This window comes from Pseudomonas jilinensis, assembly GCF_003586265.1.
Lineage (GTDB): Bacteria > Pseudomonadota > Gammaproteobacteria > Pseudomonadales > Pseudomonadaceae > Halopseudomonas > Halopseudomonas phragmitis.
The window spans coordinates 57672-173014 of sequence record NZ_QJSA01000001.1 but is presented as its reverse complement, the minus strand read 5'-3'; the positions used below and the strand labels follow the sequence as shown (position 1 = coordinate 173014).

General features: G+C 59.9%; 99 protein-coding genes, 1 other RNA gene and 1 riboswitch (2 of these 101 cut by a window edge). Of the genes, 43 read left to right on the top strand and 57 right to left on the bottom strand.

Annotated features, from left to right (window positions below; translation table 11 throughout):
- The 3 genes from waaF to glnE form a co-directional block, all read right to left on the bottom strand.
- Positions 1-439 carry the 5' portion of a lipopolysaccharide heptosyltransferase II gene (waaF, locus tag C2846_RS00760; RefSeq protein ID WP_119700463.1) on the bottom strand. The gene continues 608 nt to the left of window position 1, outside the view, so only the first 439 of its 1047 coding nucleotides appear in the window; its start codon is at positions 437-439; its stop codon lies off the left edge, out of view.
- 76 nt (positions 440-515) lie between these two features.
- Positions 516-1439 (bottom strand): branched-chain amino acid transaminase, encoded by a 924-nt coding sequence (locus C2846_RS00755; protein WP_080051676.1) that lies wholly within the window; start codon positions 1437-1439, stop codon positions 516-518.
- A 68-nt stretch (positions 1440-1507) separates the two neighbouring features.
- Positions 1508-4462 carry a bifunctional [glutamate--ammonia ligase]-adenylyl-L-tyrosine phosphorylase/[glutamate--ammonia-ligase] adenylyltransferase gene (gene glnE, locus C2846_RS00750; protein WP_119700462.1) on the bottom strand — a complete coding sequence of 985 codons (2955 nt, stop codon included), beginning with the start codon at positions 4460-4462 and terminating at the stop codon, positions 1508-1510.
- 231 nt (positions 4463-4693) lie between these two features.
- Between glnE and aceE the strand changes: the two genes are divergently transcribed.
- Both aceE and aceF read left to right on the top strand, forming a co-directional pair.
- A complete protein-coding gene (gene aceE / locus C2846_RS00745; RefSeq protein ID WP_119700461.1) occupies positions 4694-7351 on the top strand; it encodes a pyruvate dehydrogenase (acetyl-transferring), homodimeric type in 2658 nt (885 codons plus the stop codon).
- A gap of 11 nt (positions 7352-7362) precedes the next feature.
- Positions 7363-8991, top strand: coding sequence for a dihydrolipoyllysine-residue acetyltransferase (aceF, locus tag C2846_RS00740; protein ID WP_119700460.1), 1629 nt, complete (start codon positions 7363-7365; stop codon positions 8989-8991).
- Between the two features lie 137 nt (positions 8992-9128).
- Here aceF and C2846_RS00735 read toward each other — a convergent pair whose 3' ends face one another.
- The 8 genes from C2846_RS00735 to C2846_RS00700 all read right to left on the bottom strand — a co-directional run bounded on the left by C2846_RS00735 (position 9129) and on the right by C2846_RS00700 (position 18902).
- Positions 9129-9725 carry an REP-associated tyrosine transposase gene (locus C2846_RS00735; RefSeq protein WP_080049658.1) on the bottom strand — a complete coding sequence of 199 codons (597 nt, stop codon included), beginning with the start codon at positions 9723-9725 and terminating at the stop codon, positions 9129-9131.
- A 262-nt stretch (positions 9726-9987) separates the two neighbouring features.
- A complete protein-coding gene (locus C2846_RS00730) occupies positions 9988-11193 on the bottom strand; it encodes a pyridoxal phosphate-dependent aminotransferase (RefSeq protein WP_080049657.1) in 1206 nt (401 codons plus the stop codon).
- A 13-nt stretch (positions 11194-11206) separates the two neighbouring features.
- Complete coding sequence (locus C2846_RS00725) at positions 11207-12616, bottom strand: amidase (RefSeq protein ID WP_080049656.1); 1410 nt, start codon at positions 12614-12616, stop codon at positions 11207-11209.
- Positions 12617-12766: 150 nt separating this feature from the next.
- A complete protein-coding gene (locus C2846_RS00720) occupies positions 12767-13711 on the bottom strand; it encodes a D-2-hydroxyacid dehydrogenase (protein ID WP_080049655.1) in 945 nt (314 codons plus the stop codon).
- A complete protein-coding gene (locus C2846_RS00715) occupies positions 13708-14961 on the bottom strand; it encodes an aspartate aminotransferase family protein (protein ID WP_080049654.1) in 1254 nt (417 codons plus the stop codon). Before C2846_RS00715 ends, C2846_RS00720 begins: the two co-directional genes overlap by 4 nt.
- Before the next feature lie 80 nt (positions 14962-15041).
- A complete protein-coding gene (locus tag C2846_RS00710; RefSeq protein WP_119700548.1) occupies positions 15042-16172 on the bottom strand; it encodes an isocitrate/isopropylmalate dehydrogenase family protein in 1131 nt (376 codons plus the stop codon).
- Positions 16172-17632: an NAD-dependent succinate-semialdehyde dehydrogenase gene (locus C2846_RS00705; protein WP_119700459.1), complete on the bottom strand. Its 1461-nt coding sequence runs from the start codon at positions 17630-17632 to the stop codon at positions 16172-16174. Before C2846_RS00705 ends, C2846_RS00710 begins: the two co-directional genes overlap by 1 nt.
- A 325-nt stretch (positions 17633-17957) precedes the next feature.
- Positions 17958-18902, bottom strand: coding sequence for a LysR family transcriptional regulator (locus C2846_RS00700; RefSeq protein ID WP_119700458.1), 945 nt, complete (start codon positions 18900-18902; stop codon positions 17958-17960).
- Between the two features lie 228 nt (positions 18903-19130).
- Between C2846_RS00700 and C2846_RS00695 the strand changes: the two genes are divergently transcribed.
- Positions 19131-20033: a DMT family transporter gene (locus C2846_RS00695; protein WP_119700457.1), complete on the top strand. Its 903-nt coding sequence runs from the start codon at positions 19131-19133 to the stop codon at positions 20031-20033.
- On the opposite strand, the gene C2846_RS00690 is transcribed toward C2846_RS00695, so the two are convergent.
- From C2846_RS00690 to C2846_RS00680, 3 genes are all read right to left on the bottom strand, one after another.
- Positions 20012-23002, bottom strand: coding sequence for a transglycosylase domain-containing protein (locus C2846_RS00690; RefSeq protein WP_080049650.1), 2991 nt, complete (start codon positions 23000-23002; stop codon positions 20012-20014). The genes C2846_RS00695 and C2846_RS00690 overlap by 22 nt on opposite strands.
- Positions 23003-23059: 57 nt before the next feature.
- Positions 23060-23698 carry a PIN domain-containing protein gene (locus C2846_RS00685; protein ID WP_205890060.1) on the bottom strand — a complete coding sequence of 213 codons (639 nt, stop codon included), beginning with the start codon at positions 23696-23698 and terminating at the stop codon, positions 23060-23062.
- A gap of 136 nt (positions 23699-23834) precedes the next feature.
- Complete coding sequence (locus C2846_RS00680) at positions 23835-24509, bottom strand: hypothetical protein (RefSeq protein WP_095625075.1); 675 nt, start codon at positions 24507-24509, stop codon at positions 23835-23837.
- 574 nt (positions 24510-25083) lie between these two features.
- On the opposite strand from C2846_RS00680, the gene C2846_RS00675 reads away from it, so the two are divergent.
- Genes C2846_RS00675 through C2846_RS00650 form a run of 6 tightly spaced genes read left to right on the top strand, consistent with a single transcriptional unit; the run spans position 25084 to position 31301 of the window.
- A complete protein-coding gene (locus C2846_RS00675; protein ID WP_119700456.1) occupies positions 25084-25470 on the top strand; it encodes a type IV pilin protein in 387 nt (128 codons plus the stop codon).
- Positions 25471-25475: 5 nt separating this feature from the next.
- Positions 25476-26030, top strand: coding sequence for a type IV pilus modification PilV family protein (locus C2846_RS00670; protein ID WP_240638123.1), 555 nt, complete (start codon positions 25476-25478; stop codon positions 26028-26030).
- On the top strand, positions 26027-27160 hold the full coding sequence (locus C2846_RS00665) for a PilW family protein (RefSeq protein ID WP_119700454.1): 1134 nt from the start codon (positions 26027-26029) through the stop codon (positions 27158-27160). The genes C2846_RS00670 and C2846_RS00665 overlap by 4 nt, the downstream gene beginning before the upstream one ends.
- A 15-nt stretch (positions 27161-27175) precedes the next feature.
- Entirely contained in the window at positions 27176-27661 is a 486-nt protein-coding gene (locus C2846_RS00660) for a PilX N-terminal domain-containing pilus assembly protein (RefSeq protein WP_205890058.1), read from the top strand.
- A gap of 23 nt (positions 27662-27684) precedes the next feature.
- Positions 27685-30777 carry a pilus assembly protein gene (locus C2846_RS00655; RefSeq protein ID WP_119700453.1) on the top strand — a complete coding sequence of 1031 codons (3093 nt, stop codon included), beginning with the start codon at positions 27685-27687 and terminating at the stop codon, positions 30775-30777.
- Positions 30774-31301, top strand: coding sequence for a GspH/FimT family pseudopilin (locus tag C2846_RS00650; RefSeq protein WP_119700452.1), 528 nt, complete (start codon positions 30774-30776; stop codon positions 31299-31301). The genes C2846_RS00655 and C2846_RS00650 overlap by 4 nt, the downstream gene beginning before the upstream one ends.
- A gap of 150 nt (positions 31302-31451) precedes the next feature.
- On the opposite strand, the gene C2846_RS18535 is transcribed toward C2846_RS00650, so the two are convergent.
- The 3 genes from C2846_RS18535 to C2846_RS00640 form a co-directional block, all read right to left on the bottom strand.
- Entirely contained in the window at positions 31452-31706 is a 255-nt protein-coding gene (locus C2846_RS18535; RefSeq protein ID WP_131038194.1) for a hypothetical protein, read from the bottom strand.
- Positions 31707-31873: 167 nt separating this feature from the next.
- Positions 31874-32389 carry a pilin gene (locus C2846_RS00645; RefSeq protein WP_119700451.1) on the bottom strand — a complete coding sequence of 172 codons (516 nt, stop codon included), beginning with the start codon at positions 32387-32389 and terminating at the stop codon, positions 31874-31876.
- Between the two features lie 366 nt (positions 32390-32755).
- On the bottom strand, positions 32756-33967 hold the full coding sequence (locus tag C2846_RS00640) for a Fic family protein (protein ID WP_119700450.1): 1212 nt from the start codon (positions 33965-33967) through the stop codon (positions 32756-32758).
- A gap of 505 nt (positions 33968-34472) precedes the next feature.
- Here C2846_RS00640 and C2846_RS00635 point away from each other — a divergent pair.
- The 8 genes from C2846_RS00635 (at position 34473) to C2846_RS00600 (ending at position 41098) form a co-directional block, all read left to right on the top strand.
- On the top strand, positions 34473-34754 hold the full coding sequence (locus C2846_RS00635; protein WP_119700449.1) for an antitoxin of toxin-antitoxin stability system: 282 nt from the start codon (positions 34473-34475) through the stop codon (positions 34752-34754).
- Positions 34751-35029, top strand: coding sequence for a type II toxin-antitoxin system RelE/ParE family toxin (locus C2846_RS00630; protein ID WP_119700448.1), 279 nt, complete (start codon positions 34751-34753; stop codon positions 35027-35029). The genes C2846_RS00635 and C2846_RS00630 overlap by 4 nt, the downstream gene beginning before the upstream one ends.
- A 365-nt stretch (positions 35030-35394) precedes the next feature.
- Positions 35395-37098, top strand: coding sequence for a type IV-A pilus assembly ATPase PilB (gene pilB / locus C2846_RS00625; protein WP_119700447.1), 1704 nt, complete (start codon positions 35395-35397; stop codon positions 37096-37098).
- Positions 37099-37101: 3 nt separating this feature from the next.
- Positions 37102-38358 (top strand): type II secretion system F family protein, encoded by a 1257-nt coding sequence (locus C2846_RS00620; RefSeq protein WP_119700446.1) that lies wholly within the window; start codon positions 37102-37104, stop codon positions 38356-38358.
- Position 38359: 1 nt separating this feature from the next.
- Complete coding sequence (locus C2846_RS00615) at positions 38360-39232, top strand: prepilin peptidase (RefSeq protein ID WP_119700445.1); 873 nt, start codon at positions 38360-38362, stop codon at positions 39230-39232.
- A 4-nt stretch (positions 39233-39236) separates the two neighbouring features.
- Positions 39237-39842: a dephospho-CoA kinase gene (gene coaE / locus C2846_RS00610; RefSeq protein WP_119700444.1), complete on the top strand. Its 606-nt coding sequence runs from the start codon at positions 39237-39239 to the stop codon at positions 39840-39842.
- Positions 39839-40030 (top strand): DNA gyrase inhibitor YacG, encoded by a 192-nt coding sequence (gene yacG, locus C2846_RS00605; protein ID WP_080049639.1) that lies wholly within the window; start codon positions 39839-39841, stop codon positions 40028-40030. The genes coaE and yacG overlap by 4 nt, the downstream gene beginning before the upstream one ends.
- Positions 40031-40165: 135 nt before the next feature.
- Positions 40166-41098 carry a Nudix family hydrolase gene (locus C2846_RS00600; protein ID WP_119700443.1) on the top strand — a complete coding sequence of 311 codons (933 nt, stop codon included), beginning with the start codon at positions 40166-40168 and terminating at the stop codon, positions 41096-41098.
- A 107-nt stretch (positions 41099-41205) separates the two neighbouring features.
- Here the strand turns inward: C2846_RS00600 and ispH are convergent, their stop codons facing one another.
- The 11 genes from ispH to rplU all read right to left on the bottom strand — a co-directional run bounded on the left by ispH (position 41206) and on the right by rplU (position 52395).
- Positions 41206-42153 (bottom strand): 4-hydroxy-3-methylbut-2-enyl diphosphate reductase, encoded by a 948-nt coding sequence (gene ispH / locus C2846_RS00595; protein ID WP_119700442.1) that lies wholly within the window; start codon positions 42151-42153, stop codon positions 41206-41208.
- 160 nt (positions 42154-42313) lie between these two features.
- The gene (fkpB, locus tag C2846_RS00590; protein WP_080049636.1) at positions 42314-42745 is read right to left on the bottom strand and encodes an FKBP-type peptidyl-prolyl cis-trans isomerase; all 432 of its coding nucleotides are present in this window, start codon (positions 42743-42745) and stop codon (positions 42314-42316) included.
- Between the two features lie 25 nt (positions 42746-42770).
- Positions 42771-43265, bottom strand: coding sequence for a signal peptidase II (gene lspA, locus C2846_RS00585; RefSeq protein ID WP_080049635.1), 495 nt, complete (start codon positions 43263-43265; stop codon positions 42771-42773).
- Positions 43258-46083, bottom strand: a complete 2826-nt coding sequence (gene ileS / locus C2846_RS00580; RefSeq protein ID WP_119700441.1) for an isoleucine--tRNA ligase — start codon at positions 46081-46083, stop codon at positions 43258-43260. Before ileS ends, lspA begins: the two co-directional genes overlap by 8 nt.
- A gap of 22 nt (positions 46084-46105) precedes the next feature.
- Positions 46106-47032, bottom strand: coding sequence for a bifunctional riboflavin kinase/FAD synthetase (gene ribF, locus C2846_RS00575; RefSeq protein WP_119700440.1), 927 nt, complete (start codon positions 47030-47032; stop codon positions 46106-46108).
- A 191-nt stretch (positions 47033-47223) separates the two neighbouring features.
- Positions 47224-48792: a murein biosynthesis integral membrane protein MurJ gene (murJ, locus tag C2846_RS00570; RefSeq protein WP_119700439.1), complete on the bottom strand. Its 1569-nt coding sequence runs from the start codon at positions 48790-48792 to the stop codon at positions 47224-47226.
- A 102-nt stretch (positions 48793-48894) separates the two neighbouring features.
- Entirely contained in the window at positions 48895-49167 is a 273-nt protein-coding gene (gene rpsT, locus C2846_RS00565) for a 30S ribosomal protein S20 (RefSeq protein WP_080049631.1), read from the bottom strand.
- 94 nt (positions 49168-49261) lie between these two features.
- A complete protein-coding gene (proB, locus tag C2846_RS00560; RefSeq protein ID WP_080049630.1) occupies positions 49262-50380 on the bottom strand; it encodes a glutamate 5-kinase in 1119 nt (372 codons plus the stop codon).
- Between the two features lie 84 nt (positions 50381-50464).
- On the bottom strand, positions 50465-51682 hold the full coding sequence (gene cgtA, locus C2846_RS00555) for an Obg family GTPase CgtA (RefSeq protein WP_119700438.1): 1218 nt from the start codon (positions 51680-51682) through the stop codon (positions 50465-50467).
- A 122-nt stretch (positions 51683-51804) separates the two neighbouring features.
- Positions 51805-52062: a 50S ribosomal protein L27 gene (gene rpmA / locus C2846_RS00550; RefSeq protein ID WP_080049628.1), complete on the bottom strand. Its 258-nt coding sequence runs from the start codon at positions 52060-52062 to the stop codon at positions 51805-51807.
- Positions 52063-52083: 21 nt separating this feature from the next.
- Complete coding sequence (rplU, locus tag C2846_RS00545) at positions 52084-52395, bottom strand: 50S ribosomal protein L21 (RefSeq protein ID WP_080049627.1); 312 nt, start codon at positions 52393-52395, stop codon at positions 52084-52086.
- 285 nt (positions 52396-52680) lie between these two features.
- Here rplU and C2846_RS00540 point away from each other — a divergent pair, with 285 nt between their 5' ends.
- Positions 52681-53649 carry a polyprenyl synthetase family protein gene (locus C2846_RS00540; RefSeq protein WP_080049626.1) on the top strand — a complete coding sequence of 323 codons (969 nt, stop codon included), beginning with the start codon at positions 52681-52683 and terminating at the stop codon, positions 53647-53649.
- Between the two features lie 166 nt (positions 53650-53815).
- Here C2846_RS00540 and C2846_RS00535 read toward each other — a convergent pair whose 3' ends face one another.
- A complete protein-coding gene (locus C2846_RS00535; protein WP_119700437.1) occupies positions 53816-54430 on the bottom strand; it encodes a BamJ family beta-barrel-assembly machinery protein in 615 nt (204 codons plus the stop codon).
- A 122-nt stretch (positions 54431-54552) separates the two neighbouring features.
- Here C2846_RS00535 and C2846_RS00530 point away from each other — a divergent pair, with 122 nt between their 5' ends.
- From C2846_RS00530 to C2846_RS00475, 12 genes are all read left to right on the top strand, one after another.
- Positions 54553-55845 carry an NCS2 family permease gene (locus C2846_RS00530; protein WP_080049624.1) on the top strand — a complete coding sequence of 431 codons (1293 nt, stop codon included), beginning with the start codon at positions 54553-54555 and terminating at the stop codon, positions 55843-55845.
- Positions 55845-56930 (top strand): tRNA (uridine(54)-C5)-methyltransferase TrmA, encoded by a 1086-nt coding sequence (trmA, locus tag C2846_RS00525; protein WP_119700436.1) that lies wholly within the window; start codon positions 55845-55847, stop codon positions 56928-56930. The genes C2846_RS00530 and trmA overlap by 1 nt, the downstream gene beginning before the upstream one ends.
- 227 nt (positions 56931-57157) lie before the next feature.
- Complete coding sequence (locus C2846_RS00520) at positions 57158-59527, top strand: DUF6351 family protein (RefSeq protein ID WP_119700435.1); 2370 nt, start codon at positions 57158-57160, stop codon at positions 59525-59527.
- A gap of 110 nt (positions 59528-59637) precedes the next feature.
- Positions 59638-61056, top strand: coding sequence for an aminotransferase-like domain-containing protein (locus C2846_RS00515; protein ID WP_080049621.1), 1419 nt, complete (start codon positions 59638-59640; stop codon positions 61054-61056).
- A gap of 116 nt (positions 61057-61172) precedes the next feature.
- Positions 61173-63560, top strand: a complete 2388-nt coding sequence (locus C2846_RS00510; RefSeq protein WP_119700434.1) for a DUF6351 family protein — start codon at positions 61173-61175, stop codon at positions 63558-63560.
- A 156-nt stretch (positions 63561-63716) separates the two neighbouring features.
- Positions 63717-64202 carry a GspH/FimT family pseudopilin gene (locus C2846_RS00505; protein ID WP_165443739.1) on the top strand — a complete coding sequence of 162 codons (486 nt, stop codon included), beginning with the start codon at positions 63717-63719 and terminating at the stop codon, positions 64200-64202.
- Positions 64199-64717: a type IV pilus modification protein PilV gene (gene pilV / locus C2846_RS00500; RefSeq protein ID WP_119700432.1), complete on the top strand. Its 519-nt coding sequence runs from the start codon at positions 64199-64201 to the stop codon at positions 64715-64717. Before C2846_RS00505 ends, pilV begins: the two co-directional genes overlap by 4 nt.
- Entirely contained in the window at positions 64714-65475 is a 762-nt protein-coding gene (locus C2846_RS00495; RefSeq protein WP_119700431.1) for a PilW family protein, read from the top strand. Before pilV ends, C2846_RS00495 begins: the two co-directional genes overlap by 4 nt.
- Positions 65472-66047 carry a pilus assembly PilX family protein gene (locus C2846_RS00490; RefSeq protein ID WP_080049616.1) on the top strand — a complete coding sequence of 192 codons (576 nt, stop codon included), beginning with the start codon at positions 65472-65474 and terminating at the stop codon, positions 66045-66047. The genes C2846_RS00495 and C2846_RS00490 overlap by 4 nt, the downstream gene beginning before the upstream one ends.
- 18 nt (positions 66048-66065) lie before the next feature.
- A complete protein-coding gene (locus C2846_RS00485; RefSeq protein WP_119700430.1) occupies positions 66066-69914 on the top strand; it encodes a pilus assembly protein in 3849 nt (1282 codons plus the stop codon).
- Entirely contained in the window at positions 69914-70336 is a 423-nt protein-coding gene (locus tag C2846_RS00480) for a type IV pilin protein (protein WP_080049615.1), read from the top strand. Before C2846_RS00485 ends, C2846_RS00480 begins: the two co-directional genes overlap by 1 nt.
- A gap of 86 nt (positions 70337-70422) precedes the next feature.
- Positions 70423-70938, top strand: coding sequence for a GspH/FimT family protein (locus C2846_RS00475; RefSeq protein ID WP_119700429.1), 516 nt, complete (start codon positions 70423-70425; stop codon positions 70936-70938).
- Between the two features lie 205 nt (positions 70939-71143).
- Here the strand turns inward: C2846_RS00475 and argJ are convergent, their stop codons facing one another.
- The 3 genes from argJ to C2846_RS00460 all read right to left on the bottom strand — a co-directional run bounded on the left by argJ (position 71144) and on the right by C2846_RS00460 (position 76346).
- Positions 71144-72361, bottom strand: a complete 1218-nt coding sequence (gene argJ / locus C2846_RS00470; RefSeq protein WP_119700428.1) for a bifunctional glutamate N-acetyltransferase/amino-acid acetyltransferase ArgJ — start codon at positions 72359-72361, stop codon at positions 71144-71146.
- A gap of 176 nt (positions 72362-72537) precedes the next feature.
- Positions 72538-75276, bottom strand: a complete 2739-nt coding sequence (gene secA / locus C2846_RS00465; protein ID WP_119700427.1) for a preprotein translocase subunit SecA — start codon at positions 75274-75276, stop codon at positions 72538-72540.
- A 149-nt stretch (positions 75277-75425) separates the two neighbouring features.
- Positions 75426-76346, bottom strand: coding sequence for a M23 family metallopeptidase (locus C2846_RS00460; RefSeq protein ID WP_080049611.1), 921 nt, complete (start codon positions 76344-76346; stop codon positions 75426-75428).
- Positions 76347-76419: 73 nt separating this feature from the next.
- Here C2846_RS00460 and C2846_RS00455 point away from each other — a divergent pair, with 73 nt between their 5' ends.
- Positions 76420-76872: a DUF721 domain-containing protein gene (locus tag C2846_RS00455; RefSeq protein ID WP_080049610.1), complete on the top strand. Its 453-nt coding sequence runs from the start codon at positions 76420-76422 to the stop codon at positions 76870-76872.
- Between the two features lie 94 nt (positions 76873-76966).
- On the opposite strand, the gene lpxC is transcribed toward C2846_RS00455, so the two are convergent.
- From lpxC to rnpB, 17 genes are all read right to left on the bottom strand, one after another.
- Positions 76967-77878, bottom strand: coding sequence for a UDP-3-O-acyl-N-acetylglucosamine deacetylase (lpxC, locus tag C2846_RS00450; RefSeq protein WP_080049609.1), 912 nt, complete (start codon positions 77876-77878; stop codon positions 76967-76969).
- Positions 77879-77989: 111 nt separating this feature from the next.
- A complete protein-coding gene (gene ftsZ, locus C2846_RS00445; protein WP_080049608.1) occupies positions 77990-79165 on the bottom strand; it encodes a cell division protein FtsZ in 1176 nt (391 codons plus the stop codon).
- Between the two features lie 74 nt (positions 79166-79239).
- Positions 79240-80469 carry a cell division protein FtsA gene (gene ftsA, locus C2846_RS00440; protein WP_080049607.1) on the bottom strand — a complete coding sequence of 410 codons (1230 nt, stop codon included), beginning with the start codon at positions 80467-80469 and terminating at the stop codon, positions 79240-79242.
- A gap of 20 nt (positions 80470-80489) precedes the next feature.
- Positions 80490-81344, bottom strand: coding sequence for a cell division protein FtsQ/DivIB (locus C2846_RS00435; protein ID WP_231705583.1), 855 nt, complete (start codon positions 81342-81344; stop codon positions 80490-80492).
- Positions 81345-81356: 12 nt separating this feature from the next.
- Positions 81357-82274: a D-alanine--D-alanine ligase gene (locus C2846_RS00430; protein ID WP_080049606.1), complete on the bottom strand. Its 918-nt coding sequence runs from the start codon at positions 82272-82274 to the stop codon at positions 81357-81359.
- The gene (gene murC, locus C2846_RS00425; RefSeq protein WP_240638125.1) at positions 82274-83689 is read right to left on the bottom strand and encodes a UDP-N-acetylmuramate--L-alanine ligase; all 1416 of its coding nucleotides are present in this window, start codon (positions 83687-83689) and stop codon (positions 82274-82276) included. Before murC ends, C2846_RS00430 begins: the two co-directional genes overlap by 1 nt.
- Positions 83690-83711: 22 nt before the next feature.
- The gene (gene murG / locus C2846_RS00420) at positions 83712-84785 is read right to left on the bottom strand and encodes an undecaprenyldiphospho-muramoylpentapeptide beta-N-acetylglucosaminyltransferase (RefSeq protein WP_095624992.1); all 1074 of its coding nucleotides are present in this window, start codon (positions 84783-84785) and stop codon (positions 83712-83714) included.
- Positions 84775-85962 carry a putative lipid II flippase FtsW gene (ftsW, locus tag C2846_RS00415; RefSeq protein ID WP_119700425.1) on the bottom strand — a complete coding sequence of 396 codons (1188 nt, stop codon included), beginning with the start codon at positions 85960-85962 and terminating at the stop codon, positions 84775-84777. Before ftsW ends, murG begins: the two co-directional genes overlap by 11 nt.
- Complete coding sequence (gene murD / locus C2846_RS00410) at positions 85959-87323, bottom strand: UDP-N-acetylmuramoyl-L-alanine--D-glutamate ligase (RefSeq protein WP_119700424.1); 1365 nt, start codon at positions 87321-87323, stop codon at positions 85959-85961. Before murD ends, ftsW begins: the two co-directional genes overlap by 4 nt.
- A 10-nt stretch (positions 87324-87333) precedes the next feature.
- Positions 87334-88416 carry a phospho-N-acetylmuramoyl-pentapeptide-transferase gene (gene mraY / locus C2846_RS00405; RefSeq protein ID WP_080049601.1) on the bottom strand — a complete coding sequence of 361 codons (1083 nt, stop codon included), beginning with the start codon at positions 88414-88416 and terminating at the stop codon, positions 87334-87336.
- A gap of 2 nt (positions 88417-88418) precedes the next feature.
- Positions 88419-89795 carry a UDP-N-acetylmuramoyl-tripeptide--D-alanyl-D-alanine ligase gene (locus tag C2846_RS00400; RefSeq protein ID WP_119700423.1) on the bottom strand — a complete coding sequence of 459 codons (1377 nt, stop codon included), beginning with the start codon at positions 89793-89795 and terminating at the stop codon, positions 88419-88421.
- On the bottom strand, positions 89788-91242 hold the full coding sequence (locus C2846_RS00395; RefSeq protein WP_119700422.1) for a UDP-N-acetylmuramoyl-L-alanyl-D-glutamate--2,6-diaminopimelate ligase: 1455 nt from the start codon (positions 91240-91242) through the stop codon (positions 89788-89790). Before C2846_RS00395 ends, C2846_RS00400 begins: the two co-directional genes overlap by 8 nt.
- Entirely contained in the window at positions 91239-92969 is a 1731-nt protein-coding gene (locus C2846_RS00390) for a peptidoglycan D,D-transpeptidase FtsI family protein (protein ID WP_420848993.1), read from the bottom strand. The genes C2846_RS00395 and C2846_RS00390 overlap by 4 nt, the downstream gene beginning before the upstream one ends.
- A complete protein-coding gene (ftsL, locus tag C2846_RS00385; RefSeq protein WP_080049598.1) occupies positions 92966-93259 on the bottom strand; it encodes a cell division protein FtsL in 294 nt (97 codons plus the stop codon). The genes C2846_RS00390 and ftsL overlap by 4 nt, the downstream gene beginning before the upstream one ends.
- A gap of 17 nt (positions 93260-93276) precedes the next feature.
- Positions 93277-94215, bottom strand: coding sequence for a 16S rRNA (cytosine(1402)-N(4))-methyltransferase RsmH (gene rsmH, locus C2846_RS00380; protein WP_119700421.1), 939 nt, complete (start codon positions 94213-94215; stop codon positions 93277-93279).
- The gene (gene mraZ / locus C2846_RS00375) at positions 94212-94667 is read right to left on the bottom strand and encodes a division/cell wall cluster transcriptional repressor MraZ (RefSeq protein ID WP_080049596.1); all 456 of its coding nucleotides are present in this window, start codon (positions 94665-94667) and stop codon (positions 94212-94214) included. The genes rsmH and mraZ overlap by 4 nt, the downstream gene beginning before the upstream one ends.
- Positions 94668-94967: 300 nt before the next feature.
- Positions 94968-95319: RNase P RNA component class A (rnpB, locus tag C2846_RS00370), an RNA gene on the bottom strand.
- Between the two features lie 288 nt (positions 95320-95607).
- Positions 95608-95707, top strand: a riboswitch (guanidine-I (ykkC/yxkD leader).
- A gap of 47 nt (positions 95708-95754) precedes the next feature.
- Here rnpB and C2846_RS00365 point away from each other — a divergent pair.
- The 6 genes from C2846_RS00365 (at position 95755) to atzF (ending at position 104328) form a co-directional block, all read left to right on the top strand.
- Complete coding sequence (locus tag C2846_RS00365) at positions 95755-96573, top strand: ABC transporter permease (RefSeq protein WP_119700420.1); 819 nt, start codon at positions 95755-95757, stop codon at positions 96571-96573.
- Between the two features lies 1 nt (position 96574).
- The gene (locus C2846_RS00360; RefSeq protein ID WP_119700419.1) at positions 96575-97378 is read left to right on the top strand and encodes an ABC transporter ATP-binding protein; all 804 of its coding nucleotides are present in this window, start codon (positions 96575-96577) and stop codon (positions 97376-97378) included.
- Positions 97379-97380: 2 nt separating this feature from the next.
- On the top strand, positions 97381-98109 hold the full coding sequence (locus C2846_RS00355) for an urea amidolyase associated protein UAAP1 (protein ID WP_119700418.1): 729 nt from the start codon (positions 97381-97383) through the stop codon (positions 98107-98109).
- A gap of 12 nt (positions 98110-98121) precedes the next feature.
- Positions 98122-98757 carry an urea amidolyase associated protein UAAP2 gene (locus tag C2846_RS00350; protein ID WP_080049592.1) on the top strand — a complete coding sequence of 212 codons (636 nt, stop codon included), beginning with the start codon at positions 98122-98124 and terminating at the stop codon, positions 98755-98757.
- A gap of 166 nt (positions 98758-98923) precedes the next feature.
- The gene (gene uca / locus C2846_RS00345; protein ID WP_119700417.1) at positions 98924-102529 is read left to right on the top strand and encodes an urea carboxylase; all 3606 of its coding nucleotides are present in this window, start codon (positions 98924-98926) and stop codon (positions 102527-102529) included.
- Entirely contained in the window at positions 102526-104328 is a 1803-nt protein-coding gene (atzF, locus tag C2846_RS00340; RefSeq protein WP_119700416.1) for an allophanate hydrolase, read from the top strand. Before uca ends, atzF begins: the two co-directional genes overlap by 4 nt.
- Before the next feature lie 39 nt (positions 104329-104367).
- On the opposite strand, the gene rsmI is transcribed toward atzF, so the two are convergent.
- Positions 104368-105219, bottom strand: coding sequence for a 16S rRNA (cytidine(1402)-2'-O)-methyltransferase (gene rsmI, locus C2846_RS00335; protein WP_119700415.1), 852 nt, complete (start codon positions 105217-105219; stop codon positions 104368-104370).
- 155 nt (positions 105220-105374) lie between these two features.
- On the opposite strand from rsmI, the gene C2846_RS00330 reads away from it, so the two are divergent.
- From C2846_RS00330 to C2846_RS00315, 4 genes are read left to right on the top strand one after another with little or no spacing between them, the layout of a single operon-like run.
- A complete protein-coding gene (locus C2846_RS00330; RefSeq protein WP_231705582.1) occupies positions 105375-107198 on the top strand; it encodes a penicillin-binding protein activator in 1824 nt (607 codons plus the stop codon).
- Positions 107195-107569: a YraN family protein gene (locus tag C2846_RS00325; RefSeq protein WP_080049588.1), complete on the top strand. Its 375-nt coding sequence runs from the start codon at positions 107195-107197 to the stop codon at positions 107567-107569. The genes C2846_RS00330 and C2846_RS00325 overlap by 4 nt, the downstream gene beginning before the upstream one ends.
- Positions 107570-107581: 12 nt before the next feature.
- Positions 107582-108175: a phosphoheptose isomerase gene (locus C2846_RS00320; RefSeq protein WP_080049587.1), complete on the top strand. Its 594-nt coding sequence runs from the start codon at positions 107582-107584 to the stop codon at positions 108173-108175.
- Positions 108172-108741, top strand: a complete 570-nt coding sequence (locus C2846_RS00315; RefSeq protein WP_080049586.1) for a BON domain-containing protein — start codon at positions 108172-108174, stop codon at positions 108739-108741. The genes C2846_RS00320 and C2846_RS00315 overlap by 4 nt, the downstream gene beginning before the upstream one ends.
- A 56-nt stretch (positions 108742-108797) precedes the next feature.
- Here the strand turns inward: C2846_RS00315 and C2846_RS00310 are convergent, their stop codons facing one another.
- From C2846_RS00310 to rplM, 7 genes are all read right to left on the bottom strand, one after another.
- Positions 108798-109190 carry a ClpXP protease specificity-enhancing factor gene (locus C2846_RS00310; RefSeq protein WP_080051668.1) on the bottom strand — a complete coding sequence of 131 codons (393 nt, stop codon included), beginning with the start codon at positions 109188-109190 and terminating at the stop codon, positions 108798-108800.
- 34 nt (positions 109191-109224) lie between these two features.
- Positions 109225-109857 carry a glutathione S-transferase N-terminal domain-containing protein gene (locus tag C2846_RS00305; protein WP_080049585.1) on the bottom strand — a complete coding sequence of 211 codons (633 nt, stop codon included), beginning with the start codon at positions 109855-109857 and terminating at the stop codon, positions 109225-109227.
- Positions 109858-110020: 163 nt separating this feature from the next.
- Entirely contained in the window at positions 110021-110803 is a 783-nt protein-coding gene (locus C2846_RS00300; protein ID WP_119700414.1) for a cytochrome c1, read from the bottom strand.
- Positions 110803-112026, bottom strand: coding sequence for a cytochrome b (locus C2846_RS00295; RefSeq protein WP_080049583.1), 1224 nt, complete (start codon positions 112024-112026; stop codon positions 110803-110805). The genes C2846_RS00300 and C2846_RS00295 overlap by 1 nt, the downstream gene beginning before the upstream one ends.
- Positions 112026-112619 (bottom strand): ubiquinol-cytochrome c reductase iron-sulfur subunit, encoded by a 594-nt coding sequence (gene petA / locus C2846_RS00290; protein ID WP_080049582.1) that lies wholly within the window; start codon positions 112617-112619, stop codon positions 112026-112028. Before petA ends, C2846_RS00295 begins: the two co-directional genes overlap by 1 nt.
- 261 nt (positions 112620-112880) lie before the next feature.
- A complete protein-coding gene (rpsI, locus tag C2846_RS00285) occupies positions 112881-113273 on the bottom strand; it encodes a 30S ribosomal protein S9 (RefSeq protein ID WP_080049581.1) in 393 nt (130 codons plus the stop codon).
- A gap of 12 nt (positions 113274-113285) precedes the next feature.
- Positions 113286-113714, bottom strand: coding sequence for a 50S ribosomal protein L13 (gene rplM, locus C2846_RS00280; protein ID WP_080049580.1), 429 nt, complete (start codon positions 113712-113714; stop codon positions 113286-113288).
- A 283-nt stretch (positions 113715-113997) separates the two neighbouring features.
- Between rplM and C2846_RS00275 the strand changes: the two genes are divergently transcribed.
- Positions 113998-115038: an NADP(H)-dependent aldo-keto reductase gene (locus tag C2846_RS00275; protein WP_119700413.1), complete on the top strand. Its 1041-nt coding sequence runs from the start codon at positions 113998-114000 to the stop codon at positions 115036-115038.
- A 135-nt stretch (positions 115039-115173) separates the two neighbouring features.
- On the top strand, positions 115174-115343 hold the 5' end (the start) of the coding sequence (locus C2846_RS00270; RefSeq protein WP_119700412.1) for a GlxA family transcriptional regulator. It continues 835 nt past the right edge of the window; only the first 170 of its 1005 coding nucleotides appear in the window; its start codon is at positions 115174-115176; its stop codon lies off the right edge, out of view.

Genomic DNA, 115343 nt, shown 5'->3' with positions numbered 1-115343 from the left:
GCAGAGCAGCGCCCGGCTCAAAGGCCAGCGCCATGAAGCGCTCGATCATCAGCGGATACTGCTGCTTGTCGAGCTTGCGGATATCGTTGAGCAACCGGTAACGCATCTCGCCGCGCCAGCCGGTACGCTTGGGAATGTTGGCAAAATACGGCACCAGGGCCGACTTCAGCGAGTTGGGTAGCAGAATTGCCTGATCATATTGACCAGCCAGGGACTTGCCGATCTTCTTGCGGGTCGCCAGCTCCAGTACCCCGTGGCCGAGCGGAAAGCTCAGCGCCTGGTTGACCTCGGGCATCCGCTCGAGAATCGGCCGGCTCCACTCGGGCGCCAGTACATCGATCAGGCACTGCTCGCCATGGCGCTGCTTGAGGCAGACAAACAGCGTCTGCGCCATCACCATGTCGCCTACCCAACTGGGACCAATAATCAGGATCTTCATATAAAGCCGCTTAGAGGCTGGAAGCTGAAGCTGGAAGCACAGCCCCCAGCGTTCAGCTTGTGACCTTCAGCTAGTTTCAGCCGACCAGTGTGCGCCACTCGGCGTGGGCTCCGCTCTTGCCGGTGACCAGATCGAAGTAGGCTTTCTGCAGTTTCTCGGTTACCGGGCCACGGCGGCCGGCACCAATCTGGCGGCCATCCAGCTCGCGAATCGGCGTGACTTCGGCAGCGGTGCCAGTGAAGAAGGCTTCATCAGCGATATACACTTCATCACGGGTGATACGCTTCTCGACGACCGGAATGCCGAACTCGTTGGCCAGGCTCAGTACGGTGCCACGAGTGATGCCATTCAGGCAGGCAGTCACTTCCGGGGTATAGATCACGCCACCTTTGACGATGAACACGTTCTCACCCGAGCCCTCGGCTACATAGCCTTCCGGATCCAGCAGCAGCGCTTCGTCGGCACCGGCGGAAACCGCTTCCTGCAACGCCAGCATCGAGTTCATGTAGGCACCGCTGGCCTTGGCCCGGGTCATGGTGATGTTGACGTGGTGGCGGGTGAAGGAACTGGTGCGGATCTTGATGCCGGTCTCCAGCGCTTCTTCGCCCATGTAGGCGCCCCAGTGCCAGGCTGCGATAGCCACGTGTACCTTGAGGTTGTCGGCGCGAATGCCCATGCCTTCCGATCCGTAGAATACCAGCGGGCGGATGTAGGCGGTTTCCAGCTTGTTCTCGCGCACCACGGCACGCTGGGCTTCGTTGAGCTGTTCCTTGGTGAACGGAATCTTCATGCCCATGATGTGGGCCGAGTCGAACAGCCGGTCAGTATGAGCCTGCAAGCGGAAGATCGCTGTGCCATCCGGAGTGCTGTAGGCGCGTACACCTTCAAACACGCCCATGCCGTAGTGCAGCGAGTGGGTCAGTACATGCACGTTGGCCTCGCGCCACGGCACCATTTCACCATCAAACCAGATAACACCATCACGATCGGCCATCGACATAGCAGCCAGCTCCATTCACTAATCTTTACGTGCGTTCAAATTTCAGTTGTCTGCCTGAGCGCGCCAGTTCAGGCAGAGTGGTTATCCGCCTGCTGGTCGGGCAGCAGTTGCTGCCAGAGCTTGATGACTCCATGCCGGAAATCATGAAACTGGTCGCCGCTGACTGTGCCTGGCTGGTTTTGCAAAGCCAGGCGATGGGCTGCCGCGCGGTAGGCCTTGTAAGCCTCCTGCAGTCGCTGAACGTCCTCACCGGGGATCAATCCGGCGTCACGCAACCCATCGAGAATCCTGATGTTATCGGTATAGCGCAGTAACTCGGGGTACCGGCACGACCAGGCTAGAACCGCATATTGCACCATAAATTCGATATCGACGATACCTCCGGCATCATGCTTGAGACTAAAGGTCGCATCCGCCGTGAACGCCGACACATCAAAGCCGCCCCGAGTAGCGGCGGTTGCCAGGTTATCCCGCATTTTCTGGCGCATCTGCCCGACTTCGGCCCGCAGGCCAGGTTCATCACGCTGGCGTCCCAGTACTTCGGCCCGCAACTCGTCAAACCGATGGCCCAGACGCTTGCAACCGGTCAGCACCCGGGCCCGGACCAGCGCCTGATGCTCCCAGGTCCAGGCCTCCTCGCGCTGGTAACGGGCAAAGGCCGCAAGCGAAGTCACCAGCAAACCGGAGTTGCCCGATGGGCGCAGGCGCATATCGACCTCATACAATGCTCCAGAAGTGGTTTGCGCGGTCAGGATATGAATGATGCGCTGGCCCAGCCGGGTGTAGAACTTGCTGCCATCGATTGGCCGCTCGCCATTGGTCTCCGACTGTGGATCACCGTCATGGATGAACACCAGATCCAGGTCGGAACCATGCCCCAGCTCGATCCCCCCAACCTTGCCATAGCCAACAATGATGAAATCCAGCTCGCACGGCGAGCCATCGGCGCGCCGCGGCACCCCATGGCGCAGACTCATTTCGCGCCAGGCCAGTTGCAGCACCTGCTGCAAAATCGCCTCGGCAATCCAGGTCAGGTAATCACTGACCTTCATCAGCGGCAGACTACCGGCGATTTCCGACGCCGCCACCCGCAACACATGGGCCCGTTTGAAATAGCGCAGGGTTTCCATCTGCTGTTCAAGGTCATCCTCGGGAATGCGCAGCAGTTGCTGGCGCAGCTCATCGACCAACTCATCCGGCTCTGGCGGCCGATACAGCCGCCCGGCATTGAGCAATTCATCGAGCACCACCGGATAGCGGGTAATCTGCTCAGCGACCCACGGACTGGCGCTGCACAGCACCAGCAACTCACGCAATGCTCCAGGGTTCTCGGTCAGCAGCAACAAATAGGCTGAGCGCCGGGCCACCGCCTCAACCAAGGGCAGCACCCGCTCCAGTGCCAGATCGGGATCATCCTGCTCACTGGCCATGGCCAGCAGCCGCGGCATGAATACATCCAGCCGGTCGCGCCCAAGCTTCTGCATAGCCCGCACCCGCCCCGACTGCAACAAGCCCTGCAACCGTTGCCAGGCTGATTCCGGCTGTTTAAAGCCTGCTCCCGCCAACAACTCATGAGCCTGCTCCGACTCCAGCAGTCCCTCCCAAAGCGGCGCCAGATTGTCACAGGACGGGCAGCTATCCTCTTCATCCTCATCCGGGTCGGCGATCACATTGGCAAAATGCCGGGCCACCCGCTCGCGCTGGCTTTCCAGGGCCTGGCGAAACTCGCCCCAGCCCTCATAGCCCATGGCCCAGGCCACCCGCTCCTGCCCTTGCGGATCGGTCGGCAGCATCTGGGTCTGACGATCATCTATAGCTTGCAGCACATGTTCGGTATCGCGCAGAAACAGATAGGCCCCCTTGAGCTCATCCACCGCGCTATCAGGTAGGTAGCTGTTGGTTGCCAGCATGTCCAGCACCGGCAGGATCGGCCGCTGCTGCAAGGCCCGATCGCGACCGCCATGGATCAACTGGAACGCCTGGCCGATGAACTCGATCTCGCGAATCCCCCCGCTGCCCAGCTTGACGTTGTCCTGCATGCCCTTGCGCTGCACTTCACGTTGAATCATCTGCTTGAGGCTGCGCAGCGCTTCGATTGCGGTGAAGTCCAGATAGCGGCGATAGACAAACGGCTTGAGCATGGCCAGGAGCTCCGCCCCGGCCACCTGATCACCGCCGACCACCCGCGCCTTGATCATCGCGTAGCGCTCCCAGTCACGCCCCTGGCTCTGGTAATACTGCTCCAGCGCATCGAAGCTGAATACCAGTGCACCACTGTCACCATAGGGGCGCAGACGCATGTCGACCCGGAACACGAAACCATCCACAGTCGGCGCATCCAGAGCCTTGATCAGCCGCTGCCCGACCCGGATGAAAAATTCCTGATTGGACAGGCTGCGACGCCCGCCCTGGGTTTCCCCGGCCTCGGGATAGGCAAAGATCAGGTCGATATCGGAAGACAGGTTGAGTTCCTGAGCGCCCAGCTTGCCCATGCCCAGAATCACCATATGCTGGGGCTCGCCACTGTACCCGAGCGGCGTCCCGAAACTGCTGCAAGCCTGTTGATAGCACCAACGGTAGGCCTGATCGATACAGGCATCGGCCATATCCGACAGATCGCGGCAAGTTTCCTGGGTACTGGCCTGACGGGTCAGGTCACGCCAGATGATTCGCACTTGCTGAGTCTGACGAAAGCGCCTCAAGGCTTTCAGCAGCTCCTCCTCAGACTCGACTCCGGCCAGCGCTACAGCCAACAGCTCGGCCATCTCACCTGAGCGCAGACTGCGCCACAACAGCCGCTCCTCTTGCAGCCGCCAGGCCATGGCGGGATCACGGCGCAATTGCTCGGCCACAAAGTCGCTCACGGCCAGCACCTGCACCAGCGTATTCATGAACTCATCATCCAGTTCCGGCAGGCTGGACTCCAGCTCGTTCAACTGCAGGGCGCTGCGCCACTGATCCAGATGATGTTCAGTCAACGCCTGCAATGTCGCAGGTACCGGCAGAGGAGAAGAAAACGCCATGGTCTATCCTTATTGTGCTCTTAACTCAGCTTGCCACGGGCACGGCGTTCGGAAAAGCCCGAAGACACAGAACTGATCGGTCACAATGTAGCTTTACTACAAAAACATTACCAATACACTGGAATGCGGCCCATTTTTGTAGTAAAACTACATTCACCGCATATACCCATGCCGACGGCCGCACGATCACGTAACGACCGCCGGTGAGGCCCACAAGGTCTGGAGAACACAATGAAGCACAACGATATCGATCCGCTCGAAACCCAGGAATGGCTCGATTCCCTGGAGTCGGTTCTCGCCAAAGAAGGCGAAGACCGCGCCCACTACCTGCTGACCCGCATGGGTGAACTGGCCAGCCGTAGCGGCACCCAGTTGCCCTACGCTATCACCACCCCGTACCGCAACACCATTCCGGTCACCCACGAGGCGCGCATGCCCGGCGACCTGTTCATGGAGCGGCGGATTCGCTCCATGGTGCGCTGGAATGCCCTGGCCATGGTGATGCGTACCAACCAGCAGGACCCCGACCTGGGCGGTCATATCTCCACCTTCGCCTCCAGCGCCACGCTGTACGACATCGGCTTCAACTACTTCTTCAAGGCCCCGACCGACGAACACGGTGGCGACCTGGTGTTCTTCCAGGGCCACGCATCGCCCGGCATCTATGCCCGCGCATTCCTCGAAGGCCGGATCACTGAAGATCAGCTCAACAACTTCCGCCAGGAGGTAGATGGCCAGGGCCTGTCGTCCTACCCACACCCCTGGCTGATGCCCGATTTCTGGCAATTCCCTACCGTGTCCATGGGCCTGGGTCCGATCCAGGCGATCTATCAGGCTCGGTTCATGAAATACCTCGAGCACCGTGGCTTCATCGAGCCGGGCAAGCAGAAGGTCTGGTGTTTCGTCGGCGACGGTGAAACCGACGAGCCGGAAACCCTCGGCGCCATCTCGCTGGCTGGCCGCGAGAAACTCGACAACCTGATCTTCGTCATCAACTGCAACCTGCAGCGCCTGGACGGCCCGGTGCGCGGCAACGGCAAGATCATCCAGGAACTCGAAGGCGTATTCCGCGGCGCTGACTGGAACGTGATCAAGGTCATCTGGGGACGCTTCTGGGACCCGCTGCTTGCCAAGGACCATGATGGTCTGCTGCAACAGCGTATGGAAGAAGCCGTGGACGGCGACTACCAGAACTACAAGGCCAAGGACGGAGCCTTCGTGCGCGAGCACTTCTTCGGCACCCGCCCCGAGCTGCAGGAGATGGTCAAAGACCTGTCCGACGAGGAAATCTGGAAGCTCAACCGCGGTGGCCATGACCCCTACAAGGTCTATGCCGCCTACCACAACGCAGTCAACCATGAAGGTCAGCCCAGTGTCATCCTGGCCAAAACCATCAAGGGGTACGGCACCGGCGCCGGCCAGGGCCAGAACACCGCGCACAACACCAAGAAAGTCGATATCGAGAGCCTGAAAAAATTCCGCGATCGCTTCGACATCCCGGTCAATGACGACCAACTGGAAAAACTGCCGTTCTACCGCCCGGAAGAAGGCAGCGCCGAATACAAGTACCTGCACGAACGCCGTCAGGCACTGGGTGGCTATATGCCGCAGCGCCGTGCGGAAAGCTTCAAGGTGCCGGTACCGCCGCTCGATACCCTCAAGAGCATTCTCGACGGCACCGGCGAACGGGAAATTTCCACCACTATGGCCTTCGTGCGGATTCTCTCGCAACTGGTCAAGGACAAGGAACTCGGCCCGCGCATCGTACCCATCGTCCCCGACGAAGCCCGCACCTTCGGTATGGAAGGCATGTTCCGTCAGCTCGGCATCTACTCCTCGGTCGGCCAGCTGTACGAACCGGTCGACAAGGACCAGGTGATGTTTTACCGCGAGGACAAGAAAGGCCAGATCCTCGAAGAAGGCATCAACGAAGCCGGCGCCATGTCCAGCTGGATCGCTGCCGGCACCGCCTACAGCACACACAACCAGCCGATGCTGCCGTTCTACATCTTCTATTCGATGTTCGGCTTCCAGCGCATAGGCGACTTGGCCTGGGCCGCCGGCGACAGCCGCGCCAAGGGCTTTTTGCTCGGCGGCACCGCCGGACGCACCACCCTCAACGGCGAAGGTTTGCAGCACGAGGACGGCCACAGCCACATCCTCGCCGCCACCATCCCCAACTGCCGCAGCTATGACCCGACCTACGCCTACGAACTGGCAGTGATCATTCGCGAAGGCGCACGGCGCATGATGGAAGAGCAGGAAAACGTCTTCTATTACCTGACCGTGATGAATGAGGCTTACCAGCAGCCGCCAATGCCGACCACCAAAGGCGTGGAAGACGGCATCATCCGCGGCATGTACCTGCTCGAAGAAGCCAGCAAGCCAGCCAAGCTGCACGTGCAATTGATGGGCAGCGGCACAATCCTGCGCGAAGTACGTGAAGCCGCCAAGATTCTGGCCGACGACTTTGGCGTAACCAGTGACATCTGGAGCGTCACCAGCTTCAACGAACTGCGTCGCGACGGCCTGGCGGTTGAGCGCCAAAACCGTCTGCACCCGGGCAAGAAAGCCCAGGCCAGTTACGTCGAGCAGAACCTGGCTGGGCGCAACGGCCCGGTAATCGCCGCCACCGACTACATGAAGCTGTACGCTGAACAGATTCGCCAATGGGTGCCGGGAACCTACAAGGTTCTGGGGACTGACGGCTTCGGCCGCAGCGACACCCGCCGCAAACTGCGTCACTTCTTCGAAGTGGACCGCTATTGGGTGGCCTATACCGCTCTCAGCGCCCTGACCGAGTCCGGTGCGATCAAACCCAAGGTACTGACCGATGCCCTCAAGGCCTTCGGTATCGACCCTGACAAGACCAACCCGCTGGATTGCTGAGGAGCGACATTATGAGTGAAGTAATCAAGTTGCCCGATATCGGCGGCGAAGGCGAAGTCATTGAAATTCTGGTCAAGGAAGGCGAGCGGGTTGAGGCGGAACAGTCTCTGCTGGTACTGGAGTCCGACAAGGCCAGCATGGAAGTCCCCAGTCCCAAGGCCGGAGTCATCAAGAGTCTCAAGTTCAAACTGGGCGACACCCTGAAGGAAGGTGACGCTCTGCTGGAGCTGGAAGTGGAAGGCGCTACCGACCAGGCAGCGGCACCCGCCAAGCAAGAGCAAAAACCAGCCGCCGAAGCGCCGAAAGCCCAACCTGCAGCCGAGCAGCCAAAGCAGGCACAACCTGCCGCCAGCAGCATCGAGGCAATCCGGATTCCGGATATCGGCAGCACCGAAGCCAAGATCATCGAGATTCTGGTCAGCAGCGGCGACAGCGTCGAAGTCGACCAGTCGCTGCTGGTACTGGAGTCAGACAAGGCCAGCATGGAGATCCCCTCGCCCGTGGCCGGGGTAATCGAATCAATCGAGGCAAAGCTCGAGCAGGACGTCAAAACCGGCGACCTGATCATGCATATCAAGACCGAAGGCGCGGCCGGCAGCCCGGCACCGGCTGCCGAGTCCGCCAGCCCCGCAGCCACGGTTGAAACTGAAGCTGCCGCACAGCCCAAGGCCAGCACACCCAGCGAGCCACAGAGCCCGCCACCGGTTGGCGGCCCCAGCCGCGACGGCCAGAAAGTCCATGCCGGCCCGGCAGTACGCAAGCTGGCCCGCGAACTCGGCGTTGAGCTGACTGAGGTCAAGCCCAGCGGCCCGCGCGAGCGCATCCTCAAGGAAGATGTCGACGCCTTCGTCAAACAGGTCATGCAACAGCGCAAAGCCGCACCGGCCGGTGCCGCTGGCGGCATGGGTATCCCGCCGGTACCGGAAGTCGATTTCAGCCGGTTTGGCGAGGTCGAGATCAAAGACATGACCCGTCTGCAACAAGTCGGCGCCATGAACTTGCACCGCAGTTGGCTCAACGTACCGCACGTGACCCAGTTCGATCAGGCCGACATCAGCGAACTGGAAGACTTCCGCAAGGCGCAAAAAACCGTCGCCGAGAAAGCCGGCGTCAAGCTCACGGTCCTGCCGTTCCTACTCAAGGCCTGTGCCCATCTGCTACGCGAACAGCCGAACTTCAACGTCTCGCTGGCCGGCAATGGCAAGCAACTGGTACACAAGCAGTACGTGCATATCGGCTTTGCCGTCGACACCCCGGATGGCCTGCTGGTGCCGGTGATTCGTGACGTCGACCAAAAGAGCCTGCTGCAACTGGCTGCCGAGGCAGCTGAACTGGCCGACAAGGCGCGCAACAAGAAGCTCGGTGCCGACGCCATGCAAGGCGCCTGCTTCACCATCTCCAGCCTGGGCCACATCGGCGGCACCTACTTCACGCCGATCGTCAACAGCCCGGAGGTGGCCATCCTTGGCGTATCCAAGGCCACCATGCAACCGGTCTGGGACGGCAAAGCCTTCCAGCCTCGGCTGATGCTGCCGCTGTCGCTGTCCTACGACCACCGGGCCATCAACGGCGCCGCCGCCGCCCAGTTCACCAAACGCCTCGGCGAACTGCTGGCGGATATCCGGTCGATGTTGTTGTAGTTGCACGCTTCCCGGGGTTCTCCTGGGAGCCTTGAGCATCTGCTCAAGGTAGGCGTTCCTGGGAGCCTCGAGCATCTGCTCGAGGTAAGCGTTGCACGGCAGCCCGCCGCGGGAGCAGATGCTCCCGCCTCCCGGGCTTACCTCCTACTGGCACTAGACCACGGCCAATGCTCAGGCGCTGCACATAACCCGGCTTTGGCCGGGTTGCTGTGAATGTAATCCACCACAGCAAGATGATGCCGCTCATCACGAATGAAACGATCCCAGTACCCGGGCATCCACAACCTGCCCAAGGGCAACCTCAACCCCAGCGTTTTGCTGTTCAACATGACCCAGCGACCGGTAAAGCCTTTCCAGCTCTGAACGATCCGCGACAGGGAGTAATGCGGCTCGATCAGCACATGAACGTGATTGGGCATGATGCACCAGGCTAGCAACCTGTAGCGGCTGTTCTGCCAACGCATCAACCCATCCGCCATAACCTGGGCCACCTGTGCGTGTTGCAGAGCACAACAGCCCAAGCCCTGATCCAGCCAGAACTCAATGCGCTGTCGGCGTTTCTGTTCCCGCGTATTTTCAGGCAAGAGCCTGAGTTCCTGCTCCAGACTGCGCTGTGTTTTGACAGGCAAAGCATCCGCCAGACGGAAGGTGATGAACTGGGCTACAGCGGGATTATCGCAATGGGGCAAGCGCCCAACGAGATACCAGCCCTTGTGATCCGGGGTAAGTACCATGACATACGTCCTTGTTATGTCGTTGAGCGCGAAATGTAGCAGGCTATCCGATGGAATGATGTGCGAAAACGCACAAAGCTACACTTGGATTCCTGGTAGGCGGGTGCACCTCGGACCGCCCGCGAACCACTCTGCGGCCCTTCCTGGGAGGCGGGAGCATCCGCTCCCGCAGCGGACTATCGTGCAATGCTTACCTTGAGCAGATGCTCAAGGCTCCCAGGAAAACCCAAAACCCCGGGGAAGCCCAGAGTTCCATCACCCCTCAACCAAAATCCTGCTTCTCCATCCACGGAATAATCCGCTCAAAGGCCTGTTCGATCTTGTCCAGCGAGGTCGAGTAGCTGAGACGCAGGGCGTTGCTGCAGTGATTGCCAAAGGTTTCGCCGGGGATGGTGCACACGCCAGTTTCCTTAAGCAGTCGCAGCGCCACGTTGGTGCCGTTGACTCCATCTGGCAACGAGGGGAACAGGTAAAAAGCACCTTCAGGCTTGTAGCCGGTCAGCCATGGCGTCTGCTCAACCAGCTCGACAATACGGTCACGCCGGCGGGTGTACTCGGCCAGCATGCCGTCGATAAACTCCCGACCGTGATGCAACGCCGCCACTCCGGCCCACTGGCACGGAGTATTGGCCACGGTAGTAGTGAACATATGGTAGCGCCGCAACTTCTTGATAGCCGCCTGGCTGGCGATCAGCCAGCCAATACGCAACCCAGCCATGCTGTAGGTCTTGGAAAAACTGCTGATGACCATGACGTTGTCCAGGTCGCTGCAACTGGCCAAGACCGAAGGATAGGTCTTGCCGTCGTAGATCAGGTGATCGTAAACCTCGTCGCTGATCACATGGATATCGCGGTAGGCCGCCTCCTGCAGGATCGCCTCCAGAGTTTCCTTCGGGTACAGGGTGCCGGTCGGGTTGCTTGGTGAGTTGAGCACGATCGCATAGGTGTTGGGCTGGATGGCATCGAGCACTTCCTGCGGATCGAGCTGGTGGTTGTGCTCGGCGCGGGTCGGGACTTCGGTCACCTCGCCACCGTTCATGCGGATCAACGGTGCATAGAGCATAAATGCCGGGTCCGGCACAATGAAGTGCCGCCCCGGCGCAGACACCGAAGTCAACGCCAGGTACACCGCTTCTGTGGCGCCGGTGGTGACCAGGATATTGTCCGCCGTCAGCGGCCGCTGGTAGCGCTCACCGTAGTACAGCGCCAGTGATTCGAGCAGCTCCGGCAGGCCGGCATCCATGGTATAGCCGGTCTGCCCGGCCTGGAACGCCTCGACGGCGGCATTAATCACCGTATCCGGCGCCGGCAAATCCGGCTGACCGATCGACAGGTGAATCACATCCGGCAGGCTGGCAGCCAGATTGACCATCTTGCGGATCCCGGGAATCGGCATAGTGCGCAGCGCCGGATTCCAGATCGGATCCTCGGATTCGTACATCTCGATATCCATGTTGCTCAGCGGCATGGGCACCTCCGGATCAGGAGTGAAATAGCGGCGGTCGTCGCGCGGTCAGCGGCGCGGCCTGCTGGTAGGCATGCCCGGCGCGCAGCACCAGGGCATCATTGAAGCGTGCGCCGACCAGTTGCAGGCCAATCGGCAAGCCCTGGTTGTCGAACCCGCAGGGCACCGACAGGCCCGGCTGGCCGGTCATGTTGAATGGGTAAGTAAACGGGGTCCAGGTCGGCCAGCGGGTGTGCGGCCAGTCCTCGGGTACTTCCCGCCCGGTCTTGAAGGCGGTGATCGGCAGCGTCGGTGTCAGCAGCAGATCGTACTTCTGATGGAAGTTGGCCATGCGTTCGCGCAGCGCCATCGACTCGTTCACCGCCCCCATGTAGTCAAGCATGCTGAGCTTGGCGGCGCGCTCGGCCACGCTGACCAACGCCGGGTCCATCAGCTCACGCTTCTTCGGCCCCAGATCACGCATGGCATTGGCCGCGCCGCCATAGAACAGATGCCCGAAAGCGGCCAACGGATCACTGAAACCGGGATCGACGCGCACCACCTCGGCACCCAGTTGCTCGAACACCTTAACCGCCTCAGCCACAGCAGCCTCCACCTCGGGATCGACATCGACATAACCAAGGTTCGGGCTGTAGGCAATTTTCAGCCCGCGCACCCCGCCCTTGAGTTCCGCCAGATAATCGATGCCACGCCGGGGAATGGCGTGGGTATCACGATGATCGGCCTCGGTCAGCACATTCATCATCAGCGCGCAGTCCTCGACCGTCCAGGTCATCGGCCCGGCATGCGCCAGCGTGCCAAAGGGGCTGGCCGGCCAGTGCGGCACTTCACCGAACGACGGCTTGAGCCCGACAATTCCGCAAAACGCAGCCGGAATGCGGATCGACCCACCGGCATCGGTACCCAGCGCCAGCGGCGCCATCCCCAGCGCCACCGCCACCGCACTGCCACCACTGGAACCACCAGCGGTGCGCTCCGGGTTCCAGGGGTTGTTGGTGACACCGTCGATGGGGTTGTCGGTTACCCCTTTCCAGCCCAGCTCCGGCGTGGTGGTCTTGCCGATCGGTACATAGCCATGGCGCGCCAGCGCGGCCGTGGTGGGTGCCGACTTGTTCAGCGTCGTGGCCGGATCAACCGTGCGCGAGCCTCGCAGCGTCGGCCACATGGGAGTGAGAAACACATCCTTTACCGCCACCGGCACGCCGTCGAGCAGCCCCTGTGCCTCACCGTGCAGGTAACGCTGCTCGGCCTCGCGCGCCAACCCAAGGCTGGTGTCACGATCGACCAGACAGAAGCCGTTGGTATGATCGTCCACTCGCTCGATCTGATCGAGCATGGCCGTCGCCACCTCAACCGGCGACAGGCGTTTGTCACGATAGTGCTGCAACAACTCGACGGCGGTCAGGGCGAGAATCTCGTGGGACATGGGCTTCTCCTGTGTTGGTTCAAGAGGTCATAACGACAAACAAACGCCAGGCAACGCTCCCGGGGGGCGGGAGCATCTGCTCCCGCAGCGAACCTCCGTGCACCACCTAGCTCGAGCAAATGCTCGAGGCACCCAGGAACACCCCAAGGTTTACCCCCGCTCCACCCGGTTATGCAGTGCCTCCCCGGCCTGCCAGCGCAGGAAGTTGGTAACGAACTGCTCGCCCAACGCCCGGCGCCAGCCGAGAAAGTCACCGGCCATATGGGCAGAGATCATCACGTTGGGTTGCTGCCACAGCGGGTGATCCTCGGGCAACGGTTCCTGCTCGAAGACATCCAGCGCGGCGCCGCTTAGCTGCCCCCGCTCCAGCGCACGCAACAGCGCGGCGGTATCGACAATCGACCCACGGCCAACATTGATCAGCCGCGCGCCGGGCTTCATCGCGGCAAACGCCTGGTCGTTGAACAGGCCGCGGGTGTCGTCGGTCAGCGGCGCGGTGATGACCACGAAATCGGCCAGCGCCAACTGCTCAGGCAACGCCGCACTGGCATGCACCGCATCAAAGCGCGCATCGGCGCGCGCCGTGCGCGCCAGGCCGACCACCTGCATGCCCACGGCGCGCAGCAGCGTGGCCACCTCACCACCAATCGAACCGGCGCCGACCACCAGCACCCGGCGCTGCTCGATCAATTCGGTATCGCGGTGTTGCCACTGACGATGCCGCTGCAACCGCAGATTGCCGAGAGTGTCCTTGGCGAACATCAGCACCGCGCCGAGTACATACTCGGCAATGCCCCGATCAAACAGCCCGCGCGCATTGGTGATGGTGACAGGACTATCCCAAAGCGCCGGGAACATCAGTGCATCGACCCCGGCACTGGTGGCATGCACCCAGCGCAGGCGATTTTGGGCTGGCCAGCAGCGCTCAAGCAGGCCAGAACGAAAGTCCGTCACTACCAGCACCTCCGCCTCGGGCAAGGCCTGGCGCAAGGCGTCCTCATCCTGCACGCAGCGCAGCCGCACGCTTGCCGGCAAACCATCCAGACCAGGCAACTCGGTGTCTTCAGGGGCCATTAACAGCAGTACATCGGTCATGCCGCGATCTCCTGCAAGGCGCGTTCAAAGCGCGCCACACCCTCATTGATGTCGGCCTCGCTGACCACCAGCGGCGGCAACCAGCGCACAATCTGGCCGTCGATGCCACAGCGCAGCAGCAACAGCCCCTGCTGCTCGCAGGCGGCGGTGAGCCGGGCGGCGATATCGGCACGCGGCTGGAGGCGGCTTTCAGCTATCTCCATCCCCAGCATCAGGCCCTTGCCACGGATGGTGGCGATCAGCGGATGCTGGCGCTGTAGCGCCTGCAATTGTTCCAGCAACTGCTGCCCGCGCTGAGCGGCGTTATCGACCAACTGCTCGTGTTCGATCACCTCCAGCGTTGCCAGGGCCGCCGCGCAGGCCACCGCATTAGCGCCGTAAGTGCCGCCCTGCGAGCCGGGTGCGCCACGGCGCATCAGCGCTTCGGACGCAGCGATGGCCGACAGCGGAAACCCGCTGGCCAGCCCCTTGGCGGTAATCACGATATCCGGCTGCACGGCGAAGTGCTGGTGGCTCCAGAATTTGCCGGTGCGCCCATAGCCAGCCTGAATTTCATCGCAGATCAGCAAGATGCCGTGCTGACGGCAGCGCTCAGCAAGCCCCTGCATGAAGGCCGTGTTGGCCGGGTAGTAGCCGTACTCGCCCTGTACCGGCTCGATCAGCATGGCCGCGGTGTCATCAGGCGCCGACTGGGTCTTGAAGATATGATCCAGCTCGCGCAGGCAGAACTCGGTGGCTTCCTGCTCGCTCCAGCCATAGCGCCAGGCATGCGGAAACGGCGCCACCACCACCCCAGCCATCATTGGGTGAAAGCCGCTGCGCACCTTGGTGCCCGAAGTGGTTAGCGAGGCAGCAGCCATGGTGCGACCATGAAAGCCGCCGTTGAAAACAATCACGTTGGCTCGGCCAGTGGCCTGACGCGCCAGACGCAGGGCCATTTCCACCGCCTCAGAGCCGGAATTGCTGAACGCCACCGCGTCAATCTCAGCGGGCATTTTCTCCACCAGGCGGTCGGTCAGCTCAAGCATCGGCGGGTGAGTTACCGTGGTGTACTGAGCATGAATGACCTTGCCGACCTGGGCGCGGGCGGCCTCAACCACGGTCGGATGACAATGGCCGGTCGAGGTCACACCAATGCCCGAGGTAAAATCCAGATAGGCCTTGCCGTTGACGTCATACAGCCAGCTCCCCTGACCGCGTTCGGCGCAGACCTGGGTGGCTTGTTTCAGCAGCGGCGACAGATGACTCATGACTGACTCCTGTTGCAGTGTGGCGGCCAGCGGCCGCGTATTCAATTTGCAGTACTGCTGTTCGCTCTCGCAGAGCGCTCCTAAAGTTGGGCGATCACCCCAGCGGTAACAGCTGCACAACTGCGTGACTGCCCTGACGCACTGAGCAGGTCACGCGCAACGGCCACGCGCAGGCGCTCGGCAGCGGCCACAAAACCCAACCACTCGAGCAGCATCGCCGTGGTCAACAGCATCGCCGCCGGATTGGCCAGCCCCTGACCAGCAATGTCCGGAGCGCTGCCGTGGGTCGGTTCAAACAAAGCCGGAGTATCGCGGCGGGTCGGATTGATATTGCACGAGGGCGCCAACCCCAGGCCGCCAGACAGCACCGCCGCCAGATCGGTGAGGATGTCGCCGTGCAGGTTGCTGGCGACCACCACATCAAACTGCCACGGGCATTGCACGAATTTCATACAGGCGGCATCGACCAGTTCGTGATGGATACCAATCTCGGGAAACTCCAACGCCACCTCGGCGAACACTTCGCTGTACAGCTCACCCCAGGCCGGCTGGGCATTACGCTTGGTAATCAGGCAAACCTGCGCGCTGGCCTCACCCTTGTCGGCACACTGGAAACGCCGGTTCTCCCCGCGCTGGGCCAGGCGCTGGCGGGCGCGTGTGAAGGCATGCCGGATCAGCCGTTCGGTCGCGGCGCGGGTAAAGACCTCAAGCTGCGTGGCCACCTCATGCGGCGTGCCCGGATGCAGTCTCCCACCCTGACCGACATACTCACCTTCGCTGTTTTCACGGATCACCAGCATATCGACTTCGGTCGCACGCGGATCGGCCAGGTAACGTGGCGCCCCGGGCAGCAGCCGGGCCGGGCGCTCGCAGGCCCACAGATCCAGGCCTTTGCGAAAACGCAGCAGCGGCTCCAGTGATACCCCGTCCGGCAGCCGGTAACGTCCTGCGTCACTGAGCGGACCGGGGTCACCCAGCGCGCCGAGCAGCAGCGCATCGAAGGCGCGCACCTGATCCAGCGCATCGTCCGGCATCATGCGCCCGTGCATTTGGTGCCAGGCGGTACTTGGCCAGTCCAGACGTTGCCACTCGAGCGCCAGCCCCTCACGTTCCTGCAGGACAGTGAGCACCTGCTCGGTGGCCTGCATGACCTCGACACCGATGCCATCCCCCGGCATCAGCGCAATACGCTTGCGCGGCAGCTCGGCCATCAGCCCGCCCCCATACACAGGTACTTGAGTTCGGTGTATTCCTCCAGCCCGTGACGCGAACCCTCACGCCCCAGGCCCGAAGCCTTGACGCCGCCAAAGGGCGCCGCCGGATTGGAGATCGCACCTTCATTGACACCAACAATGCCGGCCTCAAGCGCCTCGGCCACGCGCCAGCAGCGGTGAACGTCACGGCTATAGAAATAGGCCGCCAACCCATAGGGCGTGGCATTGGCCAGTTCAATGGCCTGCTGCTCGGTGTCGAACGGCATCACTGCCGCCAGCGGGCCAAAGGTTTCTTCGTGGCACAACTGCATGCCCGGGTTCACCTCGGTGATCAGCACCGGCTCGACGAAGTTGCCCTGCGCGCCATCCGGTACTGCACCACTGACGTGCCGTGCGCCCTTGTCCAGCGCATCACGGTAATGCTGCTGCACCTTGCGCACCGCCGCCTGGTTGATCAGCGGCGCCTGGGTTACACCCGGCTCAAAGCCGTTACCCAGCCGCAGCTTGGCCATGGCCGCCGCCAGCTTGTCGACAAACGCCTCGTGCACGCTGCGCTGCACCAAGAAACGGTTGGCGCAGACGCAGGTCTGGCCGGTATTGCGGAACTTGCTGGCCATGGCGCCTTCAACGGCACGGTCCAGGTCGGCATCTTCGAACACAATGAACGGCGCATTGCCACCCAGCTCCAGCGAGACCTTCTGGATATGCTCGGCACATTGCGCCATCAACTGCCGGCCAACCGCTGTCGAGCCAGTAAAACTGAGCTTGCGCACCACCGGACTGGCGGTCAGTACCTGGCCAATCAGTTTGGCCTCGCCAGTGATGACATTGAACACCCCAGGCGGCAACCCGGCCTCCTCGGCCAGTACAGCCAGCGCCAGCGCCGTATAGGGGGTAGCCTCGGCCGGCTTGACGATCATGCTGCAACCCGCCGCCAGGGCAGCGCCGGCCTTGCGGGTAATCATCGCAGCCGGGAAATTCCACGGCGTAATGGCCGATGTGACCCCGACCGGCTGGCGCAGCACAACGATCTGCTGGCCCGGCTTGGCGCCGGGAATGGTCTCGCCATAGACCCGCCGCGCTTCCTCGGCAAACCAGCGCAGGAAAGACGCGGCATAATCCACCTCGCCCTGCGCCTCGGCCAATGGCTTGCCCTGCTCCAGGGTCATCAGAATGGCGATGTCCTCACGGTTTGCCAGCACCAGATCGTGCCAGCGCAGCAACATATCGGCACGCTGCTGCGCGGTACGCGCACGCCAGTCGATGAAAGCGGATTGCGCGGTATCGATCGCGGCCTCGACCTGCGCCGCCGTGAGGGAAGGAATGCGACCGAACACCTCGCCGCTGGCGGGATTATCGACCTCGATGGTGCTGCCGTCTTCTGCGTCTACCCAAGTACCGCCGACATGGCACTGCTGGCGAAACAAACGTAGCGAACTCAACCGGGAGAGTGACATAAGCCTCCTCGTGTGTTTGCCCGTTGTCGATCAAGCCGACAGGGTCAGGGTAGGACCCAGGGGCGCGGTATGCAAACCGCGGTCGGCTTTCGTGGTACCGGCACAATAGTGCTGTGGCCCAGGGCCATGAGTGCTGAAAAAGGCAGAGCACGAGGGTTTGGGCGCAACGAGACGATGGACATATGGGGTAATAATTTGCTGCCCGAGAGTTTCCTGGGCTTTGGGTTTTCCCGGGAGCCTGGAGCATCTGCTCCAGGTAGGTGCTGCACGACAGTTCGCCGCGGGAGCGGATGCTCCCGCCTCCCGGGAATCACCCAACCCACCTCTACCGTCCCAACAATCCCGACTCAATGGCCTGCTCCACCAGCCAACCACGCAGCAGACGCAACCCCGGCTCATTGCGGCGGCTGGTTTTCCAGGCGAAATAAAACTGGTCGCCGGTAGTCAGGGCATGGCAGGGCAAACGCACAAAATCGGCCGAATCGGCCCGGTTGCTGAGCATGTAGTCATTGGTCAAGGCAATGCCCTGGTGAAAGCGCGCCGCCTCCAACGCCAGCAGCATATGACTGAAGTGCTGCAGCCTTGCGCCAGATGGCAAGCTCTGGCCGGCAACGGCGTACCAGTGGATCCAGTCACCACCGGCACGGTTGTAGATGCTGTGGGTCGACAACAGCGGATAGGCCGCCAGGCGCTGCGGCGCCAGCTCCGGCTGGTGCACACCCAGCGCCGGGTCCAGTCCCAGCTCGCGGCACAGCGTCTGCCAATATTGCTGGCTACAGACCGGGAACAGTTGTTCGGTGTAGATCAACTCGTAACTGTAGGCCGGCACATCGGTACGCACAGTGATGAAGCAGTCAGCTACCCGGTCAGACAGGCGAGGATGCCCGCCGCTCATGTCCAGCGCCAATTCCACTTGTGGCAACTCCCGGTGCAGAGCCGGCAAGCGTGGCACCAGCCAGCGCACGGCGAAGGAACTGAACACCGACAGCCGCAACGCCATGGTCTCCTGCCCCAGCAACTGTTCGCTGGCCTGCTCGATCTGCCGCAAGGCACCGCTGACCGCCTCATAGTACTGGCGCCCCTCCTCGGTCAGACTGAGGTAGCGCCCGGTGCGCAGAAACAACTGCTCGCCGAGGTAGTGCTCGAGCTGCTTGATCTGGTGGCTGACCGCACTCTGACTGACCGCCAGTTCCTCGGCAGCCTGGGAAAAACTGTTGAGCCGGGCAACAGCCTCGAAGACCGGCAGAGCTTTTAGGGGTGGAAGCTTCATTATCCAATTTTCTAATAGATGCGCAACAAAGATCATTTTATCGGATAAATGCGGATCGCTACACTGGCGGCGATAAATAGCTAGCCTGCGACCCCTGCCTGGGAGGCGGGAGCATCTCGGGCCGCGATCGGACTCCCGCAGCGAACTACCATGCAGCACCTACCTGGAGCAGATGCTCCAGGCTCCCAGGAAAACCCCAAACCCCAAACCCCAAACCCAGGAGCTCCCATGTCCGGCAAGACCGTCAACAGCGCCATCTTATTGCTGGTCATCGGCAATGCCCTGGCGTTGATTTCGGATGTATTCATCAAGCTGCTTGAAGGCGATTCGGCGGTGTTTCAGTACGCGTTTATGCGCTGCTTGATCACCCTGGCCCTGCTGCTGCCGTTCTGGCGCCAGATCGATACCAGGCACTTCTTCGAGGGCGGACTCCTGCACGCCATTCGCGGCCATGTCCATCTGGTCGGTATTGTTTGCATGGTAGTGGCGTTGGTCAGCCTGCCGCTGGCCACGGCCAACGCGGTGTTCTACGTCGCACCGATTCTGGTGATGATTCTCTCGGCGGTATTTTTTGGCGAGCGCCTGACCCGCTGGAGTCTGCTGGCGGTGTTCGGCGGGTTTGCCGGCATTCTGGTAATCCTGCGCCCGGTCGACATCAGTTGGGCGGCACTGGCGGCGCTTGGCTCAGCCGCCGCTCTGGCGATCAATGCAGTATTGGTACGCAAGCTGCCAGCCCGGCAGTCCACCGTACACAAGCTGTTTCTCAACTACCTGATGATCACCCCAGTGTGTCTGCTGCTGATGCTCTGGGAAGGCGCGCCCTGGAGCAACGCTGTGCTGCTCAGCGCAGTAGGCTCATCGGTGTTCATCCTCGGCTACAACGTCTGCGTACTGCTGGCCTATCGGCAGGTGGATGCCAACCAGATCACCAGCGCCGAATACACCGGACTGATCTGGGCGGTGCTGATCGGCTGGTGGTGGTTTGCCGAAGTGCCGGATCTGTGGTTCTTCACCGGCAGTCTGATGATCGTCGTGCCGCTGTTGCTGATCGGCTGGCAGCAACGCCGCCAGCCCAAAACCAGCAGTCACGAGGTTGCCGACACCTACTATCACGGCGCCAAGGCAGAGTAGTCCGCACGCGGCAGGCACTGCACCTCAGCGCCGGTAAGATACGGCATCAGAAACGGCGCCATGCCCCGCAATACCTGAACCGGCAAGGCCGAGGTAAAGCGAAAACCCTCGGCAGCCTGGCCCGGCACAAAGGCAGTCAGCGTGCCGAAATGCTCATCCCCCAGGAAAAACACAAAGGTGGCGGTGCGGTTCATTACCTGACTGCCGATTGAGCGACCATCAGCAGCCATGCTGTGAATCCGGTTGTCTCCGGTGCCGGTCTTGCCACCAGTCAGCACCACCTGCCCTTCCTGAACAAAAGCTCCTTGCAGGCGCCGCGCCGTACCACCCTCGACCACATCGGCCAGTACATTGCGCAATACCCTCGCCACTGTGCGAGGTATGACCTGCTGACCGGGCTCGACCACCCGTTCAAAACGGGTTTCATAGGGCGTGTCGCCAGCAAAGTGCAGGGTATTGATCCGCCAGGTCCGGTAGCGCAACCCTTCGTTATTGATGATCCCCATCAGCTCGGCCAGAGCTGCCGGGCGGTCACCGGCGCTGCCCAGCGCACTGCCCAGCGATGGCACCATGTGCTCGAACGGATAACCCAAACGCTGCCAGCGCCGATGAATATCCAGAAACGCCTCGACTTCAAGCATAGTTCTGATCCGCACATCCCGGGCGCCCCGGTGCCGGGTGCGAAACAGCCAGCCATACACCTCCTGGCGCTCGGCGCGGCTGGCCTCAACCGCATCAAGGAACTGGGCCTCAGGGTTCTCGCGCAAATACCCCAGCAGCCACAACTCCAGCGGGTGGACCCGGGCAATGTAGCCCTGATCCGGCAGGTTGTAGCGGCCTGGGCCGTAATCGCGGTGCAAGGTGTTGATCCGTGACTCGCTCAGTTGTTCGCCCGTACGCCGCGCCAGAAACTCCGCCAGTTCCTCTGGTGTGGACTCGGGATACAGGTAGCGGTACACCGCAGCCAGACGGGTGACGGTCGGGCGCAAGCCATCAAGGAAGGTTTCCATGCGCTCAGCCTCGTTTTTACCGCTGTACTTGCGCCAAAAACGTAACAGGAAAGTACGCCCCTCCCGGTCAGCAAACTGCTCCAGATACTGAGCCCGACGCGGGTCGCGATCATCACGCAACAACTGAATACTGCTACCCGGGGTCTGGTGAATGGTGTAACGCACAATATCGCGCAGCAAGCGAACAAACGGCAGGTTGATCGACTCGCGGATAGCCTCACGCACGGTCGGATTGCGGCCATTGTCTTCATTGCGGAAGTTGCTGAAACGCTGCACCCCGCCCCCGGTAAAGAACTGCTCATGCGGACTAGCCGAATAGCGCCGCTCCAGCGCGGCTTCGAGCATCTGTTCCAGGGTCGCCTCAGGGTTGGCCCGCAACCAGGTCGCAGCCCAGACACTGATACGGTCATCCGGCTCGGAGAGCGCTTCCTGAATAGCCTCGGTTGCCCCCTCGGACAACTGGTCGTACAGCTCGGCAATGATTTCCAGATAAGTGACCAGCACCCGCAGCTTGGCAGTAGACCCCAGCTCCAGCTTGCTGCCCTCGTTCAGATCAAAGGGCAGACCGGTATTGTCGGTCTGCACCCGGACCTGATTGCCTTCAGGCGTGCGCTGCATCAGGGTAAAGCTGTAACGCACCTCGCCAACCTTCTCTGGCGACAGCAGACGCTCACCAAACAAGCCGATGCGCCCGGCCACCTCGGGATCTGCCAGGCTTTCCAGATACTCGCTGGCAGCCCGTTGCAGCTCCAGATGCAGGCTGCTGTCGACCTGTAAATCCATACGATCGATGCCGTACAGAGTCTGGCCAAGCAACCCAGCGATTCGGCTGCGGGTCACGGTCACGGCCTTGTCGGCGGCAACCCGCGGACGTACCGGTTGCCGGCTCCAGTCACGAAAGCGCACATGCGTCTCCAGCGCCGCCTGACGCAACTGCGGATCTACAATCCCTTCCCGGGCGAGCAGGCGAATATGACTGTCTACCAGTTCATGCATATCTTCGCGGCCCTGCAACAGGTAGTAAGACGGTCGCCGCTGGGCTATCAACATGGACAGAGCCTGACGCAGGGCCAGCGCCTGGGCCTGCAAGCCATGATCACCGCGCAGGTTCTGGTTAAAACGATGAAAATCCTCGACATACCAGACCCACAGAGCATCTCCCAGACCAATCACCTCGCCATGCCCCGGCGCGGCTGCCAGCGGCACGGTATTGAGGTAATCCAGCACCAGGCGCTGACGCGCCGCCTCGGTATTAGGCCCATCCAGATAGGCCCGAAAACTGGCCGAACCCATTTGCAACAGCTTGTCCTTCGGACCATGAGTCCGCCCCTCAGGCGAGTGTCGGTACTTTTCAATTTGCGTTGCCAAGGTGCTGGCCCCAGGGGATGAACCACCGTTCTCATCCCAGCGGTTGCTGACCAGTGATAGTGATGCCTTTAGAAAGCGCGGCCAGTCCACCGCCGGGTTGGCCAACGGCGCGTCAGGGTTAAGCAAATGGCGGTTTTCGATAAACAGCAAACTGCTGACCAAAAGCGGCGGAATATGATCGAAGGAGGCATACTGGCGCAGCGGATAGCGGAACTGATAGATCGAGTCAGCCTTGCAGTCGCGCACTTGCAGGCCGGAACGGGTTTTCTCACGATAAGGGGGGTACAAACCCTTGTCAGCATACGCCAACAGCTCATCACTGAAGCGCACCTGATGGGTCACGGCAAAGCCCTGATCCTGCAACCGCCCGATAAAGTCCGGCAACAGGCTGTACCCCAGACGCTGATTGAACGGGCCAAACTCGGGGTAACGCAGGCGCTCGCTGACACCCTCTTCCAGGTTGTAGGTCAGGGTCGAAGCATGACGGCTAAACCACTGCGACTGATAAAAGGAACTGCGCATTTCATCCCTGATCAACCACCCCAATGCCAGCACTGCTACAGTCAAAAGAATCCACAGTCTCAGCCGCATATGTCCCCCTTAACCGCTACAGCCTCAGTGTAGACAAGGGTCCAGATAAAGGCCTGCTCAGGCCAGGGCCAGACGCCTGATCACGCCGTCGTTATAGTCCACCTTACCCTGATCGACACTGACCGCCCCCTCGCGCTGCAAGGCCTCATACACCCGCCCTACCAGCAAAGGGTCACTTTTGAACTTGTTGTGAATACTGTTGCGCAATGTGTCCTCACGCGCAGGACGATTCTTGCTGTAGGTCAGCAGGTGGTTGCAGTACAACTGAATGGCCTCGTCATCGTCACCGTTAAGGCCGTTCTCGATCTTCTGCGACCCCACTCGCTCGGCCGAACGGCCATGGCTACGCAGCAGACTGACCGTGTGATCCAGATCAGTATCATTGGAGACAATCACGAAGTGGGTATTGTCCGGCAACTCATGCAGCAAAAGCCCGGCGAAGAAGCAAATGCCGAAATCTGCAGCGTTCTTGCCTGTCTGCTCCATTTTGTGAATGGTCAGGCGTTCATGCTGGATCGCCTTGGCCAGCGGCATCAGCCAATCCAGCGGCACCTTGGGCCCGCGTTGGGCATAGCAAATGATCACCCGGTCAAACTGTTCCAGGTTTTGCGGCAAATGATTGAGGTGGTGCGGGCAGTTCTCCAGGTCCAGCAACAGCACACTGGGTACTGCCGGATTATCCGGCTCTTGCATCATGACAAGCCATCCCGATCCCGTTTCCTTGAGCATAGCTCAAGGGGGCTCGCGGTACGGCCAGACCAACCTCCACCACGGACAGAGTGTCGCTGGAGTGTCGTTCTATCCAGCGACACCATATTGACTTGCAATCTAACTACCGTTTCCCTGCATTACCACTTGCACAAACACCAAAGAAAACCTCGACATCCTGCTCAATCATATCCCCATCATATGGACCACCTTTCGGGCCGTAGCCTTCAAGGCTACCGGCCAGTTTCGCGTGTTTGTCCGCAACCATCGAAATCACGCAACCACGCTGCTTGCCGGGCAGACTTTTCAAATACTCATTGGCATTGATGTAAGCGTTGGCCTGCGCAGGCGGTGCAGGATATTCAACAGCCAAGGTTACGAACTCCACTGTCTCAACAGCTTCGCCCTCATCGTTACCATGTACCGCTGTGATCACCAGGCTATAACTACCTGGCTGCTGCACCTCCCATGAAAAGCTGTACGTGGCCGGGCACAGATTACCCAGACTTGGGTTACTCACCGAATGAATAACATTACTGGAACCACTCTCATGAGTAGCCTCTACCTCGATACTGTTAACTGCGTTGGTCATGCAGTTACCCAGTGGATTTCCCGTAGTCGGTTGCCCTCGTAGGGAAATCTCCATGACCACCTGCACATCTACCGGAAAGCCATCGACATACTGAGTGCCGCTGGGCTCAACGATCTCAATGGTCGGAGTAAAGGCCTGAGCAACTGAAACGGTCAATGCCGTGGCAAACAAGCAAGCAGGAATGGCATGGCGCATCAAAATATTCATAGGGACGTCTCCTGGTATGGCTCCATACGACCTAAACGAGCACACGCGCAACATCATCTCGCCATCAAATAATTGACCAATTCCTGGCATCGTCAACGCCGTCGGTCAGAAACGTCAAAAAACAAACAGGGCACACTCTAAAAATGGATCTATTTTGAGATTGACACTCACCGCTCAACCGCTTCAGCACCATGCTGACGGCAATTTCAAAGTAAAAAATCTGCAAGACGCAACAACACCGACACAAATGACGCATAAAACTCAAGGGACCTCCCAAAACGAGAAAATCCCGAAAAGAGACATTATCTATACTTGTACCAGTAATCAGCCCAAGCACGAGCACAACCCGGGTTTGTGACAAGAATCACACTTTGAGCCTCACAACCACAGCAGCGCTCAGCTAAGATTGCGCTTTGCCAGCAAACAAAAGGCAGCATAAACTCTGGGCCTTGGCCGCCATTTATCGGCCAAGTGCTACCACTCGCGAAATAACAGCAGAAAAAAATACCGGTTCGCACAGCAGCGTCTTGAGCTCTGCTTATACTGGGTACGGCATCCAAGGAGTATCCGCCCCATGCGTAGTACCAAGGGCTTCACCCTGATTGAAGTGTTGATCGTGGTGGTCATTGTTGCCATCCTGGCGACTATCGCCTATCCCAGCTATCAGCAATACGTCATCCGCTCCAACCGCGCTGCCGCCCAGGCGGTGATGATGGACCTGGCCAATCGTCAGCAGCAGTTCCTGATGGCCAATCGGGCCTATGCCAGCAAAACCCAATTGGAAAACAGCGGTTTCAGTCTGCCCAGCGAACTGACTGGCCGCTATACCTGGGATGTTACCGTCGGCACCGACGCCGTACCCAGCTTCACAGTCACCTTCAGCCCCACCGGCCCCCAGAGCAGCGACGTAACACTAAGCCTCAACCATCAGGGCGTCAAAACCCCTGCGGACAAATGGTGACGCCTATGCCCAGACGCGCATTACCTGGCAAGCAACGGGGCCTGACCATGATCGAACTGATGGTCACCGTAGTCATTCTACTGGTCGGCCTGATGGGTCTGGCGGGGCTGCAATCACGTCTGCAGCAATCTGAGATGGAGTCCTATCAACGCGCCCAGGCGCTGATCCTGCTCAATGACATGGCCAGCCGGATCACGGCCAACCGCCTCAATGCCGGTGACTACCCAACCACCAGCCCGCTGGGCAGCGGCGGCAATTGCCCAGCCGCCGGCAGCACGCGCCAGAGCGTCGACTACAACGAATGGTGTCTGGCACTGCAAGGTGCCGCAGAAGCCATCGGAGGCAGTTCGGTCGGCACCTTGATCGGCGGCCGCGGCTGCGTGGAAGATCTGGGCGCCAACACCTATATGGTCACTGTCGCCTGGCAGGGTCTGATCCCGCTTGAGCCACCGCCAGCCAGCGTGTCCTGCGGCATCAACGCCTTCAACGACGCCGGCTCCTGTGCCCAGGATCGTTGCCGACGCGCCGTCACCACCATCGTCCGGATCGCCGAACTATGAGCAGCCCAATCATGACGCCCGGCAACCGGCAACGGGGTTTCAGCCTGATCGAACTGATGGTCGCCATCACCATCAGTCTGCTGATTCTGGCCGCAGTACTACGCCTGTTTCTCGACATCAGCCGCACCAACGATGAACTGGCCAAAACCAATGCCCAGATCGAAAATGGCCGCTTTGCCATTCAACTGCTGCAACGCGACCTGATGCACGCCGGCTTCTGGGATGGCTATATCCATCCATTCGACGACCCGATCAGCGGCTCATCCGCACCACCGCCAGATACCGTCCCTGCCCCCTGCCAGGCCTTCAGCACCTGGGATCAGGCTTACCGCGACAGCCTGATCGGCATACCCGCCCAGGTTTATTCCGGGGTTCCAGCCGGTTGCGCCGGTGTGGTCACCAGCAAACGCGCCAATACCGATGTACTGGTTACCCGCCATGCCGAAACCTGCGTCGCCGGCACCCCTGGCTGCAGCGCCGACATCACCAACGCGCTGTATATGCAGGTTTCGCGCTGTACCGAGGATACAAGCCGCTACATACTCGGCCGAACCGGCACTGCCAGCTTCAACCTGCGCCAACGTGACTGCGCAGCCAACCCGATTGCCAACAAGCGCAAATTCATTTCGCATATCTACTACGTCCAGGATGGCGACATCCCCACTCTGGTCCGCTCCAGTCTTGATCTAAACAGCAGCACCGTACAGTTCAACGCCCCGCAAGCACTGATCGAAGGCGTGGAAGCTCTGCGTATCGAACTGGGTATCGACAACTTCAACGCCACCGAAGGCGCGGCGGTGGATTACACCGCTGGCATCCGCGGCGATGGCGCTCCTAATACCTACATCCATTGCGGTGCAGGCTGTTCAGCCGACGATCTGGTCAACGCCGTCAGCGCCCAGATCTACGTACTGGTGCGCAGTACCCGCCCCACCCCCGGCTATAGCGACGAAAAAACCTATCAGTTGGGTGGGCAGACGCTGGGCCCTTTCAACGACAACTTCAAGCGTCACGTTTTCAGCACCAACGTCCGCTTCAACAACGTATCGGGACGCCGTGAAGTACCCGCCGGCATGCCTCCCAGCTCACCACCCGATGACGACGGGGATGATGACGATGACACTCCTTAAAGAGGGAGCCGAGCAATGATCACAGGTTCCATGCCAGCCAAGCAGCGCGGCGCCACCCTAGTAGTCGGACTCATCATGTTGCTGTTGCTGACCCTGATGGTCGGCAGCGCCTTCACTCTGAGCACCACCAACCTCAAAGCGGTTGGCAATATGCAAGTACGCGAAGAAGCAATTGCCGCGGCCAACGCAGCGATTGAACTAGTAATCAGCAGTGCTTTTATAGATGCAACTAAAGACGAGTCTATTGAAATTGACATCAACAATAACGGTATCACCGACTATACCGTTAATGTCGCCAAACCTCAGTGTGTGGGATTTACTCTTGCCGCTTCGACCGCCGCCAGTAGCGTGACCCTCGGCACCATGTCAGACAGCACCTGGGACACACTCTGGGAAATAACAGCTACGGTCAATGACGTGAGCAGCGGAGCCAGCGCCACCGTTCGCCAGGGCATCCGTGTGCGCCTGGGTAACGCCCAGAAAACCAATCTCTGCTCCTAACCAAGGCGATTCAGGAGAACACCATGAACCTACGTACCTTCAAAGCCTTGATCGCCGCCACGCTCTTGAGTCTGACCTTGCCCATTCAGGCTGAGGACATTGACCTGTTCGTTGGCGTGCCGCCCAGCGATGACAATGACCTGCCAAACATTCTGTTCATAATTGATAACAGCGCAAACTGGAATCGCACACAAAGCAACGAAGAAATTTTCACCAGTCTGAAAGGTGCTCTGAGCTCTACATTCAATGGCCTGCAGGAAGATAGCGTCCGAGTAGGAGTCATGCTTTACAACGAGTCTGGAGACGGCTCTGGCGGTTATATCAGAGCCGCCATTCGTGCCATGACTGAAGATAATAAGGACTTGTATGCCGCATTAATCAACAGCATGCAACCTGGCGGTAGTGGTGATCAAGGAAACAATGCCAGACCCAGCCTCGCCATGGCAGAGGCCTGGTTCTATTACTCTGGAGGTACCCCCCAGACTGGCGGAAATATAAGCAAGGCCGACTTCACAGGAAACACTACAGGAAACCAGGCTAGCAAGAATGTATATGCGCTTGCTGGCAATGCCCTGAGCAGCCGCAATGCGACCACATACAACCAGCCACCAACCGTAGGTACCTGCTCAAGGAACTACATCATTTTTCTGAGCAATGGACCGGCAAATGAAAACACCAATTCCCTTACACAATCACGTAACCTGCTTCAACAGGTAGGGGGTAACGACGCCACAAGAACAATCCCACTGTCGCCAAGTGGTCAACAAGACAACCTTAGCGACGAATGGGCTCGTTTCATGAAGCAAAGCTCATACGACATTACCACCTACACTATCGAAGTTTGGCCAGAGGAAGGAAGAAATGGTCAAGGCGGGGGCCAAGGCCCAGCTTGGACTGCAGTGCTCCAAAGCATGGCCAACGTTAGCGGTGGCAGATATTTCCCCATTTACTCCAGTACCGGCGATGCAACCACTGCCTCACAAATTGCCGATGCCGTAAATACCATTCTGTCCGAAATCCAATCAGTCAACAGCGTCTACGCCTCGGTCAGTCTGCCAGTCAGCGTCAACACTCAAGGCACCTATCTGAACCAGGTTTTCATTGGCATGTTCCGCCCCTCGGAAGATGCCTCACCGCGCTGGCATGGCAACCTCAAGCAATACAAACTGGGCTATTACCCCGCTGGCAGCACCAACCTGCAAACACTCGACGCCACTAACCAACCAGCGATCAACAGCAGCACCGGCTTCATTACCGAGTGCTCAAGAAGTTTCTGGACGCCAGGCACACCAGACACCTACTGGGCCAACTATGGTGAAGACCGCCTCCACTGCCTGATCTCCGGCCTCTCCCCCAAATCCAACAGCCCTGACGGCAACCAGGTCGAGAAAGGCGGTCATGGTTACATGCTCCGCGCCAGCGCACCGGATACACGCAAGGTCTATGTTATATCTTCCAACACATCCGCCACTACCGAACTCAGCACCAGTTCAGTATCGCGTACCCAGCTAGGTATTCCTGATGCTACCGATGCTGAACACAGCGCCCTTATCAACTGGATACGCGGCACTAACAATGTAGCTAACGACAGCCTGGACGGCTTTAGAGCTCAAGGCCTGATGCGGCCCTCGGTACATGGCGATATCGTGCATTCGCGCCCCGTAGCAATCAACTTCGGCTCTGACTCAGACCCGGATGTCAGGGTTTATTACGGCGGTAATGACGGGCTGCTTCGCTCAATCGATGGCAACCCCAATGGCGGCAATGAAGTCTGGGCATTTCTGCCCCAAGAGTTTTACGGCAAGGCCAAAAGACTGCGCGACAACGCTCCGGCCATTTACTACCCTGGCCTGACTACCGACGGAGCAATACGCAAGGACTATGGCTTCGACGGCCCGGTAACCGCCTACCAGAACGGCAACCAGGCCTGGATTTTTGCCAGCATGCGGCGTGGTGGCCGCTCCATCTATGCCTTCGATGTATCAGAGAGGGATGACCAACCCAGCCTGAAATGGCATATTGGCTGCCCAGGCAACTCATGCGCCAGCTCAGACTATGAAGCCATTGGCCAAACCTGGGCATCACCCGCACTGGTGACCGCAGCCGGTTATACTACTGGCACTAATTACGACCCCATCCTGCTGGTCGGTGGCGGCTACGACCCTTGTGAAGACGCTCAGCCCAACACCTGCAACGCCGACAGCAAGGGCAATCGGCTCTATGTTATAGACGCTAGCACTGGCGGCCTGCTCAAAGAGTTCACCACCGGGCGCGGCGTTGTTGCTGATGTTACTCCGGTAAAAGACCAGAACGGCCGCCTGATGTATGGCTATACCGCCGACCTGGGCGGTAATGTCTACCGCCTGTCTGGCCCCAATGGCGCCCCCATCGCCAACTATGAACCGGACGACTGGGCTCTGACCCGCATTGCCTCGCTCGGCTGTGATACAACGGCTACTTGCAGCGAGAACCGCAAGTTCATGTACGCCCCGGACGTGGTTTTTGAGGGCAACACCTACTACCTGCTGCTCGGCTCCGGCGACCGTGAAAAGCCCATCGGTAACGCTGGCGGCACCCAGAACCACTTCTTCATGCTGATGGACCGCCCGGAAGACAGCACCTGGCTCAGTAGCGAAACAGGTAACTGCGACACCCAGAGCCTTTTGTGTCTGAATTCCTTGCTGCCCATTAATAGCGATGCCACCCCGAGCGATGCCGATCTCAATGGCAAAAAAGGCTGGCACCTGGTGATGAACCCCAAAGAGCAGGTGGTAACTTCCGCCATTACCGTCTTTGGCACCGTCACCTTCAGCACCCACGAGCCTACTCCTCCACAAGCCGGCCAGTGCAGCAACAACCTCGGCATCGCCAGGGTCTACAATATCAACTACCTTAATGCTGCCCCGGCCAACGGCACCAACCAGCGCAGCGAAATGATCCCCGGTGGCGGCCTGCCGCCCTCGCCGGTCGCCGGCATGGTCCGGCTCGATGACGACACCACCGTACCCTTCATCATCGGCTCCGACCCGTCCTCACCGCTGGCTGGCCGCCAACCGGAAGCTCCCGAACTGGCTGGCGCGCCCAAAGGCCGTGTTTACTGGAATCTGGAAGAATGAACAGTCAGCACCCGACAACCACTAGCAAACGCCTGAGCGCCAACAAGCGCTCAGGCTTCACCCTGATCGAGCTGATGATCACCATCGCCGTGGCGGCCATCCTGCTGACCATTGCCGTGCCCTCGTTTCTTGAAGCCACACTCAGCAGCAAACTACGCGCCACCGCCAACAATCTGGCTTCCAGCGCCTTCCTGGCCCGCTCCGAAGCGATCAAGCGCAACACTCCCGCCACGCTGTGCGCCTCAAGCAATGGCACCAGTTGCACCGGAAGCTGGGATCAGGGCTGGATCGTAACCCTGGCCGACGGCACCATCATTCACCAACAGGGTAAAGTGCCCAACGGCTTCAGAGTAATCGGCGCCGTCACCACCCTGAACTTTCAGCCCAGCGGCGTAGGCGCCACCACAGCAGACTTCACCGTCTGCCGGGAAAACCCCAGCGTTGGCAGCCAGGAACGGGCCGTGAATATCAGCGCAACCGGACGGCCGAGCGTAGAGAAAACGACTAACGGGGCCTGCGGCTAACCCCCCTGGGAGGCGGGAGAATCTCGGGCCGCGTTCGGACCGGGCCGCGGTCGGCTCCCGCGCCAACTAGCCTACAACGCCAACCCCGAGCAGATACGCAGAGCGCTTCGGCGGGGCGTTCCCACGCAGAGCGTGTGAACGATCTAAACCTTAAGAAGAAAAGTTACCGAATCCGGAAATACGCCCCAGGATCTTTTCGTACTTCTCAAATCGGGCATGCCCCAGCAGCATACTAGGCAAGAGCAGACCAGAGCCTAAACAAAAGCCAATCAGGGTGCCAGCTACTGAACCTATTAGCGCCATGCCAATACCAAAAACCAGGAAAATAGTGCCAGTTAACGCATATCCCTTACGCGAACGAGACTGATCCGGGTAGCGGTTAAATACATTAAGCGGTTTATTCATGGAGGACTGTCTTGTAGCTCTACAGTTATAAACTGCGACAAATAAGCAGCAGATAGAGACTTATAAACACCAAACCCCGGCGAACCGGAGTTTGGTGGATACTACGGAGAAAGAGAATCAGACAGGACAGTCAGTGCAGAGGCAAGATCTGACCTCACCCTCAAAGCTTAACGGCACTCAGATGGAGCATACTTAGCAGGCAACGTGCCCGCAGCAGCCGAAACAAGACCACGAGTAGCTGCGGTAGTAGCAGTGGTGGAAGCGCAAGCCCAGTCAACAGCACCTGTCACGCCGGCAGCCAACACAGCCCCTTGAACATTCGGAGTAAAGACCAGAGTCGTACCAGCGGCATCGGTCGGCAGACCAGCCTGAGCAGTACTAGCGGTAGTAACAGTGATTTCGCCGCCAGCACCAAGAACAATGTTAGCAACATACTTAGACTGCTTATCAGCCAAAGCACGAGCATTATATTCAGCAACAGCCGCAGTCACGCCAGCCATACCGTCACTTTGAAAAGCCTCGCTGACAAGACTCTTCGGAGAGCTAGCAGCAATGACCAACTCAGAAATTTTGGAACGCACAGTATAGTCCTGATAAGCCGGCAACGCGATAGCAGCCAAAATACCGATGATCGCAACAACGATCATCAGTTCGATCAAAGTAAAGCCTTTTTGAGCCTTCATATCATCAACTCCTTAATTATTTATTAGCCTGTTGGCTACACGAATAAAAAGCACAGTCCGTGCCAGGCGCATTATTCCACTCGCAACCTGCTGTTGTTAGCCGGTATTTTGTGACCCACATCAAGGTTCCAGGCTTTATCCCGCCTTATATATCGCACTGCCATCATCAAAAACCTGTCGTTCAACGCCAAAAAGTGACAAATTTTGTCAGCTAGTGACGTAACACTCATCCGGGAGGCGGGAGCATCCGCTCCCGCAGCAACCCCGCTGCATCCCCGACCTGGAGCAGATGCTCCAGGCTCCCAGGAAAGCGTTGACTGCTGATAATTCGGTGTGGATCGCTCCCACGCTTTATATGAGAACGGTCTAATTCAAACTTTCCCTAAATCGTCTGTGCAACTGCGGGAACAAGTGCTCTGCATACCAAAGTGGGACACCAGCATAAATGGTCCGAGATTTAGGCGTCGGCGCCTCCACTACACCGCAACTGATTAGTGCCGACAACTGCTGGGTAGCCAACCGGTCACCCATTCCAGTAAAGCGCTTGAAAACCGCCCTCTCCATTTCGCCCCGCTCAAAGAGCACCTGTAGAGGTTGCGCACATTCAGCCTTCACTCCGGCCTTGCGGAACTGATCAGCATAAGCAATGGCCCGTTCAATTGATTCCCCCAGGGTTTCCATGGCCAATGCCGATTCAACGTAACTCATCTGATCCAGGCTAACGTCAATCATGAACTCAATGAACTCGCACAGGGCAGACTCTGATAGTTGACCTCGACCATCAAGATCCCCCTTGCGCGGAGCATCCGCCGCCGCGAGCAGGCGCAGGTAATCGCTCTGACGTTTCGCCAGGCCACGGGAGAGAGACCAGAGTGGTGAGGCAAGATCCAGGTACTGCAAATGCAAGTGAGTACACAGGCGTGCCACCCGTCCATTGCCATCAGGGAATGGGTGAATAAACGCCAGCCGATGGTGGCAAGCCATCGCGGCTATCAGTCGGTGTGTGGTATCGGGATACCGTCCGTACGCCTCGACAAGACGCGCCAGCATTGATTCTATGGTATCGGATGCCGGTGCCCGGTGCCGACCAACTACAACCTCGCGACCACTTACGCTGCGCAAGTCACCCGGCACCATGACAAAACCGTCAGCAAGCGTCAGGTCATTATCAGCGGCTTGGGCAAACAGCTCTCTATGCAGGGCAACAATCAAAGGTTGCGAGAACATTTCGGCCCATACCGGCCTCTGCTCAGCCAAGCGCTGTTCAAACTCACCTTGAACAACCATGTGCTCAACCCCAAGCTCCCATAACCGCTCGTTGTTTCTGGCTGACCGGCGTTCGGCCAGGTCCGCAGGCTCTGTGTGCTGCCCCTCGATCAGGTTCGTGTAATAGCTGTTGGTGATTTGCAACAAGCGGCCAAGCTCAGCGCGGGTATGCGACCCTACCAGCACAGATAGGCGCTCAGACGCCCTGATCATGCGCTCCACGCCAAGCTTCATCGGTTCGGTCCAGCCCTCCTCTCTCGGCATGCAGGGCTCAATCCAGTGCTTTCCACGCATCAAACCGTCATCAGGCATAGCAACACACGCTCCAAGCGCTATATTTATGCGGATTTTTTTGCGGACATCCTGAAACCGCCAACAATTAAAATAGCCTTGATATATATAGTGTTTTATTAATAAAAAGCAAACGTCATACAATTAAAAGCTAATAATTATGCGGATTTTTTTGCGCATTCCAGCACCAGGCAGAACTGCGTGATTACTTAATAGCCGCAACCATTGGGTAGGAGCGGCCTGCGGCCGCGAAGGGGTGCCGGTGATTGCACAGCCCATTCGCGCTCGCAGAGCGCTCCTACCGGTGGTGTGCCGGTGAAGAGGTGTGCCGGTGGGCGAACTTGGGAGGCGGGAGAATCCAGGCGACGCTCCCCAGGCCAGGCACAAAACTCCGAGCAACTGGCTGAACCCGGAGCGCTTCGGCAGGTGTTCCCATGCTTTGTTTTGCATGACAACAATCTAATCAGGCGCACCAAGTACTAACCTGGTATATACTCAGTACATAACTGATATACGGAGACAGCGTATGAGCACAAAAGCCGTTTTCACGCTGAAGCTGGAACCCGAGCTGCGTGATGCCTTCATGGCCGCAACCATGGAGGAAGACCGGCCTGCATCTCAAGTCGTACGCGAGTTAATGCGCGAATACCTTGAACAGCGCCGCAAAACCCGAGAATACGACGAATACCTGCGCCAGAAGGTGGAGACTGCCCGCACCTCAATGCGAGCAGGACGGGGTCGATCAAATGATGAGGTTGAAGCCACCTTTGCAGCCAAACGTCGCCAGGCCATAGCGGAGCAGGCGTGAGAGTCATCTGGACTCCTGAAGCAGAACAGGATCGCGCCGACATCTGGGATTACATCGCCTCCGACAACCCTGTTGCCGCTGTTGGCATGGATGACTTATTCAGCGCTGCTGCAGCCCGCCTGGCCACAAGCCCAATGATAGGTAAAGCAGGCTTGATTCCAGGGACGCGCGAACTGATACCGCATGAAAGCTATAGATTAGTGTATGAGACTGACGACGATACGGTCTGGATACTCAGCTTGGTTAGCACCGCAAAACAATGGCCTCCGGTATAGAAAGCCGTCTTGCACAAAACTCCGGGCAGTTGGCTGAACCCGGTGTAATTCAGTTCAACGTCTGTCTGAAGGCGAACGGTAGTGACACTCATGGCTGTACCCTCAATTTGAATGACTACTTTGGGTAGGAGCGGCCTGCGGCCACGAAGGGTTGCCGGTGATTGCACAGCCCATTCGCGCTCGCAGAGCGCTCCTACCGGTGGTGTGCCGGTGGAAACGATCTAAAGCACCCGGCTCCCGCACGGACTAACGGGCTGGCAAGCCTACTGGTTCGCTTTTTTGGCCTATTGCTGTGTGCAGCGCTCTTGCGCTGTACTATAGTCCGCACATAACCCTACAAACTGTACCGAGACACGTCGTACCTTATGGAAACCCCTGTGCTCTCCGGGCTGGCCCGGCGTATTGTTCAAGTCGAGCTGCTTGACCCCCAGGTCGCCAGCAAAGCCAGTAAACAGGCCCACCAGGACAAGATCCCGCTGATCACCTATTTGGTGCAGAACAAGCTGGCCAACCCCCGTGACCTGGCTATGGTCTGCGCCGAGGAATTCGGCTACCCCTATTTCGACCTTGTCTCGCTAGACAAGGAAAGCCAGCCACCCCAGGATCTGGTCAGCGAAAAGCTGGTGCGCCAGCACAATGTACTGCCGCTGTTCAAACGCGGCTCAAGGCTTTACCTGGCGCTGAGCGACCCAACCAATCAGCAGGCGCTGAGCGACATCCAGTTTCATACCGGGCTGATGACCGATGCCGTCATTGTTGAAGACGACAAGCTGCATAGCGCCATCGACAAATATCTGGACAGCCCAACCGGTGGGCTCGGCGACATGTCCGATGCCGATCTGGATAACCTCGACGTACAGACCAGCAAAGATGAAGACAAGGGTGAAGCAACAGACGGTGCTGACGATGCGCCGATCGTACGCTTCGTCAACAAGATGCTGCTGGATGCCATTCGCATGGGCTCATCGGATTTGCACTTTGAGCCTTACGAAAAGCTCTACCGTGTGCGCTTTCGTACCGATGGCGTACTGCACGAGATGGCCAAGCCACCGGTACAACTGGGGGTGCGTATTGCCGCCCGCCTGAAGGTCATGTCAGCCATGGACATGGCCGAACGGCGCAAACCCCAGGATGGCCGGATCAAAATGAAGATTTCCAAGACCAAGGCCATCGATTTCCGGGTCAATACCCTGCCCACGCTGTGGGGCGAGAAGGTGGTGCTGCGTATTCTCGACTCGGACAGCGCCAAGATGGGTATCGACTCGCTGGGCTATGAGGAAGACCAGAAACAGATGTACCTGGACGCCCTGGCCAAACCACAGGGCATGATCCTGGTTACCGGCCCAACCGGCTCGGGCAAGACCGTCTCCCTTTATACCGGCCTGAATATTCTCAATACCATGGAGCGCAATATTTCCACTGCCGAAGATCCGGTGGAAATCAACCTTGAAGGTATCAACCAGGTCAACGTCAATCCCAAGCAGGGCCTGGACTTTGCCCAGGCCCTGCGCGCCTTTTTGCGTCAGGACCCGGATATCATCATGGTTGGTGAGATCCGCGACCTGGAAACGGCGGAAATCGCCATCAAGGCAGCCCAAACCGGGCACATGGTAATGTCTACCCTGCACACCAACAGCGCGGCAGAAACCCTGACCCGTTTGCGCAACATGGGTGTGCCCTCATTCAACATTGCTACCTCGGTCAACCTGATCATCGCCCAGCGTCTGGCGCGGCGGCTGTGCAAGAGTTGCAAGAAGCCGATGGAGGTGCCACGTGACACATTGCTGGCCGAAGGCTTTACTGAACAACAGATAGATGCCGGGTTGACCATTTATGGCCCGGTAGGTTGTGAAAATTGCAAGGATGGATACAAGGGCCGTGTCGGGATTTATGAAGTAGTTAAAATAACGCAGGCCATGCAACGTATTATCATGGAAGAAGGTAATTCCATTCAGATTTCGGATGTCGCCCAAAGCGAAGGCTTCCGCGACCTGCGCCAGTCAGCCCTGCTGAAAGTACAGCAGGGTGTGACCAGCCTGGCGGAAGTCAACCGAGTGACCAAGGACTAAGTCATGGCGCAACAAGCAGCAGTCAAAAAGCCTGTCACAGCCAAAAAGGCCAAAGAAGAAAAGGTCTACGCCTACAAGTGGGAGGGCAAGGACCGCAAGGGCACCAAGGTGACCGGCGAGATGCAGGGCGCCAACGCCGGGCTGATCAAGGCGCAACTGCGCAAGCAGGGCGTACTGGTCACCAAGGTGAACAAGAAATCGACCCTGTTCGGCAAACGCGCCAAGCCGATCAAGCCACTGGATATTGCCTTCTTTACCCGTCAGTTGGCCACCATGATGGAGGCCGGGGTGCCAATTATCCAGGCTTTCGAGATCATTGCCGAGGGCGCGGAAAACCCCAACCTGGCCAAGCTGGTCAACGATATCAAGACCGATGTAGCCGCCGGTAACACCCTGGCAGACTCTCTACGCAAATACCCTAAGTATTTCGACGACCTGTTCTGTAACCTGGTGCAGTCTGGTGAGCAGTCGGGCCGGCTGGAATCGCTGCTGGACCGCATCGCCACCTACAAGGAAAAGACCGAAGCGCTCAAGGCCAAGATCAAAAAGGCCATGACCTATCCGATTGCAGTTATCGTCGTGGCGGTTATCGTTACCGCGATTCTGTTGCTCAAGGTGGTGCCACAGTTCAAGGAGGTATTCTCCAACTTTGGCGCCGAGTTGCCAGCCTTTACCCTGTTTGTCATCGGACTATCGGAATGGCTGCAGTCCTGGTGGTTCATCCTGCTGGTTGGCTTTATCGCTATCGGTTTCGCCTATAAGCAGATCCACTTTCGCTCCAAGCCGTTCCGTGACGGCCAGGATCGGGCTCTGCTCAAAGCACCCATCGTTGGTGACATTATTTATCAGGCAGCTGTAGCACGCTATGCCCGTACCCTTTCGACCACCTTTGCCGCAGGTGTACCGCTGGTCGATGCGCTGGACTCAGTCGCCGGCGCCGCCGGCAACGTGGTGTTCTATAACGCAGTCATGAAGATCAAGGACGACGTATCCGCCGGTACTCAGCTCAACTTTGCCATGCGAACCACCAATGTATTCCCCTCATTGGCGGTACAGATGGCCGGCATTGGTGAAGAGTCCGGCTCGCTGGATGAAATGCTGGAAAAGGTCGCCGACTACTACGAGGCCGAGGTGGACAACAAGGTCGATAACCTCACCACTCTGCTCGAACCTCTGATCATGTCTGTTCTGGGTATTCTGGTGGGCGGTCTGATCATCGCCATGTACCTGCCGATCTTCCAGCTGGGCGCCGTCGTCTAATATGCCGCTTCTCGATTATCTGGCCAGCCATGTGCTGGCCTTTGTTTTGCTTTGCGGGCTGTTCGGGCTGATTGTTGGCAGCTTCCTCAATGTGGTGATTCATCGCCTGCCCATCATGCTTGAGCGCGATTGGCGCCGGCAGTGCCAGGAAATGCTCGAACCCGAGGTTGAACAGCCACCGCTGCCAACCTACAACCTGATTCTGCCGCATTCACACTGCCCGCACTGCCAGAGCGAAATCAAACCCTGGCAGAACCTGCCGGTAATCAGCTACCTGATTCTGCGCGGCCGCTGCGGCCACTGTAAGGAACGCATCAGCCCACGCTACCCGCTGGTGGAGCTGCTAACCGGCGGGTTATCGATGCTGGTAGCCTGGCAACTCGGCTTCGGCTGGGCTGCCGCCGCCATGCTGCTGCTGACCTGGGCACTGATCAGCCTCAGCCTTATCGACGCCGACACCCAGTTGCTGCCCGATGTAATAGTGCTGCCGATGCTGTGGCTGGGCCTGATCGTCAACAGCTTTGGCCTGTTCACCGATCTGGGCACTGCCCTGTGGGGTGCGGTACTTGGCTACCTGAGCCTGTGGTCGGTGTACTGGCTGTTCAAGCTGGTGACCGGCAAGGAAGGCATGGGTTATGGCGACTTCAAGCTGCTGGCCATGCTCGGCGCCTGGGGCGGCTGGCAAGTGCTGCCCCTGACCATTCTGCTGTCTTCACTGGTGGGCGCCATTCTCGGCATCATCATCCTCAAGACCCGCGGCCAATCCAACAGCACCCCCCTCCCCTTCGGCCCCTACCTGGCCATTGCCGGCTGGATTGCGTTGATCTGGGGTGACAGAATAACCAGTGGATATCTCAAGTTCGCTGGATTTTAATTGCATGATTATTGGCCTGACCGGCGGCATTGGCAGTGGCAAGAGTGCCGCCGCCGATCGCTTTGCCCAAGCTCATGGCATCCATGTGGTGGATGCCGATCTCAAATCCCGCGTAGTGGTCGAGCCCGGACGGCCGGCGCTGGGGCAGATTGTCGATCGCTTTGGCGACGCGATTCTGCTCGATAGCGGCGAACTGAACCGTGCGGCACTGCGGGAGAAGGTGTTTGCCGAACCGGCCGAACGGCGCTGGCTGGAGGCCTTGCTGCACCCGCTAATCCGCGAAGAGATCACCTCTGATCTTAGCCGGGCAGAATCACCCTACGCTCTACTGGTTTCCCCTTTGCTGGTGGAGTCTGGCCAGCACCAGATGACTCAGCGCATTCTGGTCGTCGATGTGCCGGAGGCTCTGCAAATCGCCCGGACTGCCCAGCGTGATCAGGTGCCTGAGACTCAGGTTCGCGCCATCATGCAGGCTCAGGCGCAGCGTGAGGAACGCCTGCGTCACGCCCACGATGTGATCAGCAACGACCGCGATCTGGCGGCGCTGCATGCTCAGGTCGATGCCCTGCACCAGCGCTATCTGGCACTGACCCAAGGAGCCCATGCATGACCCTGACCGTCGAGTGCCCAACCTGCAAGGCGCCCGTTGCCTGGGACGACAACTTCCCTGACCGGCCCTTCTGCTCTGCTCGCTGCCGCCTGATCGATCTCGGCGCCTGGGCAGCGGAGGAACATGTCATCCCCGGCAAGGACGACGATGAGCATGATGTGTTCTCCGAAGACTTGCCGGAGCGCTAGCGAGCTTCCTGGCAGTACATCATTATTCAACGTCATTGCGAGGCGCGAAGCACCGTGGCAATCCACCCCCCCTGGATTGCCACGGGCCTGCGGCCCTCGCAATGACAGTGTTGTTATTCTCCAGAGGCTCCCTCAGTGAAACGCATACATGTCATGGCTGCCGTAATCCGTAATGCGGCGGGGCAGATCCTTATCGCCAAACGCCCGGACGATGCTCATCAGGGTGGTTTATGGGAGTTTCCTGGCGGCAAGCTGGAGACCGACGAAGATCGCACTACCGGGTTGCGCCGGGAGCTGCTGGAAGAGCTTGGTATCAGCGTGACTCAGGCCCGCCCGCTGATCGATATTCGTCACGACTACCCTGACAAGTCGGTACGACTGGATGTGTGGCTGGTGACCGGGTTCAGCGGTGAAGCCCATGGCGCCGAGGGTCAGCCGGTGTGCTGGGTTGCGCCTTCAGAGCTGGGCAACTACAGCTTTCCAGCCGCCAATGCTCCTATCGTGCAAGCTGCCCAGTTGCCCGAACGTTACCTGATTACCCCTGACATGGCTGACGAAGGCGCGCTGTTCGCCGGGTTGGAGCAGGCTCTTGAAAACGGGATCAGGCTGGTGCAGCTGCGCCAGACCCAGCTTGCTGAGCGAGAGTATCGTGTCCTAACCGAGCGGGTGCTGGCCCGGTTTGGGGAGCGGTTCGACTGGCTGTTAAAGGGTAACGAGCCACCAGAGTATCCCGGCGTTGGCTGGCATCTGACCGCACGGCAGTTGCATGAGTTAGGTAGTCACGGGCTGCCGCCGCGCAGTAGCACAGGCTGGCTGGCGGCGTCCTGCCACAATGCCGAGGAACTAAGCCTGGCACAGCAGTTGGGCGTGGACTTTGTCACGCTGTCGCCGGTACTGCCAACGCCCAGCCATCCTGACGCTGCCGGACTGGGCTGGGAGGCTGCTCAGGCGCTGATTGGCAGTATCAACAAGCCCGTCTATCTGTTAGGCGGGATGAGCCCAGAGCGGCTATCGGAGGCCTTTGATGCCGGCGCACAGGGGATCGCTGGGATTCGGGGGTTGTTTTAACCCGGGAGGCGGGAGCATCCGCTCCCGCAGCGGACCACCATGCATCCCCGTCCTGGAGCAGATGCTCCAGGCTCCCAGGAAATCCCCCCAGGAAACCAGCATCCGCATCACCCCACCTGCACGACCCGCAATTCCTTGGGCATGCTGAATACGATATTTTCTTCCTGCCCGGCCAGTTCTTCGGCACCGCTGGCTCCCCATTCATGCAAACGGGCGATGACTTCACGCACCAGCACATCAGGCGCGGAAGCCCCGGCAGTGACACCAACGTTGTTGACGCCCTCAAGCCAGTCACGCTGGATTTCATCGGCGCCATCGATCAGATAGGCCGGCGTACCCATACGCTCGGACAGCTCGCGCAGGCGGTTGGAGTTGGAGCTGTTGGGGCTGCCGACCACCAGGACCAGTTCGCATTCAGCCGCCAGTTGCTTGACCGCATCCTGACGATTCTGGGTGGCATAGCAAATATCGTCCTTGCGCGGCCCATCAATGGCCGGGAAGCGCGCGCGCAGGGCATCGATCACCCGGGCGGTATCATCCATCGACAGGGTGGTCTGGGTCACAAAGGCCAAACGCTGCGGGTCACGCACCTGCAGATTGGCAACATCTTCTTCATCCTCGACCAGATAGATCGCGCCGCCGTTGCTGGCGTCGTACTGACCCATGGTGCCCTCGACTTCAGGGTGCCCGGCATGGCCGATGAGAATGCATTCACGGCCATCACGGCTGTAGCGGGCAACCTCCATATGCACCTTGGTCACCAGCGGGCAGGTGGCATCAAACACCTTGAGGCCGCGGTCAGCCGCCTGCTTGCGCACAGCCTGGGACACGCCGTGGGCGCTGAAGATGACAATCACATCATCCGGCACCTGATCGACTTCCTCGACGAACACCGCACCGCGGCTGCGCAGATCCTCGACCACGAACTTGTTGTGCACCACTTCATGGCGCACATAGATCGGTGGGCCGAAGACTTCCAGGGCGCGGTTGACGATCTCGATGGCGCGGTCGACACCGGCACAAAAACCACGGGGATTGGCCAGTTTGATCTGCATGGGGGCCTCAGGGCTGAAACGGAGAAAGGTCTGAGGATTATATCAGGGTTGGGGCGTGGGTTTTCTAGCGCCTGAAGGTGTTGCGTGCCGACGCGACACATAGCCATCCTGCCCCGCCGTGCTATCTGACAGTTTCAGCATCAGTCAGCAGCTTACGCCCTCAAGCGACGTCGAGAATCTCTACTTCGAAGGTCACTACCTTGCCGGCCAGCGGGTGATTGAAGTCGATTTCAACCACGGTGTCGCTGACGCTCTTGACCACTCCGGGCATTTCACCGCCGGCGGCGTCCTGGAAGATGATCATCAGGCCCGGCTCAGGCTCCATGTCCTTGAAACCATCCCGCGGCATGCTCTGCACATTCTGCGGGTTACCCTGACCAAAGCCGCGCTCGGGCTCGATCTCGAAGCTGCGCTGATCGCCGGCCTTGAGTCCGAACAGGCTCTGCTCGAAGCCTGGCAGCAGGCTGCCGTCACCGACCTTGAAGGTTGCGGGTTTCTTGCCAACGGTAGTGTCAACCACCTCTCCGCCGGGCAGTTTCAGGGTGAAATGCAGAGTAACCTGGCTGTCGTGAGTGATGCGGATGTCGGTCATGTACGAAGCTCAAAAATGTATGCGTTTAGGCGGTTTTCTTGCGTGGCCAGAACATGTCGGCGATCAACAGCACCGCGCCGACGGTAATCGCGCTGTCGGCAATGTTGAAGGCCGGGAAGAACCAGCTCTGCTGCCAGTGCACCAGGATAAAGTCCACCACATGCCCATGCACTACGCGGTCATACAGGTTGCCCAGTGCGCCGCCCAGGATCAACGCCAGCGCCATGGCCTCCAGCCATTTTTCCCGGGCCAGCCGGGCCAGCCAGATCACCAGCAGCACGCTGACCCCCACCGCCACGGCGATGAAGAACCAGCGCTGCCAACCGCCGGAGTCAGCCAGGAAGCTGAACGCGGCGCCCGGGTTGTAGGCCAGAGTAAAACTGAACAACCCCGGAATCACCGGTACCTGCTGGTACATCTGCAGCGTGCTGTCAGCCAGCCATTTGGTCGACAGGTCGAGGACGATCACCAGCGCCGACAACCACAACCACAGCAAGCTGCCACGCCGGGTATCAGGCATGCTGACGCACCTCGCCAGAGCCGTCGATATTCTCGACACAGCGGCCACAGATTTCCTCATGACCGGCATGCTGGCCGACATCCTCGCGGAAGTGCCAGCAGCGCACACACTTGCCGTGCCCGCTCTTGACCACCTTGAGCTTGAGCCCGGCCAGCTCGGTCTCTACCGCATCGCTACCGGCCTCGGCCAGATCAGCCACGCTGGCGTAGGAGGTGATCAGCACAAACCGCAGCTCATCGCCCAGCTTGGCCAGAGTCGCGGCCAGTGCGGGCTCGGCGTACAGCGTCACTTCGGCCTGCAGGTTACCGCCGATAACCTTGGCGTTGCGCTGATTTTCCAGCTCCTTGTTGACCGCCGCCTTGACTTCGATCACTTGGTCCCAAAACGTCCGACCCAGTTCGGCATCAGCCGGCAAGGCAGTCAGCCCTTGATACCAGGTGTTGAGCATCACTGACTCATTGCGCTCGCCCGGCAGGTATTGCCAGATTTCTTCGGCCGTGAACGCCAGAATCGGGGCAATCCAGCGCACCAGGGCTTCGGCGATGTGGTACATGGCGCTCTGGCAGGAGCGGCGCGCTACGCTGTCAGTCTGGGTGGTGTACTGACGATCCTTGATGATGTCTAGGTAGAAACCGCCCAGCTCCTGCACGCAGAAGTTGTGCACTTTCTGATAGACGTTCCAGAACTTGTAGCTGTCGTAGGCTTCAACGATCTCCTGCTGCAGGCGCAGGCTGTAATCGACTGCCCAGCGATCCAGATCGAGCATCTGCTCGGGAGCCAGCAGGTCGCGGGCCGGATCGAAGCCATTGAGGTTCGACAGCAGGAACCGCGCAGTATTGCGGATCCGCCGATAGGCGTCGGCGCTGCGCTGGAGGATCTGCTCGGACACCGCCATTTCAGCCGAATAGTCGGTGGATGAAACCCATAGCCGCAGAATATCGGCGCCCAGGGTATCGTTGACCTTCTGCGGGGCAATGGTGTTGCCCAGCGACTTGGACATCTTGCGGCCGTTTTCATCGACAGTGAAACCGTGGGTCAGCAGTCCGCGATAGGGTGCGTTGCCGTCAATCGCACAGCCGGTCAGCAAGGAGGAATGGAACCAGCCGCGGTGCTGGTCCGAGCCTTCCAGATACAGGTCAGCGCGCGGGCCCTGCTCATGCCCCATCGGGTGCGAGCAGCGCATCACGTGCCAGTGGGTGGTGCCGGAGTCGAACCAGACATCCAGGGTGTCGCTGATCTTGTCGTACTGGGCCGCTTCGTCACCCAGCAGCTCGGCTGCATCCAGGTTGAACCAGGCATCGATACCGCCCTGCTCGACCCGCTGCGCCACCTGCTCGATCAGCTCGACGGTGCGCGGGTGCAGCTCACCGGTTTCCTTATGCAGAAAGAACGGGATCGGTACGCCCCAGTTGCGCTGACGCGAGATACACCAGTCAGGGCGCCCGGCAATCATATTGTGCAGACGCTGCTTGCCCCATTCGGGCACGAACTTGGTTTGCTCAATGGCCTTGAGCGCGCGCTGGCGCAGGGTTTCACCATTGCCGACCTCGACATCCATGCCGACAAACCACTGGGCAGTGGCCCGGTAGATCAGCGGAGTTTTATGCCGCCAGCAGTGCATGTAGCTGTGGGTGATGGTCTCGTGCTTGAGCAACGCACCGAGTTCTTCCAGCTTGGCAACGATGCTGGGGTTGGCCTTCCAGATGAACTGGCCACCAAAGAACGGCAGGTCACTGGCGTAGACGCCGTTGCTCTGCACCGGCGTGAGAATGTCGTCATTGCTCATGCCGTGCTGCTTGCAGGTACGGAAGTCGTCTTCACCGTAGGCCGGGGCCGAGTGCACCACGCCAGTACCGGCGCCCAGTTCGACATAGTCGGCCAGATAGACCGGTGACAGACGTTCGTAGAGCGGGTGACGGAAGCGGATCAGGTCCAGCGCCGCACCGGCACAGGTGCCAAGCACCTGACCTTGCAGGCCGTAGCGTTCCAGACAGGCCTCGACCAGCTCCTCAGCCAGTACCAGCAAGCGCTCGCCGGTATCGACCAGCGCATAGTTGAATTCAGGATGCACGTTCAGCGCCTGGTTGGCCGGAATGGTCCAGGGTGTGGTGGTCCAGATCACGATCGCCGCTGGCTTGGGCAGGGCATCCAGACCAAAGGCCGCAGCCAGCTTGTCGGCATCTTCGATGGCGAAGGCCACGTCGATAGCGTCGGACTTTTTGTCCTGGTATTCGACCTCGGCCTCGGCCAGCGCCGAGCCACAATCAAAGCACCAGTTAACCGGCTTCAGCCCCTTGAACACAAAGCCCTGCTCAACCATCTTGCCCAGTGCGCGGATCTCGCCGGCTTCGTTGGCGTAATTCATGGTCAGATAGGGATCGTCCCAGTCGCCCAGCACACCCAGGCGAATGAAATCGGCTTTCTGACCCTCGACCTGCTCGGCGGCATAGGCGCGGCTCAGCTCACGGGTCTTGCCGGGCTCCAGATGTTTGCCATGCAGGGTTTCGATCTTGTGTTCGATCGGCAGACCGTGACAGTCCCAGCCTGGCACGTAGGGGGCATCAAACCCGGACAGGGTCTTGGAGCGGACAATCATGTCCTTGAGGATCTTGTTGACCGCATGACCGATATGAATACTGCCGTTGGCGTAGGGCGGGCCATCATGCAGGATGAACTGCGGGCGGCCCTGGCTAACCTCGCGAATGCGCTGGTACAGGCCATCGAGACGTTTGAGGGCTTCCGGCTCGCGGGTCGGCAGGCCGGCCTTCATCGGAAAATCCGTGGCGGGCAGATTCAGTGTCGCTTTGTAGTCGGTCATCTCGGTCCAGGCTCTTTATCGGTTACAAGCCCCATCGGGCCCTGGCTGCGGCAAAATCAGCCTTGATCGCCGCCTGCAATGCGTCCAACGAGTCAAACCGTTGTTCGTCGCGCAGTTTTTCATGAAACATCACGGTCAGGGTGCGACCGTACAGGTCGCCGGAGAAGTCGAACAGATGGACTTCCAGGTGCGGGCGGCCATCACCCTCGACCGTAGGGCGGGTGCCAATATTGGCCACCCCTTTGAACAACACCCCATCCAGCACGGTGCTGACCCGGTACACCCCGTTGAGAGGCGCACGCAGACGCTTGAGCTGAATGTTGGCGGTCGGCGCGCCAAGCTGGCGGCCAAGCTTTTGACCATGCAGAACACGGCCGGTAATGCTGAATGGACGACCCAGCAGACGCTCGGCCTGGGTAAAGTCGCCGCTGTCGAGCACTTCGCGGATACGGGTACTGCTGATCCGCTCGCCGCCCTCGATAATGGTATTGGCCGCTTCCACGCTAAAACCGTGGCGCTGGCCGCTTTGCTCCAGATAGGCGAAATCGCCGGTGCGATCACAGCCAAAACGGAAGTCGTCACCGACCTCCAGGTGCCGGACCCCAAGCCCGTCGACCAGCACCTGCTGAACGAACTGCTCGGCACTGAGCTCACGCAGCCGCCGGTTGAACGCCAGACACAAAACCCGATCAACACCCTGAGCTTCGAGCAGCTCCAGTTTGTCGCGCAGCCGGCTGATACGTGCCGGTGCCGCCTTGGGAGCAAAGAATTCGCGTGGTTGCGGTTCGAAGATCACTACACAGCCCGGCAGCCCCAGACGCTGGGAATGCGCGCGCAAGCGCTCGAGAATAGTCTGATGCCCGGCATGTACACCGTCGAAATTGCCGATGGTTGCCACACAGCCCCGATGCCGGGGCCGCAGGTTATGTAGGCCGCGGACCAGTTCCATAATACTCGTTGCGTGGAAGATGAATGAAACCCGGGAGTATACAGGTTTACGGGTTCCAACCGCTACCGACGCCGTAGGCACACCCGGGTCGCCACGAGCCTGTGGCCCTCGCGATGACGGGACGCAGAAATGCGGAGGGTATTAGGCTCTGCACGAAAAGTCGCCGAGCGCAGGCACTTTTCGTACAGAGCCTAGCGGCGAATATGCCGTAGCCGCAACCCAGCCGCCAACAGCGCGGCAATATAGACCCCGCCTCCGGCGCAAACCAGCACGCTCATGTGCCAGACTTTCTGCCGCCAGCCCCAGGCCAGCCATTGCTCGACCGCCGGAGTCAGCCACAACACTAGCGCCCCCATGGCGAAACAGGCCAACAACAGGCGCACAGCGAACATCGGCCAGCCCGGCTGAGCCTGGAATACACCAATCTTGCGTAGCCCCCACCACAACAAGCCAGCATTGAGCAGCGCCGACAACGAAGTGGCCAGCGCCAGACCGACGTGCTTGAGCGGCCAGATCAGAATCAGGTTCAGCACCATGTTGGCCACCATGCAGATGATCGCAATCTTGACCGGGGTCTTGGTGTCCTGGCGGGCAAAGTAGCCCGGCGCCAACACCTTGATCAGCATGAAGGTCATCACCCCCACCGCATAGGCGCGCAGCGCCGCCGCCGACTGCAACACATCACGCTCGGTCATGGCACCATAATGGAACAGGGTGGCAATCAACGGTTCAGCCAACAGCAGCAGCGCCAGTGCTGCCGGCACCCCGACCAGCAGCACCATGCGTACCGCCCAGTCCAGGGTTGCGGCAAAGGCCTTGGGGTCATCACCGGCATGCTGACGCGACAGCGCCGGCAGAATCACCGTGCCCACGGCAATGCCAAAGGCCCCCAGAGGCAGCTCAGACAGCCGGTCAGCGTAGTACAGCCAGGAAATGCTGCCGGTCTGCAGAAAGGACGCCAGCACGGTATCCAGCATCAGGTTGATCTGGCTGACCGAGACCCCGAACAGCGCCGGAATCATCAACGTCATGATCCGCTTGACGCCTTCATGCTTGCGGTCCGGGCGCGGTACCGGCAGCAGCCTGATCTGCGCCAGAAATGGCAACTGGAACAGCAACTGCAGCACCCCGGCGATGAACACACCCCAGGCCAACGCCATGATCGGCTGATCGAAGTACGGCGTCAGGCACAGCGTGGCGCCAATCATGCTGAGGTTCAGCAGCACCGGGGTGAATGCCGGCACCGCGAAACGGTTGTAGCTGTTGAGAATAGAGCCACACAGTGCGGTCAGCGAGATCAGCAGCAGATAGGGGAAGGTAATCCGCAGCATGTCGGTCGCCAGCCCGAGCTTTTCGGTATCACCATGAAACCCTGGAGCAAACAGAGTGATCAGCACTGGCGCCCCGGCCACCCCCAGCGCGGTAATCCCCACCAGCGTCAGCCCCAGAGTCCCGGCAACCTTATCAACCAGCAGTTTGACCTCAGCCAGGCTGCGCTTGGTGCGGTACTCCGACAGCACCGGCACAAACGCCTGGGCAAAAGCGCCCTCAGCGAACAGCCGCCGCAAGAAGTTGGGGATTTTGAAAGCAATAAAGAAGGCGTCGGCTTCGGACTTGGAGCCGAAATAGTTAGCCACCACCACATCACGGACCAGCCCCAGCACCCGCGACAACATGGTCATGAAGCTGACCACCAACCCTGAGCGCAGCAAGCCGGGAGCTTTGGCGTCGGGAGCGGGATTGGGTGTGGTATCGGTCATGGAAGACTCATCCGGCAAAACCGCGATGATAGCCTGTGTAGAGGGTAGTACGCACAAAAAAGCCGGCTCAAGGCCGGCTTTTTCTACAACAAGCGAACGCGATCAGGCGGCTTCAGCCATGGCCTTGATGTGAGCGTTCAGGCGGCTCTTGTGGCGAGCGGCCTTGTTCTTGTTGATGATGCCCTTATCAGCCATACGGTCGATGACCGGCACAGCAGCGGTGTAGGCTGCCTTGGCTTTGTCGAGATCTTTGGCGTCGATGGCCTTGACCACGTTCTTGATATAGGTGCGGACCATGGAGCGCAGGCTGGCATTGTGGCTGCGGCGCTTCTCGGCCTGCTTGGCGCGTTTCTTGGCTTGAGGTGAGTTGGCCACCGTCGTGCTCCTCAGAAAAACAGATGAATTAGGTACAAATAAGGTCGCGTACTATGCCGTCAGGGTTGGCTAATGTCAAGCCCGAAACACAGCCTTAAACCAACACCAGGTTATCCCGGTGCACCAATTCCGGCTCATCCAGATAACCCAGAATCCGGGAGATCGCCTCGGTCGGCTGGCCGATGATTCTGGCGGCATCCTGGGCACTGTAGTTGACCAGCCCGCGTGCCACCTCGCGCCCGTCCGGACCAACACAGACGACCATTTCGCCGCGGCGGAAATTACCCTCTACGGCCTTGACGCCAACCGGCAGCAAACTTCTACGCCCGGCAGTCAATGCCTTGACCGCACCTTCATCAATCAGCAACCGGCCACGGGTCTGCAGGTGCCCGGCCAGCCACTGCTTGCGCGCAGCCAGCATACCCTTCTCCGGCAGCAGCAGGGTGCCCAGCACCTCCCCGGCCTGCAGGCGCTCAATCACCCGCTCGATCCTGCCACCAACAATCACCGTGCCAGCCCCGGAACGTGCCGCCAGTCGCGCTGCACGCAGCTTGGTCAGCATGCCGCCACGCCCCAACGCCCCGGCACTGCCACCAGCCATGGCGTCAAGCTTGGAATCATCGGCCATGGCCTGGGTAACCAGTTCGGCATCCGGGTTATTGCGCGGGTCGGCAGTAAACAACCCGTCCCGGTCGGTCAGAATCACCAACAGATCACCTTCGACCAGATTGGTGACCAGCGCTCCCAGGGTATCGTTGTCACCGAAGCGGATTTCATCGGTCACCACGGTATCGTTCTCATTGATCACCGGGATAACCCCGAGATCCAGCAACGCCCGCAAGGTGCTGCGCGCATTCAGATAACGCTTGCGGTCCGACAAATCATCGTGGGTCAGCAATACCTGCGCGGTCGACAGACCGTGTGCCTGGAAGCTGGACTCCCAGGCCTGGACCAATCCCATCTGGCCAATCGCGGCGGCGGCCTGCATTTCATGAATGGTTTTGGGCCTTTCGCTCCAGCCCAGACGACTCATGCCTGCGGCCACGGCGCCCGATGACACCAGCACCAGTTCAGCACCCGCCTTGCGCAGTGCCACCAACTGCTCAACCCATACCGCCATGGCCGCACGATCCAGCCCACGACCATCACTGGTCAGCAAGGCACTACCGATCTTGACCACCCAACGCCGGGCGTTGGTTACCTTTTCACGCATGCTGATTCCATCAACCGAGGACAATGGGAAAACCGGCGCTCATTGTATTGCATGACGCAAGAGGGAGGCTATCGCCTCCCCCTCTCAACGCACGTAGATGATTTCCGGACCATCCTCGCCATCATCGTCATCATCGTCATCAAAGTCGTCGTCATCTTCATCCTTGAGCAACCCTTGCTTGCGCAGGGCACGACGATCATCCAGAGCCTGGATATGGGCACGCGCCTCATCTTCAATGGCCTGATCCATATCAGCCATGGCAGCAGCGTACTCCTCATCCTCGGCCATCAGACGCTCACGCTCTTCCAGCCAGTTCATCGCCGCCTGCGCCAACTCATCGGTACCCTGACGATCAGCCGCCGAGATCACGAACACCGGGCCTTCCCACTCCAGACGCTCAACCACATCATCGAGAATCGCCTGCTGCTCATCTTCCAGCAACTGGTCGCACTTGTTCAGTACCAGCCAGCGCTCACGCAACAGCAACGACGGACTGAACTTGCCCAACTCATGCACAATGGTCTCTACTGCCTCAACCGGGTCGCTTTGATCCAGGGGCGCCATATCGACCAGATGCAACAACAACCGGGTACGTGACAGATGCTTGAGGAACCGGGTTCCCAGCCCCGCACCCTCAGCCGCGCCCTCGATCACCCCGGGAATATCGGCAATCACAAAGCTGCGCAGCCGCCCAACATCTACTACACCCAGATTCGGCACCATAGTGGTGAACGGGTAGTCGGCGACTTTCGGCTTGGCGGCAGACACCGCCCGAATCAGCGTGCTCTTGCCCGCATTGGGCAACCCCAGCAGCCCAACATCAGCCAGCACTTTCAGCTCCAGCTTAAGGTCACGCAACTCCCCCAGACTACCCTGAGTAGTCTGACGCGGGGCACGGTTGACACTCGATTTGAAGCGGGTGTTGCCCAGCCCATGCCAGCCACCCTGAGCCACCAGCAGGCGCTGACCGGCTTCGGTCAGGTCACCAATGATCTCCTGGGTGCCCGCATCAATGACCGTAGTCCCAACCGGCACCGGCAGCTCCATATCTTCGCCCTTGGCGCCGGTGCAGTCCTTGCCGCGACCGTTCTCACCACGCTGCGCGTTGAAGCGGCGGGTATAACGGTAATCAACCAACGTGTTCAGATTGGGGTCGGCCACCAGGTAGATGGAGCCACCATCACCGCCATCACCCCCATCCGGACCACCCTTGGGAATGAATTTTTCGCGACGGAAGCTCATGCATCCGTTGCCGCCATCACCAGCCTTGACCGTGATGGATACCTCATCGACAAATTTCATCGCTCTCCCCTCCCGAGCGGGATGGGTTTATAAACACATGGAAAGAATAAGCCACAAACAACACGAACAAAACAAACAAAAAAGCCCCGTCTTACGACAGGGCTTTTTCAGTTCAGAGCCGATCAGGCGGTTACGACATTAACGTAACGACGACCGAACTTGCCCTTCACTTCGAACTTGATCACGCCGTCAGCCTTGGCGAACAGAGTGTGATCCTTGCCCATGCCAACGTTCTTGCCGGGGTGGAACTCAGTGCCACGCTGACGAACGATGATGTTGCCGGCAGTAGCAGCCTGGCCGCCGTACAGCTTGACGCCAAGTCGTTTGGATTCTGAATCGCGGCCGTTACGCGTGGAACCGCCTGCTTTTTTGTGTGCCATGAGTATTAACTCCTCAATCGCTTAGGCAGAGATGCCAGTAATCTTGATCTCGGTGTACCACTGACGGTGGCCCTGACGCTTCATGTGGTGCTTACGACGACGGAACTTGATGATCCGCACTTTGTCGCCACGACCATGCTCGGTCACTTCGGCAGTCACTTTGGCGCCTTCGACAACCGGGGCACCGATCTTGACGTCGTCACCATTGCCAACCAGCAGAACGCGGTCGAACTCGATGCTGGCGCCGGTTTCGGCTTCCAGCTTCTCGACCTTCAGGTATTCGCCTTCGGCGACTTTGTACTGCTTGCCACCGGTAACAATCACTGCGTACATGTTGCTTTCTCCGTAATCCTGCTCACCCGGCGCTTGGGAATAATGGTTAGTGGCCGGCATGGCTGCAAGTGAACCCGCCTATCGGGCCCGAGCTTGCCATTGTCAAAACAGGGATGCTGTGAATCGGGTTTTCGAGGGCGTGGATTCTACGCAAAGAGCAACGCCTGCGCAAGCCCAAACAGCACCCAGCCCGTCTGGCCGCATCCCGCAGTGGTGGTGGGTTTCCTTGACACCAACAGCCCCGCCACCTAGCATGCCGCCAATCTTCAGGAAAGTGTACGGTCAATGACTACCCTGCCTTTTTATTCTGCCGTGAAGGATGACTTCGAGGCGGTAAACCAGCTCATCATGCGCCAGCTCCACTCCCGGGTTCCGCTGGTCGAAAAGATTGGTCACTACATTATCGGTGCCGGCGGCAAGCGACTGCGCCCACTGGTAGTTCTGCTCGGCGCCCGGGCTTGCGGCCTCAGCGACTCGCGCCAACACAGCCTGGCGGCGATTATCGAGTTCCTGCACACCGCCACTCTGCTGCATGATGATGTGGTCGATACCTCCGATCTGCGTCGCGGCCGCTCGACCGCCAATGCCCTGTGGGGCAATGCGCCAAGTGTACTGGTAGGCGACTTCCTTTATTCCCGCGCCTTCGAAATGATGGTCGAACTGGGTGACATGGCCATCATGCGCACCTTGGCCAATGCCACCAACGTGATCGCCGAGGGCGAGGTGCTGCAACTGTCCAAGGTCCGCGACGCCAGCACCGACGAGGCTACCTATATGGAAGTGATCCGCAGCAAGACCGCCATGCTGTTCGAGGCCTCAACCCATTGCGCCGGATTGCTGGCCGGCGCCAGCCAGACGCAGACCGAAGCCTTGCGTCAGTATGGCAATGCTCTGGGGATTGCCTTCCAACTGGTCGATGACGTGCTGGACTATACCGGCGACGCCGAATCCATGGGCAAGAATGTCGGAGACGATCTGGCCGAAGGCAAGCCAACACTGCCCTTGATCTACACCATGCGCGAAGGCACTGCCGAACAGGCTCAACTGGTGCGCCAGGCCATTCAGAAAGGCGGTCTGGAAGACATCACGCCGATCCAGCAGGCGGTCAGGGATTGCGGAGCGCTGGACTACACTCTGAATCTGGCGCGCAGCCAGGTTGATGAGGCGGTTGAGTTGCTGCAGACACTGCCAGCTTCAACCTATCGCGATTCACTGGAGCAACTGGCGCGCTTCTCGATTGATCGCAGCTTCTAATAGCTCAGAGGGCAGATAGCCTCCTGGACCCCAACTCCCAATACCCCCCCTGGGAGGCGGGAGCATCCGCTCCCGCAGCGCAAGCCGGCTGCATCCCCGTCCTGGAGCAGATGCTCCAGGCTCCCAGGAAACCCGGGGAAAGCGCATGGGTCGCTCCAGCCTCAGCTTAGAGCACCTTCAACAGCTCAATATCAAACACCAGGGTGCTGTGCGGCGGGATGCTGCCAGCAGCGCGGGCGCCGTAGGCCAGCTCCGAAGGAATATACAGCCGCCACTTGGCGCCTTCCTTCATCAGTTGCAGCGCCTCGGTCCAGCCGGCAATTACGCCACCAACCGGGAATTCGGCGGGCTGGCCGCGCTTGTAGGAGCTATCGAACACCTCGCCGCTGATCAGAGTGCCTTCGTAGTGAGTCTGCACAGTCGAGCTGGCAGTTGGGGTGGCACCAGTACCTTCGCTGATAACCTCATACTGCAGACCTGACGGCAGGGTTACGACACCTTCACGCTTGGCGTTGTCCGCCAGATAGTCCACGCCCGCCTGACGCGCAGCCTGAGCGGCCTGCTCGGCTACTGCCTGCATCTTTTCCTGCAATGCCTGGAAGGCAGCCTGCAGTGCAGCTTCCTCAACTTGGCTCGGCTGACCAGCAAAGGCATCGCGCAGACCGGCAACCACAGCATCAATGCTCAGATCAGGGATATTGCTGCCAGCCAGCTGATCGCCCATCTGGCGACCGATACCATAGCTGACGCGCTGGGCGTCGTTGTCAAAACTCAGGGTCATGGCGGTTCTCCGCAAGAAAATGGCCGTAAAGCCTGACACAACGACAGGAGAAATTCACTAAAAGTGTCTTGATTAAGGTAGAATCGGGCGCTTTTTCAGCCCTTACACCTTGGGATACCTCCATGCTGGAAAAGCTCTTCCAACTTAAAGCCCACGGCACGACCGTTCGCACCGAAGTCATTGCCGGCCTGACCACCTTCCTGACCATGGCCTACATCATCTTCGTCAATCCGACGATGATGAGCGACGCTGGTATCGATCCTGGAGCGGCCTTTGTCGCCACCTGTCTGGCAGCCGCTATTGGCACATTGATCATGGGCCTGTGGGCCAACTACCCGATTGCCCTCGCCCCCGGCATGGGGCTGAACGCGATGTTCAGCTATACCGTGGTCGGCTCGATGGGCTATAGCTGGGAAGTCGCCCTGGGGGCGGTCTTCATTTCCGGTTTTCTGTTTTTCCTGCTGAGCATCTTCAAGGTCCGTGAGTGGATCATCAACAGCATTCCGCTGGCGCTGCGCTCGGCGATTGCCGCCGGGATCGGGCTGTTCCTGGCGCTGATCGCCCTGAAGAACGCCGGACTGGTGGTCGATCACCCGGTTACACTGGTAACCTTGGGCGATATGCGCCAACCAGCACCGGTTCTGGCCGCACTGGGTTTTGCCCTGATCGTCGCCCTGGCCTATCGCAAGGTTACTGGTGCGGTCATGATCGGCATTCTGGTGGTGACCGGCATCAGCCTGCTGGCTGGCCTGACCTCGTTCACTGGCGTGGTCTCGGCACCGCCGAGCCTGAAACCGACCTTCATGGAGCTGGATATCCTTGGCGCGCTGGAAGTCGGGATGATCAGCGTGATCTTCGCCTTCCTGTTCGTTGACCTGTTCGACACTTCCGGCACCCTGATCGGGGTCGCGCAACGGGCCAATCTGGTTGACAAGGACGGCAAGCTGCCGCGTCTGGGCCGTGCCCTGATGGCCGACAGTACCGCAACTATGGCCGGTGCCGCCCTGGGTACTTCGACCACCACCAGCTATGTTGAATCAGCGGCCGGCACCAGCGCCGGTGGCCGTACCGGCCTGACCGCTTGCGTGGTTGCCCTGCTGTTTCTGCTGTGCCTGTTCTTTTCGCCGCTGGCCGGCACTGTGCCTGACTACGCAACTGCGCCGGCCCTGCTGTTCGTTGCAGTACTGATGACCGGTGGCCTGGTCCAGATCGACTGGGAAGATCTGACCGTCGCCGCGCCGGTCGTGATTACCGCCATCTCCATGCCACTGACCTTCTCGATCGCGCATGGCATCGCCCTGGGTTTCATCAGTTGGACGGTAATCAAGCTGCTGGCCGGGCGCTGGCGTGACCTCAACCCCAGCCTGTATATTCTGGCCGGACTGTTCATCATCAAACTGGCGATCTTCCACTGATGGGTCTGGAATTCAATCCGCACAACTACGACCAGCAACTGGCGGACAAGCGCCAGCGGCTGGTCGACTTGCTCGCCCCCTTCGGCGCCCCGGAACCGGAGCTGTTCGCCTCACCGCCCGAACACTTCCGCCTGCGCGCCGAGTTCCGTCTGTGGTATGAGCAGGGCGTGCCGCACTATGCGATGTTCGAGCAGGGCGACAAGCGCGCGCCGGTTCTGCTGGAACAGTTGCCGATTGCCAGCCGACGCATCAATGCGCTGATGGGTCCCTTGCTGGATGCCTGCAAGGCCAATCCAGAGTTGGGCCGCAAGCTGTTCCAGGTCGAGTTTCTCACTACGCTATCAGGCCAGGCACTGGTCACCCTGTGCTACCACCGGCCGATCGACGAGAGCTGGGATCAAGCGGCCCGAGGACTGGCCGAGGCACTCGACATTCAGTTGATCGGCCGCAGCCGAGGCCGCAAGCGGGTCCTGGCCCAGGACTACATCACCGAAACCCTGACAGTCGACGAGCGCTCCTGGCATTACCAGCAGGTCGAAGGCGGTTTCACCCAGCCCAATGGCGAGGTTAACCAGAAGATGCTGAGCTGGGCGCTGAGTGCGGCCGGACACAGCGAGCGCGACCTGTTGGAACTGTATTGCGGCAACGGCAATTTCACCCTGCCGCTGTCGACCCGCTTCCGCCGGGTACTGGCCACAGAACTGGCCAAGCGCTCAGTGCATGCCGCTCAGGAAAATCTGCGCATGAACGGAGTCGACAATGTCACCCTGGTGCGTCTGGCCAGCGAGGAAGTCACCCAGGCTCTGACCGGCGTACGCGAATTCCGCAGGCTGCAGGGTATTGATCTGGCCGGTTTCGAGTTCGACACCATATTCGTCGACCCGCCACGCGCCGGCCTGGACCCTGCGACCTTGGAGCTGGTCCGTGGCTATCCACGCATCCTCTACATCTCCTGCAACCCGGAAACCCTGGCCGCCAACCTGACGCAGTTGAACAGCACGCACCAGATCACCCGCTGCGCCCTGTTCGACCAGTTCCCCTATACCCATCACATGGAAGCCGGGGTATTGCTGGAACGGCGCTGACCGGCTGGTTAACCATGCCATGAGGCTGGCCAGACCAGCCTCATTCCACCCCAATCCGTCATTTGCGAGGGCCGAAGGCCCGTGGCAATCCAGGGGGCTACGCCAAAACCTCTGGATTGCCACGTCGGCGGCTGGCCGCCCCCTGCTACTCGCAATGACGCCGAATATGGCACCAGTATGGCGCCTTGCCTATAGTCGTTATAGGGCCAGGAAAGGGAGGGCGTTCGATGATGTCACGCCACGGGTTTGCTGTAGCACTCGGCATTCTGGGATTGAGCCTGGTATCCCAGTCATGGGCCGACACTCCCACGAACGCCAGCCAGATCAGCCTGAGCGTCCTGTCCAGCGCCCCCGATCAGATCAGCGGCAGCGATGTTCTGCTGGGTCTGGAGGGCGACCCCGAACTGTTACAGCGAGCCCTTGGAAACCTTGAGTTTCGCGTCAACCAGCACCCTGTCCAGCCTCTGCGCCTGACCCAACGCGATGGCCGACTGGAAGTGCTGATCGACGGCCTGAACATCGGTCGCAATCAACTGGAGCTGCACCATCAGCGGCTGGGACAACTGCATGAACTGACCTTGACCAGCTATCCGTTGAGCGGCCCTATTTTCTCCGGCCCCCAGCAGTTTCCTTTCGTCTGCACCGTAACCAGCGAGCTGGAGCGCCAGCCTCTGGTCGATAGCGACCAGCCGCCGGGTTTTCCTGTGCACGACGACACCGGGGCACTAGTCGGCTATAGCAACGATTGCATGATTGAGGCCTATGTCGACTGGCTCTATCGCACTACCGAAGGCCGCTATCAACCCCTGCCAGAGGATGGCAGCTACCCAGAGGATGTTGCCACCACGGTTCTGACCGATGGCCGCGAAGTGGACTTCATCGTGCGCCGGGAGATCGGCACCATCAACCGTTTCATCTACAGTTTTGCCACTCTGGCGCACTTCGAGGATGCGCCATCCGGGCTTTCAACCGATCTATGGAACGGCCGTCTGCTGTTTCACTTCGAAGGTGGCGTGGGGGTCGGCCATAGCCAGGGACGGGTAACCCGCCGCTCGCTCGAGCCGGAGGCGCTGGGCCTGGGTTATGCGGTGATTTACTCCAGCGGCACCCGTACCAGCACACACTACAACCTGCAACTGGGCGGCGAAACCGCGCTAATGACCAAGGAGCACTTTATCAAGCGCTTTGGGGTTCCTGACTACACCGTAGCCATTGGCGGCTCCGGTGGCGGCATCCAGCAATACATCTACGCTCAGAACCATCCCGGCCTGATCGATGCCGGCGTACCACAGTACGCCTACCCGGACATGGTCACCCAGATGATTCACGGCCTGGATTGTGAATTGCTGGAACACTTCATGGACGTAACCGACAAGAACAATCGGCGCTGGCGCACCACCGCCAACCGCAGCCTGCTGGTCGGGCTCAATGCCGTTGCGCACTTCCTCGATCCTTTCGCTCTCGGCAAGCTATTGCTGGGCTACTCCAGTGCACCCGGCATGAGCGAATGCGTCCCCGGCTGGCGCGGCCTCACCCCTCTGGTCCTTAACCCACACTATGGGCGGGCCCGCAATCAGGAGCTGATGCAGCCAGAAAAACTGATGTCAACGGTACGCTGGACCCACTATCAGGACCTGCGCAACATCTACGGCGTGGATGAACAAGGCGAACCCCGTACCCTGTATGACAATGTTGGTGTGCAATACGGCCTGCGCGCCCTGACCGACGGCAAGATCACACCGGAAGAGTTTCTCCGTCTCAACGCTTTGGTCGGCGGCTGGAAGCGGCCAGCGGATATGGTTCAGGAGGGTTACCCGTTTATCGGCTCACTACCCCATGTACTGGCATCACCCAGCCGCCGCTTCGATGCCTGGAGCCGGCGCAATATGACCCTGAGCCCGGACCACATCACCCCGGCGCCCCGCACTGTGGGCGATCCCGAAGCCATTCGAGCAGCTTACCGATCCGGCCTGGTATTCGACGGCCAGCTGGATATCCCGCTGATCGACTGGCGGCATTACCTTGAAGATGTTCTGGACATGCACAACAGCCATCAATCGTTCTCTGCCCGGCAACGGATCATCAACCGAATGGGGCACGCCGATCACCAGTTGATCTGGTTCACCGATACCCGGCCCACCGACATCAGCAATCCACTGCGACCGCGCGCCAACAAGGAAGCCAATCACACCTGGCTGGCCCTGGAAGTGCTGCATGAGTGGCTGATGAACATCCGCGCCAACCCGCACCTGAGTATCGCCGAGAACCGCCCGGCCAATGCGCTCGACAGCTGCTTTGACGCCGACGGCGCTCTGATCGCCGCCGGCGACGACGTCTGGGCCGGCAAGCTCGACGACCAGCCTCCCGGAGCCTGCAGCCAGATATTCCCGACCTACACCACCTCACGCATGGTTGCTGGCGGGCCGATTGAAGGTGGGATTTTCAAATGCGCACTGAAATCGGTGGACACCGCCTTGAACGATGGTACCTATGGTCACTGGCGACCGGACGCCTACCAGGCCGCCAGACTCAAGGAAATCTTCCCTGACGGGGTATGTGATTACACCCAGCCAGACCAGGGAAGGCCGCACGACTAACCCAAAGCGCACAATTTTGGCGCACAGCACTCACCCCACCTATACTCTTGGGTCTGAGGCCACTAACAACAATCTGGCCCACGTCCGCAGGAAGCCGAGACGATACACCCATGGCCCACGAACTCTTTCTGTACGAGAGCATCAGTCAACGCTTGCGCAAACATATCCTCGGCGGCAGCTATCGCGCTGGCGAGCGCTTGCCCTCGATACGCCATCTGAGCCAGCTGTTCGGCGTCAGTATCAACACCATCATGCAGTGCTTTCGTCAGCTTGAGCTGGATGGCTTCATTGAAGTGCGTCCGCGTTCCGGGGTCTATGTCAGTCAGGATCCGCCGCGCCAACCGGACAACGAGCACCCCGCACACTTCCCCTTGCTGCCGGTAGAGGTTTCGCTCAGTGAGGACATCCTTCACTACATGGAACCCCACGCCGAACAGGACCTGATCCGCCTGGGTATCGCACTACCCAGCCCGAGTAGCATGCCTGTTGAAAGGGTACTGCGGACCCTGCGCGAGGTCACCCGGACTCATCCGCTGGAGGCCTGGGACTATATGCATCCACACGGCCATCCGCGGTTTACCCATCAACTGGCTAGGCGCAGTCTGAAGTACGACGTCCCCATCACCGAACAGGACCTGATCGTCACCAATGGTTGCATGGAAGCCATTGAGCTGGCTTTGCGCGCGGTCACCCGACGCGGCGATAGCGTGGCCGTGGAAACCCCAACCTACTACGGCACGCTGGTGGCCCTGGATGTACTGCAACGGCGGGTGGTGGAAATCCCCACCCATTACCGCGACGGCATCTGTCTGTACTCTCTGGAGCAGGCCTTCAAGCGCGGCCAGGTCAGCGCCTGTCTGGTTTCGCCCAATGCCCAGAATCCGCTGGGTTTCAGCATGCCGGCCGAGCGCAAGCGCAAACTGGTAGCCCTGGCCAACCGTTATCAGATTCCGCTGATCGAGAACGATATCTGGGGCGACACCGTTTACGCTGACAAGGCACTGCCGGCCAAGGCCTATGACGAGCACGGGATGGTGATCTACTGCAACTCCTTCTCCAAAACCTTGATGCCCGGGCTGCGGCTCGGCTGGGTTGCTCCTGGGCGCTTTCACCACCGGCTGCGCGAACTCAAACAGATCAGCAGCATTACCACCGCCTCGGCCCCACAGTTGCTGCTCGGGCGCCTGATGGAAAGCGGCTTCTATGCCCAGCACCTGCAACGCTTGCGTCGACAGCTGCAGCAGCAAAGCCGTGATACCGCAGCCTTGATACGGGCCACCTTTCCTGCTGGTACACGGGTAGAAGAGCCCGCCGGCGGCTGCGTGTTATGGGTAAAGCTGCCGGGCCAGTCAGACTCCAGACAGCTGTTCGATCAGGCGCTGGCCGCTGGCATTCATATCTTCCCCGGCAATGTGTTTTCCGCCGGCGCACGGCATTACAACTATCTGCGTATCAACGCCGGGCACCCGGTTACGCCAGCCATCCGCCAGGCCATCGCCACACTCGGCAAACTGGCCAGCCGGCTCTAAATCCCATCTGTTCCAGTCAAATCGCCGAATCTGTACCTGTTTTGTCAGCACATCGCCCCCTAGCATGGGTCAGGCCATAACCACAACAAGATACAGGCCACACGAGGGACGCACCCATGTCACTGACTAGACGCTATCTTTTACCCGGCACTATCAGCCTGCTGACGCTGGCACTGAGTGGCTGCCTGAACAGCTCCAGTTCCAGCTCAAATCGTCAGCAACCAGCCATTCCCGACTTCAACCTGGAAACCCTGTCCAGCGCAGCCGATCAGGTCAGCGGCCAGGATGTGCTGGTAAGCATTCTCGGCGATCCGGATCTGATTGAGCAGGAACTGGAGCGACTGGAGTTCTGGCTCAACGACCAGCAGATCGAGCCCAGCCGGACCATCAGCCGCCTTGGGCGCATGGAGGTTCTGATCGAAGGGCTGGAGCCGGGCGACAACCGGCTTGAATTGCACCATACCCAGCACGGCCCACTGGACAGCCTGAGCCTGACCAGCCACTCGCTCAGCGGCCCGATTTTCTCCGGCCCGCAGCAATACCCCTTTGTCTGTACCGTCACCACTGAACTGGGCCGTCAGCCACTGGTCGATACCGACGACAATGCCGGCTTCCCGGTGTTTGAGGGCGGTACGCTGATCGGCTACAGCAAGGACTGCATGATCGAACCCTATGTCGAGTTTCTCTATCGGGCGACCGACAATAGCTACAAACCACTGCCCGGTGACGGCAGCCGCCCGGCCGATATGGCAACCACCACACTGACCGATGGCCGCGAAGTGGACTTTGTAGTGCGCCGCGAGGTCGGCACGCTCAACCGCTTCATCTACAGCTTCGCGACCCTGGCCAGTCTCGGCGACAACGCCGACAGCACCTCTACAGAACTGTGGAACGACCGGTTGCTGTTTCACTTCGAAGGCGGGGTCGCCATTGGCCACACCCAGGGCCGCCTGAGCGGTCGCGCGCTGTCTCCCCAGGCGCTAGGCCAGGGTTATGCGGTGATCTATTCCACCGGCACCCGCACCAATACTCACTACAATCTGCAGGTCGGCGGTGAAGCAGCGCTGATGACCAAGGAGCACTTCGTCAAGCGCTTCGGCATGCCAGACTATACCGTCGCCATTGGCGGTTCCGGCGGCGGCATTCAGCAATATGTCTACGCCCAGAATCATCCCGGCCTGATTGACGCCGGTGTGCCCCAGTACGCCTACCCGGACATGGTGACCCAGACCATTCATATCGGTGACTGCGAACTGCTTGAGCATTATATGGACGCCACCGACCGGACCAACCCGCTATGGCAGACCACCGCCAACCGCAGTCTGCTGGTCGGCCTCAACTCGACCGATGACTACCCCGATCCGCTGGCTGGCGCCAAGACCATGCTGGGCTATGCCACCGCTCCCGGCATGACCGAGTGCATCCCGGCCTGGCGTGGCCTGACTCCGCTGGTCATGAACCCGCTGTTCGGTCAGGTCACCAATCAGCAATTGATGGAACCCGCCGGCATCATGAACAGCGTCAAGTGGACCCACTACGACGACTTGCGCAACATCTACGGTGTCGATGATCAGGGCGAGCCGCGCACGCTGTACGACAACGTCGGAGTTCAATACGGCCTTCAGGCCCTGGTCGACGGCGCCATCACCCCGGCAGAGTTCCTGCACCTGAATGCCTTTGTCGGCGGCTGGAAACAGCCAAATGAAATGGTCCAGGAGGGATTCCCGTTCCTCGGCAGCATCAATGACGTAATGGCAGACCCCAGCCTCTTCGACCCCTGGAGCATGCGCAATATGAACCTGAGCCCGGACGGCATAGCGCCCGCGCCCCGGACTGCCGGTGACCTGCAGGCTATCCAGGCGGCCTATAGCTCAGGGATGGTGTTCGACGGACAGCTGGATATTCCAGTGATCGACTGGCGCAACTACCTGGAAGAAGTACTGGACATGCACAACAGCCATCAGTCGTTCTCGGCCCGGCAGCGAATCATCAACCGGATGGGGCATGCCGACAACCAGGTGATCTGGTTTACCGATACCCGTCCCACTAATACCAGCGATCCGAACCGTCCGCGCCCAGGCCAGGAGTTCGACCAGACATGGATGGCTCTGGAGGTGCTGCATGACTGGCTGATGAACATCCGCGCCAACCCGGATCAGAGCATTGGTGAAAACCGTCCGGCTCAGGCGGTGGATAGCTGCTTCGACAGCGACGGTGAGTTGATGGCCGCAGGCGACGATGTATGGAACGGCATTCTCGACACTCAGAGCGCCGGCACCTGTACCCAGGCCTTCCCGACCTACACCACCTCGCGAATGGTCGCTGGCGGACCAATCGAAGGCAGCGTCTTCAAATGCAGCCTCAAACCGGTCGCCACTGCCATAATCGATGGAACCTACGGGAGCTGGACCCCAGATGCCGGCCAAGTCGCTCGACTAAACGAAATCTTCCCTGACGGGGTATGCGATTACAGCCAGCCCGACCAGGGGCGACCCAACCCGTAACCCCAGGGTAAGAGCGGCCCTCGGCCGCTCTTGCCAAACCTGTCGCCATATTCAAATAACCACTTATCCCTTCTCTTCCACCACCCATCACCCAACCCGTGCCCCTAGCTAATCAACTCTGTACCTTTGCCGCTGAAAAGGTCTATGGAGCTGATCATGACACCTGGAAGTTCGAAGGGATTTACACTGGTAGAGCTGATGATAGTGATTGCACTACTCGTCATTCTGTCAGTGATAGCCGTTCCCGGCTTCAACACGCTGGTTCGCGATAATCGCATTCAGTCCCAGGCGGAAGAGTTCAACGCACTGCTGCAATACGCCCGCAGCGAGGCAGTCATCCGCAAGGTTCCCGTACAGGTCGCCATCGATGCTGCCGCCGGCAGCATCGAGGTCAGCGCGCGCGGAGAGCCGCTTCGCACCACCACCCTGACCCTGGGCGGTGTCGACTTCCGCGCCAGCGCCAACCAATTGGGCTATCGCCCCAACGGCACCGCCACCGTCCCCGATTTTCGCTCAACCTTCTGCCGCGATGATGACGCCGGTACAGGGCTGCTACTGACCGTCTCTGGCAGTGGCTCCACCACCCTTCACCACAAAGGCCAGAATGCCGCAGGCGGTAGCCTGGGGAGTTGCACACCATGAACCATAGAGATACGCGGGGCTTCAGTCTGCTGGAAGTTCTGATCACCATACTGCTGACCGCCATCGGTATCCTCGGCATGGTGGCGATGCAGGGGCGTGCCATTCAGTACACCCAGGATTCGGTTCAACGTACCCAGGCCGTCATTCTGGCCAGTGAGCTGCTGGAAATCGTGCGCACCAACCCAGGCTCTCTGGAAGCTGACAGTGATGACTCTCCACTGTTCGCCAGCTTGCCAACCAGCGCCAATGGCGACTGCCTGGAAGCGGGCAACCCTACCACTCTGGTTGGCGACCAACTGGCCTGCTGGGCCCGCAAGGTGCGCCTGCTGTTACCAGGGGCCGACGAGTTCGGCAATCAGATCTATAGCTGCCTGTCTTCGGCTCCCGGCACCTGCAATGACAATGCAGCGGCCATTGAGATTCAACTGGCCTGGCGGGCGGTAGGCAACGAGTGCCCGCAAGCCGGTGACTCGACCCCCGAGTTCTGCACTTATCGCTTCCGGACCCAGATATGAACAACTACTTCAACCACGCTGAACGCGGACTGTCGATGATCGAACTGCTGATCGCCCTTGCCATCAGCAGCCTGCTGATTCTGGGCATCACCCAGATCTACGTCGACAACAAGGGCAACTACCTGTTCCAGCAGGGTCAATCCGACAATGTCGAGAATGCCCGCTACACCCTGTTGATTCTTGAGGAAGAACTGCAGCGGGTCGGCTATCGCAACCGGCCCGACGACTCCTTCGAAAATACCTTCCGGGCCGCTACTGCCGGAACCTGCACATTCGCAGCCGGGGAGGTGATCAATTTCCATGCTGCCAGCCAACGCCTGTGCATCCGCTATCAACCCAACGTGCCAGGTGTCGCCACCTGTGACGGAACTGAGCTGGATGCCGCCGATGAGCCCTACACCAACCCGGCGGAGCCGGCCATCGTGCGTCTGCAAGTAGTTGATGGCGCCCTGCTCTGCAACGGCGTGGCTATTGTCGACAACCTGGTCGACTTCAAGCTTGAGTTTGGTGTCAGTGGCGGAGAAAGCCGTGAGGCCGCCAGGTACACCCTGGCGCCTGCCGCCGGTGAAACCATTCGTTCGGTGCGCTACTCCGCCTTGCTGAAAAGCCGTGCGCAGAACCTGGCCGATAGCAACGCCAGCCCGGCCTACCAGCGCTGGCAAGCCACCTGGTACGACAACGGCCGGGCCACCGCCCCGGATCGGGCGCTGTATCTGATCGCAGAAAGTACGGTCAACCTCAGGAATCTGACACGATGAAAACACCACACCATTACCAGCAGCGCGGCGCTGCCCTGGTCATCGCCCTGGTCTTTCTGCTGATCCTTACGACCCTGGCTATCACCAATATGCGCGAAGTCACCCTTGAAGCGCGGATCACTGGCAACCTGGTTGATCAGAAACAACTGTTCAATGCTGCCGAGGCCGGTCTGCGCGACGGCGAGTACCGGACCATCGGCACCCGCCGGCAAATCCCTGGCTCCTATGATCTGGCTACCGCACTGCGACCGCTCAATGCCGTGAATCAGTGCCCAAACAACCTGCAGCCCGAAGCTCCCTGTCTGATCAACAGAGCCCCAGACTACCAACAGTTCTTTGACTCCATCAAAACCCAGGTTTATTCGCCGGACGACGTAACCAGCTTCGCAGAAACAATCAACTGGTATGCCATTCCCGCCCCTGGCGGAGCCGACACCGGGGAAAACGAGAACCCCGAATACGGCAACATGCTGATGGGCATTGGCCTGTTCCGCTATGAAATCAACAGCCGGGCCGCCAGCGACAACAGCGAGCTTCACATGCGCTCAACCACCGCCCGCGTATACAACTGACAAAAGGCTGATCGACCCATGAAAACTCTTGACGCCGCGCGCAAAACGGCTCTCAGCACTCTGGCCTTTTCCTTGTACCTGCATGCTGCTTCAAGCTATGCCGCCGCACTGGATGTCAGCCAGCAGCCACTGATGTTGGTGGACTCGGTTGCACCGAACCTGATTTTTACCCTGGATGATTCACGCAGTATGTGGCGGGCATCGGTGCCTGACGACAACGGTCCACGCAATACTGTCAGAGCAAAATCATCAGCCTTTAACCCGCTGTACTACAACCCCAACGTCACCTATGAAATTCCGCGTGGGGTCAATAGCTCGGGCACCCCGGTCACCTACAGCACCAGCTTCACCAGTGCTTACCACAACGGCTTCGATACCAGCAAAGGCTCGGTAGACCTGAGCAAAGACTACCGGGTCGATTGGTACTGCAACCATAACAACATGTCTGGCTGCACCAGTTACACGGGGACCACCATTGGTAATATGCTGGCGGAAAACCCGAGTAATGACTATGACATATCGGTCTCACTCACAAACGGCTCCAGTACTACGATAACCACCCCAGGCGGTGCGCGGTACACTATAAGACGAACCGCAAGCGGCAGTTGTGAGGTCACTGGTGCGGGCTACACAAGTAGCTCTCAACGCTGCACGCAAACCAGTGGCTCCGGTGCTCGCACCGCAAGGGCCAACCTGACACGCCAACCAGTACAAGCCTATTATTACCTTTTCGATTCAACGCTGCCCGGATGCAGTGCAACCTCGATTGCCAACGATGATTGCTACCGTATCGTTCAGGTCAGTGATACCTCTGGCCCGAATGGCACAGACGAACGCCAGAACTTTGCCATCTGGTACTCTTTCTATCGGGATCGCGGATTGGCCACCATTTCAGCCAGCCACCAGGCTTTCTACGATATGTCGGCCGCCGTGCGCATCACCTGGCAGGGCCTGACTGACTGCACCACCCTGAACTCGAACAACAACACGGCCAAATGCCAGGACAACCGTTTCCGGGCGTTCGGCAATCAGCACAAGGGCAATTTTTACAGCTGGCTACGCGGCTTCCAGTTTGTTGGCGGGACGCCTCTACGCGGTTCACTGACTCGGGCCGGAGAGTTTCTGCGTACCGACTCCGACGCCTGGGCTTACAATCCCAACCCCATTACCGGATCGACTCAGGTCGAACCGCGCTACACCTGCCGCCCCAGCTTTCATATTCTGATGACCGACGGCATGTGGAACCAGGACAGCGGCTTTACTCATCCAACCAGAGCCGATGACAACAGTTTTACCCTGCCTGATGGAACTGAATATTCCGGCAGCTTGGCACCTTTTGCTGACAGCACCGAAAGTACGCTGGCCGACGTTGCCATGCATTATTGGGCTACCGACCTGAACCCTAATCTGGATAATGAGCTCAAACCCTACATCCGCCACAGTAATGCCAACGCCAGCACCCAATACTGGGACCCTCGCAATAATCCGGCAACCTGGCAGCATATGAGCAACTTCATGGTTGGTCTTGGCCTGAGTAGCGCTCTAAATAACGCCAATATTCCCTGGACCGGCGACACTTTTAAGGGTGCTGGTTATCAAGCCTTGGCTGGCGGCACGGTCAACTGGCCTGCGGCTTCTTCCGACAACAGCAACAACGTATATGACCTATGGCATGCGGCAATCAACTCGCGCGGCGAGTTTTTCAGCGCCGATAGCCCCGAGGATCTGGTCAAGGCCTTCGAAAGTGTTCTCAACCGTATCGCCGAGCGCACCGCCACAGCCGCCAAACCCGGGGTCTCCACTTCTATTGGCGATCAGGATATCGACAGCTTCACCGTAACCAACCGGCTGTTCTACTCATCTTATGACAGTGCCGACTGGAGTGGCGATCTGGTGCGTTACAACAGCAAGCGCTTCTCCAACGGAGCAGTCACCCAGGAACAGGCATGGTCAGCCCGCGAGCAACTACCGGCGGCTGGCAGCCGCACGATCATGATGGCTGGCGGCGGTGGCGCCAGCGGCCTTCAAGCATTCAGTTACAACAACCTTAGCAGTGACTTGAGGACTATCTTCAACACTAACCCTGACAGCCTGAGCGGCGCCCTCGATGATCGCGGTGGCGAGCGAGCCAGTTATATCCGCGGCGACCGCAGTAAGGAAGGTGATTCCGATGGCAGTTTCCGCCGCCGCTCCAGCCCCCTGGGCGATATCATCAACTCCAGTCCAGTGGTGGTCGGTACCCCGAGTTACCTGCCTTACCTGGCTGACAGAATTGATGGCCGCCCAGGTGATTACCTGACTTTCCAGCAAGCTAACCGGGCTCCATCGGAAGACGCTGAGGAAAGCACCGGTGGGCGCAAGGAGCTGGTCTATGTCGGCGCCAACGACGGCATGCTTCATGCCTTTAACGCCAAGACCGGGGCTGAGGAGTTCGCCTTTATCCCCAGTGCAGTGCTGCCCAACCTGCCAAGATTGACGGCTCAAAGCTACCAGGGCGGTGCCCACCGCTATTTTGTCGATGGCACTCCGGTAGTTCGCGATGTGTACATCAACAGTCAGTGGCGTACCGTGCTGGTCGGCACCCTGCGCGCTGGCGGCAAGGGCCTGTTCGCCCTGGATATTACCGATCCGGGTAACGTCCAGCTCCTCTGGGAGATCAGCAATCAGACCCAAGGCTACGGAAATCTGGGTTATACCTTTGCCGAGCCTGAGATCGTCCGCTTGCACAGTGGTCAATGGGGGATTCTGCTGGGCAACGGCTATGACAGCGAGAATGATGCGGCCTCGCTGTTCGTCATTGATATTCAGAACGGTAATCTGCTCAAAGAGTTGGTCGTCGATGACGGCAGCAGTGGTGCCAATGGCCTTTCCAGCGTACGCGGTGCCGACAATAACGGCGACGGTGTGGTGGACTACGCCTATGCCGGCGACCTGCGGGGCAACCTCTGGCGCTTCGACCTGATCAACACCACTACGACCAATCAGGAGGTTCCCGATCCCTTTGCCCGTTCAGTCCAGGGTAACGTTCAGGCATCCAGTTTTGCCATATCCTATGGTGGCCAGCCGCTGTATACCGCTCGCGCGGTATCGGATGACGCCGGCAACCAGATCCAGCCAATTACCGCCATTCCGTCACTGGTGCGCCACCCAACCCGTCGGGGCTACATCGTGATCTTTGGCACCGGCAAGTACTTCGAGACCCAGGATGCAGCCCCTGACACCAGCAGAGCGATGACCGTATACGGCATCTGGGATCGCAAGACCCGTGCACAGTCCACCAGCACCTCGGACCGGCCCAGCATCAGCCGTAGCAATCTGCATGAGCAAAGCATCAGTGCCGAGCAGGTGCATGGCTTCGACGGCACAACACATAGTGTGCGGGTGGTCAGCCAGACCCCACCACAGTGGTACCAGGACAACACCACTCCGGCCCAGGAAGAGTATGACAACCGGGTGCAGGACTGGGGCTGGTTTATCGACCTGCGAGTACAGGGCCAGGCCCTGGAAGGCGAGATGATGGTCAACCGCATGGAGGTACGTGGTGACACCGTGCTGTTCAGCTCACTGATTCCCAACGAGGACCCCTGTGCCGACGGCACCTCCGGTTGGATCTATGCGCTCAACGCCCAAACCGGAGCACGCACTTTCCACCCGGCACTGGACTTCAATGCCGATGGCCGCTTTGATGCCAACGATACCATTGATGGCCTGGTCGCCTCGGGTTACAAGCAGAACTCCCCTGGCGGCATTGCGCTCTCGGGTGATGGTTCCATCTTTGGCGCCGACCCGACGCCGGTTGGCTTCAGCCCCTCTCCCGAACTTGAAGGCCGCCAGAGCTGGCAGGTCATCCCCCTGGAGGACAATTGATGTCTTTGGTCGCTATCAAATCCAACCGTGGTTTCAGCTTGCTGGAGGTCATGATCGTAGTGGTCATCGTCGGAATTCTGGCCAGTATCGCCTACCCGTCCTACCGCGAGCATGTACTGCGCGGCAACCGGGTTGAAGGCCAGGCGCTGCTGATGGAGGCTGCGGCACGGCAGGAACGCTTTTATGCCCAGAACAACAGCTACGTCACCAGCGATACCAACCGCAGCCAACTGAACGTGGGTGAAAGCAAGTACGCCAAGTACTACACCCTCAGCGTCGGCCAGGCTGCCAATGACGGAGGCTATACGCTGACCGCCACCCAGCAGTTCGGTGACAGCGCCTGTGGCAACCTGACCCTGAACGCCAGAGGTGAGAAGGGGCGCACAGGTTCGGGCAAAACCCAGGAAGAATGCTGGCGCTGATCCATCACTGATCTATCATCAAGCCGGGCACAGGATCGTAGCCCGGCTTTTTTATTTTCAGTATTCATTTCACGGAAGAAGATGCCATGCCCACCCAAGGTTTCACCTTGCTTGAGCTGTTGGCTGCCATTGCCCTGACCGCCATACTGCTGGCCATCGCCATTCCCGGCGTTGGCGCAGCGATTGATCGCCAGCGGCTCGACAGCAGCATCAGTTACCTGACCGGCAGTCTGAATGCTGCTCGTCAGGAAGCGATTCTACGCAACCGCCCGGTTACTCTGGCCCCGATTGATGGCGACTGGAGCCAGGGTTGGCAGATGTTTCTCGATAGCAACAATAATGGCCGCTACGATTCGGGCGAACAGCTCCTCAGAGAGCTGAAACCCAGCCGGGTCAGAGGCATACACGCCAATGGGGTACTGGCCCAGTATGTGCGGTTCAACGCACTGGGCGAGTCAGAAATGCTGAACGGTGGTTTTCTGGCTGGAACATTCCGCCTCTGCCCAGCCCGTAGCGAGCTGGAGGGCCGGCGGGTAATTCTCAACCGGGTTGGCCGCCATCGGGTGGAACGCGGCCAGATCGAGGCGCAGTATTGCCCGTAGGAGCAGGCCTGCGGTCGCTACTGCTGGGGTATGAACTACACAACTGTTCCAGTCGGACTCAGCATGGATCGCCACGACGCTGCGCGCCTCGCGATGACGGAGAGAAAAGCCGGGTTGCAGGCACCGGGCATCCGCACCATGCCTTGTCATTGCGAGGGCCGAAGGCCCGCGGCAATTCATTAAGCGATACGATGACGAACGCAGATCAGGTACGGTACTCAGCATTGATCCGCACATACTCATGGGACAGATCGGTAGTCCACAGCGTTTCACTGTGTTGGCCGCGCCCAAGTTCGATGCGGATGGTGATTTCCTCCTGGCCCATCACCCGGGCACCCTGCTCCTCGGTATAGTCCGCCGCCCGGCCACCCTGACGGGTAATGCAGACCTCATCCAGATAGACATCGATCTTTTCGACATTCAATTCCGGCACACCGGCATAACCGACTGCGGCAAGAATGCGTCCCCAGTTCGGATCAGAAGCGAACAGTGCCGTCTTGATCAGCGGTGAGTGGGCCACGGCGTAAGCCACATCAAGACACTCGTCCTGATTGCCACCGCCATTGACCTGAATGGTGACGAACTTGGTCGCCCCCTCACCATCACGCACGATCGCCTGGGCCAACTCCAGCATCACGCCCTTGACCGCATCACTCAGGGCTCTGTAATCGGCACTGGCGTAGTCGATGATCTCAACCATATCGGCCTGACCGGTGGCAATCAGCATGCAGGAATCGTTGGTGCTGGTGTCACCGTCAATGGTAATGCGGTTGAAGGACAGGTCGGCCGCCTCCTTGACCAGACGCTGCAGCAACGGCGGAGCAATCTTGGCGTCGGTGGCGATATAACCGAGCATGGTCGCCATGTTCGGACGAATCATGCCGGCCCCCTTGGAGATACCGGTAATGGTCACGGTCTGTCCACCGAGGCTGATCTGCCGGCTACAGCCCTTGGGCAGAGTGTCGGTGGTCATGATGCCCTCGGCGGCCTCGGCCCAGTTGCTTTCAGCCAGGTTTGCCAGGGCCTGCGGTAGTACCGCAATGATTTTGTCGGCTGGCAGCAGCTCACCAATCACCCCAGTACTGAACGGCAGTACCTGTTCTGGGCCGACTTGGACCAGCTCGGCCAGCGCTTCACAGGTTCGCACCGCTGCCTGCATGCCCGGCTTGCCAGTTCCGGCATTGGCATTGCCGGTATTGACCAGCAGATAGCGCGGGTGATGGGCCAGATGCTGCTTGCACAGGGTAACCGGTGCCGCGCAGAAGGCGTTGGTGGTGAATACCCCGGCAATCACCGAGCCCGGAGCCGCTTCCATGACCACCACATCCTTGCGCCCTGCTCGCTTGATTCCGGCCGACGCAATACCCAGACGAAAACCGGGAACAGGATGCAACACAGGCAAAGGACCGAGACCAACAGGCATGGGAAGAACTCCAAAGGAATGAATAACAACTGATTCTAGCTGGTAGGAGCGTCCTGCAGGCGCGAACGACTGCTGGCGCTGGGTGCAAAGCCCATTCGCGGCCGCAGGCCGCTCCTACCGATTAAAACCTCTGAAAAACGCAGTATTGCCAACGCAGGTAGTTTTTCAGTGGTTCCTTAGCCGATCTGACCGTGACAGTGCTTGTACTTCTTGCCCGAACCGCAGGGGCAAGGATCATTGCGTCCAACTTTCGGGCCGTCACGGGTTACCGGTGCCGCGCTGGCGGGTTGTGCGGCACCGCCCTCGGCCTCAGGGGCTACATCCAGCGCGCTGCTCTGGTCATGCTTGAACTGCATGCGCCGGGCCATTTCCTCAGCCTGTCGACGCATCCGCGCCTCCTCTTCGGCCGGGTCTTCACGGCGAACCTGAACATGGCTGAGAATGCGAATGGTGTCATGCTTGAGCGAGTCCAGCAGTTGCTCGAACAGGTTGAACGCCTCGCGCTTGTATTCCTGCTTGGGGTTCTTCTGGGCATAACCGCGCAAGTGGATACCCTGGCGCAGATGATCCATGGTCGCCAGATGCTCCTTCCAGCGATCATCCAATACCCGCAGCAACATCTGTTTCTCGAAGGTGCGCAGTGCCTCGGCGCCGGCCATCTCTTCTTTCTCGGCGTAGGCCTTAACCAGCTCATCGAGGATGCGCTGGCGCAGCCCTTCCTCGTGCAGATGATCGTCCTCGTCGAGCCATTGCTGGATCGGCAGTTTGAGCGCCAGCTCGCTGGCCAGATGCTGCTCAAGCCCAGGGATGTCCCACTGCTCGGGCAGGCTCTGGGGCGGAATGAACTGGCTGATTGCGTCAGCCACCACATCTGCACGGATGGCCTTGATGGTTTCTTCAACCGAGTCGGCGGCCAAAATGTCATTGCGCTGGCGGTACACCACCTTGCGCTGTTCGTTGGCGACGTCGTCGTATTCCAACAACTGCTTACGGATGTCGAAGTTACGCCCTTCAACCTTGCGCTGGGCCTTCTCGATGGCGTTGGTCACCATGCGGTGCTCAATTGCCTCGCCCTTCTCCATACCCAGGGCCTTCATGAAATTCTTCACCCTGTCGGAGGCGAAGATCCGCATCAGATTATCTTCCAGCGAAAGGTAGAAACGGCTGGAACCCGGATCGCCCTGACGACCGGCGCGACCACGCAACTGGTTGTCGATACGACGCGATTCGTGCCGCTCGCAGGCGATGATATGCAGACCACCGGCATTCAGTACCTGCTGGTGGCGCTGCTGCCACTCATCCTTGATCTGCGCAATCTGATCTTCAGTCGGGTTTTCCAGGCTGGCAACCTCGGCTTCCCAGCTACCGCCAAGAATAATATCGGTACCACGACCAGCCATGTTGGTGGCGATGGTCACGGCCCCAGGGCGACCAGCCTGGGCAACGATTTCCGCTTCTTTCTCGTGGTACTTGGCATTCAGTACCTGATGCGGAACACCCTTCTGCTGCAGCAGTTGCGAAACCACCTCAGAAGACTCGATCGAAGCCGTACCTACCAGTACCGGGCGCTGCTTTTCCATGCAGTCCTTGATGTCGGCAGCGATTGCTGCAAACTTTTCCTCGATGGTCAGATAGACCAAGTCGTTATAGTCCTTGCGGATCATCGGCTTGTTGGTAGGAATAACCACCACGTCAAGGCCATAGATCTGGCGAAACTCGAAGGCCTCGGTATCAGCAGTACCAGTCATGCCGGACAGCTTGTCATACAGACGGAAGTAGTTCTGGAAGGTGGTCGAAGCCAGCGTCTGGCTTTCGGCCTGAATCTGTAACCCTTCCTTAGCCTCGATGGCCTGATGCAGGCCCTCGGACAGACGACGGCCCGGCATGGTCCGTCCAGTATGCTCATCCACCAGAATAACCTGGTTGTTCTGGACGATGTACTCGACATTACGGTGGAACAGGGTATGCGCCCGCAACGCCGAATTCACATGATGCAACAGACCGAGGTTTTGAGCCGCGTACAGGCTGTCACCCTCAGGTAGCAGACCCTGCTGGACCAGCAGATCCTCGACGTACTGGAAACCTTCTTCGTTGAGTTCGACCTGACGGGTCTTCTCATCGATAACGTAATGACCCTCAACTTCAGCTTCGGCCTCTTCAGCCGGGATCGCCCGCTTGAGGCTGGGAATCAGCTTGTTGATGGTCATGTACATCTGCGAACTGTCTTCAGCCGGCCCGGAGATGATCAGCGGCGTGCGTGCCTCGTCGATCAGAATCGAGTCGACTTCGTCGACGATGGCGAAGTTCTGGCCGCGCTGGAACTTGTCTTCGAGCCGGAACGCCATGTTGTCGCGCAGATAGTCGAAGCCGAACTCGTTGTTGGTCCCGTAGGTGATATCGCACTGGTAGGCCTTGCGCTTTTCCTCGGGGTCCTGGAACGGCACCACCACGCCTACGCTCAGCCCCAGGAACTCATGCAGCGGACGGACGTTATTGGCATCACGGCGCGCCAGATAATCATTGACTGTGACCACATGCACGCCCTTGCCGGACAGTGCATTCAGGTAGGATGGCAAGGTCGCCACCAGAGTCTTGCCCTCACCGGTCTTCATCTCGGCGATCTTGCCTTCATGCAGCACCAGACCACCGATCAACTGGACGTCGAAATGGCGCATGCCCAGTACCCGCTTGCTCGCCTCACGCACTACGGCAAACGCATCAGGGAGGATATCGTCAAGAGTTTCGCCTTTGGCCAGCCGGTCCTTGAGCACCTGGGTCTGGGCCTTCAACTGTTCATCGCTCAGGGCGTTCAGTTTTTCTTCGAGGGCATTGACCGATGCGACCATCTTGCCCATGCGCTTCAACTCACGCTCGTTTTTGCTTCCAAACAGTTTCTTCAATAAAGGCGCAAACATAGTCGACCTGATTTCCGTTTGATGGAGGCCAGGGCCGGCTGAGATTATCCGGCCATGACGACATAAAAGGGGTCATTCTACTCTGAATATCGCGCCACAATAAACCGCCGGACAGGTATCGACGCGATATGGGAAGGCGGGGCCCCGAATCACTTCAGGGCAATATAGCGAGCCGGATTAACCGCCATGCCGTTGCGGTAGATTTCCAGATGCAGATGCGGCCCTGTGGAGCGGCCAGTGGAGCCCACTGTGGCGATCTGCTGGCCCTTCTGAACCAGATCACCTTTTTTCACACCCAGCGTATGAGCATGGGCGTAGCGAGTCTTGTAACCACCACCATGGGTGATTTCGACCATATTGCCGTAGGCGCCATTGCGCCCGGAGAAGGTCACCACCCCGGCACCCACCGCATAGATCGGGGTGCCACGCGGAGCGGCAAAGTCCAGCCCGGTGTGCAGGGCCATGCGCCCGGTAATCGGATCGACCCGACGGCCAAAGCCGGAGGAAATGTGACCTACCTGCACTGGTTTGAAGTCCAACAGGGCATTGGCATCGGTCTGGCGGTTGAGCATCAGCTCTTCAAGCAGCTTGAGCTGCTGGGTGCGATTGTCGATCCGCTCAGCCAGTTGGTCGATCACGGTCTGGACATCCGGTGTTTCGTAGCGCAGCGATTCCTTGCGAAGCTCCGGTCCACCCATGCCAGGGTCGCTGTTGAAGTCGAATTCGCCATCCGACAGCTCGGCCATTTCGGTCAACCGCTCACCCAGGGCATCAAGCCGGGTCAGCCGGGTTTGCAACCGGGCCAGCTGCTGAGTCATCCGCTCGAGCTGGGACTGGGATTCATCACTGGCCGAATGGCTGGCCATTTCGTCCAGAGTACGCTGCCAGACCCTGTCATAGTCCTGGGCACTGACTACCACTTCAGTGGTCGGCGCCATGACTTTCCAGGTCAATAGCGCGGCGATGATCGGCAGGGCCAGCACGGTCAGTACCGTCCCAATCACCCAGGGCGGACTCAAGGTCAACGCCCGGGCCGCTCCGTGGCGGCCGGTCAAGATAATGATATTCACAGAATAATCCCCAAACACCTAAATACGCGGTTCTGCTAGGATGACCGCTGTGTATCACTCCACAGGCACTGTCATGTCGTTTACTCCGCTGGATGCTCGCCGTCCAGGCGATCTACTTCGCACCCATACCACCCTCAAGGGGTTGTTTGCCGGAGCCAGTACCGTCAAGCGCCTCCAGGCCCTGGTGGAAACCCAACTGGAGCCGGCGGCGCGCGAACATTGCCGGGTAGCCTCGCTGCGCGACGGAGTCTTGCGTCTGGTGGTCAGCGACAGCCACTGGGCCACACGCCTGCGTTACCAACAAAAACGCCTGATCCGCCAATTGCAGGTCTACACGGAATTCGCAACCTTAACTAAAATCTACTGCAAGGTACAACCGCCGTTGGTCAAAAAATCACCACCACTTCACAAAATGAAGCATTCGATCGTGGCGGCTCAAAGCTTGGAAGAGACCGCCGAAGTGGTAAGCGACCCAGCACTAAAAGCTGCGCTTGAGCGTCTGGCGCGGCACCATCGCGAGTCCTAGCAAGCCGATCCTAGGCCACTGCGATTACAGGGTTTTGATAAATAAAAAAACGGCTGCCGAGGCAGCCGTCCAAAACAACGAAACGAGTGTTCTATCAGACAGCAGCGGCAGGACGCATAAAGGAGATGGGTGCGGTGCCGGCGTCTTCAAAGGTGACAATTTCCCAAGCATCCTTGTTCGCCAGTAGCGTACGCAGAAGCTTGTTGTTCAGAGCGTGACCCGATTTCTCGCCACGGAACTCGCCAACCAGGCTCTTGCCCAGCAGATAGAGATCACCGATAGCATCAAGGATCTTGTGCCGAACGAATTCGTCTTCGTAACGCAGGCCGTCTTCGTTCAGAACCCGGTACTCGTCAACCACGATGGCGTTATCGACACTGCCGCCCAGCGCCAGATTCTGCGAGCGCAGGTATTCGATATCGCGCATGAACCCAAAGGTCCGGGCCCGGCTGACTTCCTTGACGAACGAGGTACTGGAAAAATCGACGCTGGCAAACTGGCTGCGGCCACGAAATACCGGGTGATCGAAGTCAATGGCAAAGGACACCTTGAAACCCTCGAAAGGTACGAAGGTGGCACGCTTGCCCGGCTCTTCCACGCTAATTTCGCGCTTGATCCGAATGAACTGCTTGGGCGCGTCCTGCTCCTCAATACCAGCGGACTGGATCAGGAACACGAACGGACCGGCGCTGCCATCCATGATCGGCACTTCCGGAGCACTTAGTTCAACATAGGCGTTGTCGATGCCCAGGCCGGCCATGGCCGACAACAGGTGCTCGACGGTATCCACCTTGGCACCATCCTTTACCAGGGTGGTGGACATGGTGGTTTCACCCACAAACTCGGCACGCGCCGGGATCTCGACCATAGGGTCGAGATCGGTCCGGCAGAACACAATCCCGGTGTCCACAGGAGCCGGTTTCAGGGTGAGATAAACCTTCTCACCCGAATGTAGGCCCACACCGGTGGCCCGGATTACGTTCTTCAGTGTGCGCTGTCTGATCATGTGTGACCTGGCTTCCGCTTAGTTGCGAATAATTTTCAACAATTGGCGTGCATGATAGCAAAGCATGCCTCCGTTGAATACCAATCAGCCCTATGCCGTCGATTGATCCAATCAATCAGCCTGACGCCGCAGGAACGCCGGGATATCCAGATAATCCAGATCTTCAGCCGGCTGGCTCAGGCGTGCGGCAGCAGCATTGCCGGCCGGAGCCTGATTGCGCATGACGGTCGGACGATCCAGATCCCGGTAGTTCGGCGCACTGCTGTTCTCCACCTGGCGAGTGGCAGCTGGAGCCGCGGTATTGTCGACCACCTTGACCGGCTTGTCGGCACGACTGCCCAGTCCGGTAGCTACAACGGTCACGCGCAATTCATCACGCAGCTCAGGATCAATCACAGTACCAACCACCACAGTGGCTGACTCGGAGGCAAACTCCTCGACGGTGCTACCGACTTCGGAGAACTCACCCAGTGACAGATCCGGACCAGCGGTGATGTTAACCAGGATGCCGCGTGCGCCCATCAGGTTGACATCTTCCAGCAGCGGGCTGCGGATCGCCGCTTCAGCCGCTTCACGGGCGCGGTTCGGGCCGCTGGCGTGACCGGTTCCCATCATGGCCATGCCCATTTCGCTCATGACAGTTTTAACGTCAGCAAAGTCAACGTTGATCATACCCGGACGCATGATCAGGTCGGCGATGCCCTGTACAGCACCGAGCAGTACATCATTGGCCTTACTGAAGGCAGCCAGCAGGCTGGCGTCCTTACCCAGTACGGTCAACAGTTTTTCGTTGGGAATGGTGATCAGCGAGTCGACATGCTGGCTCAGTTCGCGGATACCTTCATCAGCGACCTGCATGCGCTTGCGGCCTTCGAACGGGAACGGCTTGGTTACCACGGCCACAGTCAGGATGCCCAATTCACGCGCCACTTCGGCAACGATCGGCGCGGCACCGGTACCGGTACCACCACCCATACCGGCGGTGATGAACACCATGTCGGAGCCTTGCAGTACTTCAGCAATGCGCTCGCGATCTTCGATCGCCGCTTCCCGGCCGATCAACGGGTTAGCCCCGGCACCCAGGCCCTTGGTCACTGCCGAGCCGAGCTGCAACACGGTACGCGCACTGACGTTCTTCAGTGCCTGAGCATCGGTATTGGCGCAGATGAAATCGACGCCTTCAACGTTGTTCACCACCATGTGCTGCAGCGCATTACCGCCACCGCCGCCGACGCCAACAACCTTGATAACTGCATTTTGCGGTACGTTATCGATCAATTCGAACATGGTCCCATCTCCTTGAGTTTGTACTCGTTGTATTGCTTCGTTTCGTTGCTACGACCCGCTTGAGGCGGGCTTCTTTAAAAATTGCCCTTGAACCAGCGCTTGACCCGTTCAAGGGTCGATTCGCGGTTCGACTCCGAGCCCGGACTGGACTCGCCCTGATGTTTGATGCCGTAGTGCAGAAGACCTACGCTGGTGGCGTAGATCGGGTTACGCACCACATCGGTCAGCCCCTTGAATTCCTGCGGCACGCCCAGGCGTACCGGCATATGGAAGATCTCCTCGGCAAGCTCGACAGCTCCTTCCATTTTCGAGGTGCCGCCGGTCAGGACTATTCCGGCCGGGATCATGTCCTCGTAACCGGAACGGCGCAGCTCGGCCTGGATCAGGGTGAACAGCTCGTCGTAGCGCGGCTCAACCACTTCAGCCAGGGCCTGGCGTGACAGGTCACGCGGCGGGCGCTCACCAACACTGGGCACCTTGATGGTTTCTTCCGGGCCAGCCAGCTTGGCCAGCGCACAGGCATAGCGAATCTTGATCTCTTCGGCGTACTGGGTTGGAGTCCGTAGCGCCATGGCGATATCGTTGGTCACCTGATCGCCAGCAATCGGAATCACCGAGGTGTGGCGGATCGCGCCTTCGGTGAAAATGGCGATGTCGGTGGTACCGCCACCGATGTCCACCAGGCAGACGCCCAGTTCCTTTTCATCCTCGGTCAGCACGGCATAACTGGAGGCCAACTGTTCGAGGATCACGTCCTCAACTTCCAGGCCGCAGCGGCGAATGCACTTCTCGATGTTCTGTACCGCGTTCAACGCACAGGTCACCAGATGCACCTTGGCCTCCAGGCGTACCCCGGACATGCCCAAAGGCTCACGTACGCCTTCCTGGTTATCGATCACATACTCCTGCGGCAGAATGTGCAGCACCTTCTGGTCAGCGGGAATCGCCACCGCCTGGCCGGCATCCAGTACCCGATCAATATCGGCCGGCACCACTTCGCGATCTCGGATGGCGACGATGCCATGCGAGTTCAGGCTGCGAATGTGGTTACCGGCAATGCCGGCAAAGACCGAGTGAATCTGGCAGCCAGCCATCAGTTCGGCTTCTTCGATCGCGCGCTGGATCGACTGCACGGTGGATTCGATATTGACCACCACGCCTTTTTTCAGGCCACGCGAGGGATGCGAGCCGATACCGACGATTTCCAGTTCGCCGTTCGCTCCGATCTCGCCGACCAGCGCCACCACCTTGGAGGTGCCGATATCCAGCCCGACGATCATCCTGCTACCCTGCTTGCTTGCCATAAGCCTGTGTCACTCCCCGATTAATCCACGTTGGCCGGCGTGCGCCAGGCCACCGCCATGCTGTTGCTGTAGCGCAGATCGACCCGCGCTATTTGTTCCCGACGCTCGGACAACACCAGTTGATCGATGGTCAGAAACCGCTGCATCTTCTCCACTACGTTGTCGCGTCCGAGCAGAATCTGAATCCCGTCCTGGGTGGTCAGAAACCAGCTCCCGCGATCACGCAGCTCCAACTGCGCCACACCGTGGCCATAGGGCCTCAGCAGTCGATTGAACTGCTGGTACTGCTGCATCACCCGCTGTTTGGCTCGCTGCGGCCCGTTCAACTGGGGCAGATCGGCAAATCTCGCGATCTCATCCGGCTCAAAGGCCCGCCCTTCGTTATTGAGCAGCGCATTGCTACCCCAGCGGGCAACCGGCAGCTGTTCGTCCAGATGAATCACCAGCTGATCCGGCCAGACCCGCTGTACCGACGCTTTGGCGACCCAGGGCATGGCCGCCAGATCGCTTTGCAGGCCCCGCAGGTTGATGCTCAGGAAGCTGTCCTGCAGATAAGGCTGGATCACTCCCTGCACCGCGTCGTGGTCGATGTACTGCAACTCGCCCTGTACGCTGATCAGCGCAATCGGCCGGTCGGCCAGCGGCCACAGCCGACTGCCCAACTCGTACAGCCCCATGCCCAGGGCCACCAGCAACAACGGCCAAAGTACCTGCTGCAGACGCATCCCCAGACCGTTCATGGCAGGCAGGCTGAAGCTCAGCCGCGGCCGGCTGCGCGGGGCTGGCGGGGTCACGCGCACGGCGCCACGACCCGACGCCTGGCGTCGAGTCGCAGGCTTGCCTGCTCGCGGATCCCTGATCATCAGCCCCAACATCTAACAGACTCCTCAGTACCGGGCGCTGGCGAGGATCGCCAGCACCAGATCGGTAAAACTCTTGCCCGCAGCCTTAGCAGCCATCGGCACCAGGCTGTGATCGGTCATGCCAGGCACCGTGTTGACTTCAAGCAGATAGAACTGTCCGGTCTGGTCCTGCATCACATCGACCCGCCCCCAACCATGGCAACCCACGGCGTTGAAAGCCTTCAGGCACAATTCGGCCAGTTCCGCTTCCTTGTCCGCCGGCAGGCCACAGGGGCAGATGTACTGGGTGTCATTGGCCAGGTACTTGGCGTCGTAGTCGTAAAAGGTGTGCGGGGTCTGCAACCGAATTGCCGGCAGCGCCTGCCCATCTAGAATCGCTACGGTGAACTCGGCGCCGGTGATCCACTGTTCGACCAGTGCTACATCGTCGTACTGACGCGCCGACTGCCAGGCGCTACGCAGCGCGGCCTCGCTGTCAACCTTGGCCATGCCGATGCTCGAGCCTTCATGGATCGGTTTGATGATCAGCGGTGCACCCAGGCGCTCGACAATCGCCGCGCACTCGGCCTCATCGGCCAGCACGGCGTAGGGCGGCGTCGGCAGTCCCAGGCTTTGCCACACCAGCTTGGTCCGCAGCTTGTCCATGCCCAGCGCAGAAGCCATCACGCCACTGCCGGTATAAGGCAGCTTCAGGCTTTCCAGCAGCCCCTGCAGGCTACCGTCCTCGCCGCCACGACCATGCAGGGCAATGAACACCCGGTCCGGGCGCTCGGCAATCAGGCGCTGCGCCAGATCGTCTCCGGCATCGATGCCATAGGCGTCTACCCCGGCACCTTTGAGCGACTCGAGTACCGCCTTGCCGGACTTGAGCGACACTTCCCGTTCGGCCGAATGACCGCCATAAAGTACTGCGACACGGCCCAAAGCTTTTACGTCAACCATCAGGCCTTACCCTCCGTAACGGTTTGCCCTAGCCGGCTCAAGGCTTCGGCCAGTTGCGGCGCCAGGCCACCGATATCCCCGGCACCCTGGGTCAACAGAATGTCGCCAGGCTGCAGCACCGCTTCCAGCAGTGGCATCACGTCGGCGTCACGATCAACATAAATCGGGTCCACCTGGCCTCGCTGACGGATGCTGCGGCACAGATGCTTGCTGTCGGCGCCCGGAATCGGCTCCTCGCCAGCCGGGTAGACCTCCATCAGCAGCAGCGCATTGGTTTCAGCCAGAACCTGAACGAAGTCTTCATACAGGTCGCGGGTCCGGGTAAAGCGGTGCGGCTGATAGATCATCACCAGCCGCCGTTCCGGCCAGCCGGCGCGCACGGCCTTGATCACCGCCTGAACTTCGCGCGGGTGATGGCCGTAATCGTCGACCAACATCACCTCGCCGTCAGACAGCGGATAATTGCCATAGACCTGGAAACGCCGGCCAACGCCCTCAAAACCGGTCAAGCCCTTGACGATCGCGGTATCGCTGATGCCCTCGTCGGTGGCCACAGCAATGGTCGCCAGCGCATTCAGCACGTTGTGCACGCCCGGCATGTTGACGCACACCTGCAGCGGCTCATGTCCTTCACGCAAGACAGTGAAATGGGTCTGCATGCCCTTTTGCTCGATATCCACAGCGCGGACATCGGCATCCTCGCTCAGACCATAGGTAATGACCTGGCGGTTAACCTGCGGCAGAATCTCGCGCACGACCGGGTCATCCACACACAGTACCGCCAGGCCGTAGAACGGCAGGTTGTGCAGAAACTCCACAAAGGTCCGCTTGAGCTTGCTGAAGTCACCTTCGTAGGTAGCCATGTGGTCGGCATCGATGTTGGTCACGATCGCCACCATCGGCTGCAAATGCAGGAACGAGGCATCGCTTTCATCGGCCTCGGCCACCAGATAACGGCTCTCACCCAGTTGCGCGTTGGTCCCGGCGCTGGTCAGACGACCACCGATTACGAATGTCGGGCTCAAGCCTTCAGCCGCCAGTACCGACGCGATAAGGCTGGTGGTGGTGGTCTTGCCATGAGTTCCGGCAACTGCGATACCGTGGCGATAACGCATCAGCTCAGCCAGCATCTCTGCGCGCGGCACTACCGGAATGCGCTTTTCAATCGCCGCGGCCACTTCCGGGTTGCTCGGATTGATCGCGCTGGACACCACCAGTACATCGGCGTTGGCCAGATTTTCGGCGCGGTGGCCAATATCGATCCGGGCACCGAAACTCTCCAGGCGCTGGGTCACGGTCGAACGCTTGAGGTCGGAACCGGACACCTGATAGCCCAGGTTCAGCAACACCTCGGCAATACCGCACATGCCAACCCCGCCGATACCGACGAAGTGAATCCGGCGAATACGGCGCATTTCCGGCAGGGTGAAGGTCGCCTTAGGACTCACGGGCCACCTCCAGGCAGGCGCGCACCACATCCGCCGTAGCGTTCGGGGTCGCCTGTTTACGAGCGAGTTCTGCCATCTGTTGCAGTTTCTCCGGTTGCGAGAAAAGAAAATTCAGCCGCTGCGCCAGTAGCTCCGGGGTCAGACTGGCTTGCGGCAGCAGTTCTGCGGCTCCGCGATCAGCCAGGAACCGGGCATTGGCGCTCTGATGGTCATCAATGGCATGCGGCAGTGGCACCAGCAGCGACGGCCGGCCAGCGGCCGCCAGTTCGCAGACAGTCAGCGCGCCGGCCCGGCACACCACCAGATCGGCCCACTCATAGGCGCCAGCCATATCAGCAATGAACGGCTCCACAATCGCCGCCACACCGGCCATCTGATAAGCCTCGCGGGTATCCTCGACATGCTGTTTGCCGCACTGATGAACGATTTCCGGGCGCTTGTCATGATCGACCAGCGCCAGCCCCAGCGGCAGCAGACGGTTCAGCGGCGCAGCGCCCAGACTGCCACCCAGAATCAACAGACGTGGCCGGCGGCTGCCGTCCCAGCTCAGTTCGGGGGTCTGGAAAATATCTTCGCGCACCGGGTTGCCAGTACTCAGGCGTTTGGCCGGATTAGCGAAGCTGCCCGGGAAACCCTCACAGCAGCGATCGGCCCAGCGCGCCAGCAACCGGTTGGCGGTGCCGACCACTGCATTTTGCTCATGGATAACCAGCGGAATCCGCTTGATCCGGGCAGCCAATCCGCCAGGACCGGTGACATAGCCACCGGCACCAAGCACGCAGATCGGCTTGAGCCGGTCCAGCAGCTTCAGCGACTGCAGCAACGCACGCAGAATCCGTACCGGTGCCTTGAGCAGATCCAGCTTACCCTTGCCGCGTACACCCTGAATGTCGATGTAGTGGATCGGGAATCCGGCATCGGGCACCAACTCAGCCTCGATGCCCCGCCGGGTACCCAGCCAGTGCACTTCGAAGCCCTGATCACGCAGCATTCGCGCGCAAGCCAGCGCCGGGAACACGTGGCCACCGGTGCCGCCTGCCATCACCAATACCTTATTGCTCATTGCTTACCTCCCGTAGCGCTTGTCGACGCTCCCAGTCAATGCGCAACAGGATGCCCAGACTGATGCAGCACACTACCAACGAACTACCGCCATAACTGAGGAACGGCAGGGTCAAACCTTTGGTCGGCAGCAGGCCAACATTCACACCGACGTTGATCAGGATCTGACCACACCACATCAACGCAATCCCATAGGCCAGATAGGCCGAAAACAACTGCCCGTCGCGCTCGGCCCACAGCCCCAGGTACAGACTGCGTACGGCAACGAAGATCAGCAGGCCGAAGGCTGCCAGCGCACCGATCAGCCCCATCTCTTCGGCCAGTACGGCAAACACGAAGTCGGTATGCGCCTCGGGCAGATAGAACTGCTTCTGAATGCTGTTGCCCAGCCCGACGCCCAGCCACTCACCACGGCCAAAGGCGATCAGGGCCTGAGTCAACTGATAACCACTGCCGAACGGGTCATCCCAGGGGTTGAGAAAACCGGTCAGACGCTGCAGGCGATAGGGCTCGAACAAAATCAGCAGGCCGGCGGCCCCAGCCAACGAGCCGAACAGCAGGATGAAGCGGAACAGCCCCACCCCACCGAGGAACAGCATGCCCACCGCCGCGCCCATCAACACCACGGTGGCGCCAAAGTCAGGCTCAATGATCAGCAGCCAGGCCATCGGGAACAGCACCATGAACGGTTTGATAAAGCCAAACCAGCGCTCCTTGACTTCATCCTGGCGATGCACCAGATAACCAGCCAGAAACACCACGGCAAACAGCTTGGCCAGCTCCGAGGGCTGAATATTGATCGGCCCGACCGCGATCCAGCGCCAGCTACCATTGACCTCACGCCCAATCCCCGGAATCAGTACCGCGATCAGCAGAGCAATCCCCAGAAACAGCAGCGGAAAGCGGAACTGCTCCCAGAGTTTCAGCGGAATCGACAGTGCGGTGGCCATCGCCCCCAGGCCGATCCCCAGATAGATCAGTTGGCGGACCATGTAATAGAAGGGATTGCCTAATTGCCCGGCCGCCACTTCCATGGACGCCGAGCTGACCATCACCAGACCCAGCCCGAGTAGCGCCAACGCCGCCGCCAGCAGCGGCAGATCCAGGTCGAAGCGGCGTGCACCGGCGAGCGGCTCAACGAACTGGGTCAGGGTCGGAATCCGGTTCAGCGCGTTCATGCCGGCAGCCTCGCAACCGCTTCGGCAAACAGTCGACCGCGCTCTTCAAAATTGCGGAACATGTCGAGACTGGCGCAGGCCGGCGACAGCAGCACCACATCGCCGGGCTGGGCCTGGGCGGCCGCACAGTTCACTGCCTGCTCCAGCGTGTCGACGCGCAGCAGTGGCACACTACCCGCCAGCGTCTGCTCCAGCAACGCTGCATCGCGGCCCAGCAACACCACTGCCCGGCAGTGGCGCGCCACCGGCTGGCGCAGCGGCGCAAAGTCCGCGCCCTTGCCATCGCCACCAGCAATCAGCACCTGCTTGCCAGCCAGGTCGGCAGCAAAGCCTTCAATCGCCGCCAGCGCGGCACCGACATTGGTGGCCTTGGAATCGTCGTAGTAATCTACGCCCTGATGCTGGCCGACCCATTGGCAGCGATGCGGCAGACCGGCAAACCGGCGCAAGGTGGTCAGCATGCTGTCGAGCGGCAAGCCAACTGCATGCCCCAGCGCCAAAGCCGCCAGAGCATTGGCCTGGTTATGGGCACCACGGATTTTCAGTTCGCGCACCGGCATCAGCGCCGCAAACTCGAAGGCCAGCCAGGACTCACCGTCCTTCTCGATCAGGCCAAAACCCTTGAAGTCCGGGCGCGACAGGCCAAAACTCAGGCACGGCAACTGGTCGGCCACCAGCGGCCGCGACAGCGCGTCATCCCGGTTGAACACTACCTGACGGGCACCGCGAAAAATCCGGTGCTTGGCCAGATGATAGGCTGCCAAACCGCTATAGCGGTCCATGTGGTCTTCACTGATGTTGAGTACGGTAGCGACTTCGGCATTCAGCCGCTCGGTGGTTTCCAGTTGGAAGCTAGACAACTCCAATACGTACAGTTCGGCCTGCTGGTCGAGCAGATCCAGTGCCGGGGTGCCCAGATTGCCACCCACCGCCACCTGCCGGCCAGCGTCGGCTGCCATCTCGGCTACCAGGGTGGTCACCGTGCTCTTGGCGTTGGAACCGGTGATGGCCACCAGTTGCGGCCTGGCCTCACGCGCAATCAGCTCGCGGGCAAACAGCTCGATATCCCCTACCACCGAGACCCCAGCGGCCTTGGCAGCAGCAATCGCCGGCGTGGCGATGGCGATACCAGGACTGACCACCAGCTCACCGGCAGCGCACAGCAGTTGCCCGTCCAGTTCACCCAGATAGACATCGGCCATCGGTGCAAAACGCTTGAGCTGATCAAGACCCGGCGGGCTGCTGCGGGTATCGCACACGGCAAAGGGCAGACCACGGCCGACCAGATAACGGGCAACCGACAGCCCGGTGCTACCGAGCCCGACGATGATCCGCTGCTTGTCCGTGGTAATCAGTGCCACCTTGCCATCCTCAACGCAGTTTCAGGGTTGCCAGTCCGATCAGCACCAGTACCACGGTGATGATCCAGAAGCGCACAATGACCCGCGGCTCGGGCCAGCCTTTCAATTCGAAATGGTGATGAATCGGCGCCATACGGAACACTCGCCGGCCGGTCAACTTGAAGGACGCGACCTGAATGATCACCGACAGGGTCTCAACCACGAAAATCCCGCCCATGATGAACAGCACGATTTCCTGGCGAACGATTACCGCAATCACCCCCAGTGCCGCGCCCAGCGACAGGGCACCGACATCCCCCATGAACACCTGGGCCGGGTAAGTGTTGAACCAGAGAAAGCCCAGGCCGGCACCGATCAGCGCGCCACAGAAGATGATCAGTTCCCCCGAACCCGGCACATAGGGGATCAACAGGTATTCGGCAAAGCGGATGTTGCCCGACAGGTAGGCGAAAATGCCCAGTGCCGCCCCGACCATCACGGTCGGCATGATCGCCAGACCATCAAGGCCGTCGGTCAGGTTCACTGCATTACTGGAGCCGACGATGACGAAATAGGTCAGCACCACGAACAGGATGCCGAGCTGGAATTCCAGTTGCTTGAAGAACGGCACGATCAGGGTGGTTTCGACCGGGGTCTTGGCCGATACGTAAAGGACAATCGCCGCAATCAAACCGAACACCGACTGCCAGAAGTACTTCCAGCGCGACGGCAAACCACGGGAGTTCTTCTCGATCACCTTGCGGTAGTCATCGACCCAGCCAATCGCCCCGAAACTGATCGTCACCCCGAGTACGACCCAGACATACAGATTGGACAGGTCGGCCCAGAGCAGTGTGCTGATGGCGATCGCCACCAGGATCAGCGCCCCACCCATGGTCGGAGTGCCTTTCTTCGACAGATGCGACTGCGGGCCGTCATTGCGTACCGCCTGACCGATCTGCCGCACCTGCAGGGTACGGATCATCCAGGGCCCGAGGAACAGTGCAATGGCCAGCGCCGTCAGTACCCCGAGAATCCCGCGCAGGGTCAGGTACTGGAATACACCGAAGCCGGTGTGGAACTGTTGGAGGTATTGAGCCAGTAGCAGCAACATTGTCAGTGGGCCTTGTTTTCGTTATCAGTTGTGTCCACCAGACCGGCAACCACCTCTTCCATGCCGGCACTACGCGATCCCTTGACCAATACCCGGGTCTGCGCCTGCAATTGCGGGCGCAGTGCATTGATCAACTCGGCCTTGCTGGCGAACAGTCGTCCGCCCTCGCCAAAGGCCTCAACCGCCAGGGCCGACAGGCGGCCGACGGCGTACAGGGCATCCAGCCCCTGCTGGCGGGCATGCTCACCCACCTCACGGTGACCGGCAGCCTCCCAGTCACCCAGCTCACCCATATCACCCAACACCAGAATGCGCTGACCGTCGAACCCGGCCAGCAGGTCGATGGCGGCCTTGACCGAACTCGGGTTGGCGTTATAGCTGTCGTCAATAACCAGCGCACCGGCATGGCCGGGCTTACCCTGGGCCCGCCCGGCCACCGGTTGCAGCCGGGCCAGGCCACGGCGAATCTGTTCCAGCTCAAGGCCCAGCGCCAGTGCTGCACCAGTCGCGGCCAGGGCGTTGGCGATGTTGTGCCGGCCCAGCAGGTTGAGCTGCACGGTGATCGAGCCCTTGGGGGTCACCAGCAGGAAGCCCGGGCAACCGCGCTCATCGATCTCGACCGACTCGCCACGCAACTCAGCAGTCGGATTTTCCAGGCTGAATGCATGCGACTTGCGCTTGCCAAGGCTTTGGTACCACTGTTCAAACCAGGGGCTGTCCAGATTCAGCACCACATGGCCATCACTCTTGAGCGCGGTGATGATCTCGCCCTTGGCCTTGGCGATATTTTCCGGACTGCCAAAACGCCCGACGTGAGCCATGCCGGCATTGGTCAGGATGCTGATATCGGGTTTGGCGATCCCCATGCTGTAGGCGATGTCACCAACCTTGGCGGCGCCCATCTCGATCACCGCAAACTGGTGTTCCGGCTGCAACGCCAACAGGGTCAGCGGCACGCCGAGCTCGTTGTTGAGATTGCCCTGAGTGGCCAGAACACTACCCTGCTCGCGCAGAATCGAGGCCAGCATTTCCTTGACCGTGGTCTTGCCACTGGAGCCGGTGATCGCCACCATCCGCCCCTTGAACGCCTGGCGCGACAGGGCAGCCAGCTGTCCCAAGGCCAGTTGGCAGTCATGCACCAGCAGTTGCGGCAACGGGTCATCAACCAGATGCTCGACCAGCGCCGCTACGGCACCGTGCAGACGGGCCTGAGCGATGAAATCGTGGCCATCGACCCGGCTGCCGGGTAATGCGACAAACAGGCTGCCAGCCTGAACCTGGCGCGAGTCAATGCTGACGCTGTCAAAGCTGACATCCTCGCCCTTGAGACTGGCCGCCAGCGGCTTGACCAGTTCCGACAAACGCAGCGCTTCAAGCATGACGCGCCTCCCATGCCTGTAAGGCGGCTTCGGCCTGTTCGATATCACTGAAAGGATGACGCACGCCGTCAATCTCCTGATAGGTTTCATGGCCTTTACCAGCCAGCAAAATCACATCGCCAGCCCGGGCCTGTTGAATGGTTTGGCTGATCGCCTCAGCCCGGTTGGCTATGACTGCCACGTTACCGGTATGTTCAATCCCGCTCAGGATCTGCTCGATGATCACCGCCGAGGGCTCAGTGCGAGGATTGTCGTCGGTGATCACCAGCGCATCGGCACCCAATTCAGCAGCCCGTGCCATCAGCGGGCGTTTGCCATTGTCGCGATCGCCACCGCAGCCAAACACACAGGTCAGCCGCCCGCGGGTATGCGCGCGCAGGGCCGCCAGAGCCTTTTCCAGGGCGTCGGGTGTATGCGCATAATCGATCACCACCAGCGGCAACGCCTCGCCCCCCAGACGCTGCATCCTCCCGGCCGGAGCCTGCACTGCGGCAACCGCAGTCAGGGCCTGGGGCAGTTCGATACCAGCGGCCATCAACGCTGCGATGACAGCCAGCAAATTGCTCAGGTTGAAATCCCCCAGCAGCGGGCTGGTCAGGCTCAAGCGTTGACCCTCTGCGTGCAAACAGGCCTGGATACCCTGACTGTCATAACGAATATCGGTGCAGTACAGACTGGCTACCGGATCGTGCAGGCTGTAAGTGATGACCGGGCAACTGCACAGCGGTAGCAACTGGCGTGCGAACGGATCGTCCAGATTGATCACCGCATGGCCCAACGGACGCTGGAACAAGCGGGCCTTGGCCGCGCCATAGCTATCCATATCGCCGTGGTAGTCCAGGTGATCACGGCTAAGATTGGTGAACACCGCGACATCGAAGTCCAGCGCCTCTACCCGGCCCTGATCCAGGGCATGGGATGACACTTCCATACTGACCCAACGGGCGCCCTGATCACGCAAGCCCGCCAATTGCTGCTGCACTCGCAGCGCATCCGGAGTGGTCATCCCGTGATCGTTCAACTCACCCGGCATGCCACTGCCCAGGGTACCGATGATCCCGCAAGGCTGCCCCAGACTGGTCAAAACCTGAGCCAGCATCTGGCTGACGCTGGTCTTGCCATTGGTCCCGGTCACGCCGATCAGCCCCAGCTGTGCTGACGGTTGATCGTAGAAGCGTCCGGCAATCGCCGACAGTTGAGCAGCCAGGCCTTCGACCGGCACCAGCGGTACCGCAGCGCTTGACACTTGGGCCCCTTGTGCCTCGTAAACGATGGCGGCTGCGCCAGCTTCGAGCGCCCGAGCGATGTAGTCGCGGCCATCATGGCGCTGCCCCGGCACGGCCAGGAACAGGCAGCCGGGCACCACTGCCCGGCTGTCCAGTGTCAGGCTGTGAATCTCGGCATCGGCTCCGTTCCAGTTCGGCAGCAGTTGGCGCAGTGTTTTCATCCGCGTGAGCCTCCGTCAATCGGGGGCAGTTCAACCTGTTGCAGCGCCGGCAGATCGTCCGGCGGCACATTGGTCAGACGCAGAGCGTCCGCCATGACCTGACCAAATACTGGAGCGGCGACCAAACCACCGTAATACTGCCCACTGCCCGGCTCATCGATCACTACCACAGCGGCATAACGCGGATTGCTGATCGGCGCCACACCGGCAAACACCGAGCGATAACGGTCACGGGCGTAGCCACCACCAGGCAATGTCTTGTGTACGGTACCGGTCTTGCCACCCACCTGATAACCAGGCACCCGGGCCCGGGAACCAGTACCGCCATCGCCATCAACTGCTGCGCGCAACATCACCAGCACCTGGTCACTGACTGCCTGCGGAATCACCTGTTCGCCCTGCGGTGGCTGGTCGACTTTGAGCAGCGATAGCGGTACCTTGCGTCCGTGGTTACCCAGCACTGCATAGGTCTGAGCCAATTGGGTCGCAGTCACCGCCAGCCCGTAGCCGTAAGACAGGGTGGCGGTCTCCACCTGCGGCCAGCGTCGATGACTGGGCATCCGACCGACGCTTTCACCCGGAAAACCAAGTCCGGTCGACTCACCCAGCCCCAGTTGTTGAAGCAGTTCGTAAATAGGTTCGGCGCCAATATCCAGGGCAATCTTGACCACCCCGATATTGCTCGATTTCATCATCACGCCAGTCAGGTCCAGCACACCGTAGTTGCGCACATCACGCACCGTCATGGTGGCCACCCGCATGGTGCCCGGCCGGGTGTCCATCACTGTATTGGGTTGGTAGTTACCCGACATTAGACCAGCGGCAACGGTAAAACTCTTGATCGGCGAACCTGGTTCGAACACATCGATCAACGCCCGGTTGCGCATCATTTCCGGGCGCAAGTTGCTGCGGTTGTTGGGGTTGTAGCTAGGCTGATTGACCATCGCCAGAATTTCCCCGGTGCGCACGTCAATCAGCACTACCGAGCCGGCTTTGGCATTGAACTGGTTGAGCGCCTCGCGCAGCTCCCGGTGAGCGATATATTGCAGCCGCAGATCAATCGACAGTTTCAGGTCGTTGCCCGGGCGCGCGTTGCGCACAACCTGGACATCCTTGATCAGCCGCCCACGTCGATCCTGCAACACCTGACGCCGGCCCGGCACGCCCTGCAGCCAGTCGTTGTAGGACAGCTCCAGCCCCTCCTGACCAATGTCATCAACATTGGTGAAGCCAAGAATATGTGCCGCCACATCACCAGCCGGATAAAAGCGCCGGTACTCTTCGGTGCTGTAAACACCCGGCACCTTGAGCGCCAGCACAGCTTCACCATCTTCCGGGGTCATGTGCCGCCGCAAATAGATGAACTCGCGCTCAGCATTGGCCTGCAAGCGCTCGGCGAAGGTCTTGGTATCGGTGCCCAGTGCCTTGGCCAGCTCTGGCCAGCGAGCTTCATGACCGACCAGTTGGCGGGGGTTGGCCCACAGGGTCAGCACCGGGGTACTGACCGCCAGCGGTTCGCCATGCCGATCGGTAATCATCCCGCGGTGAGCAGGAATAACGGTATGACGCACGCTGCGCTTGTCGCCCTGATTACGCAGAAAGCCATCATCAAGCACATGCAAATGCACGATCTGCCAGGCAATGGCCGCGCAGCACAGACCCAACAGACCGATCACCAGTCTGAAGCGCCAGGGGTAGCGACTGCCATTGGGTTGAATGTGCATCATGGCTTCACCAGAATCACTTCGCCAGGTTCAGGTACGCGCATGCCCAGTTGTCGGGTCGCCAGGGTTTCCACCCGGCCATGCGCAGTCCAGGTGCTCTGCTCCAGCAGCAGGCGCCCCCATTCGGCCTGGGCTTTTTCCCGGCCAGCCATTTCACCGGCCAGTTCATTGAGCAGCACCCGACTCCAATGCGTGCTGTAGGCCACCGCCAGAGCACTGGCCAGCACCAGCGCCCAGCACAGTAGCAAACCGCCACTGGTACGCGGCAGACCGCTGCCTGGCAATTTGCCCATAGTCGCTTTAGCGTCCATCAACGCCGCTCCGCAATACGCAGTACCGCACTGCGCGCACGGGGATTGGCGGCTACTTCAGCGGCACTGGGCTTAATAGCTTTGCCTTGCAGTTTCAGCCGGGTGGGAATATCGACATCGCGCACCGGCAGATCCCGCGGCAACGGCTCACCCTTGGCCTCGCGGCGCATGAACTGTTTGACCAGCCGATCTTCCAGCGAGTGGAAGCTGATCACCGCCAGCCGACCACCAGGCGCAAGCATCTCGACCGCAGCTTTGAGGCCCTGCTCAAGGTCGGCCAGCTCACGGTTGATGAAGATGCGAATACCCTGGAAAGCCCGAGTGGCCGGATGCTTGTGCTTTTCCCAGGCTGGATTGGCCTGCTTGATCACCTCGGCCAGATCAGCCGTGCGGGTGAACGGGGTCTGGGCCCGGCGCTCAACAATCGCGCGAGCCATGCGCCGGGAGAAGCGTTCTTCACCGTATTCCTTGAGCACGGTGGCAATGTCGGATTCGCTGGCGCTATTGACCCAGTCGGCTGCGCTTTGGCCACTATCCGGGTCCATACGCATGTCCAGCGGGCCATCATTGAGAAAACTGAAGCCACGGGCGGGGTCGTCCAGTTGCGGCGAGGACACCCCCAGATCCAGCAGAATACCGTTAACCTGGCCATCCAGAGCGCGCGCGCGCAGCTCTTCGGCCAGCTCGGCAAATGACCTTTTTACAACGACAAAGCGGCCGTCTTCGGCCGCCAGCTCTGTTCCGGCCCGGATCGCCTCCGGGTCCTTGTCAAAGCCGATCAGCCTGCCCTCTCGTGAGAGTCGGGCCAGAATAGCTCGGCTGTGCCCCCCGCGCCCAAAGGTGCCATCCACATAGAGTCCGTCGGGACGCACCGCCAGGCCCTCAAGCGCTTCATCGAGCAATACGCTGATGTGTGAGTAATCGGTTTGCCGGGTCATAGACTCAAGGAGTGCAGTTCAGCCGGCAACTCGCCAACTTCCTGCACTTCTTCCAGATAGGCGCTGGTGGTGGCCTCCCAGGCCTCTTCACTCCAGAGCTCGAATTTATTCAATTGGCCGACCAGCATGACTTTCTTGTCCAGGCCGGCGTGATCACGCAGCAACGGCGGCACAACGAAGCGGCCATTGCTGTCGAGCTCGATTTCATTGGCATTACCGATCAGCAGACGATTGAGCCGCTTGACCGCAGGATTGAGATTCGGAGCTTTCTTCAGTTGCATTTCAACTGCTTCCCACTCCGGCAACGGATAGATCCACAGGCAGCGTTCTTCCAGCGCAATGGTTGCCACCAACTGGCCGGCGCACAGCTCCACGAGACGGTCGCGATAACGCGCCGGCATCGCAAGCCGCCCCTTGGCGTCCAGATTGATGGCATTCGCTCCTCGAAACACGCTGCTGGCTTCCCCTGATTAGGTGACTGTCCGTGCCAATATTTCCCACTTTTACCCACTTCATACCACTTTGGCACACTATAGAAATGCCACGCACACAGCGTCAAGTGAGTAACTCACGAAAAAAGCCTTGCAGGACGGGGAGTTAGCGCAAAAAGAGGGGTGTTTTTCCAGAAATCAGCTGAAAAGCGAATTACAAATAACAAACGCAACAAAGCGTTCTCTTCACAACTTAAAGTAAAGTATGAGGAGTTATATTTTTTTGCTCTGAAAATTGGGATTCCGACAAAAGGAAGGAAAATAAAGAGTTGGCCTATAAGCCGGGTTCTGTCGAGGACAGCCATTCCTCTGCGACAGCCATCACTGACTGCCTGTAGCAACCTACCCGAACCCAGTGCGGGCCACACCATCGGGTTCCTATTTGGTCTTGCTCCGAGTGGGGTTTACCGTGCCACGAACTGTTACCAGTCGCGCGGTGCGCTCTTACCGCACCCTTTCACCCTTACCTGATCCCCTTGCAGGGCCATCGGCGGTCTGCTCTCTGCTGCACTTTCCGTAGGCTCGCGCCTCCCAGGCGTTACCTGGCACTCTGCCCTATGGAGCCCGGACTTTCCTCCATGCCTTGCGGCACAGCGACTGTCCGGCCAACTCTTGGCTGCAAGGTTAGCCTTGTTTGCCCCATAGCGGCAAGCTTGACGTGATATTCAAGCGCCATCCGCCCCAAAATACGCCAGCCGGCACACGGCGCGCACCATAAACGAGCACATATTGCCCCGCACAAACCCGCAATCGCCTCATCAACCGCAGCGCACATCTTGTATACAAGCTGGTCGACCCATTCTGGCACGCCCCCTGCATTAGCCTCAGCAGCATCCGAGATCCGGGTCTGACTGACCCCTTGCGTGTTGCCGGTCGCATCATGACCTACTACAACTCAACGCAAATGGACGACTAGGGTTCCGACCTTCGCAGAAGGTGACTGGTCCGAGAGTTGTCGACCTCCTCCGGAGGTTACACGGCGGGATAAAAGCCCGGGAGACGCTCAGACTGCTGAGATCTCGGCCCGTGTAACCAATGGAGACTTGCCATGCCCCGCTTGATGAACCGGCACCCCGGTCGCCCCCTGCGCCTTGGGCTGATCCTGCTCCCGTTTGCCATCCTGTTGTTGCTGTATCTGTTCGGCTCACAGGCACGTCTGGCCGAAAACCCAAATGACAAGCTACTGCCCAGTTTCAGCCAGATGAGCGAGGCGGTCGAACGCATGGCCTTCACGGAAGACCGGCGCAGTGGCGCCTACCTGTGGTGGGACGACAGCGCCGCCAGCCTCAAACGCCTGGGTAGCGGCCTTGCCATCAGCGCAGCGATCAGCCTGGTGCTGGGCCTGGCGATGCTGATTCCGCTGCTACGCACGCCGCTGTCACCACTGGTTACGGTGATATCGATGATCCCACCGCTGGCGATACTGCCGATCCTGTTCATTGTCATGGGCCTGGGTGAGCTATCGAAGGTAATGCTGATCGTCATCGGTATTACCCCGGTATTGATTCGCGATCTGCAGCAGCGAGTCGCGGAGATTCCCGCCGAACTGCTGATCAAGGCCCAAACCCTGGGCGCCAACAGCTGGCAGGTGCTGATCCGGGTAGTTTTGCCGCAACTGCTGCCGCGTTTGCTGCAGGGCCTGTGTCTGGCACTGGGCCCAGCCTGGCTGTTTCTGATCGCCGCCGAGGCGATCGCTTCGACCGAGGGCCTGGGATACCGCATATTCCTGGTCCGCCGCTACCTGGCGATGGACGTGATCCTGCCCTACGTAGCCTGGATAACCCTGCTGGCTTTCTGCATGGACCGCCTGCTCAAAGGTGCCTGCTGCCTGCTGTTCCCCTGGTTCGAACCCAAAGGAGGCCACTGATATGAGCGCCATTTCGATCAAGGGCGTCTGGCAGCAGTACGCTGACCAGGTGGTCCTGGAGAACCTCAACATGGAGGTGGCCAACGGCGAATTCATCACCATGGTCGGCGCCTCCGGTTGCGGCAAATCGACCTTCTTGCGCCTGTTGCTGGGGCAGGAGACACCCAGCCGCGGCCAGTTGCTGATCGACGGCCAACCCCTGGCCAGCGAGCCAGGGCCAGAGCGCGGTGTGGTATTCCAGCGCTATTCGGTATTTCCGCACCTGACGGTACTCGGCAACGTCATGCTCGGGCTCGAGCTGCAAGGCTCACGACTGCTCGGCCGGCTGTTCGGCCAAGCCCGCCGCGAAGCCCGCGAGCAGGCGGTGGCCATGCTGGAAAAAGTTGGTCTGGGCCAGGCACTGAACAAATACCCGCACGCCCTGTCCGGTGGCATGCAACAGCGTCTGGCGATTGCCCAGGCACTGGTCAAGGCGCCACGCATCCTGCTGCTGGATGAGCCGTTCGGCGCCCTCGACCCAGGCATCCGCAAGGACATGCACGCGCTGCTGCTGGAACTCTGGCAGCAGACCGGGCTGACCGTATTCATGGTCACCCACGATCTGGCCGAAGGCTTCAGTCTTGGCACCCGCCTGCTGGTGTTCGACAAGACCCGGATCGATCCACAGGCGCCCGGTGCCTACGGCGCCCGGATCACCTACGACATTCCGCTCAACACCGACCGCAAGGTGGCCCGGGCCGCCGTCGCGGCACTGCCCGAACGCCTGACCCGCGACCTTACTGCCCCACAATTGCAAGGAGCCTGAGCATGACTCTGCCTGCCCCCCTTCGCCCAACCCTGTACCAGGAAACCGTCCCCGGCGGCGGCCATACCTCATTCGTACTCAAGCGTGGCCAGTTGCTGCGTATCACCGACCTTGAGGGCGACGCCAATGTCAGTCTGTTGCTGTTCAACGCCCAGGAGAAAAGCGAGCGCCTCAACCTGCCGGACAGCCTGAAATGCCAGCACACCGCCAAACTTACCGCTGGCCACTGCCTGTATTCGGACATGGGCAAGGTACTGGCGGCCATCGTCAGCGATACCTGCGGCTGGCACGACAGCTTTGGTGGCGTGCTGAATGCCGAGGAAGTCACGGAAAAGTACGGTGCCGGCAGCTACCAACAGCTGCGCAACGGCTTTTTCCGCAACGGCTTCGACAACCTGCTGGTGGAACTGGGCAAGTGGGATATGCAACTGCAGGACCTGCTGATGACCCTCAACCTGTTCAGCAAGGTCAGCGTGGATGCCGAAGGCCGTTTTGCCTTTGAAGCCGGCAACAGCCAGAGCGGCGATTACATCGAACTGTATGCGCCGATGGATACCCTGGTGGTGCTCACCGCCCTGCAGCACCCCATGGACCCGAACCCCGTATACGCTCCGAAACCCGTGCAGTTGAGCTGGCACCAGGCGGCCGATGACGGCATCACCGTGCTGTGTCGCCGCACCCGCGAAGAAAACGTGCGCGGACTGCACAACACCGACCGCATCTTTCTGTAAGGAGGGCCGAACATGCCATTGACCCACAGTGACAAGCAGCCCGAACAGGCCGTGTACCGCGCTACCATCGGCGCAGGTGAACCCTTCCTGCATGATCTCAAGGCCGGCCAGACCCTGCGTCTGCTGGACCTGGAAGGCAATCAGGCGGTGGACACGCTGTTTTTCAGCGCCCGCAACCCGCGTGAGCGTTACGACGTGCAACGCACCCTGCGCAAGCAGAACAGCGTTTACCTGACCACCGGCAGTGTGCTGTACAGCAACCTGGGCCACCCCATGCTGACCATCACCGCCGACACCTGCGGCCGGCATGACACCCTGGGCGGCGCCTGCGCGCAGGAAAGCAATACCGTGCGCTATGCCCTGAGCACTCGCTACATGCATAGCTGCCGCGACAATTTCCTGCGCGCCGCGCTGCATGATGGCCGGCTGCGCAAGGCTGACATCAGCCACAACATCAACTTCTTCATGAACGTTCCGGTCACCCCGGAGGGCGGCCTGACCTTTGAAGACGGCATCTCAGCCGCCGGCAAGTATGTCGAACTGGTCGCCCACATGGACATCATCGTCCTGATCTCCAACTGCCCGCAGTTGAACAACCCGTGCAACGGCTACAACCCGACCCCGGCGCAGTACCTGGTATGGGATTGAACTGGCTTATGCCTAGCGACTTCCCCAACCTGCATGGATTGCCACGTTGCTGCGCTCCTCGCAATGACACGGTCAGGCAAACCATAGCCCATGACAAGATCACCCAGCCGGGACGACCCGTCTGGACCAGACGTGCTTTCCGGGACGACCCGGTCGAGGAAAGACCATGTTCAACACCCTGCTGATTGCCAACCGTGGCGCCATTGCCTGCCGCATCCTGCGCACCTTGAAAATGCTGGAGGTGCAGGGTGTGGCCGTGTATGCCGAGGCCGATGCCGGCAGCCTGCATGTACAACAGGCCGATCAGGCTATTGCCCTGGGTGAGGGCGCGGCCAGTGCCACCTACCTGGATGTCGACAAGATCCTCGCCGCCGCCCGCGCCAGCGGTGCCCAGGCGATCCATCCGGGCTACGGCTTTTTGTCGGAAAACGCCGCCTTTGCCGAAGCCTGTGAAGCCGCCGGCATAGCCTTTGTCGGGCCAACGCCGGAACAACTGCGAGTGTTTGGCCTCAAGCACACCGCCCGCGCCCTGGCCAAGGCCCATGGCGTGCCCATGCTTGATGGCACCGAGCTGCTGGACAGCCTGGCCGATGCCTTGTGCGCGGCCGATCAGGTGGGTTACCCGGTGATGCTGAAAAGTACCGCCGGCGGTGGCGGCATCGGCATGCGCGTCTGTCACAATGCCGCCGAACTGGGCGACGCCTTCGATGCGGTGAAACGCCTCGGACAGAACAACTTCAGTGATGCCGGGGTGTTTATCGAGAAGTACATCCAGCGCGCACGACACCTGGAAGTCCAGGTGTTTGGCGATGGCCAGGGCGAGGTCCTGGCGCTGGGCGTGCGCGATTGCTCGGTGCAGCGGCGCAACCAGAAGGTACTCGAGGAAACCCCGGCACCCAACCTGCCCGCCGGCATGGCCGATGCACTCTGTCAGGCCGCGATCCAGCTGGCCAGTGCGATCAAATACCGCAGTGCCGGCACCGTCGAGTTTGTCTATGACAGCGCCGCCGAGCAGTTCTACTTCCTTGAAGTCAATACCCGCCTGCAGGTCGAGCACGGCGTCACCGAGCAGGTCTGGGGGGTCGATATCGTTGAATGGATGGTCCGCCTGGCAGCAGGCGATCTGCCGCCGCTGGCCGAGCTGGGCAAGACCCTGCAACCACGTGGCCATGCCATCCAGGCGCGGCTGTATGCTGAAGACCCGGGGCGCGACTTCCAACCCAGCCCGGGTCTGCTGACCCAGGTCGAGTTTCCGCCGGCTGACGGGCAAGCGGTGCGCATCGATACCTGGGTGGAAGCCGGCTGTGAAATTGCCCCCTACTTCGATCCGATGATCGCCAAACTGATCTGCTGGCAGCCCGACCGTGCAACGGCCAGTGCCGCTCTGGATCAACTGCTGGCCGAGACCCGGCTCTACGGGGTGGAAACCAACTTGGGCTATTTGCGCCAGATTCTCAATGACGCCCCCTTTGCCAGTGGAGAGCCCTGGACCCGCTGCCTGGAAAACCTGACCTATCAGGCCACAACCTGTGAAGTGCTGATTCCTGGCACCCAAACCACCGTACAGGACTTGCCCGGCCGACTCGGCTACTGGGCAGTCGGCGTACCGCCCTCCGGGCCCATGGACAGTCGGGCGCTGGCGCTGGCCAACCGCCTGTTGGGCAACGCCACCGACGCCGCCGGCCTGGAAATCACCATGAGCGGCCCGACCCTGAGCTTCAACAGCGCCACCCAGGTGGTCGTCAGTGGCGCCAGCCTGCCGGTGAAGCTGGACGGGGCGACCCAACCCATGAATCAGGTGCTCGATATACCCGCTGGCAGCACCCTCAGCCTGGGAACCATCGAAGGTGCCGGTGCGCGCAGCTATCTGGCGGTTCAGGGAGGGCTTCAGGTACCGGATTACCTCGGCAGCAAGAGCACCTTCACCCTCGGTCAGTTTGGTGGTCATGCCGGCCGGGCGCTGCGCGCAGGCGATGTGCTGCGGCTGCTGCCGCTGGCACCAGCCACACCAGCCAGCCTGCCAGCCGCCCTACACACGTCGCTGGCCGAGGTCCGCGAACTGCGAGTGATCTATGGTCCGCATGGCGCACCCGAGTATTTCACCGCCGATTACATCGAACGCTTCTTTACCACCGAGTGGGAGGTGCATTTCAACTCCAGCCGCACCGGGGTGCGCCTGATCGGGCCAAAACCGGAATGGGCGCGCGAGGATGGCGGCGAGGCGGGCCTGCATCCATCAAACATCCATGACAACCCCTACGCCGTCGGCGCCGTTGACTTTACCGGCGACATGCCGGTGATTCTTGGCCCGGACGGTCCCAGTCTGGGTGGCTTTGTGTGCCCGGTAACCATTATCGAGGCGGACCTGTGGCAACTCGGCCAGCTCAAGGCCGGCGACAAGATCCGCTTCACCCCGGTCAACCTCGCTACCGCACGGGAACTGGCCCGCTTACAGCAGGACGAAATCAACACCCTACAGCCCTGCTGCCCGAGCCAAAGCGAAGGCGTTGCGCTGGCATCACCGATCATACTGGACATGGGCAAAGCCGATACCCGGCTGGTCGCACGGCTGTCCGGCGATACCCATCTGTTGCTGGAGATCGGCCCGCCGGAACTGGATCTGGTACTGCGCTTCCGCGGCCATGCCTTGATGCAGGCGATGGAGGCCGAGCAACTGGCCGGTGTGATCGATCTGACCCCGGGTATCCGTTCTCTGCAAGTACACTACCAGCCGGAAACCCTCGCCCTTGATCACTTGCTCGCCACCGTCGAGCGTCTCTGGCAAGCCGTCTGCAGTGCCGAAGACCTGCGCGTTCCTTCACGGGTAGTGCACCTGCCCCTGTCCTGGGATGACCCGGCCTGCCAGTTGGCGATCGAAAAGTACATGACCACCGTGCGCAAGGATGCCCCCTGGTGCCCGAGCAACCTGGAGTTCATCCGCCGGATCAACGATCTGCCGGATCTGACGGCCGTTCAGCGCACCGTGTTTGACGCCAGCTACCTGGTCATGGGTCTGGGCGACGTTTATCTCGGCGCCCCGGTGGCCACCCCACTGGACCCCCGCCACCGCCTGGTGACCACCAAGTACAACCCGGCACGCACCTGGACGGCGGAAAACTCGGTGGGTATCGGTGGCGCCTACATGTGCATCTACGGCATGGAAGGCCCCGGTGGCTACCAGTTCGTCGGGCGTACCCTGCAGATGTGGAACCGCTACCGCGAGGTTGCCGCCTACGATGGCAAGCCCTGGCTGCTGCGGTTCTTTGATCAGATCCGCTTCTATCCGGTATCGGCTGACGAACTGCAACAGATTCGCCGCGACTTTCCACTCGGGCGCTATCCGCTGCATATCGAACACAGCGAGCTGGCACTGGCCGACTACCAGCAGTTTCTCGCGACCGAGGCCGACAGTATCGCTGCCGCCCGCAGTCGCCAGCAGGCCGCCTTCGATGCCGAGCGCCAGCGCTGGATCGCCAACGGCCAGGCCGACTATCAGAGCGAAGAACTCGCAGGTGAACCCACTGAGGAGCAGCCGCTCGAAGCCGGTCAGTACAGCATCGACAGTCACATCGCCGGCAATCTCTGGCAGGTTCAGGTCACCCCAGGTGCCCAAGTCCAGGCCGGCGACGTGCTGGTGGTACTCGAATCCATGAAAATGGAAATCCCCCTGACCGCCCCCTGTGCCGGGGTGGTCGCATCAGTCCATGTCCAACCAGGCTCTCCGGTACGTGCCGGACAGCGGGTGATCGTTCTGGAGGAACACGCCGCATGACACGCTTTGACCACGATCTGCGTCTCGACGCACTGCAGGCCGCCTACAAGGAAGGCGCATTCACCCCTCGCCAACTGCTTGTTGAACTGCGCCAACGCGCCGCCACGCTCAACAGCGATAATCCGCTGTTCATCCACCTGCTCAGCGAGACCGAACTGGAGCCCTATCTGGCTGCGCTGGATGGCAAGAGCCCGGAGCAATTGCCGCTGTTCGGCGTGCCGTTCGCCATAAAGGACAACATTGACCTGGCCGGCATTCCAACCACTGCTGCCTGTCCGGCTTTTTCCTATACTCCGAATTGCTCGGCAACCCTGGTACAGCAACTGATCGAGCTGGGTGCCGTGCCGTTGGGCAAGACCAATCTCGACCAGTTCGCTACCGGGTTGAACGGCACTCGCTCGCCCTACGGCGCCTGCCACAATGCCACCCATCCGCAATACCCATCGGGTGGTTCTAGTTCAGGTTCAGCCCTGAGCGTGGCCCTGGGTCTGTGCAGTTTTGCCCTGGGCACCGATACCGCCGGTTCCGGCCGGGTGCCGGCGGCGCTGAACAATCTGGTCGGACTCAAGCAAACCCGGGGCCTGTTGTCGGCCAGCGGTCTGGTACCGGCCTGTCGAACGCTGGACTGCATCACCTATTTCGCCGCCAGTGCAGCCGAGTGCTCGAAACTGCTGGCCCTGACCGCCAAGCGCGACCCCAGCGACGATTACAGCCGGGCCAACCCGCTGTGGAATGCCGCTGACGCCTTCGGCAGCCCACGCCCATTCCGCTTCGGGGTACCAAAAACACCTGAATTTCTTGGGTGCCCGGAAAGCCCCGGGTTATTCGCTGCCGCTATCGAGCAGCTCAAGGCCATCGGCGGTACGCCGGTGGAAATCGATCTTGATCCCTTTATGCAGGCCGCCAAACTACTTTACGAGGGGCCCTGGGTCGCCGAACGCTACAGCGTCGCCGGCGAGCTGATCGAGCGCGATCCCGAAGCGGTACTGCCAGTGATTCGTGCGGTGCTGGACAAGGCGCCACAGTTCAGCGCCCAGGATGCCTTCGAATACCAGTACCGGCTGCAGGGCTACAAGACCCTCTGCGATCAGTTGCTGGCTGATATGGATTGTGTCCTGACCCCGACCATCCCACGCCCGGTGACCCTGGCCGAACTGGAGGCCGAGCCGGTCGCGCGCAACAGCGACCTGGGCTATTACACCAACTTCATGAACCTGCTCGATTACGCTGCCGTTGCCGTGCCGAGCGGCTTCATGGCCAACGGCCTGCCGTGGGGCGTCACCCTGTTCGGTCGCGCCTTCACCGATCAGTACCTGCTCAGCCTGGGCGCCGCACTACAGCAATACAGCGGATTGCCGCTGGTCGGCGAGCAACCGCTGAGCAGCAGCCTGCCGGCCACACCAGCCCGCAACGACATGGCCCGGGTAGTAGTCTGCGGCGCGCACCTGGATGGCCTGCCGCTGAACTGGCAATTGCGTCAACGCGGCGGCCGGTTGCTGGAGGCTACTGCAAGCTCAGCCGATTACAAGCTCTATGCCCTGGCCGGCGGCCCACCGATGCGTCCGGGCATGCTGCGGGTGGCCGAAGGAGGTCAGGCGATTCAGGTCGAAGTCTGGGAATTGCCGAGCCGCGAACTGGGCTCTTTCCTTACCGGTATTCCGGCGCCGCTGGGGCTGGGCAAAGTGCAATTGGCTGATGGGCGCTGGGAAACCGGCTTTATCTGCGACCCCTACGGCCTAGAAGGCGCCACCGACATTACCGAGTTTGGTGGCTGGAAAGCCTGGCTGGCGAGCCGCTAAGCAGCCGGACCACCAGCAAGGACCTGAGAGCCTGCATGTTTAGTTCCCGCTCTTGCTCAGCGCCAGTTGATACAAACGGTTCTTCTTCACTCCAGTCAGCTTGGCCGCCAGGGCGGCGGCCTGTTTGACAGGCAATTCTTCCAGCAGAACCTCCAGAGTGCGCTCCACCGCCGGGTCGAGCGCTTCGGCATCATCACGCATCGGCGCACCCTCCACTACCAGCACGCACTCGCCACGCTGCTGATCGCTATCACCAGCCACCCAGTCGACCAGTTCAGCAAGAGGCGCCCCCTTGATGGTCTCGAAGGTTTTGGTCAACTCCCGGGCCAAAACCACCTGACGCTCGCCGCCCAGCACCTCAAGCATGTCCTGCAGACACTCAAGCAGGCGGTGCGGGGCCTCGTAGACCATCCAGGTCCGCGACTCACCGGCCAGCGCCTGCAAGCGCTGACGCCGGCCCTGGGTCTTGGCCGGCAAAAAGCCCTCGAAGGCAAAACGGTCGGATGGCAATCCTGCCGCACTCAGTGCCGCAATCAGCGCACAGGCGCCTGGCACTGGGCAGACCCGTACCCCGGCCTCGCGGGCCTGGCGCACCAGATGGAAACCCGGATCGGAAATCAGCGGAGTACCGGCATCGGAAATCAGGGCCAGGTCATCACCGGCCAGCAACCGCTCAACCAGCCGCACACTCTTGTCACGCTCGTTGTGATCGTGACAGGCAGTGGTCGGGGTGTTGATGCCAAAATGCTGCAATAGCCGGGCACTGTGACGGGTGTCTTCGGCGGCGATCAGACTGACCGAACGCAGGACATCAAGCGCCCGCGGCGTCAGATCCTGCAAATTGCCTATCGGCGTGGCAACGACATAAAGGGTACCGACCGGGCTGGACATGACAAATCCTGTTGCAAGCGTAGTTGCCCGATATTGTACAGGACGTGATCCTATTCCGCCGACGCTGTGGAGATTGCCTACCCCCTTGGTTACAATGCCGGATGAGTCCGCCCCAGGGTGCCACGTGGGCGCCCATCGCGTAAGGATACTGTCCGATGCCCCGCATGCTTCGCCTGCCGTTCGTTGCCTTGACCCTCGCTGCGCTGATCAGCGGCTGCTCGACAGCCCCGCGCGAGCTATCCGACCTGCCACGTACCCCGCAGGCCAGTGTCGACCAGATTCTGCAGGACGCCAACCGCCGTTCCGGCGCTGAAGCCAACCTGCTGCGCCTGCACGCGGCCCGGGCCGCCTGGATCGGCGGTCAGCCCGAGCGAGTCCAAAGCATTCTGCGCGACATTCCACAGAGCGACCTGCCAACCGACCAACAGATCGTCTTCAGTCAACTACAAGCCCAAAGCGCCCTGGCTCTGGATCAGGTGCCGCAGGCTCTGCGAGCAATACGCCACCCCTCGATCGGCCAACTCGACATCCTGCCGGTCGAAGATCAACTGGACATCCAGCAGTTGCGGGCCGATATCTTCGATGCCGCCGGCCAGCATCTGGACGCTGCCAAGGAGCGGATTTTCATCGACGGACTGCTGCCCAGTGAACGCCAGACCAGCAACCGATTGGCGATCTGGGACAGTCTTGGCCAGTTGTCCACACCACAACTCCAGCAGGCCCGTGATCAGAGCGCTGGCGGCCTGGAGGGCTGGCTAAGTCTGGCGCTGATCGAACGCCAGCACGGCAACCTCGATCTGCAGGTACGCGCCTTGCGCCAGTGGCAGGAAGCCAATGCCGATCACCCGGCAGCCAATCCGCTGCCCGACTCGCTGATGCAGCTATTCCAGCTGCACGCCAGCCGCCCGCAGCACATTGCTCTGCTGCTGCCATTCCAGGGACCACTGGCCAGCGCCGCACAGGCCCTGCGTGATGGCTTTCTAGCAGCCCAGTATCAGGCTCACAGCCAGGGACTTGAGCAGCCTCAGGTCAGCCTGTATGACAGTACTGCCTACAGCAACCTCCAGCAGTTCTATGCTCAGGCCCAACAGGATGGTGTGCAGTGGGTCATCGGCCCACTAGAGCGCGATCAGGTCGGCCGTCTGGCCAACCTCGGCGAACTGCCCCTGCCGACCCTGGCCTTGAACTACAGCGAGCAGCGGCGAGTCTCGGAACAGCCGCTGTACCAGTTCGGCCTGGCCCCCGAGGATGAAGCCCGCTCCGCTGCTCACCGGGCCTGGGCCGACGGCCATCGCAGCATGGCTGCCCTGACCGCCCAGACCGACTGGGGACAGCGCGCCTTTCAGGCCTTCCGCGAAACCTGGGAAAGCCTCGGTGGGGTCCTGGTTGGCAGGGAAGTGATTGACCAACCCGCCAGCATGGCTCAGCAGATTGGCGACTTGTTGCAGATTCGCCAGAGCGAGCAACGCGGCAACCGCATTCAGCAGTTGCTTGGCCAAGGCATTGTGGTTCAGCCGACCCCACGCCAGGATATCGATGCGCTGTTCCTGGCGGCTAACCCATTACAGGCCCGACAAATCAAGCCGACTCTGGCCTTCCAGTACGCCGGCGATTTGCCGGTATACGCCACTTCTCATGCCTATCAGGTTGGCGACAACCTGCAAAATGCCGACCTGGACGGCCTGTACATAGCCGAAATCCCCTGGCTGCTGGAGCGCTCGGACAGCTTGTACCAGGCCGTCAGTCAAAGCTGGCCGCAAGCCGGCGGTGCCATGGGTCGGCTGTACGCCATGGGGATCGACGCCCAGCGCATTTTCAGCCGGCTGCGGCAACTGCAGCAGTTCCCGGGCACCCGTATCGAGGGCGCAACCGGTACCCTGAGCCTGGGGGACAACGGCCGGATTCAACGTGAGCTGCACTGGGGCCTGATCAGCAATGGCCAACTGCAACCGGCTCCCGAACTTATTCCCGCCCCATGAGTCAATTGACCAGCAAGCAGTTGCTCGGCAATCTGGCTGAACGCCAGGCCGAACGCCTGCTGCTCAAGGCCGGATTGCGCCTGCTGGCACGCAATTACCGCTGCAAGCAAGGCGAACTCGATCTGGTCATGCGTGACAGGGATACAGTAGTATTTGTCGAAGTGCGTTACCGGCGAAAGAGCCAGTGGGGAAGCGCAGCGGAAACGGTGGACTGGCGCAAACAGAAACGTGTCCAGATAGCCGCCCAGCACTACCTCCTGACCCACCCGCACCTGGCAAACCATCCCTGTCGCTTCGATGTCGTTGCCGCTGATGGCAACCCTGAGGACCCAGACGCTTATCGCTGGATCCGAGAAGCATTCACTTGCTAGCGAGTCCTATCCATGGATATGCAACACCGTATCAGGCAGCTTTTTACCGACAGCATTGAAACCAAGACCCGCGCCATGGAAGTGCTCGGGCCCAGTATCGAACAGGCCAGCCAGGTGATGGTCAACAGCCTGCTCAGCGAAGGCAAGATACTGACCTGCGGCAACGGCGGCTCAGCCGGTGACGCTCAGCACTTCTCGTCCGAGCTGCTCAATCGCTTCGAGCGCGAACGCCCCAGCCTGCCGGCTATCGCCCTGACTACCGACAGCTCGACCATCACTTCTATCGCCAACGACTACAGCTACGACGAGATCTTTTCCAAGCAGATCCGCGCACTCGGTCAACCGGGCGATGTACTGCTGGCGATCTCCACCAGCGGCAACTCCGGCAACGTGATTCAGGCTATTCAGGCAGCCCACGACCGCGACATGCTGGTGGTCGCCCTGACCGGCCGAGACGGCGGCGCCATGGCTCCCCTGCTGCTCCCCGAGGATGTCGAAATCCGGGTACCGGCTCGCTCTACCGCACGTATCCAGGAAGTTCATCTGCTGGCCATCCACTGCCTGTGCGACCTGATTGATCGGCAATTGTTCGGGAGTGAGGAATGATCAGACTTACCAGTCTCGTATTGGCGGCGCTGCTCAGCGCCGGCTGCAGTTCGGTACTGACCGCAACCCGCGATGCCCCGATCGAAGACAACTACGGTACACGCACCTTCGGTAGCCGGATCGATGACCAACTGATCGAAACCAAGGCCAGAGTCAATGTCGCCAAAGCGCACATCGATATCGAGCGTGAAGCCCGCATCATCGTCTCCAGTTACAACGGCGTAGTCCTGCTGGCCGGCCAGGTACCGCGCGCCGAGCTAAAGACGCTGGCAGAAAACGCCGCGCGTGAAGTTCAACGCGTCAAGGTGGTGCATAACGAGCTGACCGTGGGTGAGAACCTGCCGCTGCTGGCGCGCAATCACGACACCGTGATCACCACCAATGCCAAAACCCGACTGCTGGCCGACAGCAGCATCCCCGGACGCCGAATCAAGGTTACGACGGAAGCTGGCGTGGTTTATCTGCAGGGATTGCTGCGTCGCAGCGAAGCCGATCTGGCCGTGCAGACTGTACAGCAGGTGGGCGGCGTGCAGAGGATTGTTAAGTTGTTCGAATATATCGACTGAATGGCCTGAAACTGGTGGCTGGATGATCAGGTCCAGCCACCACACTTCCCTTAGTTTTACTTGACCACCTTCAACGATGGCCGACCACTCGGCTTGTTGTCGCCGTCCGGGGCCGGGTCATCGGCTGGCGGCGGGCTGACCGGATCGATCTCGAACACCATCCCCTGACCATTCTCCCGAGCATAGATAGCCATCACCGCCAGGGCAGGAATCCAGACCTGCTGCGCCACGCCACCAAAACGCCCATCAAAGCTGATCGCGTCATTATCCATTTCGAGCTGACGGATAGCACTGGGGGACAGATTCAGGACGATCTGGTCATCCTCGACAAAGCCCTCCGGCACCCGGGTCCCGGGAAATCCGGCATTGACCAGCAGGTACGGCGTGCAGTTGTTATCCAAAATCCACTCGTACAACGCACGGATCAGATAAGGGCGGCTTGGACTCATTACGGCCATGCGGTACTCCGAACGGTTAAAGCGTTTACTGCATATCCTTTTCCGCCGCTGACAGGCTGGCGATAAAGCCTTCACGGGCAAAGATACGATCCATATAGTCGAGCAGCGGCTTGGCCTGCTTGGGCAGCTCAATCCCGAATAGCGGCAAGCGCCAGAGGATGGGAGCAATACAGCAGTCGACCAGACTGAACTCATCACTCATGAAGAACGGCATCTCAGCGAATACCGGCGCCACACCGATCAGACTCTCACGCAGCTCCTTGCGCGCCTTGGTAACGGCGGCCTCGGAACTTTTCGGGTTGCCGATCACATCAACCAGCGAGCACCAGTCGCGCTGCACCCGGTACATCAGCAAACGGCTATTGGCCCGGGCCACCGGATAGACCGGCAGCAGCGGCGGATGCGGGAAGCGCTCATCCAGGTACTCCATCATGATATTCGGCTCATAGAGCACCAGATCACGATCAAGCAGGGTCGGCACGCTGCTGTAGGGGTTGGTTTCCACCAGTTCCTGCGGCGGATTGCCTGGCTCGACATTGACCACATCGACTGTCACGCCCTTTTCAGCCAGGACGATGCGCACACGATGACAGTAATGGTCACGGGGGTCAGAAAAGAAAGCCATGGAGGAACGCTTGCTGGCGGTGGTAACGCCCATAAATCAACCCTCATCCTCTCGCGGATTGCGGTAACACAGGTTGCACGGTCGAATGACTGGCATCAGCCACAACCGACAACTGCCTGAGAACAAAGTGCGTAGTATACCCCAGAAACAACAACGCGCCCCAAAGGGCGCGCTGTTTTGATCCGCAGAACTAGGATCAGTGAACGTCTTTCCAGTACTCGCGCTTGAGCAGGAAGGCAAAGACGAACAGGAAGGCCAGATACAGCAGCACGTACACACCGATGCGGTGACGCTCCAGCTTGATCGGGTCAGCCGAATAAGCCAGGAACGCAACCAGGTTACGCACAGTGGTATCGAACTCGGCCTCGGTCTGGGTGCCAGTGTCCGGCAGCACAGTCAGCACATCACACTGCTCGTCCTTGATGGTTTCACCGGTCAGCGGATCACGCTTGGGGGTATTGCCATCCATCACCGGCATGGCCTTGCAGCCAATCACCTGACGACCTTGCAGCTCCATCAGCACATTGGGCATACCCACGTTCGGGAACAGCATGTTGTTGGCACCGAACGGACGCGAAGGATCCTCGTAGAAGGTCTTCAGGTAGGTATACAGCCAGTCGTTGCCACGCACCCGGGCAACCATGGTCAGATCCGGCGGCGCACCACCAAACCAAACCTTGGAGTCCTGAGGACGCATGCCGATCTTCATGTGGTCACCGATAAGCGTGCCCTCGGTGAACACCAGGTTCTCCAGCATCAGCTCATCCGGAATCCCCAGATCGTTGGCTACGCGCTCATAACGCTGGAACTGAGCGGAGTGGCAGCCCATGCAGTAGTTGACGAAAGTGCGCGCACCATCCTGCAGAGCAGCCTTGTCACGCAGATCGATATTAGCCTTTTCCAGCGGGTAGTTGCTGGGCGCCGCCAGAGCCACGCAGGGCAACAGCGCAAAACACAGAGCAATCAGTTGCTTTTTCATTAGCCAGTAACCCTCTCCGGAACCGGTTTGGTCTTCTCCATCCGGGTGTAGAACGGCATCAGGATGAAGAAGGCGAAATACAGAACGGTGCAGACCTGCGACAGCAGCGTACGACCTGGAGTCGCCGGGATGGCACCCAGCACGCCAAGGATCACGAAGCAGACGCAGAAGATCACCAGCCACAGCTTGCTCATCCAGCCTTTGTAGCGGATCGAGCGCACCGGACTACGGTCCAGCCAGGGCAATACGAACAGCACGGCAATCGCAGCACCCATCGCCAGCACACCCGGGAAGGCCGAGCCAGCGATGGCCGGAACCGCACGCAGAATCGCGTAGAACGGTGTGAAGTACCAGACCGGGGCGATATGGTCAGGCGTCTTCAGCGGGTTGGCCACTTCAAAGTTCGGATGCTCGAGGAAGAAACCACCCATTTCCGGGAAGAAGAACACGATGGTGCAGAACACGAACAGGAACACCACCACGCCGACAATATCCTTGACGGTGTAGTAAGGGTGGAAGGCGATGCCGTCCAGCGGCTTGCCGTTCTCGTCCTTCAGCTTCTTGATGTCGATACCATCCGGGTTGTTGGAACCCACTTCGTGCAGCGCGATGATATGCAGCACCACCAGACCCAGCAGCACGATCGGCAGCGCGATCACATGCAGGGCAAAGAAGCGGTTCAGGGTAATCCCGGAGATCAGGTAGTCACCACGTACCCACTGGGCCAGATCCGGACCAATGAACGGAATGGCACCGAACAGCGAGATAATTACCTGAGCACCCCAGTAGGACATCTGACCCCAGGGCAGCAGGTAGCCCATGAAAGCCTCGGCCATCAGGATCAGATAGATCAGCATACCGAACAGCCAGACCAGCTCGCGCGGCTTCTGGTAGGAGCCGTACATCAGGCCACGCAGCATGTGCAGGTAAACCACGACAAAGAACATCGAGGCGCCGGTGGAGTGCAGATAGCGCAGCAGCCAGCCGTACTCGACATCACGCATGATGTATTCGATCGAAGCGAAAGCGCCTTCAGCAGAAGGCTCGTAGCTCATGGTCAGCCAGATACCGGTAACGATCTGATTGACCAGCACCAGCATGGCCAGAGAGCCGAAAAAGTAGAAGAAGTTGAAGTTCTTGGGCGCATAGTATTTGGTCAGATGGTCTTCCATCACCTTGGTGACGGCCATGCGCTCATTGACCCAGTTCATCAGTTTGCTCATCAGGCAGTCTCCGGATCCAGACCAATGACGATGACATCATCAGTTTCGTAGTGATGCGGGGGCACCGGCAGGTTCAGCGGCGCCGGCTGGGCACGCCAGACTCGACCCGACATATCGTAGTGGGAACCGTGACACGGGCAGAAGTAACCACCCTTCCAGTCTGCGCCCATATCGGCAGAAGCTACTTCCGGACGGAACAGCGGCGAGCAACCCAAGTGAGTACAGATACCGATCACCACCAGAACTTCCGGCTTGATCGCCCGAGTACGTGGATCCACGTAATCCGGCTGATCAGATGACTTGGAATCCGGGTCGGCGACCACGCTATCCATCTCCTCAAGCAGACGCAGGGCCTCTTCGGTACGGCGGGATACGAATACCGGCTGACCGCGCCACTCGGCAACAAGTTGCTGCCCGGCCTCCAGCTTGCTGATATTCACCCGTACCGGCGCCCCTGCTGCCTTGGCTCTGGCGCTTGGGAACCAAGATCCCACGAAGGGCACTGCAGCCCCTACGGCTCCGGCAGCACCCACGACACTCGTGGCTGCTACCAGGAAGCGACGCCGGCCATTATTCACGCCGTCATTACTCATCCAGTCGTCTCCCATCAGCTAAACAGGCCTTTTCCAAGGCCTTTTCAAGTATTAAACAGCTTGCACAAAATGAATCAGATGGTAATGAAAAACCCCTTTTTTGACAAGGCGATAGTCATCCCGCGAGAGGTTTCAAGGAAAGGCGCAAGCCACGCCCGACGCGACTTTCAGCCCAAAGGAAGGAGCGCGACAGGTTGTCGCAGATACAAAAACGCCCGGAGTCCATACGGAAACCGGGCGCTGAGCGATTCGCCTTTCGACTTAACGCTTAGAGTACTGCGGACGCTTACGCGCCTTGCGCAGACCGACTTTCTTACGCTCAACTTCACGAGCATCGCGAGTTACGTAACCAGCCTTGCGCAGTTCGCCACGCAGAGTCTCGTCGTATTCCATCAGGGCACGAGTGATGCCGTGACGGATGGCACCGGCCTGACCGGAGATACCACCGCCCTTGACGGTAACGTAGACATCGAACTTCTCGGTGCTCTGGGTCAGCTCAAGCGGCTGACGAACCACCATGCGGGCGGTTTCGCGACCGAAGAAATTCTCCAGCGAACGATTGTTGATAGAGATGTTGCCAGTACCCGGACGCAGGAACACGCGAGCGGTGGCGGTTTTACGACGGCCAGTACCGTAGTTTTGAGTCGCCGACATAGTGAGCTCCTGTTAGATCTTCAGTTCTTGGGGTTGCTGGGCAGCATGCGGGTGAGCAGCACCGGCATACACTTTCAGCTTGCGGTACATGGCACGACCCAGAGGGTTCTTCGGCAGCATGCCCTTGACGGCGGTCTCGATCACGCGCTCAGGAGCGCGCTGGATCAGCTTTTCGAAGTTGATCGACTTAATGCCGCCCGGGAAACCGGAGTGGCTGTAGTAGATCTTGTCTTGTGCCTTGGCACCGGTTACCTGAATTTTCTCGGCATTGACGATGACGATGTAATCACCGGTATCGACATGCGGGGTGTATTCGGGCTTGTGCTTGCCACGCAGACGGGAAGCAACTTCGGTAGCCAGACGACCCAGGGTCAGACCCGCGGCATCTACGACATACCAATCGCGTTTTACGGTTTCCGGTTTGGCGCTGAAGGTTTTCATTAATCCTAGCCTCAGAGGCCCACTAAATAAGAGGGCGAATCTTACAGAATGAAATGTGTTTTTACAAGCCAACAAAGCCTAGACAGACACTCAGGTGGGGGCTCTGTGGGTCTGGGTGGCATCTGTGCTGTAACAACAACGACAGGCTAGGCATCCTGTCGAAAGTGGACCGGCATTATGCCAATGGCGAAAAAAATTACAACCTTTATTTAAGCAGCCATTGAACATTGGCCCCGCGCGTGGTCAATAATGAGGTGCCGCATCACAACCCAAGGAGATCACCATGCAATACCGCCCGCTGGGCCGTAGCCCGCTCAAGGTCAGCGCCCTCTGCCTGGGCACCATGACCTGGGGCGAACAGAATACTGAGAAGGAGGCCTTTGCCCAGATCGACCGGGCCCGCGATGCCGGGGTCAACTTCATCGATACCGCCGAGATGTACCCAGTCCCGCCGCGCGGCGAAACCTATGGCGCCACCGAAACCATCATCGGCAACTACTTCAAGCAGCACGGTCAACGTGACAAATGGGTAATTGCCAGCAAGGTGGCAGGTCCTGGCGACTGGCTCCCCCACATCCGCGACGGCCTCACCCGCTTTACCCGCGAACACATCACCAACGCTCTGGACGCCAGCCTGCGCCGCCTGCAAACCGACTATATCGATCTGTATCAACTGCACTGGCCGGACCGCAACACCAACTTTTTCGGCAAGCTCGGCTACGAACACAGCGCGGACGAGCAGTTCACTCCGATCGAAGACACCCTGGAAGTGCTCGACGAACAGATCAAGGCAGGCAAAATTCGCCACATCGGCCTGTCCAACGAAACACCCTGGGGCGTCAGTCGCTTCCTGCAACTGGCCGAAAGTCGTGGCTGGCCGCGCATCGTGTCGGTGCAGAACCCCTACAACCTGCTCAACCGCAGCTATGAAGTCGGTCTGGCAGAAATCTCGATCCGCGAGAAAGTCGGCCTGCTAGCCTACTCGCCGCTGGCGTTCGGCACCCTGACCGGCAAGTACCTCAACGGCCTGCGCCCGGAAAAAGCCCGCCTGACGTTGTTTGAGCGCTTCGCCCGCTATACCAACCCCGAAGCCCAGAAAGCCTGTGCCCGCTACGTACAACTGGCCCGCGAACATGGCATGGACCCGGCCCAGATGGCTTTGGCCTTCGTCACTCGCCAGCCGTTCGTGACCAGCAACATCATCGGCGCCACCAACATGGACCAACTCAACCGCAACCTGACCAGCATCAACATGGGGCTGACCGACAAGGTGCTGGAAAGCATCGCCGCGATCCACCGCAACCAGCCCAACCCCGCACCCTGACTATCTACCCGGCCGGCCCTGCCGGCCGGGTAGCGACATTCGCATGACTTATCCGCCAAACAGGACACTTGCGCCACCGAACAAGATGCTTTAGTCATAACATGGCCGAACAGACCGACAATAACAGGCTCCGCCATGCTCACAACCTCACCCACATCCCTTCGCCAGGTTGCCATTCTCGCCACCGATGGGGTTATTGCCTCAACCCTGATGCAGGCCAAAGATTTCTTTCACATGGCCAGCCTGCGTGACGGTCGTCAACGTGGCCTCGGACTAACCCCCGGATTTCGCACCTCAATCGTCGC

Bases quoted from the DNA above. Each gene is read 5' to 3' on its own strand.
- C2846_RS00540 (WP_080049626.1), top strand. From the start codon at position 52,681: ATGACTACCCTGCCTTTTTATTCTGCCGTGAAGGATGACTTCGAGGCG.
- C2846_RS00325 (WP_080049588.1), top strand. From the start codon at position 107,195: ATGAGTCAATTGACCAGCAAGCAGTTGCTCGGCAATCTGGCTGAACGC.
- C2846_RS00675 (WP_119700456.1), top strand. From the start codon at position 25,084: ATGCGTAGTACCAAGGGCTTCACCCTGATTGAAGTGTTGATCGTGGTG.
- coaE (WP_119700444.1), top strand. From the start codon at position 39,237: ATGATTATTGGCCTGACCGGCGGCATTGGCAGTGGCAAGAGTGCCGCC.
- C2846_RS00535 (WP_119700437.1), bottom strand. From the start codon at position 54,430: ATGACCCTGAGTTTTGACAACGACGCCCAGCGCGTCAGCTATGGTATC.
- rpmA (WP_080049628.1), bottom strand. From the start codon at position 52,062: ATGGCACACAAAAAAGCAGGCGGTTCCACGCGTAACGGCCGCGATTCA.
- C2846_RS00615 (WP_119700445.1), top strand. From the start codon at position 38,360: ATGCCGCTTCTCGATTATCTGGCCAGCCATGTGCTGGCCTTTGTTTTG.
- C2846_RS00275 (WP_119700413.1), top strand. From the start codon at position 113,998: ATGCAATACCGCCCGCTGGGCCGTAGCCCGCTCAAGGTCAGCGCCCTC.
- C2846_RS00390 (WP_420848993.1), bottom strand. From the start codon at position 92,969: ATGATGCACATTCAACCCAATGGCAGTCGCTACCCCTGGCGCTTCAGA.
- C2846_RS00495 (WP_119700431.1), top strand. From the start codon at position 64,714: ATGAACAACTACTTCAACCACGCTGAACGCGGACTGTCGATGATCGAA.
- C2846_RS00350 (WP_080049592.1), top strand. From the start codon at position 98,122: ATGCCATTGACCCACAGTGACAAGCAGCCCGAACAGGCCGTGTACCGC.
- ftsL (WP_080049598.1), bottom strand. From the start codon at position 93,259: ATGGGCAAATTGCCAGGCAGCGGTCTGCCGCGTACCAGTGGCGGTTTG.
- C2846_RS00720 (WP_080049655.1), bottom strand. From the start codon at position 13,711: ATGACCGATGTACTGCTGTTAATGGCCCCTGAAGACACCGAGTTGCCT.
- C2846_RS00755 (WP_080051676.1), bottom strand. From the start codon at position 1,439: ATGTCGATGGCCGATCGTGATGGTGTTATCTGGTTTGATGGTGAAATG.
- C2846_RS00730 (WP_080049657.1), bottom strand. From the start codon at position 11,193: ATGCCGCTGAGCAACATGGATATCGAGATGTACGAATCCGAGGATCCG.
- C2846_RS00305 (WP_080049585.1), bottom strand. From the start codon at position 109,857: ATGGGCGTTACCACCGCCAGCAAGCGTTCCTCCATGGCTTTCTTTTCT.
- C2846_RS00360 (WP_119700419.1), top strand. From the start codon at position 96,575: ATGAGCGCCATTTCGATCAAGGGCGTCTGGCAGCAGTACGCTGACCAG.
- yacG (WP_080049639.1), top strand. From the start codon at position 39,839: ATGACCCTGACCGTCGAGTGCCCAACCTGCAAGGCGCCCGTTGCCTGG.
- C2846_RS00685 (WP_205890060.1), bottom strand. From the start codon at position 23,698: ATGATGCAAGAGCCGGATAATCCGGCAGTACCCAGTGTGCTGTTGCTG.
- C2846_RS00660 (WP_205890058.1), top strand. From the start codon at position 27,176: ATGATCACAGGTTCCATGCCAGCCAAGCAGCGCGGCGCCACCCTAGTA.
- C2846_RS00330 (WP_231705582.1), top strand. From the start codon at position 105,375: ATGCCCCGCATGCTTCGCCTGCCGTTCGTTGCCTTGACCCTCGCTGCG.
- lspA (WP_080049635.1), bottom strand. From the start codon at position 43,265: ATGCCTGATACCCGGCGTGGCAGCTTGCTGTGGTTGTGGTTGTCGGCG.
- C2846_RS00315 (WP_080049586.1), top strand. From the start codon at position 108,172: ATGATCAGACTTACCAGTCTCGTATTGGCGGCGCTGCTCAGCGCCGGC.
- proB (WP_080049630.1), bottom strand. From the start codon at position 50,380: ATGCGTGAAAAGGTAACCAACGCCCGGCGTTGGGTGGTCAAGATCGGT.
- C2846_RS00505 (WP_165443739.1), top strand. From the start codon at position 63,717: ATGACACCTGGAAGTTCGAAGGGATTTACACTGGTAGAGCTGATGATA.
- C2846_RS00310 (WP_080051668.1), bottom strand. From the start codon at position 109,190: ATGAGTCCAAGCCGCCCTTATCTGATCCGTGCGTTGTACGAGTGGATT.
- trmA (WP_119700436.1), top strand. From the start codon at position 55,845: ATGGGTCTGGAATTCAATCCGCACAACTACGACCAGCAACTGGCGGAC.
- C2846_RS00295 (WP_080049583.1), bottom strand. From the start codon at position 112,026: ATGAGCAAACTGATGAACTGGGTCAATGAGCGCATGGCCGTCACCAAG.
- fkpB (WP_080049636.1), bottom strand. From the start codon at position 42,745: ATGACCGACATCCGCATCACTCACGACAGCCAGGTTACTCTGCATTTC.
- C2846_RS00320 (WP_080049587.1), top strand. From the start codon at position 107,582: ATGGATATGCAACACCGTATCAGGCAGCTTTTTACCGACAGCATTGAA.
- C2846_RS00645 (WP_119700451.1), bottom strand. From the start codon at position 32,389: ATGAAGGCTCAAAAAGGCTTTACTTTGATCGAACTGATGATCGTTGTT.
- C2846_RS00365 (WP_119700420.1), top strand. From the start codon at position 95,755: ATGCCCCGCTTGATGAACCGGCACCCCGGTCGCCCCCTGCGCCTTGGG.
- pilB (WP_119700447.1), top strand. From the start codon at position 35,395: ATGGAAACCCCTGTGCTCTCCGGGCTGGCCCGGCGTATTGTTCAAGTC.
- C2846_RS00670 (WP_240638123.1), top strand. From the start codon at position 25,476: ATGCCCAGACGCGCATTACCTGGCAAGCAACGGGGCCTGACCATGATC.
- C2846_RS00515 (WP_080049621.1), top strand. From the start codon at position 59,638: ATGGCCCACGAACTCTTTCTGTACGAGAGCATCAGTCAACGCTTGCGC.
- ileS (WP_119700441.1), bottom strand. From the start codon at position 46,083: ATGACCGACTACAAAGCGACACTGAATCTGCCCGCCACGGATTTTCCG.
- C2846_RS00485 (WP_119700430.1), top strand. From the start codon at position 66,066: ATGAAAACTCTTGACGCCGCGCGCAAAACGGCTCTCAGCACTCTGGCC.
- ftsW (WP_119700425.1), bottom strand. From the start codon at position 85,962: ATGAACGCGCTGAACCGGATTCCGACCCTGACCCAGTTCGTTGAGCCG.
- C2846_RS00400 (WP_119700423.1), bottom strand. From the start codon at position 89,795: ATGCTTGAAGCGCTGCGTTTGTCGGAACTGGTCAAGCCGCTGGCGGCC.
- C2846_RS00715 (WP_080049654.1), bottom strand. From the start codon at position 14,961: ATGAGTCATCTGTCGCCGCTGCTGAAACAAGCCACCCAGGTCTGCGCC.
- aceF (WP_119700460.1), top strand. From the start codon at position 7,363: ATGAGTGAAGTAATCAAGTTGCCCGATATCGGCGGCGAAGGCGAAGTC.
- C2846_RS00695 (WP_119700457.1), top strand. From the start codon at position 19,131: ATGTCCGGCAAGACCGTCAACAGCGCCATCTTATTGCTGGTCATCGGC.
- rsmI (WP_119700415.1), bottom strand. From the start codon at position 105,219: ATGTCCAGCCCGGTCGGTACCCTTTATGTCGTTGCCACGCCGATAGGC.
- secA (WP_119700427.1), bottom strand. From the start codon at position 75,276: ATGTTTGCGCCTTTATTGAAGAAACTGTTTGGAAGCAAAAACGAGCGT.
- atzF (WP_119700416.1), top strand. From the start codon at position 102,526: ATGACACGCTTTGACCACGATCTGCGTCTCGACGCACTGCAGGCCGCC.
- C2846_RS00725 (WP_080049656.1), bottom strand. From the start codon at position 12,616: ATGTCCCACGAGATTCTCGCCCTGACCGCCGTCGAGTTGTTGCAGCAC.
- rplM (WP_080049580.1), bottom strand. From the start codon at position 113,714: ATGAAAACCTTCAGCGCCAAACCGGAAACCGTAAAACGCGATTGGTAT.
- C2846_RS00735 (WP_080049658.1), bottom strand. From the start codon at position 9,725: ATGGTACTTACCCCGGATCACAAGGGCTGGTATCTCGTTGGGCGCTTG.
- C2846_RS00690 (WP_080049650.1), bottom strand. From the start codon at position 23,002: ATGCGGCTGAGACTGTGGATTCTTTTGACTGTAGCAGTGCTGGCATTG.
- C2846_RS00530 (WP_080049624.1), top strand. From the start codon at position 54,553: ATGCTGGAAAAGCTCTTCCAACTTAAAGCCCACGGCACGACCGTTCGC.
- C2846_RS00520 (WP_119700435.1), top strand. From the start codon at position 57,158: ATGATGTCACGCCACGGGTTTGCTGTAGCACTCGGCATTCTGGGATTG.
- C2846_RS00665 (WP_119700454.1), top strand. From the start codon at position 26,027: ATGAGCAGCCCAATCATGACGCCCGGCAACCGGCAACGGGGTTTCAGC.
- aceE (WP_119700461.1), top strand. From the start codon at position 4,694: ATGAAGCACAACGATATCGATCCGCTCGAAACCCAGGAATGGCTCGAT.
- C2846_RS00635 (WP_119700449.1), top strand. From the start codon at position 34,473: ATGAGCACAAAAGCCGTTTTCACGCTGAAGCTGGAACCCGAGCTGCGT.
- C2846_RS00705 (WP_119700459.1), bottom strand. From the start codon at position 17,632: ATGTCACTCTCCCGGTTGAGTTCGCTACGTTTGTTTCGCCAGCAGTGC.
- C2846_RS00710 (WP_119700548.1), bottom strand. From the start codon at position 16,172: ATGGCCGAGCTGCCGCGCAAGCGTATTGCGCTGATGCCGGGGGATGGC.
- C2846_RS00680 (WP_095625075.1), bottom strand. From the start codon at position 24,509: ATGAATATTTTGATGCGCCATGCCATTCCTGCTTGCTTGTTTGCCACG.
- C2846_RS00650 (WP_119700452.1), top strand. From the start codon at position 30,774: ATGAACAGTCAGCACCCGACAACCACTAGCAAACGCCTGAGCGCCAAC.
- murG (WP_095624992.1), bottom strand. From the start codon at position 84,785: ATGAGCAATAAGGTATTGGTGATGGCAGGCGGCACCGGTGGCCACGTG.
- C2846_RS00430 (WP_080049606.1), bottom strand. From the start codon at position 82,274: ATGGTTGACGTAAAAGCTTTGGGCCGTGTCGCAGTACTTTATGGCGGT.
- argJ (WP_119700428.1), bottom strand. From the start codon at position 72,361: ATGCCTGTTGGTCTCGGTCCTTTGCCTGTGTTGCATCCTGTTCCCGGT.
- rplU (WP_080049627.1), bottom strand. From the start codon at position 52,395: ATGTACGCAGTGATTGTTACCGGTGGCAAGCAGTACAAAGTCGCCGAA.
- mraY (WP_080049601.1), bottom strand. From the start codon at position 88,416: ATGTTGCTGCTACTGGCTCAATACCTCCAACAGTTCCACACCGGCTTC.
- ftsZ (WP_080049608.1), bottom strand. From the start codon at position 79,165: ATGTTCGAATTGATCGATAACGTACCGCAAAATGCAGTTATCAAGGTT.
- ispH (WP_119700442.1), bottom strand. From the start codon at position 42,153: ATGCAGATCAAACTGGCCAATCCCCGTGGTTTTTGTGCCGGTGTCGAC.
- cgtA (WP_119700438.1), bottom strand. From the start codon at position 51,682: ATGAAATTTGTCGATGAGGTATCCATCACGGTCAAGGCTGGTGATGGC.
- C2846_RS00480 (WP_080049615.1), top strand. From the start codon at position 69,914: ATGTCTTTGGTCGCTATCAAATCCAACCGTGGTTTCAGCTTGCTGGAG.
- C2846_RS00700 (WP_119700458.1), bottom strand. From the start codon at position 18,902: ATGAAGCTTCCACCCCTAAAAGCTCTGCCGGTCTTCGAGGCTGTTGCC.
- C2846_RS00620 (WP_119700446.1), top strand. From the start codon at position 37,102: ATGGCGCAACAAGCAGCAGTCAAAAAGCCTGTCACAGCCAAAAAGGCC.
- C2846_RS00455 (WP_080049610.1), top strand. From the start codon at position 76,420: ATGTCGTTTACTCCGCTGGATGCTCGCCGTCCAGGCGATCTACTTCGC.
- uca (WP_119700417.1), top strand. From the start codon at position 98,924: ATGTTCAACACCCTGCTGATTGCCAACCGTGGCGCCATTGCCTGCCGC.
- C2846_RS00640 (WP_119700450.1), bottom strand. From the start codon at position 33,967: ATGCCTGATGACGGTTTGATGCGTGGAAAGCACTGGATTGAGCCCTGC.
- C2846_RS18535 (WP_131038194.1), bottom strand. From the start codon at position 31,706: ATGAATAAACCGCTTAATGTATTTAACCGCTACCCGGATCAGTCTCGT.
- C2846_RS00395 (WP_119700422.1), bottom strand. From the start codon at position 91,242: ATGAAAACACTGCGCCAACTGCTGCCGAACTGGAACGGAGCCGATGCC.
- rpsI (WP_080049581.1), bottom strand. From the start codon at position 113,273: ATGTCGGCGACTCAAAACTACGGTACTGGCCGTCGTAAAACCGCCACC.
- C2846_RS00490 (WP_080049616.1), top strand. From the start codon at position 65,472: ATGAAAACACCACACCATTACCAGCAGCGCGGCGCTGCCCTGGTCATC.
- murJ (WP_119700439.1), bottom strand. From the start codon at position 48,792: ATGACCGATACCACACCCAATCCCGCTCCCGACGCCAAAGCTCCCGGC.
- rsmH (WP_119700421.1), bottom strand. From the start codon at position 94,215: ATGACCCGGCAAACCGATTACTCACACATCAGCGTATTGCTCGATGAA.
- C2846_RS00655 (WP_119700453.1), top strand. From the start codon at position 27,685: ATGAACCTACGTACCTTCAAAGCCTTGATCGCCGCCACGCTCTTGAGT.
- C2846_RS00355 (WP_119700418.1), top strand. From the start codon at position 97,381: ATGACTCTGCCTGCCCCCCTTCGCCCAACCCTGTACCAGGAAACCGTC.
- C2846_RS00435 (WP_231705583.1), bottom strand. From the start codon at position 81,344: ATGTTGGGGCTGATGATCAGGGATCCGCGAGCAGGCAAGCCTGCGACT.
- lpxC (WP_080049609.1), bottom strand. From the start codon at position 77,878: ATGATCAGACAGCGCACACTGAAGAACGTAATCCGGGCCACCGGTGTG.
- C2846_RS00510 (WP_119700434.1), top strand. From the start codon at position 61,173: ATGTCACTGACTAGACGCTATCTTTTACCCGGCACTATCAGCCTGCTG.
- C2846_RS00300 (WP_119700414.1), bottom strand. From the start codon at position 110,803: ATGAAAAAGCAACTGATTGCTCTGTGTTTTGCGCTGTTGCCCTGCGTG.
- petA (WP_080049582.1), bottom strand. From the start codon at position 112,619: ATGAGTAATGACGGCGTGAATAATGGCCGGCGTCGCTTCCTGGTAGCA.
- ftsA (WP_080049607.1), bottom strand. From the start codon at position 80,469: ATGGCAAGCAAGCAGGGTAGCAGGATGATCGTCGGGCTGGATATCGGC.
- C2846_RS00475 (WP_119700429.1), top strand. From the start codon at position 70,423: ATGCCCACCCAAGGTTTCACCTTGCTTGAGCTGTTGGCTGCCATTGCC.
- glnE (WP_119700462.1), bottom strand. From the start codon at position 4,462: ATGGCGTTTTCTTCTCCTCTGCCGGTACCTGCGACATTGCAGGCGTTG.
- pilV (WP_119700432.1), top strand. From the start codon at position 64,199: ATGAACCATAGAGATACGCGGGGCTTCAGTCTGCTGGAAGTTCTGATC.
- murC (WP_240638125.1), bottom strand. From the start codon at position 83,689: ATGCGCCGTATTCGCCGGATTCACTTCGTCGGTATCGGCGGGGTTGGC.
- ribF (WP_119700440.1), bottom strand. From the start codon at position 47,032: ATGGAACTGGTCCGCGGCCTACATAACCTGCGGCCCCGGCATCGGGGC.